The organism is Streptomyces sp. NPDC052020 (assembly GCF_040680575.1).
GTDB lineage: Bacteria > Actinomycetota > Actinomycetes > Streptomycetales > Streptomycetaceae > Streptomyces.
This window is the reverse complement of record NZ_JBFAWY010000011.1, coordinates 113,299-226,582: the sequence shown is the minus strand read 5'-3', so window position 1 is coordinate 226,582 and position 113,284 is coordinate 113,299. Positions and strand designations below refer to the sequence as shown.

101 protein-coding genes and 1 pseudogene (1 of these 102 cut by a window edge) are annotated in these 113,284 nt (G+C 72.5%); 39 read left to right on the top strand and 63 right to left on the bottom strand.

All coding sequences use genetic code 11. The features are described from left to right. Positions 1-134: 134 nt before the first annotated feature. From AB0L74_RS14715 to AB0L74_RS14680, 8 genes are all read left to right on the top strand, one after another. A complete protein-coding gene (locus AB0L74_RS14715) occupies positions 135-785 on the top strand; it encodes a TetR/AcrR family transcriptional regulator (protein WP_365650614.1) in 651 nt (216 codons plus the stop codon). A 142-nt stretch (positions 786-927) separates the two neighbouring features. Continuing rightward, positions 928-1,230 (top strand): urease subunit gamma, encoded by a 303-nt coding sequence (locus AB0L74_RS14710; protein WP_164395324.1) that lies wholly within the window; start codon positions 928-930, stop codon positions 1,228-1,230. A 13-nt stretch (positions 1,231-1,243) separates the two neighbouring features. Continuing rightward, a complete protein-coding gene (locus AB0L74_RS14705) occupies positions 1,244-1,555 on the top strand; it encodes an urease subunit beta (RefSeq protein ID WP_365650687.1) in 312 nt (103 codons plus the stop codon). After that, positions 1,548-3,269: an urease subunit alpha gene (locus AB0L74_RS14700; protein ID WP_365650610.1), complete on the top strand. Its 1,722-nt coding sequence runs from the start codon at positions 1,548-1,550 to the stop codon at positions 3,267-3,269. Before AB0L74_RS14705 ends, AB0L74_RS14700 begins: the two co-directional genes overlap by 8 nt. Then, entirely contained in the window at positions 3,269-3,943 is a 675-nt protein-coding gene (locus AB0L74_RS14695; protein ID WP_365650607.1) for an urease accessory UreF family protein, read from the top strand. The genes AB0L74_RS14700 and AB0L74_RS14695 overlap by 1 nt, the downstream gene beginning before the upstream one ends. A gap of 161 nt (positions 3,944-4,104) precedes the next feature. Next, positions 4,105-4,782, top strand: a complete 678-nt coding sequence (ureG, locus tag AB0L74_RS14690) for an urease accessory protein UreG (protein ID WP_365650604.1) — start codon at positions 4,105-4,107, stop codon at positions 4,780-4,782. Beyond that, positions 4,779-5,537: an urease accessory protein UreD gene (locus AB0L74_RS14685; RefSeq protein ID WP_365650601.1), complete on the top strand. Its 759-nt coding sequence runs from the start codon at positions 4,779-4,781 to the stop codon at positions 5,535-5,537. Before ureG ends, AB0L74_RS14685 begins: the two co-directional genes overlap by 4 nt. Positions 5,538-5,668: 131 nt before the next feature. Further along, positions 5,669-7,276, top strand: a complete 1,608-nt coding sequence (locus AB0L74_RS14680) for an alpha/beta hydrolase (RefSeq protein ID WP_365650598.1) — start codon at positions 5,669-5,671, stop codon at positions 7,274-7,276. 79 nt (positions 7,277-7,355) lie between these two features. Here AB0L74_RS14680 and AB0L74_RS14675 read toward each other — a convergent pair whose 3' ends face one another. From AB0L74_RS14675 to AB0L74_RS14665, 3 genes are all read right to left on the bottom strand, one after another. Continuing rightward, entirely contained in the window at positions 7,356-8,390 is a 1,035-nt protein-coding gene (locus AB0L74_RS14675; protein ID WP_365650595.1) for an NAD-dependent epimerase/dehydratase family protein, read from the bottom strand. Between the two features lie 109 nt (positions 8,391-8,499). Continuing rightward, the gene (locus AB0L74_RS14670; protein ID WP_365650592.1) at positions 8,500-8,910 is read right to left on the bottom strand and encodes a VOC family protein; all 411 of its coding nucleotides are present in this window, start codon (positions 8,908-8,910) and stop codon (positions 8,500-8,502) included. A 199-nt stretch (positions 8,911-9,109) separates the two neighbouring features. After that, positions 9,110-9,838 carry a lysophospholipid acyltransferase family protein gene (locus AB0L74_RS14665; RefSeq protein ID WP_365650589.1) on the bottom strand — a complete coding sequence of 243 codons (729 nt, stop codon included), beginning with the start codon at positions 9,836-9,838 and terminating at the stop codon, positions 9,110-9,112. Between the two features lie 350 nt (positions 9,839-10,188). Between AB0L74_RS14665 and AB0L74_RS14660 the strand changes: the two genes are divergently transcribed. Continuing rightward, positions 10,189-11,790, top strand: a complete 1,602-nt coding sequence (locus AB0L74_RS14660) for a BCCT family transporter (protein ID WP_365650684.1) — start codon at positions 10,189-10,191, stop codon at positions 11,788-11,790. A 318-nt stretch (positions 11,791-12,108) separates the two neighbouring features. Here the strand turns inward: AB0L74_RS14660 and AB0L74_RS14655 are convergent, their stop codons facing one another. Genes AB0L74_RS14655 through AB0L74_RS14645 form a run of 3 tightly spaced genes read right to left on the bottom strand, consistent with a single transcriptional unit; the run spans position 12,109 to position 15,646 of the window. Beyond that, the gene (locus AB0L74_RS14655; RefSeq protein ID WP_365650587.1) at positions 12,109-13,626 is read right to left on the bottom strand and encodes a GMC oxidoreductase; all 1,518 of its coding nucleotides are present in this window, start codon (positions 13,624-13,626) and stop codon (positions 12,109-12,111) included. Between the two features lie 35 nt (positions 13,627-13,661). After that, entirely contained in the window at positions 13,662-14,582 is a 921-nt protein-coding gene (locus AB0L74_RS14650) for a sugar phosphate isomerase/epimerase (protein WP_365650584.1), read from the bottom strand. Continuing rightward, positions 14,579-15,646, bottom strand: coding sequence for a Gfo/Idh/MocA family oxidoreductase (locus tag AB0L74_RS14645; RefSeq protein WP_365650581.1), 1,068 nt, complete (start codon positions 15,644-15,646; stop codon positions 14,579-14,581). The genes AB0L74_RS14650 and AB0L74_RS14645 overlap by 4 nt, the downstream gene beginning before the upstream one ends. A gap of 109 nt (positions 15,647-15,755) precedes the next feature. On the opposite strand from AB0L74_RS14645, the gene AB0L74_RS14640 reads away from it, so the two are divergent. From AB0L74_RS14640 to AB0L74_RS14630, 3 genes are all read left to right on the top strand, one after another. Next, on the top strand, positions 15,756-17,027 hold the full coding sequence (locus AB0L74_RS14640) for an ROK family protein (protein WP_365650578.1): 1,272 nt from the start codon (positions 15,756-15,758) through the stop codon (positions 17,025-17,027). Between the two features lie 248 nt (positions 17,028-17,275). Further along, positions 17,276-18,619, top strand: coding sequence for a glycoside-pentoside-hexuronide (GPH):cation symporter (locus tag AB0L74_RS14635; RefSeq protein WP_365650575.1), 1,344 nt, complete (start codon positions 17,276-17,278; stop codon positions 18,617-18,619). 58 nt (positions 18,620-18,677) lie between these two features. Beyond that, positions 18,678-19,979 carry a DUF6379 domain-containing protein gene (locus AB0L74_RS14630; protein WP_365650572.1) on the top strand — a complete coding sequence of 434 codons (1,302 nt, stop codon included), beginning with the start codon at positions 18,678-18,680 and terminating at the stop codon, positions 19,977-19,979. Positions 19,980-20,009: 30 nt separating this feature from the next. Here AB0L74_RS14630 and AB0L74_RS14625 read toward each other — a convergent pair whose 3' ends face one another. The 3 genes from AB0L74_RS14625 to AB0L74_RS14615 all read right to left on the bottom strand — a co-directional run bounded on the left by AB0L74_RS14625 (position 20,010) and on the right by AB0L74_RS14615 (position 25,113). Further along, entirely contained in the window at positions 20,010-20,216 is a 207-nt protein-coding gene (locus tag AB0L74_RS14625; protein ID WP_365650569.1) for a hypothetical protein, read from the bottom strand. 252 nt (positions 20,217-20,468) lie between these two features. Continuing rightward, positions 20,469-22,229 (bottom strand): ThuA domain-containing protein, encoded by a 1,761-nt coding sequence (locus AB0L74_RS14620; protein WP_365650566.1) that lies wholly within the window; start codon positions 22,227-22,229, stop codon positions 20,469-20,471. Between the two features lie 28 nt (positions 22,230-22,257). Further along, entirely contained in the window at positions 22,258-25,113 is a 2,856-nt protein-coding gene (locus AB0L74_RS14615) for a PQQ-dependent sugar dehydrogenase (protein ID WP_365650563.1), read from the bottom strand. 325 nt (positions 25,114-25,438) lie between these two features. On the opposite strand from AB0L74_RS14615, the gene AB0L74_RS14610 reads away from it, so the two are divergent. Then, entirely contained in the window at positions 25,439-25,894 is a 456-nt protein-coding gene (locus AB0L74_RS14610) for an RpiB/LacA/LacB family sugar-phosphate isomerase (protein ID WP_365650561.1), read from the top strand. Positions 25,895-26,063: 169 nt separating this feature from the next. On the opposite strand, the gene rocD is transcribed toward AB0L74_RS14610, so the two are convergent. The 3 genes from rocD to AB0L74_RS14595 form a co-directional block, all read right to left on the bottom strand. Beyond that, positions 26,064-27,287: an ornithine--oxo-acid transaminase gene (rocD, locus tag AB0L74_RS14605; protein WP_365650558.1), complete on the bottom strand. Its 1,224-nt coding sequence runs from the start codon at positions 27,285-27,287 to the stop codon at positions 26,064-26,066. Beyond that, on the bottom strand, positions 27,284-28,105 hold the full coding sequence (ddaH, locus tag AB0L74_RS14600; RefSeq protein WP_365650555.1) for a dimethylargininase: 822 nt from the start codon (positions 28,103-28,105) through the stop codon (positions 27,284-27,286). The genes rocD and ddaH overlap by 4 nt, the downstream gene beginning before the upstream one ends. A 126-nt stretch (positions 28,106-28,231) precedes the next feature. Continuing rightward, positions 28,232-28,735, bottom strand: coding sequence for an Lrp/AsnC family transcriptional regulator (locus AB0L74_RS14595; protein WP_365650552.1), 504 nt, complete (start codon positions 28,733-28,735; stop codon positions 28,232-28,234). A 77-nt stretch (positions 28,736-28,812) separates the two neighbouring features. Here AB0L74_RS14595 and AB0L74_RS14590 point away from each other — a divergent pair, with 77 nt between their 5' ends. From AB0L74_RS14590 to AB0L74_RS14575, 4 genes are read left to right on the top strand one after another with little or no spacing between them, the layout of a single operon-like run. Further along, positions 28,813-29,577: a LytTR family DNA-binding domain-containing protein gene (locus tag AB0L74_RS14590; protein ID WP_365650549.1), complete on the top strand. Its 765-nt coding sequence runs from the start codon at positions 28,813-28,815 to the stop codon at positions 29,575-29,577. A 2-nt stretch (positions 29,578-29,579) separates the two neighbouring features. After that, on the top strand, positions 29,580-29,942 hold the full coding sequence (locus AB0L74_RS14585; protein ID WP_365650681.1) for a hypothetical protein: 363 nt from the start codon (positions 29,580-29,582) through the stop codon (positions 29,940-29,942). Positions 29,943-29,958: 16 nt separating this feature from the next. Then, complete coding sequence (locus AB0L74_RS14580) at positions 29,959-31,671, top strand: cation acetate symporter (RefSeq protein ID WP_365650546.1); 1,713 nt, start codon at positions 29,959-29,961, stop codon at positions 31,669-31,671. Beyond that, positions 31,668-32,873 (top strand): histidine kinase, encoded by a 1,206-nt coding sequence (locus AB0L74_RS14575; protein WP_365650543.1) that lies wholly within the window; start codon positions 31,668-31,670, stop codon positions 32,871-32,873. Before AB0L74_RS14580 ends, AB0L74_RS14575 begins: the two co-directional genes overlap by 4 nt. Before the next feature lie 3 nt (positions 32,874-32,876). Here the strand turns inward: AB0L74_RS14575 and AB0L74_RS14570 are convergent, their stop codons facing one another. The 5 genes from AB0L74_RS14570 to AB0L74_RS14550 all read right to left on the bottom strand — a co-directional run bounded on the left by AB0L74_RS14570 (position 32,877) and on the right by AB0L74_RS14550 (position 37,653). Beyond that, a complete protein-coding gene (locus AB0L74_RS14570) occupies positions 32,877-33,062 on the bottom strand; it encodes a hypothetical protein (RefSeq protein WP_365650540.1) in 186 nt (61 codons plus the stop codon). A gap of 166 nt (positions 33,063-33,228) precedes the next feature. Beyond that, the gene (locus AB0L74_RS14565; protein WP_365650537.1) at positions 33,229-34,179 is read right to left on the bottom strand and encodes a cytochrome c oxidase assembly protein; all 951 of its coding nucleotides are present in this window, start codon (positions 34,177-34,179) and stop codon (positions 33,229-33,231) included. A gap of 127 nt (positions 34,180-34,306) precedes the next feature. Beyond that, positions 34,307-35,332 carry a 6-phosphofructokinase gene (locus AB0L74_RS14560; protein WP_365650534.1) on the bottom strand — a complete coding sequence of 342 codons (1,026 nt, stop codon included), beginning with the start codon at positions 35,330-35,332 and terminating at the stop codon, positions 34,307-34,309. 328 nt (positions 35,333-35,660) lie between these two features. Continuing rightward, the gene (locus AB0L74_RS14555) at positions 35,661-36,389 is read right to left on the bottom strand and encodes a type 1 glutamine amidotransferase (protein WP_029386664.1); all 729 of its coding nucleotides are present in this window, start codon (positions 36,387-36,389) and stop codon (positions 35,661-35,663) included. A gap of 25 nt (positions 36,390-36,414) precedes the next feature. Beyond that, positions 36,415-37,653 (bottom strand): MurT ligase domain-containing protein, encoded by a 1,239-nt coding sequence (locus tag AB0L74_RS14550; RefSeq protein ID WP_365650530.1) that lies wholly within the window; start codon positions 37,651-37,653, stop codon positions 36,415-36,417. 160 nt (positions 37,654-37,813) lie between these two features. Here AB0L74_RS14550 and def point away from each other — a divergent pair, with 160 nt between their 5' ends. Then, complete coding sequence (gene def / locus AB0L74_RS14545; RefSeq protein WP_365650526.1) at positions 37,814-38,353, top strand: peptide deformylase; 540 nt, start codon at positions 37,814-37,816, stop codon at positions 38,351-38,353. 4 nt (positions 38,354-38,357) lie between these two features. Here the strand turns inward: def and AB0L74_RS14540 are convergent, their stop codons facing one another. Continuing rightward, complete coding sequence (locus AB0L74_RS14540) at positions 38,358-39,005, bottom strand: TetR family transcriptional regulator (protein ID WP_365650523.1); 648 nt, start codon at positions 39,003-39,005, stop codon at positions 38,358-38,360. Positions 39,006-39,193: 188 nt separating this feature from the next. Between AB0L74_RS14540 and AB0L74_RS14535 the strand changes: the two genes are divergently transcribed. Together AB0L74_RS14535 and AB0L74_RS14530 are read left to right on the top strand one after the other, a co-directional pair. After that, positions 39,194-40,420 (top strand): acyl-CoA dehydrogenase family protein, encoded by a 1,227-nt coding sequence (locus tag AB0L74_RS14535; protein WP_365650520.1) that lies wholly within the window; start codon positions 39,194-39,196, stop codon positions 40,418-40,420. Between the two features lie 163 nt (positions 40,421-40,583). After that, positions 40,584-41,270, top strand: a complete 687-nt coding sequence (locus AB0L74_RS14530; RefSeq protein ID WP_365650517.1) for a transcriptional regulator — start codon at positions 40,584-40,586, stop codon at positions 41,268-41,270. Here AB0L74_RS14530 and AB0L74_RS14525 read toward each other — a convergent pair. The 5 genes from AB0L74_RS14525 to AB0L74_RS14505 all read right to left on the bottom strand — a co-directional run bounded on the left by AB0L74_RS14525 (position 41,258) and on the right by AB0L74_RS14505 (position 46,026). After that, positions 41,258-41,494, bottom strand: coding sequence for a DUF6213 family protein (locus AB0L74_RS14525; protein WP_029386670.1), 237 nt, complete (start codon positions 41,492-41,494; stop codon positions 41,258-41,260). The two genes, AB0L74_RS14530 and AB0L74_RS14525, sit on opposite strands and share 13 nt — an antisense overlap. Before the next feature lie 25 nt (positions 41,495-41,519). Then, positions 41,520-42,905, bottom strand: coding sequence for an NADP-dependent succinic semialdehyde dehydrogenase (locus tag AB0L74_RS14520; RefSeq protein WP_365650512.1), 1,386 nt, complete (start codon positions 42,903-42,905; stop codon positions 41,520-41,522). A gap of 75 nt (positions 42,906-42,980) precedes the next feature. Beyond that, the gene (locus AB0L74_RS14515; protein ID WP_365650509.1) at positions 42,981-43,454 is read right to left on the bottom strand and encodes an NUDIX domain-containing protein; all 474 of its coding nucleotides are present in this window, start codon (positions 43,452-43,454) and stop codon (positions 42,981-42,983) included. Continuing rightward, entirely contained in the window at positions 43,451-44,989 is a 1,539-nt protein-coding gene (locus tag AB0L74_RS14510; protein WP_365650506.1) for an ATP-dependent DNA ligase, read from the bottom strand. The genes AB0L74_RS14515 and AB0L74_RS14510 overlap by 4 nt, the downstream gene beginning before the upstream one ends. 29 nt (positions 44,990-45,018) lie before the next feature. Beyond that, positions 45,019-46,026 carry an NAD(P)/FAD-dependent oxidoreductase gene (locus AB0L74_RS14505; protein WP_365650503.1) on the bottom strand — a complete coding sequence of 336 codons (1,008 nt, stop codon included), beginning with the start codon at positions 46,024-46,026 and terminating at the stop codon, positions 45,019-45,021. Positions 46,027-46,102: 76 nt separating this feature from the next. Between AB0L74_RS14505 and AB0L74_RS14500 the strand changes: the two genes are divergently transcribed. The 6 genes from AB0L74_RS14500 (at position 46,103) to AB0L74_RS14475 (ending at position 51,595) form a co-directional block, all read left to right on the top strand. After that, on the top strand, positions 46,103-46,675 hold the full coding sequence (locus tag AB0L74_RS14500) for an XRE family transcriptional regulator (protein WP_365650500.1): 573 nt from the start codon (positions 46,103-46,105) through the stop codon (positions 46,673-46,675). A gap of 298 nt (positions 46,676-46,973) precedes the next feature. Continuing rightward, on the top strand, positions 46,974-47,951 hold the full coding sequence (locus AB0L74_RS14495) for an NADPH:quinone oxidoreductase family protein (RefSeq protein ID WP_365650497.1): 978 nt from the start codon (positions 46,974-46,976) through the stop codon (positions 47,949-47,951). After that, positions 47,948-49,141, top strand: a complete 1,194-nt coding sequence (locus AB0L74_RS14490; RefSeq protein ID WP_365650494.1) for an acyl-CoA dehydrogenase family protein — start codon at positions 47,948-47,950, stop codon at positions 49,139-49,141. The genes AB0L74_RS14495 and AB0L74_RS14490 overlap by 4 nt, the downstream gene beginning before the upstream one ends. Further along, entirely contained in the window at positions 49,138-50,220 is a 1,083-nt protein-coding gene (locus tag AB0L74_RS14485; protein WP_365650491.1) for an acyl-CoA dehydrogenase family protein, read from the top strand. The genes AB0L74_RS14490 and AB0L74_RS14485 overlap by 4 nt, the downstream gene beginning before the upstream one ends. Before the next feature lie 186 nt (positions 50,221-50,406). Continuing rightward, positions 50,407-51,267 carry a phosphatidylinositol-specific phospholipase C/glycerophosphodiester phosphodiesterase family protein gene (locus AB0L74_RS14480; RefSeq protein ID WP_365650488.1) on the top strand — a complete coding sequence of 287 codons (861 nt, stop codon included), beginning with the start codon at positions 50,407-50,409 and terminating at the stop codon, positions 51,265-51,267. 133 nt (positions 51,268-51,400) lie between these two features. Further along, positions 51,401-51,595, top strand: a complete 195-nt coding sequence (locus AB0L74_RS14475; RefSeq protein WP_365650485.1) for a hypothetical protein — start codon at positions 51,401-51,403, stop codon at positions 51,593-51,595. A gap of 2 nt (positions 51,596-51,597) precedes the next feature. On the opposite strand, the gene AB0L74_RS14470 is transcribed toward AB0L74_RS14475, so the two are convergent. The 12 genes from AB0L74_RS14470 to xylB form a co-directional block, all read right to left on the bottom strand. Beyond that, positions 51,598-52,839, bottom strand: coding sequence for a phosphodiester glycosidase family protein (locus tag AB0L74_RS14470; RefSeq protein ID WP_365650482.1), 1,242 nt, complete (start codon positions 52,837-52,839; stop codon positions 51,598-51,600). A 200-nt stretch (positions 52,840-53,039) separates the two neighbouring features. After that, positions 53,040-53,429, bottom strand: coding sequence for a luciferase family protein (locus tag AB0L74_RS14465; RefSeq protein ID WP_365650479.1), 390 nt, complete (start codon positions 53,427-53,429; stop codon positions 53,040-53,042). Between the two features lie 169 nt (positions 53,430-53,598). Then, positions 53,599-54,684, bottom strand: coding sequence for a lytic polysaccharide monooxygenase (locus AB0L74_RS14460; RefSeq protein ID WP_365650678.1), 1,086 nt, complete (start codon positions 54,682-54,684; stop codon positions 53,599-53,601). 329 nt (positions 54,685-55,013) lie between these two features. Beyond that, positions 55,014-55,214 carry a hypothetical protein gene (locus AB0L74_RS14455; protein ID WP_365650476.1) on the bottom strand — a complete coding sequence of 67 codons (201 nt, stop codon included), beginning with the start codon at positions 55,212-55,214 and terminating at the stop codon, positions 55,014-55,016. A 51-nt stretch (positions 55,215-55,265) separates the two neighbouring features. Then, positions 55,266-57,479 carry a glycoside hydrolase family 3 N-terminal domain-containing protein gene (locus AB0L74_RS14450; protein WP_365650473.1) on the bottom strand — a complete coding sequence of 738 codons (2,214 nt, stop codon included), beginning with the start codon at positions 57,477-57,479 and terminating at the stop codon, positions 55,266-55,268. A 133-nt stretch (positions 57,480-57,612) separates the two neighbouring features. Further along, positions 57,613-58,740, bottom strand: coding sequence for a cellulose binding domain-containing protein (locus tag AB0L74_RS14445; RefSeq protein ID WP_365650471.1), 1,128 nt, complete (start codon positions 58,738-58,740; stop codon positions 57,613-57,615). Positions 58,741-59,065: 325 nt separating this feature from the next. Then, complete coding sequence (locus AB0L74_RS14440; protein ID WP_365650469.1) at positions 59,066-61,468, bottom strand: glycoside hydrolase family 9 protein; 2,403 nt, start codon at positions 61,466-61,468, stop codon at positions 59,066-59,068. Between the two features lie 416 nt (positions 61,469-61,884). Beyond that, positions 61,885-62,910: a LacI family DNA-binding transcriptional regulator gene (locus AB0L74_RS14435; RefSeq protein WP_365650466.1), complete on the bottom strand. Its 1,026-nt coding sequence runs from the start codon at positions 62,908-62,910 to the stop codon at positions 61,885-61,887. Between the two features lie 278 nt (positions 62,911-63,188). Then, positions 63,189-63,791 (bottom strand): N-acetylmuramoyl-L-alanine amidase, encoded by a 603-nt coding sequence (locus tag AB0L74_RS14430; protein ID WP_365650463.1) that lies wholly within the window; start codon positions 63,789-63,791, stop codon positions 63,189-63,191. 176 nt (positions 63,792-63,967) lie between these two features. Beyond that, positions 63,968-64,981 carry an acetamidase/formamidase family protein gene (locus AB0L74_RS14425; RefSeq protein WP_365650460.1) on the bottom strand — a complete coding sequence of 338 codons (1,014 nt, stop codon included), beginning with the start codon at positions 64,979-64,981 and terminating at the stop codon, positions 63,968-63,970. A 284-nt stretch (positions 64,982-65,265) separates the two neighbouring features. Then, positions 65,266-66,474 carry an ROK family transcriptional regulator gene (locus tag AB0L74_RS14420; RefSeq protein ID WP_365650457.1) on the bottom strand — a complete coding sequence of 403 codons (1,209 nt, stop codon included), beginning with the start codon at positions 66,472-66,474 and terminating at the stop codon, positions 65,266-65,268. A gap of 67 nt (positions 66,475-66,541) precedes the next feature. Further along, complete coding sequence (gene xylB, locus AB0L74_RS14415) at positions 66,542-67,987, bottom strand: xylulokinase (RefSeq protein WP_365650454.1); 1,446 nt, start codon at positions 67,985-67,987, stop codon at positions 66,542-66,544. Positions 67,988-68,190: 203 nt separating this feature from the next. Between xylB and xylA the strand changes: the two genes are divergently transcribed. Next, on the top strand, positions 68,191-69,357 hold the full coding sequence (xylA, locus tag AB0L74_RS14410) for a xylose isomerase (protein WP_365650451.1): 1,167 nt from the start codon (positions 68,191-68,193) through the stop codon (positions 69,355-69,357). A gap of 335 nt (positions 69,358-69,692) precedes the next feature. Here xylA and AB0L74_RS14405 read toward each other — a convergent pair whose 3' ends face one another. Both AB0L74_RS14405 and AB0L74_RS14400 read right to left on the bottom strand, forming a co-directional pair. Next, the gene (locus tag AB0L74_RS14405) at positions 69,693-70,970 is read right to left on the bottom strand and encodes an SWF or SNF family helicase (RefSeq protein WP_365650448.1); all 1,278 of its coding nucleotides are present in this window, start codon (positions 70,968-70,970) and stop codon (positions 69,693-69,695) included. Then, the gene (locus AB0L74_RS14400; protein ID WP_365650445.1) at positions 70,967-73,747 is read right to left on the bottom strand and encodes a DEAD/DEAH box helicase; all 2,781 of its coding nucleotides are present in this window, start codon (positions 73,745-73,747) and stop codon (positions 70,967-70,969) included. The genes AB0L74_RS14405 and AB0L74_RS14400 overlap by 4 nt, the downstream gene beginning before the upstream one ends. A 358-nt stretch (positions 73,748-74,105) precedes the next feature. Between AB0L74_RS14400 and AB0L74_RS14395 the strand changes: the two genes are divergently transcribed. Next, the gene (locus AB0L74_RS14395) at positions 74,106-74,288 is read left to right on the top strand and encodes a hypothetical protein (RefSeq protein ID WP_365650442.1); all 183 of its coding nucleotides are present in this window, start codon (positions 74,106-74,108) and stop codon (positions 74,286-74,288) included. Between the two features lie 4 nt (positions 74,289-74,292). On the opposite strand, the gene AB0L74_RS14390 is transcribed toward AB0L74_RS14395, so the two are convergent. From AB0L74_RS14390 to AB0L74_RS14380, 3 genes are all read right to left on the bottom strand, one after another. Beyond that, positions 74,293-75,690 carry a tannase/feruloyl esterase family alpha/beta hydrolase gene (locus AB0L74_RS14390; RefSeq protein WP_365650439.1) on the bottom strand — a complete coding sequence of 466 codons (1,398 nt, stop codon included), beginning with the start codon at positions 75,688-75,690 and terminating at the stop codon, positions 74,293-74,295. A gap of 419 nt (positions 75,691-76,109) precedes the next feature. Further along, positions 76,110-76,988, bottom strand: a complete 879-nt coding sequence (locus AB0L74_RS14385) for a hypothetical protein (RefSeq protein WP_365650437.1) — start codon at positions 76,986-76,988, stop codon at positions 76,110-76,112. 146 nt (positions 76,989-77,134) lie between these two features. Further along, complete coding sequence (locus tag AB0L74_RS14380; protein WP_365650434.1) at positions 77,135-77,431, bottom strand: hypothetical protein; 297 nt, start codon at positions 77,429-77,431, stop codon at positions 77,135-77,137. Positions 77,432-77,536: 105 nt separating this feature from the next. Between AB0L74_RS14380 and AB0L74_RS14375 the strand changes: the two genes are divergently transcribed. Next, entirely contained in the window at positions 77,537-78,433 is an 897-nt protein-coding gene (locus AB0L74_RS14375) for an oxygenase MpaB family protein (protein WP_365650675.1), read from the top strand. Between the two features lie 153 nt (positions 78,434-78,586). On the opposite strand, the gene AB0L74_RS14370 is transcribed toward AB0L74_RS14375, so the two are convergent. Both AB0L74_RS14370 and AB0L74_RS14365 read right to left on the bottom strand, forming a co-directional pair. Then, positions 78,587-79,186 (bottom strand): class I SAM-dependent methyltransferase, encoded by a 600-nt coding sequence (locus tag AB0L74_RS14370; protein WP_365650431.1) that lies wholly within the window; start codon positions 79,184-79,186, stop codon positions 78,587-78,589. A gap of 238 nt (positions 79,187-79,424) precedes the next feature. Further along, positions 79,425-79,853, bottom strand: a complete 429-nt coding sequence (locus AB0L74_RS14365; protein ID WP_365650428.1) for a PPOX class F420-dependent oxidoreductase — start codon at positions 79,851-79,853, stop codon at positions 79,425-79,427. A 105-nt stretch (positions 79,854-79,958) separates the two neighbouring features. Between AB0L74_RS14365 and AB0L74_RS14360 the strand changes: the two genes are divergently transcribed. Continuing rightward, positions 79,959-80,372: a roadblock/LC7 domain-containing protein gene (locus AB0L74_RS14360; protein WP_365650426.1), complete on the top strand. Its 414-nt coding sequence runs from the start codon at positions 79,959-79,961 to the stop codon at positions 80,370-80,372. A 128-nt stretch (positions 80,373-80,500) separates the two neighbouring features. Further along, entirely contained in the window at positions 80,501-81,493 is a 993-nt protein-coding gene (locus AB0L74_RS14355; protein ID WP_365650424.1) for a DUF6397 family protein, read from the top strand. Between the two features lie 16 nt (positions 81,494-81,509). Here the strand turns inward: AB0L74_RS14355 and AB0L74_RS14350 are convergent, their stop codons facing one another. Next, positions 81,510-82,376, bottom strand: a complete 867-nt coding sequence (locus AB0L74_RS14350; RefSeq protein ID WP_365650422.1) for an acyl-CoA thioesterase II — start codon at positions 82,374-82,376, stop codon at positions 81,510-81,512. Positions 82,377-82,395: 19 nt separating this feature from the next. After that, on the bottom strand, positions 82,396-84,909 hold the full coding sequence (locus AB0L74_RS14345; RefSeq protein WP_365650420.1) for a DUF3516 domain-containing protein: 2,514 nt from the start codon (positions 84,907-84,909) through the stop codon (positions 82,396-82,398). Between the two features lie 145 nt (positions 84,910-85,054). On the opposite strand from AB0L74_RS14345, the gene AB0L74_RS14340 reads away from it, so the two are divergent. Beyond that, a complete protein-coding gene (locus tag AB0L74_RS14340; RefSeq protein ID WP_365650418.1) occupies positions 85,055-85,849 on the top strand; it encodes a metal-dependent hydrolase in 795 nt (264 codons plus the stop codon). Positions 85,850-85,889: 40 nt separating this feature from the next. On the opposite strand, the gene AB0L74_RS14335 is transcribed toward AB0L74_RS14340, so the two are convergent. The 4 genes from AB0L74_RS14335 to AB0L74_RS14320 all read right to left on the bottom strand — a co-directional run bounded on the left by AB0L74_RS14335 (position 85,890) and on the right by AB0L74_RS14320 (position 90,936). Next, positions 85,890-86,162, bottom strand: coding sequence for a type B 50S ribosomal protein L31 (locus tag AB0L74_RS14335; protein WP_365650416.1), 273 nt, complete (start codon positions 86,160-86,162; stop codon positions 85,890-85,892). Between the two features lie 150 nt (positions 86,163-86,312). Next, positions 86,313-86,792 carry a DUF5709 domain-containing protein gene (locus tag AB0L74_RS14330; protein WP_365650414.1) on the bottom strand — a complete coding sequence of 160 codons (480 nt, stop codon included), beginning with the start codon at positions 86,790-86,792 and terminating at the stop codon, positions 86,313-86,315. A gap of 530 nt (positions 86,793-87,322) precedes the next feature. Next, a complete protein-coding gene (locus AB0L74_RS14325; protein WP_365650411.1) occupies positions 87,323-89,104 on the bottom strand; it encodes an ABC transporter ATP-binding protein in 1,782 nt (593 codons plus the stop codon). Further along, entirely contained in the window at positions 89,101-90,936 is a 1,836-nt protein-coding gene (locus tag AB0L74_RS14320; protein WP_365650409.1) for an ABC transporter ATP-binding protein, read from the bottom strand. Before AB0L74_RS14320 ends, AB0L74_RS14325 begins: the two co-directional genes overlap by 4 nt. A gap of 203 nt (positions 90,937-91,139) precedes the next feature. On the opposite strand from AB0L74_RS14320, the gene AB0L74_RS14315 reads away from it, so the two are divergent. Further along, positions 91,140-91,889 carry a L,D-transpeptidase family protein gene (locus tag AB0L74_RS14315; protein WP_365650407.1) on the top strand — a complete coding sequence of 250 codons (750 nt, stop codon included), beginning with the start codon at positions 91,140-91,142 and terminating at the stop codon, positions 91,887-91,889. Between the two features lie 166 nt (positions 91,890-92,055). Here AB0L74_RS14315 and AB0L74_RS14310 read toward each other — a convergent pair whose 3' ends face one another. Then, positions 92,056-92,520, bottom strand: a complete 465-nt coding sequence (locus tag AB0L74_RS14310; RefSeq protein WP_365650405.1) for a MarR family transcriptional regulator — start codon at positions 92,518-92,520, stop codon at positions 92,056-92,058. A 130-nt stretch (positions 92,521-92,650) separates the two neighbouring features. Here AB0L74_RS14310 and AB0L74_RS14305 point away from each other — a divergent pair, with 130 nt between their 5' ends. Together AB0L74_RS14305 and mltG are read left to right on the top strand one after the other, a co-directional pair. Further along, positions 92,651-94,453, top strand: coding sequence for an ABC transporter ATP-binding protein (locus AB0L74_RS14305; protein ID WP_365650403.1), 1,803 nt, complete (start codon positions 92,651-92,653; stop codon positions 94,451-94,453). 43 nt (positions 94,454-94,496) lie between these two features. Further along, a complete protein-coding gene (gene mltG, locus AB0L74_RS14300; protein ID WP_365650401.1) occupies positions 94,497-95,348 on the top strand; it encodes an endolytic transglycosylase MltG in 852 nt (283 codons plus the stop codon). Positions 95,349-95,360: 12 nt separating this feature from the next. On the opposite strand, the gene AB0L74_RS14295 is transcribed toward mltG, so the two are convergent. Then, on the bottom strand, positions 95,361-96,449 hold the full coding sequence (locus AB0L74_RS14295) for an NAD(P)-binding domain-containing protein (protein WP_365650399.1): 1,089 nt from the start codon (positions 96,447-96,449) through the stop codon (positions 95,361-95,363). A gap of 91 nt (positions 96,450-96,540) precedes the next feature. Between AB0L74_RS14295 and AB0L74_RS14290 the strand changes: the two genes are divergently transcribed. Then, complete coding sequence (locus AB0L74_RS14290) at positions 96,541-96,963, top strand: secondary thiamine-phosphate synthase enzyme YjbQ (protein WP_365650397.1); 423 nt, start codon at positions 96,541-96,543, stop codon at positions 96,961-96,963. 67 nt (positions 96,964-97,030) lie between these two features. Here the strand turns inward: AB0L74_RS14290 and AB0L74_RS14285 are convergent. From AB0L74_RS14285 to AB0L74_RS14250, 8 genes and pseudogenes are all read right to left on the bottom strand, one after another. Further along, positions 97,031-97,231: pseudogene (locus AB0L74_RS14285) on the bottom strand (leucine zipper domain-containing protein); the annotation flags it as partial. After that, positions 97,189-97,935, bottom strand: coding sequence for an ABC-2 family transporter protein (locus AB0L74_RS14280; RefSeq protein ID WP_365650395.1), 747 nt, complete (start codon positions 97,933-97,935; stop codon positions 97,189-97,191). The gene AB0L74_RS14280 and the pseudogene AB0L74_RS14285, both read right to left, overlap by 43 nt. Positions 97,936-98,021: 86 nt before the next feature. Beyond that, positions 98,022-98,834: an ABC-2 family transporter protein gene (locus tag AB0L74_RS14275; RefSeq protein WP_365650391.1), complete on the bottom strand. Its 813-nt coding sequence runs from the start codon at positions 98,832-98,834 to the stop codon at positions 98,022-98,024. A 20-nt stretch (positions 98,835-98,854) separates the two neighbouring features. Next, positions 98,855-99,901, bottom strand: coding sequence for an ATP-binding cassette domain-containing protein (locus tag AB0L74_RS14270; RefSeq protein ID WP_365650388.1), 1,047 nt, complete (start codon positions 99,899-99,901; stop codon positions 98,855-98,857). 50 nt (positions 99,902-99,951) lie between these two features. Beyond that, on the bottom strand, positions 99,952-100,911 hold the full coding sequence (locus AB0L74_RS14265; protein ID WP_365650385.1) for a phosphotransferase: 960 nt from the start codon (positions 100,909-100,911) through the stop codon (positions 99,952-99,954). A gap of 10 nt (positions 100,912-100,921) precedes the next feature. After that, on the bottom strand, positions 100,922-101,950 hold the full coding sequence (gntD, locus tag AB0L74_RS14260) for a guanitoxin biosynthesis L-enduracididine beta-hydroxylase GntD (RefSeq protein WP_365650382.1): 1,029 nt from the start codon (positions 101,948-101,950) through the stop codon (positions 100,922-100,924). A gap of 35 nt (positions 101,951-101,985) precedes the next feature. Beyond that, a complete protein-coding gene (locus AB0L74_RS14255) occupies positions 101,986-103,419 on the bottom strand; it encodes a hypothetical protein (protein WP_365650379.1) in 1,434 nt (477 codons plus the stop codon). A 53-nt stretch (positions 103,420-103,472) separates the two neighbouring features. Further along, a complete protein-coding gene (locus AB0L74_RS14250; protein WP_365650672.1) occupies positions 103,473-104,942 on the bottom strand; it encodes a radical SAM protein in 1,470 nt (489 codons plus the stop codon). Between the two features lie 580 nt (positions 104,943-105,522). Between AB0L74_RS14250 and AB0L74_RS14245 the strand changes: the two genes are divergently transcribed. From AB0L74_RS14245 to AB0L74_RS14235, 3 genes are all read left to right on the top strand, one after another. Continuing rightward, positions 105,523-107,259 (top strand): alpha-glucosidase, encoded by a 1,737-nt coding sequence (locus tag AB0L74_RS14245; protein WP_365650377.1) that lies wholly within the window; start codon positions 105,523-105,525, stop codon positions 107,257-107,259. 72 nt (positions 107,260-107,331) lie between these two features. Further along, positions 107,332-108,525: a Gfo/Idh/MocA family oxidoreductase gene (locus AB0L74_RS14240; protein ID WP_365650374.1), complete on the top strand. Its 1,194-nt coding sequence runs from the start codon at positions 107,332-107,334 to the stop codon at positions 108,523-108,525. Next, positions 108,507-109,520: a zinc-binding alcohol dehydrogenase gene (locus AB0L74_RS14235; protein WP_365650371.1), complete on the top strand. Its 1,014-nt coding sequence runs from the start codon at positions 108,507-108,509 to the stop codon at positions 109,518-109,520. The genes AB0L74_RS14240 and AB0L74_RS14235 overlap by 19 nt, the downstream gene beginning before the upstream one ends. Before the next feature lie 384 nt (positions 109,521-109,904). Here AB0L74_RS14235 and AB0L74_RS14230 read toward each other — a convergent pair whose 3' ends face one another. The 5 genes from AB0L74_RS14230 to AB0L74_RS14210 form a co-directional block, all read right to left on the bottom strand. Continuing rightward, the gene (locus AB0L74_RS14230; RefSeq protein ID WP_365650368.1) at positions 109,905-111,209 is read right to left on the bottom strand and encodes an ABC transporter ATP-binding protein; all 1,305 of its coding nucleotides are present in this window, start codon (positions 111,207-111,209) and stop codon (positions 109,905-109,907) included. Between the two features lie 80 nt (positions 111,210-111,289). Further along, on the bottom strand, positions 111,290-111,814 hold the full coding sequence (locus tag AB0L74_RS14225) for a DoxX family membrane protein (RefSeq protein WP_365650365.1): 525 nt from the start codon (positions 111,812-111,814) through the stop codon (positions 111,290-111,292). Positions 111,815-111,943: 129 nt separating this feature from the next. Next, complete coding sequence (locus AB0L74_RS14220; RefSeq protein WP_365650362.1) at positions 111,944-112,600, bottom strand: lytic polysaccharide monooxygenase auxiliary activity family 9 protein; 657 nt, start codon at positions 112,598-112,600, stop codon at positions 111,944-111,946. Between the two features lie 82 nt (positions 112,601-112,682). Then, complete coding sequence (locus AB0L74_RS14215; RefSeq protein WP_365650359.1) at positions 112,683-113,132, bottom strand: DoxX family protein; 450 nt, start codon at positions 113,130-113,132, stop codon at positions 112,683-112,685. Between the two features lie 102 nt (positions 113,133-113,234). Next, on the bottom strand, positions 113,235-113,284 hold the end of the coding sequence (locus AB0L74_RS14210; RefSeq protein ID WP_365650357.1) for a family 49 glycosyl hydrolase. It continues 2,278 nt past the right edge of the window; only the last 50 of its 2,328 coding nucleotides appear in the window; its start codon lies beyond the right edge, outside the window; it ends in the stop codon at positions 113,235-113,237.

Below are 113,284 nucleotides of genomic sequence, written 5' to 3'. Positions count from 1 at the left end.
GGGCCGCCGGGTCCCGCGGAAGGCCGGCCGGGCGGCTCGCCATCAAAAAGAAGGATCGTTCGTTCTGTCTTTCCCCCACGGTCCTGCGGTCTGTGTTCCTTGTCAAGAAGGAACGTTCGTTTTAGCTTGGCGCCATGGCTCGCGTATCCCAGGAACACCTCGACGCCCGTCGCCGGCAGATCCTCGACGGCGCCGCGCTCTGCTTCGCCCGCAACGGCTTCCACGCCACCTCCATGCAAGACGTGCTGAAGGAGGCCGACCTGTCCGCGGGCGCCGTCTACCGGTACTTCAGCGGCAAGGAGGAGCTCATCGGCGCGATCGTCGCCGAGGTGCTGGGCACGGCGCGGGAGGTGTACGAGCAGGCCGCCCGGCAGACGCCTCCGCCACTGCCCGACGTGCTGATCCCCGGCGTCCTGGCCCGGATGAAGGAGCTGCGGCCCGGGCTGCTGGAGGACGGCGAGTGGATGTTTCCCCGGCTGATGATCCAGGTGTGGTCCGAGGCCACGCGCAACCCCGCGCTGGCGGCCCAGCTGCGGGAGGGCTTCCGCCTGGTCCGCGCGGCCTGGGAGAAGGTCGTCGTGGGGTACCGGGAGGCCGGGCTGATGCCCGCCGGCGCCGAGGCGGACGCTGACGCCATGGCGCGGGTCATGATCGCCGTGGTGCAGGGCTACGCGGTCCAGGTGGCCCTCTTCGGCGCCGAGTCGGCCGCCTCCTTCGAGGAAGTGCTGCGTGACGGCCTGCGGTCCCTCATGAGCGTGCAAAGGGGAGGCCAAAAAGTAGCCTAGGGCAACTTGCCTTGATCGCGGCTGGGTTAACGTGACCGAAACCCGGTGCAACTAGCCTGCCGTCCCGGCCACCTGCGATGTTGCCCCGTGGCTGCGGCAACCGGACCCCGCACGGTCCGGAGCGAGATCTGTGAGGTGGGACGTGCAACTGACCCCGCATGAGCAAGAGCGGCTGTTGATCCATGTGGCGGCCGACGTCGCCGAGAAGCGCCGGGCCCGCGGAGTGAAGCTCAACCACCCCGAGGCGATCGCCCTCATCACCTCGCACGTCCTGGAGGGCGCGCGGGACGGCCGTACCGTCGCCGAGCTCATGTCCACCGGGCGCAAGCTGCTCACCCGGGACGACGTCATGGAAGGCGTCGCCGAGATGATCCACGACGTCCAGGTCGAGGCGACCTTCCCGGACGGCACCAAGCTCGTCACCGTCCATGACCCGATCGTGTGAAGTCGAGGGCTCGATGATCCCCGGAGAGTTCCTGTTCGCCGATGAGCCGGTCGTCTTCAACGAGGGCCGTGCGACCACCCGGCTGACCGTGCTCAACGCCGCCGACCGGCCCGTGCAGGTCGGCTCCCACTACCACTTCGCCGAGGCCAACCCCGGCCTGGACTTCGACCGCGCGGCCGCACGCGGCAAGCGGCTGAACATCGCCGCCGGTACGGCCGTGCGCTTCGAGCCCGGCATCCCGGTCGACGTCGAACTCGTCCCGCTCGCCGGTGCCCGCGTCGTACCCGGACTGCGCGGGCAGACCGGAGGTGCCCTCGATGCCTGAGATCTCGCGTGCCGCCTACGCCGACCTGTTCGGCCCCACCACCGGCGACCGTGTCCGGCTGGCCGACACCGACCTCCTCGTCGAGATCGAGGAGGACCGCAGCGGCGGCCCCGGACGCGCCGGAGACGAGGCGGTGTTCGGCGGCGGCAAGGTCATCCGGGAATCCATGGGCCAGTCCCGGGCCACCCGCGCCGAGGGCACCCCCGACACCGTCGTCACCGGTGTCGTGATCATCGACCACTGGGGCATCGTCAAGGCCGACGTCGGCATCCGCGACGGCCGCATCACCGGCATCGGCAAGGCGGGCAACCCCGACACCATGGACGGGGTGCACCCCGATCTCGTCATCGGGCCCGAGACGGAGATCATCGCCGGCAACGGGCGGATCCTCACCGCCGGTGCCATCGACGCGCACGTCCACTTCATCTGCCCGCAGATCACCGACGAGGCGCTGGCCGCGGGCGTCACCACCCTGGTCGGCGGCGGCACCGGACCGGCCGAGGGGTCGAAGGCCACCACCGTCACCCCCGGCCCCTGGCACCTGGCCCGGATGCTGGAGGCGCTGGAGGCCCACCCCGTCAACATCGGTCTGCTCGGCAAGGGCAACACCGTCTCCCACGAGGCGATGCTGTCGCAGATCCGGGGCGGGGCCGCCGGACTGAAGATCCACGAGGACTGGGGGGCCACCCCGGCCGCCATCGACGCCGCCCTCACCGTCGCCGACCGCACCGGCGTCCAGGTCGCCATCCACACGGACACCCTCAACGAGGCCGGTTTCGTCGGCGACACGCTCGCCGCGATCGGCGGCCGCGGCATCCACGCCTACCACACCGAGGGCGCGGGCGGCGGGCACGCCCCGGACATCATGACCGTGGTCTCCGAGCCGCACGTGCTGCCCAGCTCCACCAACCCGACCCGGCCCTTCACCGTCAACACCGTCGAGGAGCACCTCGACATGCTGATGGTGTGCCACCACCTCAACCCCGCGGTCCCCGAGGACCTGGCGTTCGCCGAGTCCCGCATCCGGCCGTCGACGATCGGGGCCGAGGACGTCCTCCACGACCTGGGCGCCATCTCGATCATCTCCTCCGACTCCCAGGCCATGGGCCGCGTCGGCGAGGTGATCCTGCGGACCTGGCAGACCGCGCACGTGATGAAGCGGCGGCGCGGTGCGCTGCCCGGCGACGGACGGGCCGACAACCACCGCGTCCGCCGCTATGTCGCCAAGTACACGATCAACCCGGCCCTGGCCCAGGGCATGGCCCGCGAGATCGGCTCCGTCGAGACCGGCAAGCTCGCCGACCTGGTGCTGTGGGAACCGGCGTTCTTCGGCGTCAAGCCGCTGCTCGTCCTCAAGGGCGGGCAGATCGCGTACGCGCAGATGGGTGACGCCAACGCCTCCATCCCGACCCCGCAGCCGGTCCTGCCGCGCCCCATGTACGGCGCGATCGGGCGGGCGCCGGCCGCCAACTCCGTCAACTTCGTGTCCCCCGCGGCGATCGAGGACGGGCTGCCCGAGCGGCTGGCGCTCGGCAAGCGGTTCGTGGCGATCGACTCCACGCGCGGCGTCACCAAGGCCGACATGCGTCAGAACGACGCCCGGCCCGAGGTGCGGATCGACCCCGACAGCTTCGCCGTCCACATCGACGGCGAGCTCGTCGAGGCGGCACCGGCCGTCGAACTGCCCATGGCCCAGCGTTACTTCCTCTTCTGATGACCAGGGCGGCACTTCTGGTCCTGGCCGACGGCCGCTTCCCCGCCGGAGGGCACGCGCACTCCGGCGGCGCCGAGGCGGCCGTACGGGCCGGGCGCATCACCGGAGCGGCGACCCTGGAGGACTTCTGCCGGGGACGGCTGCACACGGCGGGGCTGGTCGCCGCCGCACTCGCGGCCGCCGCCGCGCTCGGTGCCGATCCGGCGGAACTCGACGCGGCGGCCGACGCCCGCACGCCCTCCCCCGCGCTGCGCACCGCCGCCCGCAGGCTGGGCCGCCAGCTGACGCGGGCGGCACGCGCGACCTGGCCCTCGCCCGAACTCGACGCCCTGGCCGGCGCGTTCCCCAAGGGCGCCCATCAGCCGGTCGTCCTCGGGCTCACGGCACGGGCGGCGGGGCTCGACGCGGTGGACGCCGCCTACTGCGCGGCGTACGAGAGCGTGAGCGGGCCCGCCACCGCGACGGTACGGCTGCTGAGCCTGGACCCCTTCGACGCCACCGCGGTGCTGGCCCGGCTGGCGCCGGAGCTGGACCGGGTCGCCGAGCGGGCGGCGCGGGCGGCGCGCACGGCCCTCACCGACGGGACCGGCGCCCTGCCCGCCGCGTCCGCGCCGCTGCTGGAGATCGCCGCGGAGCAGCACGCCGCGTGGCCCGTCCGCCTGTTCGCCTCCTAGTTCGCCCGCGAGTTCGCCTCCTGGGCGGTCCTTCCCCCGGCCACCCCCTTTCCCCTTCACCTTCCCGACCTCTGGGGCCCGCCCCAGACCCCCGTCCGGCCGGGACCTGAACGGTCCCGTCGTCAAGCACCGGACGGGCCGAGCCGATGGAGCCGATTCCCATGCATCTGGACCACTCCCACGACGGACCCGCCGCCGTCAGCGCCGACGCGCACCGCCCCGACGGCACCCGCCGCGCCCTGCGCGTCGGCCTCGGCGGACCCGTCGGATCCGGCAAGACCGCCACCGTGGCCGCCCTCTGCCGGGCGCTGCGCGACGAGCTGTCCCTGGCCGTCGTCACCAACGACATCTACACGCGCGAGGACGCCGAGTTCCTGCTGCGCGAGGCGGTGCTGCCCCCGGAGCGGATCAGCGCCGTGGAGACCGGCGCCTGCCCGCACACCGCGATCCGGGACGACATCTCCGCCAACCTCGAAGCGGTCGAGGACCTGGAGGACGCGGTCGGACCGCTGGACCTGATCCTGGTGGAGTCCGGCGGGGACAATCTCACCGCCACCTTCTCCAAGGGACTCGTCGACGCGCAGATCTTCGTCATCGACGTGGCCGGCGGAGACGACATCCCCCGCAAGGGCGGACCCGGCGTCACCACCGCCGACCTGCTCGTCGTCAACAAGACCGACCTCGCGCCGTACGTCGGCTCCGACCTCGCGCGGATGGCCGCCGACGCCAAGGCGCAGCGCGGCGAACTCCCGGTCGTCTTCCAGTCGCTGCGCGGCGGGACCGGCGTGCGCGACGTCGCCGACTGGGTGCGGGCGCGGCTGGCCGCGTGGACGGTATGACCGGGACGACCGTACAGGCCGGCGCGCGCATCCTCGCGCGGCCCGACGGCCGGGGCGGGACGGCCCTGCCGGTCCTGGAAGGCGAGGGTCCGCTGGCGCCCCGGCGCGTCCGGGCGAGCGGCGCCGAGGCCCGTGTGATGCTCGTCGGCGCGATGAGCGGACCGCTGGGCGGCGATCGCCTCACCGTGGACGCGGACGTGGCCGAGGGCGCCCGGCTGCGGGTCGGGTCGGCCGCCGCCACCCTCGCGCTGCCGGGCCAGGCCGAGGGCGAGGCGCGCTACGACGTCCGGCTGACCGTGGCCGACGGAGCGGAACTGCACTGGCTCCCGGAGCAGTTGATCTCCGTCCGGGGCAGCGACCTCACCGTCACCACGCGCGTGGACCTCGCCGCGACCGCCCGGCTGGTGCTGCGTGAGGAACAGGTGCTCGGACGCGCCGGAGAGGAACCGGGACGGCTCGTCAGCCGTCTCGCCGTCCGGATCGCCGGCCGGTGCGTCCTGGACCAGGAGCTGGCCTGCGGGCCCGGAGCGCCCGGCGGCTGGGACGGGCCCGCCGTGCTGGCGGGCCACCGGGCGGTCGGGCAGATCGTCGTTGTCCGGCCCGAGTTCGCCGGACACCCGCCGCCCGCGCGCGTGTCCGGTGACGGCGCCGCCGTGGTCCCGCTCGCCGGGCCCGCCGCGCTGGTCACGGCCGTCGCGCCGGACGCCCTGCGGCTCAGGCGGCTGCTGGACGAGGGCCTGCGCGCCCTGGACTGACGCCCCACCGATCGAACACACTGCTCCGTTTATCGGATTGGCAAAGATCCCCCGCCGCCCCTGTTCCCGGGGAACGCACAGCCGCGAGGATCCCCCCGTACCTTTCGAAAAGCTGTACGGGGAGGGCCGACTTGAGGAAGACGATACTGCGGCGCAGGGCGGGGGCGCTCGGCGCGGCCGGCGCGCTCGTCACCGCGACGCTGATAGGCGGCGCCGTCACGGCGCCCACCGCGAGCGCGCGGCCCGCCGCGCCCGCCTGGTCCGGCCAGGACCGCGAAGCCCGCGGCGCGGCGATCGCCGCCGCCCGCGCCGCCGAGGCCGGCATCGACTGGCGGGACTGCCCCGCCGACTGGAACCTTCCCCAGCCGATCCAGTGCGGCTGGGTCACCGTGCCGCTCGACTACGCCAAGCCGTACGGCAAGCAGATCAAGCTCGCCGTCGACCGCGTCCGCAGCACCGGGACCAAGGACGAGCGGCAGGGCGCGCTCGTCTACAACCCCGGCGGCCCCGGCGGCTCCGGCCTGCGCTTCCCGGCCCGCGTCACCAACAAGAGCGCCGTCTGGGCGAAGGTGGCCAGGGCCTACGACTTCGTCGGCTTCGACCCGCGCGGCGTGGGCAAGTCCGCGCCCATCTCCTGCGCCGACCCGCAGGAGTTCGTCAAGGCGCCCAAGCTGGACCCGGTGCCCGACTCCGAGGCCGACAAGCTGGCCCAGCGCAAGCTGGCCCGCGAGTACGCCGAGGGCTGCTACGAGCGCAGCGGTGCCATGCTGCCGCACATGACCACGCCGAACACCGCGCGCGACCTCGACGTCATCCGCGCCGCGCTCGGCGAGAGGAAGCTCAACTACCTCGGCGTCTCCTACGGCACCTACCTCGGTGCCGTCTACGGCACCCTCTTCCCGGGCCATGTGCGCCGCATGGTCGTCGACAGCGTCGTCAACCCCTCCCGGGAGAAGATCTGGTACCAGGCCAACCTGGACCAGGACGTCGCCTTCGAGACCCGCTGGCGGGACTGGCAGGACTGGGTGGCCAAGAACGACGCCACCTTCCACCTCGGCGACACCCGCGCCGAGGTCCAGGCCCAGTGGCTGAAGCTGCGCGCCACCGCGAAGGAGAACCCCATCGGCGGGGTCGTCGGCCCGGCCGAGCTGGTCTCCTTCTTCCAGAGCGCCCCGTACTACGACTCCGCGTGGGTGCCGGTCGCCACCGTCTTCAGCAAGTACGTCGACGGTGACACCCAGGCGCTCGTGGACGCCGCCGCGCCCGACCTGTCCGACACCGCGGGCAACGCAGCCTCCGAGAACGGCAACGCCGTCTACACGGCCGTCGAGTGCGCCGACGCCAAGTGGCCCACCGACTGGCGGACGTGGGACCGGGACAACACCCGGCTGCACCGGGACCACCCGTTCCTGACCTGGTCCAACGCCTGGATGAATCTGCCGTGCGCCACCTGGCCGGTCAAGCAGAACACCCCGGTGGACGTCAGGACCGGCAAGGGTCTGCCGCCGGTGCTGATCGTCCAGTCCGAGCGGGACGCCGCCACCCCGTACGGGGGCGCCGTCGAACTGCACGAGCGGTTCGAGGGTTCCCGCCTGATCACCGAGCGCGACGCCGGGTCCCACGGCGTCACCAACCTGGTCAACCCGTGTGTCAACGACCGCGTGGACACCTACCTGCTCACCGGCGAGGTGGACAGCCGGGACGTGACCTGCGCCCCGCACGCCACGCCGAAGCCGTAGCCACGGCGCGGCACCGACCAGGGGGCGGCCGGTCGTACCGGCCGCCCCCTCTCACGACGTCACGCCTGTCACATGCGCCTCACGCGTCCTGGGCGGCGAGCCAGGCGTCCTCCGCCGCGTAGTCGAACAGATCGCCGTACGCCTGGACCATCTTCGGATACGCCTCCCGCCAGTCCCGGCCCGCCAGCCGCTCCCCGATCCAGGCGACGGTCTCCGGCAGCGTCTCGGCGTACCGGGTCACCGGGCGGTAGCCAAGCTCCCGTTCGGCGGCGTCCATGCCGCAGACCACCGGCGCCGGCACCGTCCAGGGTGTGCCGCCCACGCCGGGGGCGGGCGGTGGCCCGTCCACCAGCACGTCCTCCACGTCGCGTCCCATCACCGCGTCGATCGCCCGGGCGATCTCCGCCACGGTCGGCGCGTCGGGATCGACGGCGTTGAGGACCCGGCTGCCCGGCCGCGCGGCGGCCAGCCGGATCAGCTCCGCCACGGTGTGCACGCTCACCGGGTGGAACCGGCTCCGGCCGCCGAAGGCGAGGACGCGGCGGCGCCGCCCGTCGAGGTTGCGCTTGACGAAGTACAGTTCGCGCGGTGTCCGGCAGTGCGGCCCGTGGACCGCGCCCGCGCGCAGCAAGGTGGTGGGCACCCGGTCACCGGCGGCGAGCAGCTCCCGCTCCAGTGCCGCCTTGCGGGTGCTGTACGAGGTGTCGCCGGGCCGGACGGTGCGCTGGCCCTCGGTCAGCGGCACCGGATACTCGGGGAAGCCCTCCGGCTCGTGCTGGGTGTCGAAGCTCCGCCCCTCGCCGTCCTCGTAGACCGACACGCTGGAGATCACCACGGCCGACCCGATCCGACCGGCGAGCGACGTCAGCTGCCGCGCGTGCCGCGGCCCGAACGCCACCATGTCCACCACCACGTCGCAGCCGTCCCCCACCGCGGCGGCCAGGGCGGCGTCGTCCTCCCGGTCGGCCCGCACCACGCGCACGCCGTCCGGCCAGCCGCCGTCCCGGCCGCCCCGGCGCGAGAGGGCCGTCACTTCCCAGCCGTCCCGGGCCAGCACGCCCACCGCCACCCGCCCGATCTGTCCCGTCGCCCCCACCACCACCGCACGTGTCATACGGGGACCGTATGGGCGAGGCCGGGCGCCCGCCACACCCCTCTGCCGACAGCAGACCGCGCCGACCGGTGCCCGCGCCCGGAGCCGGGCGCGGGCCAGTGCCGCGGCACTAGTCGCGCTTGGGCCAGATGAGGCCCTGATCGGTCCAGAGGACGCCCTTGTTGCGGCAGAGGCAGAAGGGGTGGCCGATGGGGTCGGTGTACACGCGGAAGCCGTAGCCGTCGGGGCCGACGCAGTCCCGCTGCAGGGTCGCGCCGAGGGCCAGGACGCGGCGCTGTTCGGCCTCCATGTCGTCGACTTCGAAGTCGAGGTGGAACTGCTTGGGGTGCTCGCTGTCGGGCCACTGCGGGGCGCGGTAGTCCTCGACCTGGATGAAGGCCAGTTCGAGCTCGCCCAACTGGATGCCGGCCCAGTTCTCGTCACTGCCCTCCTTGACCGGGAGCCCCATCACCTCGGAGTAGAAGGCTGCCAGCTTCATCGTGTCCGGGCAGTCGATGATGAAGTCGGTTAGTCGTAGCATTCCGTGATCTTGCCACAAGATCAATTGGGCTGGACTGTGAGACAGGCCCCAGCCCAAACCAGACGGACACCAACGAATCAAACGCTCACTGGAAGGAAGAAGGAGGCCAACCCCTCCCCGAGATCGGGCGGCCTCCGGAGACGACAGTGGCCCGAGCGGGGCTGTGGTACGGCTGGCCGCGCCCTCTCGCCCTGACGGCCTAGCCGCGTGGCGTCCGCCGCGACCGGCTCCGCTTCGCCGCCCGCTCCCGCTCCGCCTCCTCGGCCTTGACGTCGGCCGCGTACCGGTCGACGTACTCCTGCCCGGACAGGGACAGGATCGCGGACATGATCTCGTCGGTGACCGCGCGCAGGACGGCCTTGTCATGGTCCATTCCGGCGTAACGGGAGAAGTCCAGCGGCTCGCCGAAGCGGATGGTCACGGGACGGACGCGCGGTACCACCTTGCCCGGCGGCTGCGCCTCGAACGTGCCGATCATCGCGCAGGGCACCACCGGTACCCCTGCCTCCAGGGCCATCACCGCCACGCCCACCTTGCCCTTGTACAGCCGGCCGTCGTGCGAGCGCGTCCCCTCCGGGTAGATGCCGAGCAGTTCGCCCCTGCCCAGCACCCCGAGCCCCTCCCGGACGGCGGCCTGCCCCGCCTCCTTGCCGGAACGGTCGACCGGGATCTGCCCGGCGCTGCGGAAGAACGCCGCGGTCAGCCGGCCCTTGAGGCCGGGCCCCGTGAAGTACTCGGCCTTGGCCAGAAAGGTGATCCGCCGCTTGAGCACGGCGGGCATGAGGAAATGGTCCGAGAAGGACAGATGGTTCCCGGCGACGATCGCCGCCCCCGACGACGGCACATGGTCCAGGCCCTCGATCCGGGGGCGGAAGACCAGCCGCAGCGACGGGCCCAGCAGCACGTACTTGAGCAGGTGGTAGAACACGGCTCGCTCCTCACTCCACCAGCTCCCCTCGGAACCGGCGTTTCCCCAGGTCAACCCCGAGGTGACCGACAGGGCCCGATGTGCACCTGCCGTCATCTGTAGCCAGGTTCGGGCGGTCTCATGCTGACCCATTGCCGAGTTGGCTGACGGGTGGTCAGGGCACGGGTCGCGTGGCCGCGCCCGACAGCGGCCCGGTCCCCTCACCGGGCGGCGTGCCACCCCGTGCACGGGAAGTCTTCAGGTCATAGTGGGGTGTCATGACCAACGAACCGATTGCCCCGCCTCGATCGGAGCCTCCGTCCGACGCCCCCGTCACCGGCAGGCCCGACCGCGCCCTGGTGGGGATCGGAATGGCCGCCGTCGCCGCCGTCGTGCTGTGGGCCTGGCTCGGTGACGAGTCGTTCGACAGGATCTCCTCCGCCGGCCTGGCGTGGGTCCTGGACAACTTCGGCTGGCTGTTCGTGGTCGCCGCGGACGTGTTCCTGATCCTGTGCTTGGTGATCGCGTTCGGCCGGTTCGGCCGGATCAGGCTGGGCAAGGACGACTCCGAACCGGAGTTCGGAAACCTCGCCTGGATCGCGATGATGTTCAGCGCGGGCATGGGCATCGGTCTCATGTTCTATGGCGTCGGAGAGCCGCTCACGCACCATCTGGAGCCGCCTCCCGCCAGCGATGTGCGAGCCCGGTCCGCCGAATCGGCGCGTACGGCCCTGGAGTACTCGTTCTTCCACTGGACGCTCACCCCGTGGGCGATCTACGGCATCGCGGGGCTCGCCCTGGCCTACGCCGGTTTCCGCAAGGGGCGCGGAAACCGCTTGAGCGCCGCGTTCGTGCCGCTCCTCGGGGGCCGGCGGGCGGCGTCCTGGCAGGGCAAGGTGATCGACCTGCTCGCTGTGTTCGCGACCGTCTTCGGCACGGCGACGAGCCTGGGCCTGGGGGCATTGCAGGTCGCCAAGGGGTTCGACCTCACGACAGGGGTCACCGCCACCCGAACCACGGAACTGATCATCATCGCCGCCTTGTCGGCGGCGTTCGTCGTCTCCGCCTTCTCCGGTCTGCACCGGGGCATCAAGTGGCTGTCGACGCTGAACATCGCGCTGGCGGCGGGCCTGATGGTGTTCGTCTTCCTGCTCGGTCCGACCGTCTACATCCTGGACACGATCCCGGCGTCCGTCGGCGGCTACCTGCAGAACCTGCTGCCGATGGCCACCCGGACCGGCGCCTTCTCCGACCGTGCCTGGCTGGGTGCCTGGACGATCTTCTACTGGGCCTGGTGGCTGTCATGGGCACCGTTCGTGGGGACGTTCATCGCCCGTATCTCTCACGGCCGCACCATCCGCGAGTTCCTCATCGGTGTACTGCTGGTGCCCAGCGGCGCGACCGTCGTCTGGTTCTGCGTGATGGGCGGCACAGCCCTCCGGCTGGAGTCGACCGGGGAGGCGGACCTCGCGGACGCGATGCGGGACGGCGCTGAGGCGTCACTGTTCGCCATGCTGGACGCGCTGCCGATCGGCGCGGTCACCTCCTTCCTCGCGATGGTCCTGGTCATGACCTACTTCATCACCAGCGCCGACTCGGCGTCGCTGGTGATGGGCTCTCTGACCAGCCGCGGCGTGCTCCACCCGCCGTCGTGGCTCGTCGTGATGTGGGGCGTGCTGATGGCGGCGGTGGCGGCGGTACTGCTGGTGGTAGGCGGGCTGGACTCGCTGCAGACGGCGACCATCCTGGTGGCACTGCCGTTCGTGGTCGTCATGCTGATGCTGTGCTGGGCGCTGCTGAAGGAGCTACGACAGGACCCCGGCGCCGGACCCGCCCGGCATCACGCGCTGCACGGATTGCGGGACGTGGTACGGACGATGGTCGGTGATGCCGTCACGGATCAGAGCCTGGCCCGCCATCATCGGCTGCGGCGGGCGGCGAGGGCTCGCGCGGAATCCGACGACGAAGCCTGACGGCGACCTGAGGGGAGCGAACGCGGAGTCGACGGCGGCGGGCCGCGCCTGCCAGACCTCCAGGGGCACACGCACCCGCCACCAGGGCAAGAGGAGGAGAACGGCCAGCCGGTGCCGCCCCGGTTCGCCTGTTTCCACGACGGGCCGGCTGCCGGCCGTCTTCGCCGGCCGGCCGCGCGTGTTCTCGGTACCGGCTCCGGCCAGGCGCCGCGGGGAAGGCCAGCACACGGTCACCGCCGCCTCCACGTCCCTTGTGGTCGCGGACGGTGGCGGCGGGGCCGGAACGACGGACAGGGCGGTGCCGGGCCGGTGGGGGGCTCAGGCGGTGCCGACGCCCGCCTGAGCGGCCGGCGTGCTCCGCTCGGCCGTCGAGTCCAGGTGGGCCAGGAGCGCGCGGGCGCCCCGGACGGCGAGGGCGACGGAGGTCAGTGTGGGATTGCAGGCGGTGGCGGTGGGGATGACGTTGTTGCCGGCGACCCACAGACCGCGGGTGTTCCAGACCCGGCTGTGACTGTCACAGACACTGGTGCCGTCGTCGGCGGGGCCCATGCGCGTGGTGCCCTGGTAGTGCAGTGAGCTGCCCGCGGGCAGCAGGAGTGGGCTGTCGTCCAGGGGGATGCCCACGGCGGCCCCCGCTTCGGCGACCGCCTCCTTGGCCTGTTCGATGGCGGCCAGGTCGCGGTCGCTGTAGCGGTAGTGGATGCGCAGCGCGGGCAGCCCGCGAGCGTCGGCCGCGGTGTCGGTGAACTCGACGCGGTCGTCCGGGCTGATGTCCTTGGCGCAGAACCAGCCCAGTCCGACGATGGCGCCGGGCTCGACGTCGGTGCCGTCGGCGAGCGGGACGGGGGAGGCGTCGAGTTGCATCACCTGGCCGTGGAAGGGGTGCGCGTCGGTGTACGGCACCCAGCTGACGCCGCTCTGGGCGACGATGGCACCGTCCTCGTCACGGGTGCGGCCGGTGACGGCGCGGTGGGCGGCGACGACGTCGTCGGGCAGCCGGACGGCGTAGACGATCTGCGGCTGGTCGTTGAGGTAGCGGCCCAGCGCGGGCGGGCGGACGCCGGAGGCGTGCAGCAGCTGCGGTGTGCGCAGGGCGTCCGCGGCGATGACGACCGCCCGCGCGGACACCCTCCTCTCCTCACCGGTGGCCAGGTCGCGCACGACGATCCCGGTGGCGGTGTCTCCGTCCAGGACGACCCGCAGACACAGGCACCGATCGGCGATGTCGACGCGCTCGTCCGCCGCCGCCCGGCCCAGGATCACGTCGGTGCCGCTCCAGGTGTGGGCGCCGTCGGAGCGGGTGGTGACGGCCAGCGGCATGGGGGCCACTCGTCGATGAGGGGGCCGGCCCGCGTCGAAGAGCGCGGCCAGCCGGCGGCGTACCTCGTCGGCGAAGGGGGCGTGGTCGAAGGCGTGGGCGTCGACGCGCAGAAGCTGCTCGGCGCGGGAGAGATGGGCGTCCATCTCGGCGTCGGGGATGAAGCCGATGCGTTCACCGCCGCCGGGCCGGGGGCAGGCGCCGGTCCAGTGCGCGCCCATGCCGCCGACGTTGGTCGAGAGGGCGGCCGCGGGCAGGTCGGGCGCCTCCAGCAGGCGGGTGCCGGGACGCCCGGCCGGCCCGGGGCCTTCCGACGCGCGTTGCGCGCGGGCGCGCTCCGCGGAATCGGCGATGTTCTTGACGTGGGTGCCGGGAGGATCGGTCAGGCGCGGGCCGGCGTCCAGCAGCAGGATGCGTGCGGTGGGGTGCCGGTCGTACACCTCGCGTACGTAGGCGCTGCCGGTGGGACCGCTGCCGACGACGACGAGGTCGTAGGAAGGGTGACGGGGGAGGGACACGGTGCGGCTCCGGAGGGGGAGGGGAGAGAGCGGGGTCAGCCGGTGACGAGGGGGCGCAGGGTGTGGTGGGCGATGGCCAGGCCCCGGCAGACCTTCTCCGGGGTGCCGCCCCACAGCGGGTCCTCGTGTTCGACGGAGAGGGTGCCGGTGAAGCCGGCCTCGTACAGCCGGTCGACGACGCGGGTCCAGTCGACCTGGCCGCGGCCGGGCACCCGGTAGCGCCACCAGCCGGTGGCCCACGGGTCGCCGTGCTTGGCGGTCGTGCCGAAGAACCCGAAGCGGTTGCGGGCGAGCGGGTCCAGTTCGATGTCCTTGGCCTGGGCGTGGACGATCCGGTCGGCGTACGGCGTGATGGTGGCCAGCGGGTCGATGCCGAGCCACATCAGATGCGACGGGTCCCAGTTGAGGTACAGGCCGAGGGAGAACATCCACTCCCACAGCTCAGGGGAGTAGGCGATGTTGCCGGGGTGGCCGTCGGGGTGCCAGCCCTCCATCACGCAGTTCTCGATGATCAGCTTCACATCGCGTTCGCCGGCGTACTCGACGAGTTCGGGCAGGACCCGTTCCGCCTCGCGCTGGTTCTCGGGCACGCTGCGGGACGGGTCACGGCCGATGAACGTCCCCACGTACGGCACGCCGAGCGCCTGCGCGGCGTCGATCGCGTGCCTGAGGTGGGTACGGATCTCTTCGCGCCGCCCGGGGTCGGGGTGGAGGTTGTTCTCGTAGTAGGCCAGGGCCGAGATCCCGATCCCGCTCTCCCCCGACAGCCGCTCCACGCGCTCGCGTTCCCGCGCGTCGAAGTGCGCGACGTCGATGTGCGCCGCCTCGAAGTCGCGTCCGCCGGTGCCGGGCCAGACGGCGACCTCCAGACGCTCGTAGCCGGTCTTCGCGGCCCAGCCGGCGACGCGTTCCAGCGGCCAGGCGGGCAGGCAGGCGGTGAGCATGCCGAGCTTCATGCGGGGATCTCCGTCCAGGTGGCGTCGGCGGCGGCCGAGTCGAGCACGGCCTGGGTCAGCCGGGCGGCCCGCAGCCCGGCGTCGAAGGTGGGCAGGCCGTCAGGGCTCTCGCCGCGGACGGCGGCGTAGGTGTCGGCGACGAAGTCGGCGAAGCACTCGTGGTAGCCCTGGGGGTGTCCGGCGGGCAGCGCGTCCGGCCGGCCTCCGGCGCGGGCGGGGTCGCGCGTCAGCGTGCGGTTGGCGTCCTGGCCGCCGACCCAGAGGCTTTCGGGTTTCTCCTGGTCGAAGACGTAGCTGGCGTCGGGGCCGTCGAAGGAGAACCACAGCCGGTTCTTGCGTCCGGCGCTGGCCTGGCTGATCACCAGGGAGCCCAGCGCCCCGCCGTCCGTCCGGAAGGAGATCACGCCGCCGTCCTCGGTGGCCGACGGGCGCCCCGCGCGCACGGGGTGGGCGTTGCCGAGCATGGCCTGCACCGCCGTGATGCGCTGTCCCGTGACGAACTCCATCAGGTCGCACCAGTGGATGCCGATGTCACCGAAGGCCCGGCTTCCGCCGCCCCGGGCGGCGTCCGTCCGCCAGTTGTCGGCGTCGGGCGCGGCGAGCCAGTCCTGGAGATAGGAGCCGTGCAGCAGCCACGGACCGCGGCCGCCGGCGCCGATCAGCGCACGCGCCAGCCGTACCGAGGCGTAGAAACGGTAGACGAACGGCACCGTGGCCACGCGTCCCGTGTGCGCCGCGAGGCCGGCCAGGTCGGCCGCCTCCTTCACGGAGACGGCCAGGGGCTTCTCGCAGATCACGTGCTTGCCGGCCTCCAGCGCCCGCCGGGCCATGTCGTAGTGCAGGTGGTTGGGCGTGCAGACGTGGACGACGTCCACGTCGGAGGCCAGGACCTCCTCGAACGCGGCGGGCTCGGCGCCCGGTAGGGAACCGGCCAGTTCCCCGGCCCGCTTGCGCGTACTGCCGACGACCAGGCGCACGCGGCCGCTCGCCGCTGTCACGGCGCGGGCGTGCACGGATCCCATGAACCCCGTGCCCACGACGGCGGCTTGGATCTGCTGCGTCATGGCAGCCTCCGGCTTCTCCCTGGGAACAATGCCCGACACTATTGCACGTGACATGCAAAAGTCGTCAAGGGTGTGCTCCGTCACGGCAGAAGTGCGGAATGATGTCGCCATGTCACGTCGACCGCCCACCGCCATCGATCAGTACGAGGCTCTCTCCACTGTGGTGCGCCTGGTGCGCCGGAACCGTGCGCGCACCCGCCCGGAGCTCGGCGCGGCCGCCCTGCTGGGGCGGACCGTCATCTCCCAGCGGGTGGAGGAGGCCATCGAGCTCGGGCTGCTCGAGGACGCCGACGTCGGCCCGTCGAGCGGCGGCCGGGCGCCCAGGCGGCTGCGGTTCAGGGCCGAGGAGGGGCTCGTGCTGTCCGCGGTCCTCGGCGCCGCCGCACTCGATGTGGCCGTCACGGATCTGGACGCCCGGGTGCTGGAACACCGCCATCTGGAATGGCCGGTCGCCCGTGGCCCCGAGGAGACCCTCGGCTTCCTCGGTGACCAGTTCGCGGGCCTGCTCAAGGAGCGTGACCCGGGGCGGCTGTGGGCCGTGGTGATCGGTGTTCCCGGCCCCGTGGAGTTCGCCACGGGCCGGCCCTCGCAGCCGCCGATCATGCCCGGCTGGGACGGATTCGACATCCGCGGCCGGCTCCAGGACCGCCACGGCGTGCCGGTCTGGGTGGACAACGACGCCAATCTGCTCGCCCTCGGCGAGGCCAGGAGCACCGGCCTGGACGACGACCAGCACCTGATCTTCGTGAAGGCCGGCACCGGTATCGGCGCGGGCGTCGTCAGCCGGGGCCGCGTCCACCGCGGCAGCAAGGGCGCCGCGGGCGACATCGGTCATGCCCGGGTCCTGGAGGACAACTCCGTCATGTGCCGGTGCGGACGTACGGGCTGCCTGGAGGCGGTCGCGGGCGGCTGGGCGCTGGCCCGGGACGCGGTGAGCGCCGTGCACGAGGGCCGCAGCCGCTTCCTGGCCGACGTCCACCGCGCCGCCGGCGAGATCACACCGGCCGACATCGGCCGCGGTGTCGTGGCGGGGGACGCGTGGTGCCTGACCGCCGTGGCGCGGGCCGCCGAGCGCATCGGCAGCCTGATGGCCGCGCTCGTGAACTTCTACAACCCCGACTGCCTGGTCTTCGGCGGCGGCGCCGTCACCGGCGGGGACACCTTCCTCCGCGTCGTCGACCACACCGTACGCAGCAGGGCCCTGCCCCTGGCCTCGGCGGATCTGGTCATCCGGGCCTCGGCGGCGGGCGACACCGCGGGCGTCGTGGGCGGCGCCCACCTCGCCGTCGAGACCCTCCTGTCCGCGGACGCGCTCGCCGCGTGGGCGCCGGGCGGAAGGCCGTCCGCGGTGGAGCCGGCCCGCCTTGTCGGCGGCGTGTGAGACGTCGGCGGCCGCTGCGCATCCGGCGGCGGCCGAGGCGGATGGCTCGGCCGTCCGCCATCGGCAATGACTATGCCGGCCCTATGGATGACTCGAAACCATTGACTTATGTCTGCGACGTGCATAAGTTCCGTCGACAGTGAGCGGACTCCGGACGAGATCCGCCGCAGTCCTCGGCAGCCGCCCGCAGTCCCCCGCCTTCCGTGCGTCGTGGCGGCATGCCCTCTGCCTCCCGAAGGGACTCGACGATGAGTGCCGTGCCCTCCCCCGCCACCGCCGCCACCACCACGTCCCCCGCCCCGCTGCCCCCGCCGGGCAAGGCCGCCCAGTTCGGCTACGGCCTCGGTGACCTGGCGTCCAACCTGACCTGGACCACGCTGACGGCGTTCCTGCTGTACTACTACACCGACGTCGCCGCCCTGACCGCCGCCACCGCCGGCACCATTCTGCTGGTCGGCCGGATCGCGGACGCGGTCATCGACCCGGTGGTCGGCCTGGCCGTCGACCGCACCCGCAGCCGCTTCGGACGCGCCCGCCCCTACCTGATCTTCGCCGCACCCCTCCTCGGCGTCGTCTTCGTCCTGGCCTTCTCCTCGCCCGGCAGCGGCACCACGGCGGTGGTCTGGGCGGCGATCACCTTCATCGCCGTCGGCATCAGCCACTCGCTCGTCAACGTCCCCTACGGCGCGATGCTGCCGATGCTGACCGACGACACGGACACCCGCCTGAAGATGAGCGGCTACCGGTTCGTCGGCGCCTCCATGGGGCTGATCGCCGTCTCGGTCGCCGTCATGCCGCTCGTCGGCGCGCTGGGCGGCGACGACCGGGGCCGCGGCTTCACCGGCATGGCGCTGGTCCTCGGCACGGTCGGCACACTGCTCTACTGGATCGTCGCCCTGCTGTGCCGCGAACGCCCCGCCGCAGCCGCTCCCCGGGAGGCCACCACCCGGCGCGCGCTCGCGTCGCTGCCGGGCAACCGTCACTGGCTCGGCGTGAGCGCCGCCTCGCTCGTCGCCTTCGTCCGCCTGGGCGTCATCACCGCGGGCGCCGTCTTCTACGCCCGCGAGGTTCTCGACGACGCCTGGGCCACCAGCTACATCCTGCTCGCGTTCTCCCTGTCGGCCCTGGTCGGTGCCCTCGTCACCCCCTGGGTCCTGCGCCGCACCGGCAAGCGCCGCGGCGTCAACATCGGCCTCGCCGCCACGGCGGCCCTGTACGTCCTCCTCTTCTTCCTGGACGGGCAGCCGATGGTGTTCCTCGCCGTCTTCCTGTTCGCCAACCTGCTCGGCGGCTTCGGCTTCGTCGCGGCTCCGGCGCTCGTCTCGGACACCATCGACCACCACGAAACCCTCACCGGCCGCCGCGACGAGGGCCTGCTGTACGCCGGCTACAGCTTCGCCACCAAGGTGGGCACGGCGCTCGGCGGCTCCCTCTTCGCCTGGGCACTGGCCTGGGGCGGCTACCGCGCCGACCACGTCTCCGCCCAGGCGAGCCAGGCCATCGAGTGGGCCTTCATCGGACTTCCCGCCGCGCTCTGCCTGGTACAGGCGGCCTGCATGGCCCTCTACGGCCTGGAAGACCGCAAGGACTGAGCCCGGCCCGAGCCCGCCCACCACCGCACCCCGTCACACCCCGTCACGAAGGACGACCATGCTCGAACGCGCCCTCATCCAGCAGCGCGGATTCCGCAACACCACCGATGCCACCGGCGTCACGGGCTTCCAGCTCCTCCTGCGCAACCCCAACTACCGCGGCGTCGCCGGCAGTCTCGTCGACGGTGCCGAGGTGACCGTCGACGGACACACGTTCCCGCGCGAAGCCCAGCGCTGGACGCTCCAGGGCCGCACGTTCACCCTCGACGAACTGCGCGCCTCCACCGACGTACGCTGGCAGCTGGACGAGCCCGCCACGCTCTCCGTAACCCACCCGGGCGGCCTGAGCGCGGGCATCCACCGCATCGAGGTCGCGGTCCGCCTGCGCCGGCCGTACATTCCCGAGGTCGCCGGACCGTCCGTGTTCCGCTCCTCCACCACGGCCACGATCGTCCCCGACGCGGACGGTACCCCGCACGGGCCGCGCTACGGCGTCTCCCTCTACAGCTACTCCGGCGACCTGTACACGTCGATGACGCTCCAGGACGCCATGGCCGACATCGCCGACCTGGGCGCCACCGGCATCGAGATCCTCGGCGAAGGCAACATCCCCGGCTACCCGCATCCCGACCCGGACTGGACCGACACCTGGCACCGGCTTCTGGACCGGTACGGACTCACGCCGACGAACTACGGGTCGTGGGTCGACACCGCCATGTGGCACGACCGCGACCTCACCCCCGAGGAGGGCCGCGAACAGCTCGAACGCGACCTCCGTCTGGCCAAGCTGCTCGGGTTCACCTCGATCCGCCCCAAGTTCGGCGTCGTCACGCCGGAACTGGACCCGCACCCCATCTGGCGGCCCGCCGTGGAGCGGGTCCTGGACCTCGCGGCCGACCTCGACATCGTCATCTGCCCCGAGATCCACAGCCCCACCCCGATCAAGCACCCCGTCACACAGGGCTACCTCGACTTCATCGACCGGACCGGCAGCGACCACTTCAAGCTGCTCATCGACACCGGCATCTTCCAGACGGCTCCGGTCGACGACGGCCACGAGGGCTTCGAGGGCAAGAAGCGCCCGGCTTTCCTGGAACCCCTGGCCGTCCCCCTGTCCGACCTCGCCGAGGTGCTGCCGCACGTGCACTTCATCCAGGCGAAGTTCTTCGAGATCGACGACCGGCTCACCGACCTGCACATCCCCTGGCACGGCATCATCGCCACCCTGCGGGCGGGGGGCTGGCGGGGCTGGCTCTCCAGCGAGTACGAGGGGCGGCGCGAGCCCTACCGAGGACGAGATCAGGTCCGCCGCCAGCACGCCCTGCTCCGGTCCCTGAGCGGGAGCGCCGGCCTGGGATGACGTCCGGTAGGGCGTCCGGCCGGTCACGCTTCAGGCGGCCTCCGCCCGCCCCTCGTTCGACGCGGCCGTCGGCCGGGCGACCGGTTTCCGCGCTCCGCCCTGCACCAGCCGGAGATGGCGCCGTCCGCGTGCGTGCCGGGGCACCGGGGACGGCGCGGACAGCCAGTCCTCGACACGGTCCACCAGCAGCAGCGTCAAGGCCAGCGTGGGCAGCAACAAGACCGCTACGACGATCACGATGACGCGTCCCTTCCTCGGCAGGCGGCCCCGACCGGGTGCCCGCCTCACCGAGCGCACCAACCATGGCGTGTAAGGGCCGTGTAAAGGTCGGCACCCCGTGACGGCAGGCGTTGCCGTCACGACAAGGCAGGCGGTTCCCGCGCTGTGTCCGGCGCCGGGTTCCGGCGCCCGAGGCCAGGGCCGGGACGATCGCCCCGGCCCTGGCGCCTCGGCGGCCGAGCCCGGTCCGTCGGCACCGCGCGCCGGACCCTAGGGCAGGGTCCATTTCTGGTTGGGGCCGGTGTGGCAGGTCCACAGGTGGACGGGGGTGCCGTCGTTCCAGGTGGCGCCGGAGGCGTCGAGGCACTTGCCGGACGGGGGGTTGCGGAGGGTGCCGTCGGGGTGGGGGAGCCATCGCTGTGCGCCGGTGTCGTTGCAGGTCCACAGCTGGATCCTGGTGCCGTCGGCGGTACCGGCCGCGGAGAGGTCCAGGCACTTGCCGAGGGCTTTGAGGGTGCCGTCGCCGGTCGTGGTCCATTGCTGGGCGGGGGTGTCGTTGCAGGACCAGATCTGGACCTCGGTGCCGTCCGCGGTGTTCCCGCCGTCCACGTCCAGGCACTTGCCGTTCACGCCCCGCACCGCACCGGTACGCGGACCGGGCTGCGGGGTGCCGCCCGGCTGCTGGACGCGGATGTCGCGGAACGCCACGTCGTCGCCGTCACCGTGGTTCTGGATGCCGATGTGGCCCTGCCGCAGGCTGCGCGCCGGGTCCGTGTTGGTGAAGTCGTTGATCCTCCGCCCGTTGAGGAAGACCTCCAGCCGTTCGCCGGTGACCCTGATCTCGTACGTGTTCCACTCGCCCGGCGGATTGAGGGCCGCGTCGCGCGCGGCGACGTCCGCCGACCGGAAGCCGTAGACGGAGCCGGTGGTGCGGTCGGGCGTGTCCGTCGCGTCGATCTGGATCTCGTACCCGTGGTTCACGGCCGACCACGGGTCGTCGGAGGCCGGGAAGCCCACGAACACGCCCGAATTGTCGTCGCCGTGCGCCTTCCAGTCCAGTTTGAGGGAGTAGTCGCCGGTGAACTCCTTCGCGGCGTACCACAGCATCCCGAGGCCGCCGGTGGAGGTGAGCGTGCCGTCGGCGAGGGTGAACCCGCCGGGGCCGGCCTGTCGCCAGCCGGTGGTGCCGGTGCCGTCGAACAGGGGCGTATAGCCCGTCTCGGGGCGGCAGTCGGCCTCGGTCATGCCGGCGGCCCAGCGGATGCCGCCCAGCAGGTGCCGGCGGAAGGCGGGCTCGGTGAAGGACTCGTCGGTGTGGCCGCCGCCCGTGTAGAAGGCGCGGCCGCCCCGGTAGTCCTTGCACCAGGCGATCGGGTGGTCCCCGGACATCGTGCCGCCCGTGTAGCTCGACTCGTCCAGGGAGGCCAGGACGTGGGCGGTCGTGCGCGGATTGGTGCGGTAGTCGTACCACTCGTCGGTGCGCTGCCAGGCGCCGCCCAGGTGGGCGGTGGCGTCGTGCGCCCGGTCCTCGACCTCGACGGTGGCGGACTGGACGGCGGGATGGGAGCGGAACCAGGCCCCGGCCAGCCCGCCGTAGAACGGCCAGTCGTACTCGGTGTCGGCGGCGGCGTGGATGCCCACATAGCCTCCGCCGCCCTGGATGTACTGCTCGAACGCCGTCTGCTGGGTGCCGTTCAGTACGTCGCCCGTCGTGGAGAGGAAGACCACCGCCCGGTACCGGGCGAGGTTTGTGGTGGTGAACGCCTGGCCGTCCTCGGTGGTGTCGACGGTGAAGTGGTGCGCGGCGCCCAGCTCCCGCAGGGCGGTGATCCCGTCGTCGATGGAGGAGTGGCGGAAGCCCGCCGTCCGGGAGAAGACCAGGATCCGGTACGCCGGGTCGGCCGCGGCGGACGCGGTGCGGGGTGCGCGCGTCGCGGTGTCCGCCGGGGCGGGCTGGGCCCAGGCCTGCGGTGCGGCGCACAGCACGGCACCGGCGAACAGCAGGGCAGCCGCCTTCAGTTGCTCGCGCATGGGTGTGCCTCCTTTCGGTCGCTCGGGGCTAGGGGAGGGTCCATTTCTGGTTGGGGCCGGTGTGGCAGGTCCACAGGTGGACGGGGGTGCCGTCGTTCCAGGTGGCGCCGGAGGCGTCGAGGCACTTGCCGGACGGGGGGTTGCGGAGGGTGCCGTCGGGGTGGGGGAGCCATCGCTGTGCGCCGGTGTCGTTGCAGGTCCACAGCTGGATCCTGGTGCCGTCGGCGGTACCGGCCGCGGAGAGGTCCAGGCACTTGCCGAGGGCTTTGAGGGTGCCGTCGCCGGTCGTGGTCCATTGCTGGGCGGGGGTGTCGTTGCAGGACCAGATCTGGACCTCGGTGCCGTCCGCGGTGTTCCCGCCGTCCACGTCCAGGCACTTGCCGTTCACGCCCCGCACCGCCCCGGAGCGGGTGCCGCCGTCGCCGGTGGTGAAGGAGAACTCGTCCACGTCGAACAGCGCGCCGCCGCCGCCCTTGAAGACCAGGTACAGGGTGGTGGTGCCGGCCGGCCGGCTGCCGAGCGCCGTGCTCACGTCCCGGAAGGTCTCCCAGCCGCCGGTGACGGGTACGGCCACGGCGCCCAGCAGGGTGCCGGCGGGCGAGCCCGCCCGTACCTCGATGGTGCCGCCGGCGCCGGCGGAGGAGACCCGGGCGGTGAACGTCCGGGCGTCGTCCAGCGCGTACGGTGTGAAGGAGATCCAGTCGCCGTTGTCGATGTGGCCGACCGTCCGGCCGCCGTGCGCCGGGGCGTGGGCGACGACCTGGACGCCGGAGGAGCCGCCGTGGTGCTCGGCCTGCCGGTGGCTGGGCTGGGTGATGTGCTGGTCGTGCGTGGTCAGCGCGGGCTGGCCGCCGGCGCCCCGGTCGGTGTACTCGGCGTCGACGACGCCGAAGATGTTGGCGTTGGGGTCGTGTTCGCCGTCCGCCAGGGTCTGGAGGGTGCCGGAGCAGCCGGTCGCCGAGGTCTGCGGGTGGCCGTGGCTGTCGTGTCCGACGATGAAGGTCACCCTGACCCGGGAGCAGTCGATCGTGCCGTCCTCGGGGTCGGTCACCGTGACCTTGAACGGGATGGCGTCACCGAAGTCGCGGATGCGGCCGTCGACGGGCAGGTCCAGCCGGACCGAGGGCGCGGTGTTGCCGACCGTGACGAGGACCGAGGCCGTCGCCCGCTTTCCGGTGGCGTCGGTGACCGTGAGGGTGGCGGTGTACCGGCCGTTGGCGGTGTACGTGTGGGTGGGGCCGGCGGCGGTGGAGGTGGCGCCGTCGCCGAACGCCCAGGCGTAGGAGAGCGCGTCGCCGTCCGCGTCGGAGCTGCCGGCGGAGGAGAAGGCGACGGTGAGCGGGGCTGTGCCGGAGGTCCTGTCGGCCTCGGCCCGGGCGACGGGGGCGTGTCCGCCGGTGACGTGCTCGATGCGGTACAGCGCGGAGTTGGCGTCGCCGTTGAAGTAGCCGGTGCCGTAGTCCAGGACGTACAGCGCCCCGTCCGGGCCGAAGGCCATGTCCATCACCTGGGTGCCGCTCCAGGGGAAGGCGTCGATCGACTGCACGGTGCCGTCGCCGCCGGTGCCGATCCGCTTGATCCAGCGGCGGCCGAACTCCCCGGCGAAGAAGTCCCCGTCGTACTCCTGCGGGAACTTCACCTCGGACGCCGAGGCGGCGTCGTAGCGGTAGACGGGACCGCCCATCGGCGACTCCGAGCCGCTGCCGAACTCCGGCACCGAGCCGCCGTCGTAGGGGAGCCAGGCGGGCTGGGCGGGCGGCAGGCCGGTCAGCCCAGTGTTGCGCGGGGAGGTGTTCCGCGGCGCCGCGCAGTCGAACTTCGCGCCCGGGGCGGAGGAGGCGAAGTCCCAGTCCGTGTAGGCGTCGTTCCTGCCGGTGCAGTAGGGCCAGCCGTAGTTGCCCGCCTTGGTGATCCGGTTGAACTCGACCTGCCCGGCCGGTCCGCGAGAGGCACTGGCCGTACCGGCGTCGGGTCCGTAGTCGCCGAGGTGGACGATGCCGGTCGCCTTGTCGACGCTCATCCGGAACGGGTTGCGGAACCCCATCGCGTAGATCTCCGGGCGGGTCCTGGCGGTGCCCGGCGGGAAGAGGTTGCCGCTCGGGATCGTGTACGAGCCGTCCGCCTGGACCTTGATGCGCAGCACCTTGCCGCGCAGGTCGTCGGTGTTGCCCGACGAACGCTGGGCGTCGTAGGCGGGGTTGCGGGAGGCGCGCTCGTCGATGGGGGTGTAGCCGTCGGAGGCGAACGGGTTGGTGTCGTCGCCCGTCGACAGGTACAGGTTGCCCTGCGCGTCGAAGTCGATGTCGCCCCCGACGTGGCAGCAGATGCCGCGGGAGGCCGGCACGTCGAGGATCTTCTTCTCGCTCGCCGTGTCCAGGGTGCCGTCGGCCCTCAGCACGAACCGGGACAGCCGGTTGACCCCGTCGAACGGCGTGAAGTCGGCGGCCGTGCCGCTGGCCGGGGCGTCGCCGGCCGGGGTGTTCAGCCGGGGCGCGTAGTAGAGGTAGACGAAGCGGTTGGAGGCGAAGCCGGGATCTGCGGCGACGCCTTGGAGCCCTTCCTCGTCGTGACTGTAGACGTCGAGCTTGCCCGCGACTTTCGTGGTGCCGGCGGCGTCGGTCAGCCGCAGCGTCCCGTCGCGCGAGGTGTGCAGCACCGAACGGTCGGGGAGCACCGCGAGCGTCATCGGCTCGCCCGTCTCGGCGACGCCCTTGGCGAGCGTGACCTGCTGGAACTCCGCTGCGGCCGGCGCGACCGGGCCGTCGCCCCGGTCCGCCGCCACCGCCGGGGCCGGGGGGAGGAGGCAGCCCGCGGCGCACAGGGCCGCGAGGGCGAGCGAGCGAAGGCCACGGGTACGTCCTGGTCCTGGCTGTCTTGTGCGCACAGGTGTCTCCCTGGGACGGGGGCGACGGCAGGCGGCGTCCGGCCTGCCGGGGAGTACGGGGCGCGCGCCGCCGCGCCGTGTGGAGCGGGCGTGCAGAAAGGGGCGTGCGGCACAGGGGAGCGGAACACCGGCCGACCTATGGTTGACCGGGTCACATCAAGCGAAGCTAGCGGCGTTCGCCGAGGGGCGTAACCCCTTCCGCGCCAGTACTCCACGCTTTTTCCCCGGCCGGGACAAAGTGCCGGTCGCGCGGGTGCCCGGACGGCCGGGAACGCCCCGGGCCGGGGTGGGGCCCCGGCAAGCGGTGCCCGGTAGGCTCGCCCCTATGCGGATCGCCGTCTCCTCCGACATGGACGAACCCGTGGCCCGCCTCCTCGTCGAGGAGCTGCGCCGGCGCGGCCACGAGGTGCTCCCGCACGGCGCGCTCCGCCCCGGCGAGGACAGCCAGTGGGCGGTGTGCTCCGAGCGGGCGGCCCGGGACGTGGCCGCCGGGACGGCCGACCAGGCCGTGGTGTGCTGCTGGACCGGGACCGGCGCGTCGATCGCCGCCAACAAGGTGCCGGGCGTCCGGGCGGCCCTGTGCGCCGACGCCTACACGGCGGACGGCGCGCGCCGCTGGAACGACGCCAACGTGCTCGCCCTCAGCCTCCGGCTGACCTCCGAACCGCTGCTCAGGGAGATCCTCGACGCCTGGTTCGCGGGCACGGCCGGCGACGAGGCGGAGGACCGGGAGAACGTGGCGCACGTGGAGCGGCTCGACCGGGGCCGAGCCGCTCCGTAGCGGGACGGGGCCAGGGACTCTCGTCCGGATCATGCCGGGCTCGCGGGGCCCGGCACCGCGCCTCGCCGCGTCGTCGGTTGCCGTGGCTCCGCCCTGGCGCCCTCCTCCGTCTTGCGACGCACGGCACCAGACCCCGCTCCCCGGTCCGGCCCGGCCCGAACGGAAGACCCTAGGCGGCCAGCACCTTCTCCAGCGTCCCGAGGGCGTGCCGCAGCTCGTCGTCGGTGACGGTCAGCGGCGGCGCCAGGCGGATGGTGGACCCATGGGTGTCCTTGACCAGAATGCCCTCCCGCATCAGCCGCTCGCTGACCTCGCGGCCGGTGCCGAGGGCCGGGTCGACGTCGACGCCCGCCCACAGGCCGCGCGCCCGGAAACCGACGACGCCCTTGCCGAGCAGGGCCGTCAGCCCTTCGCGCAGCACCGCGCCCAGCCCGGCCGCCCGGCGCTGGAACTCGCCGGTCTCCAGCAGCTCCACCACCGCCGTGCCGACCGCCGCGGCCAGCGGATTGCCGCCGAACGTCGAGCCGTGCTCGCCCGGCCGCAGCACCCCCAGCACCTCGCGCCGGCCGACCACCGCCGACACCGGCACGATCCCGCCGCCCAGCGCCTTGCCGAGCAGCACCAGGTCCGGGACGACCGACTCGTGCTCCACGGCCAGCGTGCGCCCGGTGCGGCCGAGGCCCGACTGGATCTCGTCCGCCACGAACAGGCAGCCCGCACGGCGGGTCAGCTCCCGTACGCCGGTCAGGTAGCCGTCGTCGGGGACGATGACGCCCGCCTCACCCTGGACCGGCTCGATCAGCACCGCCGCCGTCGTGTCGTCGACCGCCGCCTGAAGCGCCGCCAGGTCGTTGTAGGGCACCACCCGGAAGCCGGGCGTGAACGGCCCGAAGCCCGCACGCGCCGTCTCGTCCGTCGAGAAGCCCACGATCGTCGTCGTACGGCCGTGGAAGTTGTCCGCCGCCACCACGATCGTCGCCCGGCCGTCGGGGACGCCCTTCACCTCGTAGGCCCATTTGCGGGCCACCTTGATGCCGCTCTCCACCGCCTCGGCGCCGGTGTTCATCGGCAGCACCATGTCCTGGCCGGTCAGCGCGGCGAGCCGGGCGGCGAAGGAGGCGAGCCGGTCGTGGTGGAAGGCCCGGGAGGTGAGGGTGAGCCGGTCCAGCTGACGGTGGGCCGCCTCGATCAGCGCCGGGTGGCGGTGGCCGAAGTTGAGCGCCGAGTAGCCGGCGAGCATGTCGAGGTAGCGGTGGCCCTCCACGTCCTCCACCCACGCGCCCTCGGCGCGGGCGACGACCACGGGCAGCGGGTGGTAGTTCCGCGCGAGGACGGGCTCCTCGGCCCGGATGAGCTCCTCCGAGCTGCGCGTGCGATCGGCGGGTGCGGTCATGAGCGGTTCTCCCGGATTTCCTGGGTGCAGCACTTGATGCCGCCGCCGGCCTTGTGGAACTCGGACAGGTCGACGGGGACGGGGACGTAGCCGCGGTGGGCGAGCCGGCCGGCGAGGGCGGTCGCCGCCGGCGAGATGAACACATGGCGTCCGTCGGAGACGGAGTTGAGCCCGAAGGCCAGGGCGTCCTCGCGGGTGGCGGTCACCGCGTCCGGGTACAGCCGGGCGAGCACCTCGCGGCTGCCCGGAGAGAACGCCCCGGGGTAGTAGGCGATGTTCTCCTCGTCGAGGGCGAACAGCGCCGTGTCCAGGTGGTAGAAGTACGGGTCCACGAGCGTGAGGCCGATCACCGGGATCCCGAAGAACTCCTGCACCTCGCGGTGGGCCTCCCGGGTGGTGCGGAACCCGGTCCCGGCCAGGATCCAGCGGCCCGCGGGCACGAGGTCGCCCTCGCCCTCGCAGACCGACTCGGGGGGCTGGACCTCGAAACCGGCCTGCTTGAACCACGCCTGGTAGGGGAGGGACTCCGGGCGGCGTTCGGGCGCGTGGAAGAGGGAGCCGAAGACCCGGCCCTCCACCACGAGGGCCGCGTTGGCGGCGAAGACCATGTCCGGCAGACCCGGCACCGGCGCCAGGGTCTCCACGGTGTGGCCGTGGGCGCGGTAGGTGCCGACCAGTGCCTGCCACTGGTCCAGCGCGCGGATGACGTCCACGGGTTCGCCGGGCCGCATCCACGGGTTGATCGCGTACTGGACGGCGAAGTGCCTGGGTTCGCAGAGAAGGAAACGCCGCCGGCGCGGCACACGGGAGTCGGGCACAGAGGGATTCCTCCGCTTCCTGACGGTGAGTGACTGAGGGTTGACTCCACGGTAGGAACCGGAAGAGACGGGCGACAAGCGACGAAAGCTGCGTGTCGACGCAGGAATGCTGCGTTCTTCCCCAGGTCAGCGCATGTCTGGTGCGCTCTCCGGCGCCGGCTGACTGGCCCCCGCCTCCGGACTGTCCGGAATCAGATGGGACAGCACCATCACGCTGATCGTCTTCCGGATGAACGGCTCCGCGCGGATCCGCTCCAGCACCTCCTCGAAGTGCTCCACGTCCCGCGCCCGCACATGCAGCAGCGCGTCCGCCCCGCCGGTCACCGTCATCGCCGCCGTGATCTCCGGATGGTTGCGCACCACCTCGGCCAGCCGCCGCGGCGGCGCCGCGCCCTCGCAGTACACCTCCACGTACGCCTCCGTGCGCCAGCCCAGCGCCGACGGCTTCACCGTCGCCGTGAACCCGGTGATCACCCCGGTCTCCCGCAGCCGGTCCACCCGGCGCTTGACCGCCGTCGCGGACAGCCCGATCCCCGCGCCGATCTCGGCGAAGGACGTCCTGGCGTTCGCCATCAGCGCGGTGATGATCTTCCGGTCGAGCTCGTCGAAAGGCGTCGGCCTGCTGTTCATGCGGGCACTGTATCCAGCGCGAACGTCCACGCCGGGCACGTGTGCAGGCGTACGGATTGCTCCTACACTCCACCTTCATGCTGCGCGCCCTGGCTGTCGACGACGAACGCCCCTCCCTGGAGGAGCTGCTCTACCTGCTCAACGCCGACCCGCGGGTGGGCAGCGCGGAGGGCGCGGGTGACGCCACCGAGGCGCTGCGCCGCATCAACCGCGCGCTGGCCTGCGGCCCCGACGGGCCCGACGGGATCGACGTCGTCTTCCTGGACATCCAGATGCCGGGCCTGGACGGCCTCGACCTGGCCCGGCTGCTGACCGGCTTCGCCCGGCCGCCGCTGGTCGTGTTCGTCACCGCCCACGAGGACTTCGCGGTCCAGGCGTTCGAGCTCAAGGCCGTCGACTACGTCCTCAAACCCGTCCGCAGGGAACGGCTGGGGGAGGCCGTGCGCCGCGCCGCCGAACTGCGCGGCACCGACCCGCGCGGTCCCGCGCCCCGCATCCCCGTGCACGAGCCCGACCCCGACCACCTCCCGGTCGAACTCGGCGGTGTCACCCGCTTCGTCGCCGTCGACGACATCACCCACGTCGAGGCCCGGGGCGACTACGCCCGCCTGCACACCGCCAAGGGCAGCCACCTCGTCCGCATCCCGCTGTCCACCCTGGAGGAACGCTGGCGCTCCCGCGGCTTCGTCCGCATCCACCGCCGCCATCTGGTCGCCCTGCGCCACATCGGCGAACTCCGCCTGGGCGCGGGCACGGTCAGCGTCCTGGTCGGCGGCGAGGAACTCCAGGTCAGCCGGCGGCACGCCCGCGAGCTGCGGGACCTGCTGATGAGGAGGCCGTGACGGTGCCGCACCAGGACCCCGCCCAGCGCCGCGTCGTCGTCACGGGCCCGCCCCGCCGCGCCAGCCGCCCCCTGGGCCACCACCGCCCGCGCACCGAGATCGACGAGCAGACCACCCTCGGCCACACCTACGTCCGCTCGCTCATGCGCACCCAGCTGCGCGCCGCCCTCACCGCGCTGGCGGTGCTCGGCCTCCTCGTCGGCCCGCTGCCGCTGCTGTTCGCGGCGGCGCCGGGCGCCCGGCGCCTGGAATGGGCCGTCCTCGGCTTCGGCCTGTACCTCCCGCTCGTCCTCCTCGCCCGCTGGTACGTGCGCCGCGCCGAGCGCAACGAACGCGACCTCGTCCGGCTGGTCGAGGACCGCTAGACCGCCCGCACCCGCCATGAACTCCGCCTACGCCGTCCCCGCCGTCGCCCTCGTCGTCGTCGCCACCGTCCTCGTCGGCGCCTTCGGCCTGCGCATATCCCGCACCACCTCCGACTTCTACGTCGCCTCCCGCACCGTCGGCCCCCGCCTGAACGCCGCCGCGATCAGCGGCGAGTACCTCTCCGCCGCCTCCTTCCTCGGCATCGCCGGGCTGGTCCTCGTCCAGGGCCCCGACATGCTCTGGTATCCGGTCGGCTACACCGCCGGCTACCTGGTCCTGCTCCTCTTCGTCGCCGCCCCGCTGCGCCGCTCCGGCGCCTACACCCTGCCCGACTTCGCCGAGGCCCGGCTCGCCTCCCCGGCGGTACGGCGGCTGGCGGGCGCCTTCGTCGTCGGCGTCGGCTGGCTCTACCTGCTGCCGCAGCTCCAGGGCGCCGGCCTGACGCTCACCGTGCTGACCGGAGCGCCCCCCTGGCTCGGCGGTCTGATCGTCGCCGTCGTCGTCACCGCCACCGTCGCCGCGGGCGGCATGCGCAGCATCACCTTCGTGCAGGCGTTCCAGTACTGGCTCAAACTCACCGCGCTGCTCGTCCCGGCCCTCTTCCTGGTCCTGGCCTGGCAGGACGACGGCGCCCCCCGCCGTGCCTTCGACGAACCGGCCGCCTTCCGCGAGCAGCGCGCCGTCCGCGTCGAGGACACGCTCACCCTCGACCTGAAGGCACCCCTGACCGTCACGGTCGACGGCACCGTCGACGGCCGTGAGCACGACGGCACCCGCCTCCGCCTCCCCGCCGGCCCGCACCGCGTCGACGCCGGCACCCGCCTCACCTTCGCGCCGGGCACCGAGGTCCCCGAAGCCGGACGCGACACCGGAGACGCCCTCTCGCCCTCCTGGGCCGAGAGCCGCGAGGACCGTCCGCTGTACGCCACCTACGGGCTGATCCTCGCCACCTTCCTCGGCACCATGGGCCTGCCGCACGTCGTGGTCCGCTTCTACACCAGCCCGCACGGCGTCGCCGCCCGCCGCACCACCGTCGCCGTCCTCGCCCTGGTCGGCGCCTTCTACCTGCTGCCCCCCGTCTACGGCGCCCTCGGCCGCCTCTACGCCCCCGAGCTCGCCCTCACCGGCGACGCGGACGCCGCCGTCCTGCTGCTGCCCGGCCGCGTGATCGGCGGAGCGGGCGGCGACCTCCTCGGCGCCCTGGTCGCCGGGGGAGCCTTCGCCGCGTTCCTGTCCACGGTGTCCGGGCTGACCATGGCCGTGGCCGGCGTCCTCACCCAGGACGTGCTGCCCGCGCGCGGCGTACGGCACTTCCGGCTCGGCACGGTGCTTGCCATGGCCGTCCCGCTCGCGGCGAGCGTCCTGGTCGGCGGGCTGCCGGCCGCCGACGCCGTGGGCCTCGCCTTCGCCGTGTCCGCCTCGTCCTTCTGCCCGCTGCTGGTCCTCGGCATCTGGTGGCGGCGGCTGACCCCGCCCGGCGCCGCGGCCGGGATGCTGGTCGGCGGCGGCTCCGCCCTGATCGCCGTCGCCGCGACCATGGCCGGACTCCCGCGCGGCGGGGTGCCGCACGCCCTGCTGGCCTGGCCCGCGCTGTGGTCGGTACCCCTGGCCTTCCTCACCATGGTGCTGGTCTCGCTCGCCACGCCGGGCCGGGTGCCGGCCGGGACGGCGGCGGTCCTGGCCCGCTTCCACCTGCCCGAGGAACTGCGCACGGAGGTGACCACGTGAGCGGCTTCCTGGCCGGCCTGTGCGCGGCCGTCCTGCCGCTGCTGGCGGCCGGTTTCTGGCTGGGGCGGCGCACGGCGCGGCCCGGGAGCCTCGCCGGGCTCGGCACCCCGGTGGAGCACGCCACCTTCCAGACCCTGCACACCGCCTCCCTGGCCGCGCCCCCGCTGCGGGCGGGCCTGACCGAGGAGACCGCCCGCAAGGCCGCCCGTACGCTGCGCTCGCTGCTGGGCACCGACGCCTTGTGCCTGACGGACACCGAGCGGGTCCTCGTCTGGGACGGCGCGGGCGCCCACCACCGCACCGAGATCATGGAACGCCTCGCCGGACCGCTCGAGACCGGCCGCGGCGAGGCCTTCCCGCTCGTCTGCGACCGTCCCGGCTGCGCGGCGCGCTGGGCCGTCGTCGCCCCGCTCACCGTGGACGACCGGGTGCACGGCGCGCTGGTGGCCTGCGCGCCCCGCGAGTCGGCGGTGCTGGTCCGGGCGGCGGGGGAGGTGGCCCGCTGGGTCTCGGTCCAGCTGGAACTGGCCGACCTGGACCGGTCCCGCACCCGCCTCATCGAGGCCGAGATCAAGGCGCTGCGCGCGCAGATCTCCCCGCACTTCGTCTTCAACTCGCTCGCGGTGATCGCCTCGTTCGTCCGCACCGACCCCGAGCGCGCCCGCGAGCTGCTCCTGGAGTTCGCCGACTTCACCCGCTACTCGTTCGGCCGGCACGGGGACTTCACCACCCTCGCCGACGAGCTCCACGCCATCGACCACTACCTGGCGCTGGTCCGGGCACGCTTCGGCGACCGCCTGGCCGTCACCCTGCAGATCGCCCCCGAGGTCCTGCCGGTCGCCCTGCCCTTCCTCTGCCTCCAGCCCCTCGTCGAGAACGCCGTCAAACACGGCCTGGAGGGCACCTCCGGCACCTGCCACATCCGGATCACCGCGCAGGACACGGGCGCCGAGGCGCTCGTCGTCATCGAGGACGACGGCGCCGGGATGGACCCCGGCCTGCTGCGCCGCATCCTCGCCGGCGAGGAGAGCCCCTCGGGCGGCATCGGCCTGTCCAACGTCGACGACCGCCTCCGCCAGGTCTACGGAGACGCGCACGGCCTCGTGATCGAGACCGCCGTCGGCGCCGGCATGAAGATCACGGTCCGGCTGCCGAAATACCAGCCGGGCGTGCACCCCGCGGGCCGGCCGGGCCGCGCGTGACCCTCAGGTGCTCCGTGCGGTGGCGATCATGCCGAGGGTGATCAGACCCAGGACGACCCAGCCGAACCACAGCCAGCCGTTGCTGCCGAGCGCCACCGTGTAGGCCGTCACCGCGACGAGACCGCCGACGGTGAGCACCCCCATCGTCTTCGTGGAACCGTCCGTGGAACCGTCCGTGGAACCGGGCATCGCGACACCCTCCTCATGGTCCGTTGCCCTCCATGGTGCCCCGGTTCCGCGTTCCTACGGCGCGGACCGCGAGATGTGTGCCGGATTTCGCGGGTCCCGCGCCCGTCCGGGAGGCCGCCTGGCACGCGTGGCGGCCTCCCCGGCGGGGTGTGCGGCGCGCAGCCCTTCAGCTCCCGCGGGCGTTCAGTGAGGCCAGATAGGCGTTGTACTCCTCGAGCTCCTTGTCGCCGTCGCGGTCGGCGGCCCGGTCCTTGCGCCGGGCCTGGCGCTCCTCCGAGGCGTACCACTGGAACAGCAGCGCGATGAGCACCAGGACCGACGGGATCTCGCTGAAGGCCCAGGCGATGCCGCCCGCCGCGTTCTGGTCCGACAGGGCGTCGATGCCCAGCGAGGCGGGCGGATGGCGGAAGGTGCCGACCATGGGCGTGGAGCCCATCATCAGCGCGATGCCGAAGAAGGCGTGGAACGGCATGCCCGCGAACAGCTCCAGCATGCGCATCAGATGGCCGGGCCGGTGCGGACCCGGGTCGATGCCCATGATCGGCCAGAAGAAGACGACACCGACGGCGAGGAAGTGGACCATCATCGCGATGTGTCCCGGCCGGGTGTCCATCAGGAAGTCGAAGAGCGGGGTGAAGTACAGCCCGTACAGGCTCGCGATGAACAGCGGGATGGTGAACGCGGGGTGGGTGATGATCCGCATGTAGCGGCTGTGCAGCAGCATCAGCAGCAGCTCGCGCGGCCCCTTGCGGCCGCGGCTCGCCGTCGGCAGGGCACGCAGCGCCAGCGTGATCGGGGCGCCGAGCAGGATCAGGATCGGCGACACCATGCTGATCACCATGTGCTGCACCATGTGCACGCTGAACATGACCATGCCGTAGTCGTTCAGCTTGGTGCACATCATCAGCCCGATGCTCAGCACGCCCGCCGCGTAGGCGACCGTCCGGCCCACCGGCCACTTGTCGCCGCGCCGCACCAGGCGGGCCACGCCCCAGCCGTACAGCGCCAGGCCCAGGAGGCAGGCGACGAGAAAGAAGGGGTCCGCGGACCATTCGAGACCCCGTCCCAGCGTGAACGGCGGCAGGTCCATCGTCATGCCGTGCCCGCTGTGATCCATCCGCCGGCTCCTGTTTCGTGGGGGTTGAGCGCTGTCTGTCCGCCCCAAGAGTAGAACCGCCCCCGGTCGCGGCTGCGACCGGGGGCGGCTTGGACGACGCTCGGCGCGGGACGCGCCGTCGTACGCTCTACAGGACGCACTCCGCCTCGGCGTACCGCTGCGCGGGCACCGTCTTGAGCGTCTCGACGGCCTCGGCCAGCGGCACCATCACGATGTCGGTGCCGCGCAGCGCGGTCATCCGGCCGAAGTCCCCGCGGTGCGCCGCCTCCACGGCGTGCCACCCGAAACGGGTGGCCAGCACCCGGTCGTACGCCGTCGGCGTGCCGCCCCGCTGGACGTGCCCGAGGATCACCGGCCGGGCCTCCTTGCCCAGGCGCCGCTCCAGCTCCAGGGAGAGCTGGCGGGCGATGCCGGCGAAGCGCTCATGGCCGTAGACGTCCTTGCCGCCCTCGTCGAACTCCATGGTCCCGGGCTTCGGCTTGGCGCCCTCGGCGGCGACGACGATCGCGAACCGCTTGCCCGCCTCGAAGCGCTCGCCGACCTTGGCGGTCAGCTCGTCGATGTCGAAGGGCCGCTCGGGCACGACGACGGCGTGGGCGCCGGCCGCCATGCCGGAGTGCAGCGCGATCCAGCCGGTGTGACGGCCCATGACCTCCACGATCAGCACCCGCTGGTGGGACTCCGCGGTGGTCTTCAGCCGGTCCAGGGCCTCGGTCGCCACGGTGACGGCCGTGTCGAAGCCGAAGGTGACGTCCGTGACCGCGATGTCGTTGTCGATGGTCTTCGGCACCCCGACGATCGGCAGACCGCTGTCGGACAGCAGACGGGCCGCCTTCAGGGTGCCCTCGCCGCCGATCGGGATGATCGCGTCGAGGCCCAGCTCACGGACGTGCCCGCGGGCCCGCTCCACGCCGTCCCGCAGATGCTCGGGGCGGACCCGGGAGGAACCGAGGATGGTGCCGCCGAGGGCGAGAATGCCGCCCACCGCGTCGAGGTCGAGCTTGAGGTAGTCGCACTCCAGGAGGCCTTTCCAGCCGTCCCGGAAACCGATGACCTCGTCGCCGTGGTCGACGACGGCGCGGTGCACGACGGACCGGATGACGGCGTTCAGGCCGGGGCAGTCGCCGCCGGACGTGAGGACACCAATGCGCATAGCCCGAAATACCTTCTCAACATGGGCACGGGGGACCGGACCGCGCTGTCCGGCTCGATCCCCGCCACCCTAGCGGCATCGGGCGGCGGGGCCGAACCACGCGTCCGCCTGCTGGACGCCCCCGCTCACCTGTGCGGACGGGGCGTCAGACGGGCCGTCGACGCGTACGTGGACGGAGGGTTTACGCAGACGAGAGTTCCACGCCGACTACGGCGCGGCAGCGCTCACGCGGGCCGCCGCGCAGCGGTGCTTGCGCGGGCTGCCGCGCAGCGGTGCTTGCGCGGGCTGCCGCGCAGCGGTGCTTACGCAGGCTGCTGCGCAACGGTGCTTACGCAGGCTGCTGCGCAGCCGCGATGCGCTCCTCGCGCAGCGCCTCGTACCAGCGGTCGTCGGTCGGCGGCAGCGCGTTCACGTCCAGGGCCAGCTTCAGCAGCAGGTCCGCGATCAGCGGGTTGCGCGCCAGCACGGGTCCGTGCATGTAGGTCCCGAAGACCGTGTCGTTGTACGCGCCCTCCGTGCCGTCGCCGGTGCCGTTGCCGTTGCCGAAGCGGACCTGGGCGAGCGGTCGGGCGGTCGGGCCCAGGTGGGTGACGCCCTGGTGGTTCTCGAAGCCCGTCAGCGGGGGCAGGCCCAGCCGCGGGTCGATGTCCCCGAGCACGTCGCCCACGCACCGGGCGCCCTCGCCGCGCACCGACACCACGTCGAGCAGGCCGAGGCCGGGCTCGCGCTGGCCGAGGTCGTTGATGAACTCGTGGCCGAGGATCTGGTAGCCGGCGCACACCGAGAACACGATGGCGCCGTTCTCCACGGCCCGGTGCAGACCGCCGTCGCGCCGCAGCCGCTCGGCCGCGAGCCGCTGCGGCCGGTCCTCGCCGCCGCCGATGAGGTAGATGTCACCGGAGGTCGGGATCGGCTGGTCGCTGCGCACGTCGAGCCGCGCCACGTCCAGGCCGCGCTGCCGGGCCCGGCGCTCCACGACCAGGACGTTGCCCTGGTCGCCGTAGGTGCTGAGCAGGTCCGGGTAGATCCAGACGACCCGCAGCTGGTTGTCGCTCACTTCAAGTCCCCTACAGGTGTCGTGGTCAGTTGCCGACGCGGCGGCGCAGATCCTGGAAGGCCGTGTAGTTGGCGATGACCTCGATCCGGCCCGGCGGGCACAGCTGCACCGCCTGGTCGAGGGTGTCGCACACCTGGAACTGCTGGTTGGCGACCTCCAGACGCACCGCGAGGTCCAGCTTCCGGTCGCCGATGACACAGATCGGGTGGCCGGTCAGCCGCGTGTAGTCGACGTCCCACAGCCAGGAGGTGTCGGTGCCGTCGGCGCCGCGCGCGTTCACCGAGAGGATGACCGGGGTCGGCGGCGGGTCGATCAGGGAGAACGTCTCCAGCCAGCCGGCCGGGTTCTTCGCCAGCAGCAGACGCAGGTCGCGGCCCTGGAACTGGACCACGTCGTAGCGCCCGGCGACCGCCTGCACCTGGTACATGCGCTCCAGGGCGACCTGCGGCGGCACGCCGAAGACGGCGGCGACGGCCGCGGAGGAGGCGGCGTTGGCCTTGTTGGCGCGGCCCGGCAGCTGGAGGTGGATCGGCCAGGCGGAGCCGTGCGGGTCCAGGACGTGGTCGCCGGACAGGGCCCAGCTCGGGGTGGGGCGGCGGAAGCCGCACTCGCCGCAGAACCAGTCGTCGCCCGGGCGCTGCATCACACCGCCGCAGGCGGGGCAGGACCAGGCGTCGTCCTTCCACATCTGCCCGGCGGCGACCCAGACCACGTTGGGGGAGGAGGACGCGGCCCACACCACCAGCGGGTCGTCGCAGTTGGCCACGAGGACGGCCTTGGAACCGGCCAGGCCCTCCCGCCAGTTCTCGGCGAGCATGCGGGTCTCGGCGGCGCGGTCGAGCTGGTCGCGGGAGAGGTTGAGCAGCGCGATGCACTTGGGGTCGGTGTCCCGGGCGACGCCCGCGAGGTACTTCTCGTCGACCTCGATCACGCCGTACCGGGCGTCCGAGCCGCCCGCGAGGGCCGAGGTGATGCCGGCGGGCATGTTGGCGCCGAGCGCGTTGGAGACGACCGGGCCCGCGGCCCGCAGCGCCTCGGCGATGAGCCGGGTGGTGGTGGTCTTGCCGTTGGTCGCCGAGACCAGGACGACGTCCAGGTTCTGGGCGAGCCGGGCGAGCAGGTCGGGGTCGAGCTTGAGGGCCACCCGGCCGCCGATCACCGAACCGCTGCCGCGCCCCGCGGCGCGGGATGCCGCCGCGACCGCCTTGCCCGCCGTCACGGCCAGCTTGGCCCGCGGCGTGAGCGGGTCCGAGTTGCCTGCCATCAGTTCTCGATCCTCCTTGCGTACGCGCCGCGCTCTTGAAGCCTGACGGCCACGTGGTGTGGACCTCAGCCTATCGAGATCCCCCGGCACTCCCGAATCCCGGCACCGCGGGGCGGACCGCGCGGCGGGTGCGGGACGAGTGGACCTTACTCTTGCCGCCATGCGACACGGCACGATCCCGGGCGCCCGCGGGCGCGTACGGCCCCTCACCCTCCTCGGCGACCCCGTCCTGCACACCCCCTGCGCGGAGGCCGCCGGCTTCGGGCCGGAACTGGCCCGCCTGGTGGAGGACTTGTTCGCGACCATGTACGCCTCCCGGGGCGTCGGCCTGGCCGCCAACCAGGTCGGCGAGGGGGTGCGGGTGTTCGTCTACGACTGCCCGGACGACGAGGACGTCCGCCACCTCGGCCACGTGGTGAACCCGCGCCTGGTGGAGACGGGCGGGGTGGTGGTGCGGGGGCCGGAGGGCTGCCTGTCACTGCCGGGCCTGGAGGCGGGGACCGAGCGGTACGACCATGCCGTGGTCGAGGGGTTCACCGTGACCGGTGAGCCGGTGACGATCCGCGGCACCGGCTTCTTCGCCCGGTGCTTGCAGCACGAGTGCGACCACCTGGACGGGCGGGTGTACGCGGACCGGCTCACCGGGTGGCGGCACCGCCGGCTGATGCGGAAGGCCGCGCGGGCGCCCTGGAGCCGGTGACGGCTCAGAAGCCGGGCCCGCCGGCCCGGTCGCCCGCCGCCGCCAGGCGGCCCCACAGCAGGTCCGCCAGGCCGCGCACCAACTCCTCGCGGGAGCAGGGCCGTTCCCCGAGCCACCAGTCCCCGGCGGCGTGCATCATGCCGACGATGCCGTGGCCCCACACCCGCGCCAGCTGCCGGCTGTCCGGACCGAGGTCGACCCGCTCCTCGATGACCCGGGCCAGCTCCTCGCCCATGCGGCGCAGCAGCGGCGCGGAGTGCTTGCCGACGTCGAAGCCCTGCTCGCCCTGGGCGGCGCTGCCCTCGGCCGGATGCATGAGGAAGCGGTACACCTGGGGGCGCGCCTCTATGGCCGCCAGATAGGTGTCGAGGGTGGACTCCACCCGTTGCCTGCGCTCGGCGGGGGCGTCCAGGGCCGCCCGCAGCGAGTCGAGGAGGGCGTCGGTGTGCCGCTGGGCGAGCGCGGCGTACAGCCCGCCCTTGTCGCCGAAGTGCCGGTAGAGGATCGGCTTGGTGATGCCCGCCTCGGCGGCGATGGCGTTCATGGAGGCCTGCGGGCCGTCGCGCAGCACCACCCGGTCGGCGGCCTCCAGCAGCTCCCGCCGTCGGCGGTCGGCGGACCGCTGCTGATCGGCCCGCTGCGTGGTGTCCATGTGCTCTCCCCACCCGTGCTGATTCGGTGACGCCTGCGCAAACTAACACTGACGGCGCCTCGTGCCGGACCGTGCCCCGGACGGCGGGGGAGGCCGGGCGGGGGCCGTGAGCTGTTGACTTTTCCTACCGGGCGGTAACAGACTCGGCGTTACCGCAAGTAACACGCACGTGCGCCGCTGGAGGGGACATGGCCGAGTTCACCATGGAGCTCAACGACGAGCAGAAGGAGGTCCGGGACTGGCTCCATGGCTTCGCCGCCGACGTGATCCGCCCCGCCGCCGCCGAGTGGGACGAGCGCGAGGAGACCCCCTGGCCGGTCATCCAGGAGGCCGCGAAGGTCGGCATCTACTCCCTCGACTTCTACGCCCAGCAGTACTTCGACGCCACCGGCCTCGGCATCCCCATGACGATGGAGGAGCTGTTCTGGGGAGACGCGGGCATCGCCCTGTCGATCGTCGGCACCGGCCTGGCCGCGGTCGGCGTCCTCGCCAACGGCACCGAGGAGCAGATCGGCACCTGGATCCCCCAGATGTACGGCGACACCCAGGACGTCAAGGTCGCCGCCTTCTGCTCCTCCGAGCCCGACGCCGGCTCCGACGTGGCCTCCATGCGCACCCGGGCCGTCTACGACGAGGCCAAGGACGAGTGGGTGATCAACGGCACCAAGACGTGGGCGACCAACGGCGGCATCGCCAACGTCCACGTGGTCGTCGCCGTCGTCGACCCGGAGCTGGGCTCCAAGGGCCACGCCTCCTTCATCGTCCCGCCGAACACCCCGGGTCTGTCCCAGGGGCAGAAGTTCAAGAAGCACGGCATCCGCGCCTCCCACACCGCCGAGGTCATCCTCGACGACGTGCGGGTCCCCGGCTCCTGCCTGCTCGGCGGCAAGGAGAGGCTGGACGAGCGGCTCGCCCGCGCCCGTGAGAGGGCGAAGAAGGGCGGTGAGCGCGTGAAGAACGCCGCGATGGCGACCTTCGAGGCGTCCCGCCCGGCGGTCGGCGCGATGGCGGTGGGCACCGCCCGGGCCGCGTACGAGGTGGCGCTGGAGTACGCGCGGACGCGGGAGCAGTTCGGCCGGCCCATCATCGACAACCAGGGCGTCGCCTTCCAGCTCGCCGACATGCGCACCCGGATAGACGCCGCCCGCCTGCTGGTGTGGCGCGCCTCGTGGATGGCGATCAACGGCAAGCCGTTCACCGCGGCCGAGGGCTCGATGTCCAAGCTGTTCGCCAGCGAGACGGCGAAGAAGGTCACCGCCCAGGCGATCCAGATCCTGGGCGGCAACGGGTACACGCGGGAGTACCCGGTGGAGCGGATGCACCGCGACGCGGCGATCTACACCATCTTCGAAGGCACCAGTGAGATCCAGCGGCTGGTGATCGCCCGCACGCTGTCGGGGATGCCGATCCGATAGGGGCCGCCCGGCGGGCAGGACCCTGGGGGTGTTCGTCCCCGGGGTCACCCGGCGGGGCGGCGTTCTCTCGCCGGACGGCTCCGTCCCGGCGACGCTGGAGAGCCGGAGCGGCACCGACCGGGACACCCGTCGGCACCGCGCAGCCCGACCGAAGGAGGACGCGATGACCCGGACGGCCCGCGAACTGCTGGCGACGACCACCGGGAAACTGGCCCCGGACCCGCACGCCAACCGGCTCGTGCCGCTGGTGGCGCGGGGCGCGGCCGGCCGGGACACGCTCACCGCGCTCGCGCTGGAACAGCGGTGGGTGATCGACGCGGACCGCCGCTCCTTCCAGTACCTGGCGGAACGCGCCGCCGACGCCCCGGAGACCGCCGCGTACTTCACCACGCTCGCCGAGGGCGAGGCGCTGGCCGGGGAGCGGCTGGAGGCGTTCGCGGCGGCCTGCGGCGTGACCGAGGACCGGGCGGTCGGCTACGACCCGCTGCCGGGCTGCCAGGCGTACCCGGCCTACGTGGCCTGGCTGGCGCTGAACGGCTCACCGGCCGAGGTGGTGCTCGCCCTGCACGCCAACTTCTCCGCCTGGGGCGGCTATTGCGCGATGATCGCCGCCGCGCTCCGCCGCCATTACGGCCTCTCCGGCGAGGCGTGCGCCTTCTTCGACTTCTTCGCGGAGCCCTCGCCCCTGCTGGAGCGGCAGGCGACGGCGGCGGTGCAGCGGGCGCTGGACGCGGGGCGGCTGAGCGAGCGGCTCGTCCACCGCTACGGGCGGCTGCTCCAGAGCTACGAGGCCATGTTCTGGCACACCCTGTGGGAGCGGGAGCGGGGGCAGCCGAGTCAGGTCGACTGACCGCTGCTGTGGGCGATGCAGGCAACGTCGATCCGGTCCGCGAGCTTGGCCAGCTCGATGGTGAGCGCGGCGACGGTGTCCTCGTCCAGCCCGTCCTGCCCGGCCTCCACCAGACGCAGCCACCGCCCGCCCACGGTACGCAGCAGTTTGCTCACGTCGGCCGCAGCCACCTGCAAGGTACCGCGGTCGTCGACGATCAGAGGCAGAGTCACTTCGCGGTTCACACCAGGGATCGTAGCCGCGGAAGCCTCACGCTCCGTGCCACACGGTGGTGATGTTGCAGAACTCGCGGATTCCGTGCCCGGACAGCTCACGGCCGTACCCCGAGCGCTTCACCCCGCCGAACGGGAAGGCCGGGTGCGAGGCCGTCATCCCGTTGACGTAGACGCCGCCCGCCTCCAAGTCCCGCACGAATCGGTCGACGTCGGCCTCCTCGCGCGTCCACACGTTCGAACTCAGGCCGAAGTCGGTGTCGTTGGCGATCAGCACCGCCTCGTCCAGGTCGGCGGCGCGGTACAGCGTGGCGACGGGGCCGAACGCCTCCTCCCGGTGGACGCGCATCGCGCGGGTGATGCCGGCCAGCACGGTCGGCGGGTAGTACCAGCCGGGCCCGTCGGGGCGTTCGCCGCCGCACAGGACGGTGGCGCCGCCCCGCACCGCGTCCTCCACCAGCCCCGCCAGGTCCTCGCGGCCCCGCTCGCTGGAGAGCGGACCGACCTCGGTCTCCTCGTCCATGGGGTCACCGACCCTCAGGGCCTTCATGCCCGCGACGAACCGCTCGGTGAAGGCGTCGTAGACGTCGGCGTGCACGATGAACCGCTTGGCGGCGATGCAGGACTGCCCGGCGTTCTGGCAGCGCGCGTTCACGGCGACCTCGGCGGCCCGGTCCAGGTCGGCCGACGGCATCACGATGAAGGGGTCGCTGCCGCCCAGCTCCAGCACCGTCTTCTTGATCATCTCTCCGGCGGTGGAGGCGACCGCGCGGCCCGCGGGCTCGCTGCCGGTGAGGGTGGCCGCCCTGACCCGCTCGTCGCGCAGGACGTCGTCGACCTGGGCGGAGCCGATCAGCAGGGTCTGGAAGCAGCCCTCGGGGAAGCCCGCCCGGTGGAACAGGTCCTCCAGGTACAGGGCGGTCTGCGGCACGTTGGAGGCGTGCTTGAGCAGGCCCACGTTGCCCGCCATCAGCGCGGGTCCGGCGAACCGGATCACCTGCCACAGCGGGAAGTTCCACGGCATCACCGCGAGGACCGGGCCCATCGGCCGGTAGCGGACCAGCACGCGGGAGGCGCCGGAGTCCTTCACGTCGGCCGCGGCCGGCTCCTCGTCGGCGAGCAGCTCCGCGGCGTGGTCGGCGTACCAGCGCAGCGCCTTGGCGCACTTGGCGGCCTCCGCGCGCGCCTGTGCGACCGGCTTGCCCATCTCGGTCGTGATCACGCGGCCGATCTCCCGCTGGTCCTCCTCCAGCAGGCCGGCGGCGGTGTGCATCAGCCGGGCGCGTTGCTCGAACGTCGTCGTCCGGTAGGTGCGGAAGGTGGCCTCGGCGAGCTGGAGGCGGCGCTCGATCTCGTCCTCGTCCATGGGGTCGTACGTCCTGAGCGTCTCGCCGTTGGCCGGGTTCACCGTGGCGATGGGCATGGCTTGCCTCCCTGGAGCAGACTGTGCTTCGACCTTCGCGCGCCGCGCGGGCCGCCGCAACGCGGACGGGTGCCGTCAGTGCGAGTGCTCCGCCAGCCGGTCGAGAAACGCGGCCTGCGCCTTCACGATCACCTCCGCGGCCCGGTCCAGCCCGAACCACGCCACCCGGTCCAGCTCGGGGAACTCCTGGATCCGCCCCGACCGCGGCGGCCACTCCATGCGGAAGGTGCCGGGGGCGATCGTCGCCGGGTCCAGGTCGGCCTCGACCGCCCAGGCCGTCACGATCTTGCCGCCCGCCTGCCGGACCTCGCCGAGCGGTACCGCCTCGCCGTCGGGCGGCGGCAGCCCGAGCTCCTCCTCGAACTCGCGCCGGGCCGCATCCCAGGCGGTCTCGTCCGGGCCGTACTCGCCCTTCGGGATCGTCCACGCCCCGGCGTCGCGGCGGGCGAAGAACGGGCCGCCCATGTGTCCGAGCAGCACCTCCGGGCCGTCGCCGGCCCGGCGGTGGAGCAGCAGGCCGGCGCTGCGCTTGCCGGCGGGCTCGGTCACGGCCGCATCTCCGGGTGGGCGGCGAGCAGGTCCTCCACCGCGTCCGCCTCCTCGGGGCGCTTGTCCTCGCGGTAGCGGACCACGCGGGCGAAGCGGAGGGTGACGCCGGCCGGATAGCGGGTCGAGCGCTGGAGGCCGTCGTAGGCGATCTCCACGACGAGCTCGGGGCGTACGGTCACCCCCCAGCCGTGGTGCTCGACGGCCAGCTCCTGAAGCCGCTCGGTCTGCCAGGCCAGCAGCGCGTCGGTCATGCCCTTGAAGGTCTTGCCGAGCATGGCGAACGCGCCGTCGGCGGTGCGGGCGCCCAGGTGCAGGTTGGACAGTCTGCCGGTGCGGCGGCCGTGCCCCCACTCGGCGGCCAGGACGACCAGGTCCAGGGTGTGCACCGGCTTGACCTTCAGCCAGGAGGCGCCGCGCCGGCCCGCGCTGTAGGGCGCGTCGAGGGCCTTGACGACGACGCCCTCGTGGCCGCGCCCGAGGGCGCCGGCGAGGAACTCCTCCGCCCGCCGGGCGTCCCCTGGACCGGAGACGACCGTCCGCCGCACCCGCATCGGCTCCGGGACCAGGCGGGCCAGCTCCGCGTGCCGTTCGGTCAGCGGCAGGTCGAGCAGGTCCCGGTCGCCGACGGAGAGCGCGTCGAAGAACACGGGGGAGACGGGGACCGCCCGCGCCGCCGTGGCGACGTCCGTGCGGGAGCCGACGCGCCCGGCGGTCTCCTGGAACGAGCGGGGGCGCCCGTCGGAGCCGAAGGAGATCACCTCGCCGTCCAGGATGAACCGCTCGCCCGGCAGGGCGAGCGCGGCCGAGGTCACCTCGGGCAGCCGGTCGGTGATGTCGTCCAGGGTGCGGGTGTGGACCCGGACCGTGCCGCCGTCCCGGTGCACCTGGACGCGGATGCCGTCCAGTTTCTCCTCCACCGCGCAGGCCCCGAGCTTCTCGACGGCCTCGGCGACCGAGGAGGCGCTGTGCGCGAGCATCGGCAGCACCGGGCGGCCCACGGTGAGCCGGAACCGGTCCAGCGCGCCCGGCCCGCCGGCGAGCAGCGCGGCGGCCACCGTCTGGAGCGAACCCGCGAGCATCACCGCCCGCCGCACGTCCGCCGCCGGTGCCCCGGTGGCCTGCGCCAGCCCTTCGACGGCCACGGCGTCCAGGGCGCCCTGCCGGACCTCGCCGGTGAGCAGCCCGCGCAGGAAGCGTTGCTCGTCCTCGGTGGCCCGGCCCATCAACTCACCCACCAGCCGGGTCCGTTCGCCCTGGGATCCAGGGCCCGAGACCGTGCCGAGCTCGGTGAGCAGGGCGTCGGTCTCGCGCACGGTCAGGCTGGGGCCGGCGGCCGGTTCGACCGGCCGGCCCAGCACCTTCCAGCCGACGCCCAGCCGGCCCTGCGGCAGCCGCCCCGCCAGGTACGGGATGACCACCGGCACGTCGTCCGCCTCCGCGTCCCGGAACAGCTCCGCGAGCAGCGCGATCTTCCGGGACCGCGCCGAGGCGGCGGCGACCTCGCGGGACACTCGGGCCAGCCGGGCAAGCAGCATGCAGCCATGGTGCACCGCGCACGTCCGCCCTACACCCCCAGGGCCGCGTCGAGATCGGCCATGAGCAGGTCCCCGGTGATCGCCGTCGCCGCGCGGTAGCCGCCGCTCGCGGCGTGCACCACCTGCTCGGTGAAGCCGGTCGCGTTGCCCGCCGCCCACACGCCGGGCACGGTCGTCAGCCCGGTCCCGTCCACCACCGGGTAGGCCCCGTGCGGGGTCTCCTCCAGCCGCGCGCCGAGCCTCTCCAGGAGCGCGGTCCGCGGGACGGCGCGCGGGGCGACGAAGACCACGGAGAGCTCGTGGACCGGGCCTGCCCCACCGGGGGCGCCCCCGGCGAGCCGCACCCCGGTGATCCGGTCGTCCTCGACCACGAGGCCGGCGACCTCGCCCGGCACCACCTTGACACCGGCCGCGGCGAGGCGGCGCAGGTCCAGGTCGGTCAGCTCCTCCTCGGCGAGAGTGTGCAGGAAGAGGGTCACGTCCTTGGACCACCGGGACACGAGGAGAGCCTGGTGCGCGCTCATCGGTCCCGAGCCCAGCACGCCGAAGGGCTCGTCCCGCACCTCCCAGCCGTGGCAGAACGGGCAGTGCAGCACGTCCCGGCCGAACCGCTCGGCGACGCCGGGCACCTCGGGCAGCTCGTCCCTCAGCCCGGTGGCGACGACCAGCCGGCGCGCGCGCACGGTGCGCCCGCCGCCCAGCGCCACGGCGAAGTCCTCGCCGCGGGTGACGTCCACGGCCCGGTCCCGGACCAGCTCGACGCCGTACCGGGCGATCTCCTCCCGGCCGAGCGCGAGGAACTCGGCGGGCGCCATGCCGTCCCGCGACAGGTATCCCTGCATGTGGGACGAGGGCGCGTTGCGCGGCTTGCCCGCGTCGACCACCAGGGTGCGCAGCCGCGCCCGGCCCAGGACCAGGGCGGCGGACAGCCCGGCCGCGCCGCCTCCGACGACGACCACGTCGTAGCGGCCGGCGGACGGGACGGTCCGCGCGCCGGTGTGCTGATCGGTGTGCTGATCGGCGTTGTTCTCGAACATGATTACCACCTCCACCGACAAGGTCGCCGATGGGCGGGGGATTGACAAACACGTTTGCCGAACTTGCAATAACTCCATGACGACGGACGATGTTCTGGCGGGCGTGGGACCGAGGCTGCGCAGGATCCGCAAGGAGCGGGAGGTGACCCTGGCCGGGCTGTCGGAGGCGACCGGCATTTCGGTGAGCACGCTGTCGCGACTGGAGTCCGGGCTGCGCAAGCCGAGCCTGGAGCTGCTGCTGCCGATCGCGCGGGCCCATCAGGTGGCGCTGGACGAACTGGTCGGCGCCCCGCCGGTGGGGGACCCGCGGGTGCGGGCCGAGCCGATCGTGCGGCACGGGCGCACCCACTGGCCGCTCACCCGCCAGCCCGGCGGCCTCCAGGCGTTCAAGGTGCTCGAACCGCAGCGCAGGGCCGAGCCCGACCCCCGCAGCCACGAGGGATACGAATGGCTCTACGTGCTGTCGGGCCGACTGCGGGTGGTGCTCGGCGAGCACGACATCGTCCTCGGCGCCGGCGAGGCGGCCGAGTTCGACACGCGCGTGCCGCACTGGTTCGGGTCGACGGGGGAGGGGCCGGTCGAGTTCCTGAGCCTGTTCGGCCCCCAGGGCGAGCGGATGCACGTGCGCGCGCGGCCGAAGAAGGCGTGACCCGGCCGGCCGCCGGCCCCCGTCGGCCGGCGTCCTGCGGGGCGGGGGCGGTCCGGGCGCGCTCTCGGGGCCGGCCGCCCCGGCTCCGCGCCGGGCTTCCTCGGTTCCCGCGCCGGGTTCGCTCGGTCCCCGCGCCGGTCGCCCGCGGTTCCCGCGCCGGGTTCGCTCGGTCCCCGCGCCGGTCGCCCGCGGTTCCCGCGCCGGTTCCCGCGCCGGTTCCCGCGCGGGTGTTCCCTGCGGGCAAGCAACCGCTTAGTATGCGGTGGACCCCGGTCGGACAGTCGCGTGGAGGGCCCGCATGCAGGCATGGCAGGTGCACGAGAACGGTGAACCGGGCGAGGTGATGCGCCAGGTGGACACGGCGCCGCCGGTGCCCGGCGACGGCCAGGTGCTGCTGAGGGTCCGGGCCGCGAACGTCAACTTCCCGGACGCCCTGCTGTGCCGGGGCCAGTACCAGGTCCGTCCGCCGCTGCCCTTCACGCCGGGCGTGGAGATCTGCGGGGAGACCGAGGACGGGCGCCGGGTCCTCGCCAACCCCGCGCTGCCCCACGGCGGCTTCGCCGAGTACGCCGTCGCGGACGCCGCCGCCCTGCTGCCCGCGCCGGACGCCCTGGACGACGCCGAGGCCGCCGCCCTGCACATCGGCTACCAGACGGGCTGGTTCGGCCTGCACCGCCGGGCCCGGCTGGAGGCCGGGGAGACCCTGCTCGTGCACGCCGCGGCGGGCGGGGTCGGCAGCGCGGCCGTGCAGCTCGGCAAGGCGGCGGGCGCCCGCGTCATCGGCGTCGTGGGCGGCGCCGGGAAGGCCGCCGTCGCCCGCGAGCTGGGCTGCGACGTGGTGATCGACCGGCACGGCGAGGACGTCATCGCCGCCGTGAAGGAGGCCACCGGCGGGCGGGGCGCCGACGTGATCTACGACCCCGTGGGCGGCGCCGCCTACGCGCAGTCCGCCAAGACGGTCGCCTTCGAGGGCCGGATCGTCGTCGTCGGCTTCGCCAGCGGCACGATCCCCAGCCCCGCGCTCAACCACGCCCTGGTGAAGAACTACGCGATCCTCGGGCTGCACTGGGGCCTGTACAACACCAAGAACCCCAAGCTGGTCCAGCACTGCCACGAGCAGCTCACCGAGCTGGCCGCCCGCGGCGCGATCAAGCCGCTGGTGAGCGAGCGCGTGCCGCTGAGCGGGGCCGCGGCCGCCGTACAGCGTGTCGCCGACGGGGCCACCACGGGCCGCGTGGTCGTGGTACCGGCACGGGAGAACGGAGCCGCCGCATGACGGACAGCCGCACCGACGCAGCCGGACTGCGCCGCCGCACACGGGAACTGCTGGCGACGCACCCGCCCGCCACCACCGACCGCCTGGACTTCCTCAGGGCCCGCTTCGACGCCGGACTGGCCTGGGTGCACTATCCCGAGGGCCTCGGCGGCCTGGGCGCCCCCCGCTCCCTCCAGGCGGTGGTGGACGCCGAGCTGGCCGCCGCGGGCGCCCCCGACAACGACCCGCGCCGCATCGGCATCGGCCTCGGCATGGCCGCGCCCACGATCCTCCAGTACGGCACGGAGGAACAGAAGCGGCGGTTCCTGCGCCCGCTGTGGACCGGCGAGGAGGTCTGGTGCCAGCTCTTCAGCGAGCCCGGCGCCGGATCCGACCTGGCCGCGCTCGGCACCCGGGCCGTCCGCGAGGGCGACGAGTGGGTCGTGAACGGGCAGAAGGTGTGGACCTCCAGCGCCCACCTCGCCCGCTGGGCCATCCTCATCGCCCGCACCGACCCGGACGTGCCCAAGCACCGGGGCATCACCTACTTCGTCTGCGACATGACCGACCCCGGCGTCGAGGTCCGGCCGCTGCGCCAGATCACCGGCGAGGCCGAGTTCAACGAGGTCTTCCTCACCGGCGTCCGCATCCCCGACACCCGGCGCCTGGGCGAGGTCGGCGACGGCTGGCGGGTCGCCCAGACCACACTGAACAACGAGCGTGTCGCCATCGGCGGCGCCCGGCTGCCCCGCGAGGGCGGCATGATCGGCCCGGTGGCGAAGACCTGGCGCGAACGCCCCGAGCTGCGCACCCACGACCTGCACCAGCGGCTGCTGACGCTGTGGGTGGAGGCCGAGGTCGCCCGCCTGACCGGCGAGCGGCTGCGCCAGCAGCTGGTCGCCGGCCAGCCCGGCCCCGAGGGCGCCGGCATGAAGCTGGCCTTCGCCCGCCTCAACCAGGAGATCAGCGGCCTGGAGGTGGAACTCCTCGGCGCCGAGGGCCTGCTGTACGGCGACTGGACCATGCGCCGCCCGGAACTGGTGGACTTCACCGGCCGCGACGCCGGGTACCGCTACCTGCGCGCCAAGGGCAACAGCATCGAGGGCGGGACCAGCGAGATCCTGCTGAACATCGTCGCCGAGCGCGTCCTCGGCCTGCCCCCCGAGCCGCGCACCGACAAGGACGTCGCATGGAAGGACCTGGCCCGATGAGCGCACCGAGCGATCTGCTCTACTCCGAGGAGGAAGAGGCGGTCCGCGCCGCCGTCCGGGACCTGCTCACCGACCACTGCGACGCGGCCGGCGTGATCACGCGCGGCGAGTCGGACGCCCCGCACGACCTGTCCCTGTGGAAGTCCCTCACCGAGGGCATGGGCCTGGCCGGACTCCTGGTGCCCGAGGAACACGGCGGCCAGGGCGCCACCCACCGCGAGGCCGCCGTCGTCCTGGAGGAACTGGGCCGGGCCGTGGCGCCCGTGCCGTATCTCACCAGCGCGGTCGTGGCCACCGAGGCGCTGCTGGCCTGTGACGCCGCCGACCTGCTCGCCGAACTGGCCGGCGGACGCCGGATCGGCGCCCTCGCCGTCGGGCTGCACACCGCCCCGGGCGCCGGCCACACCACCGCACGGATCGAGAACGGGACCCTGCGCGGCGAGCTGCCCGGCATCGCGGACGCCGCCGTCGCCGACGTCCTGCTCGTGCCCGCGGACGACGGCGGGCTGTACGCGGTCGAGGCCGGCGCGGCGACCGTCACGCCGCGGGTGTCCCTGGACCTGACCCGCCCCCTGGCCACGGTCACCCTCGACGGGGTGCCCGCACGACGGCTCGGTGACGCCGCCCCCGCCGTACGCCGCGCCCTGCGCGCCGGGGCCGGGCTGCTCGCCTCCGAGCAACTCGGTCTCGCCGGCTGGACGTTGTCGGAGACCGTGCGCTACCTGAAGGAGCGCACGCAGTTCAACCGGCCCGTCGGCGGCTTCCAGGCGCTCAAGCACCGGCTCGCCCAGCTGTGGCTGGAGGTCGCCCACCTGCGCGCCGCCGCCCGCAACGCCGCGGACGCGCTCGCGACGGGACGGGACGCCGACGTGGCCGTCGCCGTCGCCCAGGCGTACGCGGCCCCCGTCGCCGTCCACGCCGCCGAGGAGGCGCTGCAACTGCACGGCGGCATCGGCATGACCTGGGAACACCCGGTCCATCTGTACCTGAAGCGGGCCAAGGCCGACTCGATCGCGTACGGCACCGCGGGCGCCCACCGGGGAGCGCTGGCCGGTCTCGTCGACCTCCAGGCCCCCTGACGCACCCCTGCGCCAAGCGCCGCGAACGCCCGCCCCCGAGGGGGCGGGCGTTCGCGCGCGCCGCCCGCCGGGCGAAGTGAACACACGGCGGCGGTCCGGCCAACTCCCCGCATGATTCCGCTCGCTGACGCCGCGGGACCCGCATACTCGCAGGGGTCCATCACGGCAACTCCAGGGAGGCAGAGCATGGCCCTCACCACCCGTCGCAGAGCCCTCACCACCCTCGGCGCCGCCCTCGCGGGCTCGGTCGCCCTGCCCGCCGCCACCGCCCTCGCCGGTGAACACCCGCACCGGCCGCGCCCGCTGTGGCGCGCCCACGCCCACAACGACTACGAGCACCCCCGTCCCCTCCTCGACGCCCTCGACCACCGCTTCGGCAGCGTCGAGGCCGACATCCACCTCGTCGGCGGCCGGCTCCTCGTCGCCCACGACCCCGAGGACCTCGACCCGGCCCGCACCCTCGCCTCCCTCTACCTCGACCCGCTCGCCGCGCGCGTGCGGACCCACCACGGCCGGGTCTACCGCGGTCACCGGGGCTCGCTGCAACTCCTCGTCGACATCAAGACCGAGGGCGCGTCGGCCTACCGCGAACTCGACCGCGAGCTGAGCCGCTACCGGCACCTGTTCACGACGTACGCCCACGGCCGCGTCCGCCCCGGCCCGGTCACCGCCGTGGTCTCCGGCGACCGGGCCGCCCGCGCGCCGATGGAGGCCCAGACCGTGCGGCGGGCCTTCTACGACGGGCGGCTCGCCGACCTCGGCGGCCCGGCACCGGCCTCCTTCGCCCCGCTGATCAGCGACAACTGGAACCTGCACTTCACCTGGCGGGGCGTGGGCGCCTTCCCGGACGCCGAGCGGGAGAAGCTGCGCACCCTGGTCCGCGCGGCGCACACGCGCGGGCAGAGGGTGCGCTTCTGGGCCACCCCCGACACGCCCGGACCCGCCCGGGACGCCCTGTGGGCCGAACTGCTCGCCGCCGGCGTCGACCACCTCAACACCGACGACCTCGCGGGTCTGGAGGCGTTCCTGGACGCCCGGCAGGGCTGAACGGGGCCGAACGGGGCGGGACGGCACCGGACACCACACGTTCGGAGGACAGCACAGCCGCCCGGACGAACCCTCCGCTACGCCACACTTGCGGCCGAATGCCGTGAATCGGACGTGGCGGAGGAGGTTGACGATGGCCGTTTCCATCTCGGTGGTGCTGTTGCTCTCGATCCTGGCGGTGATCTTCGTGCGCAACGGCGGGCTGAAAATCTCGCACGCGCTGGTCTGCCTGATGCTGGGCTTCTACCTCGCCGGCACGAGCCTCGCCCCGACCATCCAGGACGGCCTCACGGCCACGGCGGACATCGTGGGCAGCCTCAGGCCCTGACGTCAGGGCGCCGAGAAGACCCCGATGCCGTTCGGCACCGCCCGCTCGGCGCCGCCGCTCGGGTGGTTGCGCACCGCGGCACCGGTCGCGCCCGGCGCGCGGGCGACCAGGGTCGTCGAACCGCCGCCGTCCAGGCTGAAGGCGTCGGCCGCGCCCAGCCCGCGCAGGGTCTCGGCCACTTCGGCGACGGTCAGGCCGGTCCGGTACGCGGGCGCCCCGTCCAGGGCCAGCAGCAGCACCCGTCGCCCGCCGTCCGCGATGCCCACGGCGGTGCGTACGGCCGCGGTGCGGTCGTCGAGTCCCGGCAGCGGCCGGCCGTCCGCGAGCACCGGGTAGCCGCCGAGCGCGAAGCGGTACGGCACCCGGGACCCGGACGCCACCAGCCGGTGCCGCACCAGGACCGGCTCGCCGGCCGACAGCTTCCGCAGCTGCCGCGCTCCCGCCTCCCGGCCGACCAGCACGGTCGTGCCCGGGGCGATCGGCCCGCCGCCGGGCGTCGCGGACGCGGAGACCACCCGGCCGTCGCGGACCGTCACCTCGTGGGCGTCCGTGCTGCACGGCGCCGCTCGGTCGGTGTCCGTGCCGCAGGTGGCCCGCACCCGGGAGGCGCCGCCCCAGTCGCTGGTGAAGGCGCCGACCGAGCCGACCGGCAGCGCGTACTGGTTGAGCCCGCCGAGCGGCAGCCGCCCCCGCCGCGTGCGCACCGATCCGTCGAGGGCCAGCCCGTCCAGCCGGGCCCGCCGGTCCGCCCCCACCCCGAAGACGTCCTCGGTGGACGTCCCGGGGGGCAGCGCGGGCCCGAATCGCTGTCCGTCCGGCACCGCCGCCTTCAGTGCCCGTCCGCCCGCGATCGCCGGTCCCACGCTCGCGCCGGTCGCCTCGACGCCCGGATGCTGGGTCTCGGTGATGTTGAAGAAGTCGCCGTTGACGCCCGCGACGGCGCCCTGCGCGTCGGCCAGCCGGGAGAGGGGCGCGCGGGCGGCCACCGCGCCCGGGTGGAGCAGTCCGAGGCGGACGCGCGGGTCGCGCAGGTCGACGCGGAGCACGTGGGCGTGGGTCACGCCCTTGGCCCCGGGGAGGTCGAACTCCTCGTAGGTGACGCCGGGCGCGATCACGGCGGCCTTCTGCGCGGCGCCGGCCGGTGCCGCCCCCGTGAGGGCCGCGCCCGCCAGTGCGCCGAGTGCCGTGAGAACCGCCAGTACCGGTCTGCCGCCCGCCCGCACCCGCTTACGGTGACATGCCACGCCGACCCCCTGATTCCTCGTCAAGTCCGGCCCGTTGGAGGAAGTGCACCAGAGAGTGAGGGCGCGCGGGGCGTCTGTCGCACCGACGGCGCGAGAACGGCGGGAAAACGCGCCCCGTGCGGGTGCGGGCAGGCTGCCGCGAACGGCCGAAGGCGGCCGGCGGTGTTCCCGGCGCGGGTCACCGCCGGCCCCCGCGCGGCTCAGCCGGTGCCGGCGCCGTCGCGTGGAAGCACCGCGACCCGGTGGTAGTTGCAGCCGCCCGGCGCTTCGGCGGAGGGCCGTGTCTGAAGTGCCTTCAGGGCGATGCTCACCAGGCTCAGCAGCAGGTCGATGTCCGCCTCGCAGTCGAGGTGCACGGTCACCCAGCGAGAGCCGGGGACCAGATGGATCGCACTGGAGCCTTCGAGGTCGTACTGGAAGCGCTGGATGGCCCGGCGGGTGAGGTGCAGGTCCACATCCCGGTCGGAGTGGAAGTGGACTATCTCGTCCCGGACGGAGCGGAGCGCCCGCCCGGTACCGCAACTGGCCGGACCCGAGGACAGGTCGGGCCAGGCTTCCAGTCGCTCCAGGGCACGCTGGGCCAGAGTCATGGGCCCATCGTCGCGCGATCACCGCCCCGCAACCAGAGGTTGAGCGTTTTGTAACCAGTACGTGAGCGACCGGAGTTCCGGGCCCGGACGGCGGGAAGCGCCGCGCGGAGGGCCGCGCGGCGCTTCAGGTCACCCGGCGACGGGGTGCCCGCGGCGGATGATCAGCAGGTCAGGGGTTCACGCAGCCGATCGTGCCGATCGGCAGGTTGTTGCCCGTGGACGTGGCGGTGAACCCGAACGTCACCGTGCCGTCGGCTTGGATGACACGGTTGTGGTCCACGTTCCTGACCGTCACCGTGCCGTCGGAGCCGGTCGTCAGCGAGCCGTTCCACACGCTGTTGATCCGGGTGCCCGCGCCGGGCTTCCACTGCACGCCCCATCCGCTGAGCGGCTGCGTCGCGTGGTTCATCACCTCGACCTCGCCCTGGAAGCCGCCGTTCCAGGCGCTCACGATCTTGTAGACGGCCATGCAGGAACCGGTGTGCGGGGGCTGCGAGGTGCTCGGCGTCGGCGTGGGGGCGGGGGTCGCGGTGGTGGACGGGGTGGGAGTCGGCGTGCCACCGCCCGAACCGCGGATGCCGGTCACCTCGCCGTTGCCGCCGTCGAAGACGATGTCGGAGCAGGAGAAGAAGTTCTCCTGGCTGTCCGACCGCACCCACTGCATGAAGATCAGCGCGTCACCGGAGCGGCCCGAGGGCAGCTTGAGGTCCCAGTAGTAGTGGCCGCCGTTGGTTCCCGCCCCGCCCTGCTGCGGCGGGTTGGTGACGGTCTGGATCAGCTCCAGGTCGCCCCAGCCCAGCGCGGAGGTGGGCGACCAGCCGGGCTTGGTGACGTACACCCGGAAGTCACCCGGGTGAGCGGCCCAGTTGCTGTACTGGACCTTGATCGTCGCCCCCGACGTCAGATGCGTCCGGGGCCAGTCGGCGCGCGCGGCGTTGTAGGCGGAGAAGTCGTACGGCGACCGGTCACCGGCGCTGCACAGCTTGCCGTCCGGGACGTAACCCGCGCCGCGCCCGCCCGCGTTCGAGTCGAGCACGGCGAACCAGTTGTACAGGGCCGTCGAGCCGCTCTTGCTCAGCGCGTCCTTGCACGCGGGGTTGGTCGGGTTCAGCGCGCCGGTGCCGGAGATCGCGTCCAGCTGGCACAGGTAGGTACGCGAGCCGGGCATCATCGCCACGCCGTGGGCCTGTGCGCTGCCCTGCCCGAGCACGGACAGGCCGAGCCCGCCGAGCAGGGTGGCCAGGACCGCCAGCAGGGAGAGCAGCTTGCCGTGCCGCACTCGGACGCGGCGCGGTTCCCTCCCTGCCGGTGTCTCTTGTATCGCTTGTGTCATCGCTGTGCCTCCGGTGTCTCCTGTGGTGCCGGGTATGGACGAGAGGGCCGTGACGGTCACGGGGCGGGGATCTGCTGGAGCCCCCGCCCGTCCGGGGACGTGCTCCGACCGGACGGGCGGGGGAGACAGGGGGAGAGGGTGCGGCGGGCGAGTGGGGAGCGGGGCAAGGGCAGGGGCGGGGACGGGGCTGGGTGGGACCGGGTTGGGTGGGGACGGGGGTGCGGGGGTGCGGGGTCGGGGAGGGAGAGCGATCAGGCGGGCGGTGCGTCCCCGGTCGTCCGGGCGCCGGTGAGCGGGTTTCCGGCGTCCGGCGCCGCGGCGGCGGGCTGTCCGGCGAGCTGGCCGGCCAGACCCAGCAGCAGGGTGGTCAGGACGGTGGCCAGCGCCGCCGAGCGTCGCCGGCGACGCGGGCTGAGCGGCGGAGCGCCGGCGGGTCCGGTCCGGTCGGTCATCGTCTCTCCTCGGAGGTACGGTCGGGCGGTGCGGGCGGTGCGGTCGTGCGGTCAGGAGCCGGCGCACCGCGGGGCGGGCGCGCCCGCGGTGCCGCTCGCGGTGAAGCCGAACGAGGTGGTGGCGCCGGGGGACAGGGCGCCGTTGTGCGCGGTGTCGCGGACGGTGGCCCGGCCCTGCGAGACGGTCAGCGAGCCGTTCCAGAGGCTGGTGACGGTGGCTCCGCCCAGATCCCAGGTGACCGACCATCCGGTCAGCGGGGCGGTCCCGGTGTTCTTGACGGTCATCTCCGCCTGGTAGCCGCCCGACCAGGAGGAGGTGAGGCGGAACTGGGCCGTGCACGCCGTGGGGACGGGGGTGGGCTCCGGGTCCGGCCCGGGGCCGGTACCGGTGTCATAGGTGAGCCCGTGGCCGTACGGGAACAGCGGCGTCTTGCCGTCGCCGTCGTTGATGGGCTGCTGGGAGGCACTGCGCATCCACGTCATGGGCAGCTTGCCGGTCGGGGCGTGGTCGCCGAACAGCACGTCGGAGACGCCGCCTCCCTCGGTGCCCGGCAGCCAGGCGGCCAGCAGCGCCTTCCAGGCGGGCAGCCGGTCGGCGATGTCCAGCGGCCGGCCGGAGACCAGGACCACGACGACGGGCACCCCGCTCGCCTCCAGCTTGGCGAGGGTCTGCAGGTCCTCCTGGTCCAGGCCCATCCCGCCGGGCCGGTCGCCGCGCATCTCGGCGTACGGCGTCTCGCCGACGACGGCCACGGCCGCCGTGTAACCGCCGTCGACGCCGTTGCCGTAGCGGTCGTAGGTGACCCGGGAGGGATCGGTGACGGCGGCCCGGATGCCCTGGAGGATCGTGGTGCCTTCGGTGACGGCGCCGCTGCGGCCCTGCCAGCCCACCGTCCAGCCGCCGCTCTGGTTGCCGATGTCGTCGGCGGACTTGCCGGCCACGAACAGCCTGGCGTTCTTCGCCAGCGGCAGCACGCCGCCGTCGTTCTTCAGCAGCACCTGCGACTCGCGCACGGCCTCCCGGGCCAGCGCCCGGTGCTGCGCCGAGCCGACGCCCGGGGTCAGGGAGCGGTCGGTGTAGGGCCGTTCGAACAGCCCGAGCTGGAACTTCTTGGTGAGGATGCGGCGGTTGGCGTCGTCGACGCGCGCCATCGGGATCCGTCCGGCGCTCACCTCGCCGCGCAGCAGGCTCAGGAACCTCTTGTAGTCGTGCGGGACCATCACCATGTCGACGCCGGCGTTGACGGCCCTGGTGATCTCGGCGGCGGTGAAGCCGCTTTGGCCGTCGAGCTGGTCGACGGCCGCCCAGTCCGAGACGACGAATCCGCTGAAGCCCAGCTCGCCCTTGAGGACGTCGGTGACCAGGTACGAGTGGGCGTGCGACTTCACGCCGTTCCAGCTGCTGTACGACAGCATCACCGAGCCCACGCCGCGCCGCACCGCCTCCTTGAACGGCGGCAGATGGACCGCGCGCAGTTCGGCCTCGGACAGCTGGGTGTCGCCCTGGTCGACACCGCCGGTGGTGCCGCCGTCGCCGAGGTAGTGCTTGGCGGTGGCGAGCACGGAGGCCGGGCCGGAGCCCAGGGCCTCGCCCTGCATGCCGGTGACGAACGTCGTCATCGCGCTGGGCACCTCGGGGGTCTCGCCGAACGACTCGTACGTCCGGCCCCACCGGTCGTTGCGCGCCACGCACAGACAGGGCGCGAAGGACCAGTCGATGCCGGTGCCGGCCACCTCCGCGGCCACCGCCCGCCCGACGCGCTGCACGAGGGCGGGGTCCCGGGTGGCGCCCAGACCGATGTTGTGCGGGAAGATCGTCGCGCCGCGCACCGCGTTGTGGCCGTGGACGGCGTCGATGCCGTAGATCATCGGGATGCCCAGCGGGGTCCCGAGGGCGGTGCGCTGGAGGGAGTCGTAGGTGTCGGCCCAGGTCTGCGCGTTGTTCGGGCTGACGGTCGAGTCGCCGCCGGAGAGCACCGAGCCGATGCGGTACGTCGCCAGATCGGACCGCGGGACCAGCGCGTCCTTCTCGATCTGCGTCATCTGGCCGATCTTGTCGTCCACGGTCATCCGGGACAGCAGGTCGGCGACGCGGTCGGCCACCGGCAGGGACGGATCCTGGTAGGGCAGGGCGGCGGTGGCGGAGACCGGTTCCGAGACCGATCCGGCGGGCGGGCCGGCGGCGGCCTGCCCCGTCAGGGACAGAGCCACGGCGCACAGCGCGGCGACGAGCGCCGGGCGGCGCGGGAGGGGTGAGCGGCTCATGCGGACGGGCCTTTCCGGGACGGTCCGTACGTGGGGAGTTCCGGGGCTCGCCCTGTCGGCGCAGGGAGGGAAGAGCGAGCCCCGGAGCGGGTGGGACGCGGCGGGCGCACGGTCCGCCGGCCGGGTCACCGCGTCAGGCCGCGGTGCAGGCGGTGCCGTTCAGGCTGAACCCGTTCGGCTTCGCGAAGGTGCCGCTGTAGCTCCCCTGGAACCCGAACGTCTGGCTGCCGCCCGGCGCGATCTGCGCGGTGTGGCCCGAGCCGCTCGCCGTGACGGCGCCCGACGACGGGGAGACGGAGGCGTTCCAGGAGTTGGTGATGCGCTGCCCGGAGGGCAGCGTGAAGGCGAGTTTCCAGCCGTCCACGACGGAGGAGCCGGTGTTGGTGACGGTGACGTTCGCGGTGAACCCGCCTGTCCAGACGTTCGTGGCGTACGCGACCTTGCACGCCGCCGGAGTGCCGGGGCCGCCCGGGGTACCGCCGCCGGTGTTGACGGTCGAGGAGAAGGAGTTCACCGCGAGGCCCGCGCCGTTCTGCCAGGGCTCGAAACCGGCCTGGACGCTCGTCAGGTACCAGTTGTTCTGGGCCATCCCGCGGGCCACGGTCGCCCGGACGAAGTCCATGACGTCGAAGCTCCAGCTGCCGATCGCCGACGGGGCGACGAAGGACAGCACGTCGTTGGAGCCGTTGCTGCCCGACCACACCTCCCAGGTGCGCCCGCCCACACTGGCCGTGCCGACCGGCGAACCGATCGGCTGGATCGGGCCCACCTTGTTGAACCAGATCATGATCTCGGTGCGGTTGACGCCGTCGGTGCGGGGCGTCGGGTCCAGCCAGATGTCGTACGACGCGTTGTACACGGCGTCGTTGACGTAGCCGTAGGAGATGCTGCTGGGCGCACTGGAGATGGTGCTGAGCTGCGCGGGGAGGTTCGTCCCCGGCGAGCAGTTGGTGTAGTGGCAGCCGTTGAAGACCGACGGGTACGACTTCGGCGCCCCGTTGGTCGGCACCGAGCCGTCGGCCTGGGTGACCCGGAAGCCGGTGTCCGTGGCGGTCACGCACTGGGTGGCGCTGGTGCCCCAGCGGTTGTTCTGGACGACGTAGCGCCCCTGGATCGTGGTGGAACCGAACTGTTCGCAGATCGTGGTGTCGGCTTGCGCCGGCGCCGTGGCGGTCAGCAGCGTGCCGACGACCGTGAGGGCCGTGAGGAGCACGCCCAGTAAGGCGCGCGATGAGCGGGCGGGGGCCGGGGACGCTCTCATGGGGGGGCCTTTCTGCGAGGGGACGGGGGAGTCCGGGGAAGGCCTGGGGATGGGAGCGCTCCCATCTCCCCACGGATGGGAGCGCTCCCAATAACTGCTACGGACGGGACTGTAGAAGTGGCACATGTTCCTGACAAGACTGCGGACACGAAACCGTCGAATCAATTTCGAATGCGCAGGTCACAAGGGATGATCGAGGAGAGGGGACTGGCTTTGGGAACGCTCCCGAAATTTTCGGACGCTTCCGGCGGCCGGGCGCGCACCCGCCGAGGGGCCGCCCGGCGTCCCCCGGACGGTGGGGGCGCCGGGCCCTGCGCGCCCGTCCTCAGGCGCAGGTGCGGCCGTTGAGGGTGAAGGCCGGGGGAACGCCCGCGGAGGCACCGCTCGCCTGGAAGCCGAAGCCCGCCGTACCGCCCGCCGGGACGGCCGCATTGTGGCCCGCGTCGGTCGCGGTGACCGCGGTGCCGGACTGGGTGACCGTCGCGTTCCAGGCGCCGGTCACCTTCTCGGCGCCCTTGAACGAGAAGCCGAGCCGCCATCCGTTCACGGCCGTCGCCCCGGTGTTCCGGACCCGGACGTCGGCGGTGAATCCGCCGTTCCAGGAGGACGTCACGGTGTAGGTCACGGCGCAGGATCCGGCGGGGCCAGGCGTGGGCGTGGGTGTCGGAGCGGGCGTGGGCGTGGGCGTCCCGGTCGGTGCCGGGTCCGGGTCCGGTGCGGTGCCGTCCGGCGGGGTGCCCCACTGCCGCTCGGTTCCCTCCAGCAGGACGATGTGCGAGGCGTTCACCGGTGTGCTGCCCGGAGTGGTCGCGACACCCTCGTAGGACCAGTCGTCGGCCGGGTCCCAGGCGCCCGTGGAACTGATCCGGAACTGCACCTCCTTGCGGTACGCGGACTGGCCGGCGGGCGCGATCACGGTGTCCGAGCAGTCGACGGTGACGTAGTAGACGTCGCCCGCGAGCCGGGTGGGTCCGGACGCCTCGCCGCACTGGTTGTAGTGGGTGGTGACGCTGATCTGGTCCGGGCTCACCCCGGGTTCCAGTGTGAAGTAGTACCGGAGGGAGGCGCCGGTCAGGGCCCGGGCCGGCCAGGCGGACCGGTTGACGAGATAGGCCTTGACCTCCGTGAAGGCGCTTCCGGAGGCGTTCACCGCGGCCTGTACGGAGATCTCCGGCCTGTCGGGCCGCTCGGCCTCGGGAAAGGAGGCCAGGGGTGTGCCGCCGTACTCGGCGTACAGACGGGCCAGCGCGCCGCTGAAGGCCGCGTTGTAGTCGGTGGCGACCTCGTTGTTCACGTAGTTCTGCCGGTCGTCGGTGTAACTGTCGTCCGGCGCGCTGGGGCCGCCGACGAGTGCGCCGTAGAGGGTGTGACGGCTCTCGGCCGGGCTGGTGATCTGGTCGGTCCAGGAGCCGTGCGCGGTGCGATGGTGGGGCTTGGCCGGCGGGTTGGCGCCGAACCCGACGACGTAGCTCGACTCGCGCGGGTTGTCGCCGAGCGCGTAGTCGATCTGCCGGACCGCGAAGTCGTGGTAGCGCGACTTGCGTTCCGGGTCCCCGGTGAGCCAGTCCGAGTAGACGAGCGCCGCGAACGCGGTGTTGGCGGCATAGCGCAGCGAGCCCCAGCTGTCGAGAACCGCCTGGCCGCCGGGGGAGTAGCGCACACGGCTGCCGTTCACGCCGACGGTCCACCAGTCCAGCCAGCGGTTGGCGTCGTCGATGTACCTCTGCTTGCCGGTCAGCTGGGCCAGCAGCACGTAGGCGCCGTAGGAGGTGTCGTCCCAGGACAGGGTCCAGCGGTAGGAGCGGGTGGAGGTCTGCGGCTCGGTGGACAACCGGTCATAGTAGCTCTCCGCCTTCGCCAGGTAGGCCGCGTCGCCGGTCGCCTTGTACAGCCAGATCGCGCCCCACACCAGCTCGTCCTGGTAGCCGCTCCAGGAGTTGTAGTAGCTCTTGGCGTCGGTGATGCAGTCGCTGTACTTGCCCCGGTAGGCGTCCGCGAAGCCGTACAACTGCTGGGCGTGCGTGAGCAGCGTGCCGGCGTAGGCGGCGTCGCTGTCGGCGAACACCATGGAGGAGGCGGCCAGGGCCGCGGCGGTCTGCCCGGCGAGATCCGAGCCCGGACAGGAGGCGTCGATCTTGTAGGCGGGCCGCTCCATGGACATCACCTCGGCCGGGCCCCACCAGGCGTGGTCCTTGCCGCCGTGACCGACCTGGCCGTACAGGACGTTGGGCGCGGGGTGCGCCTTGACGAAGTAGTCGCTGACGAACCTCAGGTTGTTCTTCAGGTACGTCCACTGGCCGGCGGAGGTGTAGGCGGCCCGTTCCTCCAGACCGCCCCAGGCCAGGACCGTCGCCGAATACGCCATCGGCAGGCCGAACTTGACGTGGTCACCGGCGTCGTACCAGCCGCCGGTGAGATCCAGGCCCACGTCCTTGCCGTCGTCCAGCGCGGAATCGCCGCGCCAGCCCACCCGGTTGGTGTCCGGCAGGCCGCCCGACTGCTGGGCCTCGTAGAAGAACAGGGACTTCTGCAACGCCTCGCCGTAATCGAACGCGGGGGCGGCGGCCGAGGAGGAGGCGGTGGCGAGCGGCAGCAGCAGGCCGGCCGTCAGGGTGGCGGCGAGCGCGGCGCCCGCTCCGCGGCGTGGGGCGGCGCGCGACAGCGGGTCGTTCCGTCTGAGGTGACGGAACGGAAGCGGGCGGGGTGAGCCGAACAGGTGCGGGCGCAACGGAATCGTCCTTTCCGTACGGGTGTCGGGAGGAACGGGGTGTGCGGTGCCGTGCCGGGGGCGCGGTGCGGGGGCGGGGCGGGTGGTGCCGGGGCGCGCCGGGGCGGTGGTGTGCCGCGCCGTGCCGGGGCGGTGCCGTGTCGCGGTGTGGGGCCCGTCGGGCGGCTGCGCCGTGTGGGGCGCGGGGCGCGGGCGTGAGGGGGAGCGGGGATGGGTGGGAGGCGTTGTGCGTGACAGTGCGTTTCAGCGGCGCGCTGCGGTAGTTAGCGGTGCGCTGGTGGGGCGCGTTGGAGGAGTGACGGGGTGTGGGAGCGCTCCCATCTCTTTTTCGCCATGAAGCCAGCAGACGCCGGGCGTGTCAAGGGGGGAGACGGAAGCGTGGGGCTGTGGGACGGAGGACCGGACCGGAGGGCGGCTCAGGCCGAGTCCCGGAGCACCAGTTCCGTACGGAGGATGACGTGCCGCCACGCCACCGCCGAGTCCTCCATCTCCTCCAGGAGTAGTCGCACCATGGTCCGGCCGATCTCCTCCAGCGGCTGGCGGACCGTCGTCAACTTGGGCTCCGTATGCCGGGCCCGCATGAAGTCGTCGAACCCGATCACCGCCACGTCCTCCGGCACCCGGCGTCCCGTCGCGTGCAGGACGTTCAGCGCTCCGGCGGCCATGGAGTCCGACGCGGCGAGGACGGCGTCGATCTCCGGGGCCCGCTCGATGATCTCGGCCATCGCGCGGTGCCCGCTCTCCTCGGTGAAGTCGCCTTCCACGACCCAAGTCGGCTTGATCTCGACCCCCGCCCTTTCCAGGGCCTCGCGGTAGCCGCGCAACCGGCACTGGGCGACGTACATGTCGAGCGGCCCGGTGATCGTCGCGATCGCGCCTCGACCACGGCTCAGCAGGTGCGCGACCGCGCTGCGAGCGCCGCCGGCGTTGTCCGCGTCCACGTAGGTGACGGTCTCGTCGACCGAGCGCCGCCCCAGCATCACGGTGGGCAGGCCGGCGTCGGCGAGCATGTCGGGCAGCGCGTCCTCGGCGTGCACGGACATCAGCAGCACCCCGTCGACCCGGCCGCCCCGCGCGTACTCCACGAAGCGCCGCCGGTCCGCGTCGGTGCGGACCAGAGTGAGCAGCAACTGCACCTTGGTGTCGGCCAGCGCGTCACCGACGGCGCGGATGGCCTCCGCGAAGAACGGATCACTGAACTTCCGCCAGTCCGGCTCCGTCATGACCAGCGCCACGGCGTCCGCGCGCCGCCCGGCCAGGGAGCGGGCCGCGAGGTTGGGTACGTACCCCAGCTCCGCGATGGCACGCTGTACGGCACGGCGTGTGGAGTCCCTGACCCCCGCCGCGTTGTTGATGACACGCGAGACCGTCCCGCGCCCCACACCGGCGAGGGCGGCGACCTCCTCCAGTGTCGGTGTGCCGGGGCGCTGTCTGCTGCCCATGACGACCTCCCCCAACCTCCCCCACGAGTCCCCCTACGAGATCACCCGATCCTACGATCCGCGGACCTTTCGGCCGAAGGCGCCCCAATGAGCCAGGTGTCCGGTCATCGCCCTCGCCTGCTAGGTGTGCTGTCCAGGAACGGGGGGGTACGAACGCGTCGCCGTGCCGCGCCCGTGGGCCGCGTTCCCCGTTCATAGGCGGTGGTGGGTTGGCACCGGTCGTGGTCACTGACGGGGCCGCGGCGGTGACGCGGAAGCCTCCGCGCGCGGCGCCGGGGTCAGGAGAGCAGGTTGACGAGTCTGATGTACCGGGTCCAGTCCCAGTACGGGCCGGGGTCCGTGTGGTCGCTGCCCGGCACCTCGTGGTGCCCGATGATGTGCGCCCGGTCCTTGGGAATGCCGTACGTGGCGCAGACCGCCGCGGTGAGCCGGGCCGACTGCTCGTAGAGGGCGTTGGTGAGGTACGCCGGGCGGTCCACCCAGCCTTCGTGTTCGATCCCGATGCTGCGTGTGTTGTAGTCCCAGTTTCCCGCGTGCCAGGCGATGTCCGCCTCGCGGACGCACTGCGCGATGTGCCCGTCGGCGGACCGGACGACGTAGTGCGCGGACACTCTCCGCTGCGGGTCGCGGAAGATGGCCAGGGTGTCGGCGTAGGTCTCCTGCGTGACGTGGATGACGACGTAGTCGAGGCGGTGGCTCGTGGGGCGGTTCGCCGCCGTGTAGTTGGAGGGGCTCGCCGGCTGCCACTCGGCGCCCGGATGATCGACGGCCTGGGGCCTCGCGCCGGCCCGCGGGCCGGAGAGTAAGGCGTAGGGGATGGTGGCGAGCGCGGCTCCCATCAGGAGCCGCCGCCTGCCGGGCAGCGGTGGTGTCCGGTCCATGCGATCGCCTTTCGCTGGTCGTGGGGTGGGTGGGTTAACCGGTGCCTCTGGGTGATGCGGGTGCGGGTGCGGGTGCGGGTGCGGGTGCGGGACCCGGACCGGGTGCGTGTCCGCGTGCGGCAGCCGGTGGCCGGCGCTCGTCGGGGGCGCGCGCACCGCCGGTGGCGGGGAGGAGTTCAGCTCCGCAGCGTGGCCGCCAGCTCGCGCAGCCGCGCGTGCATCCCGCGGTGCGTCTCGCGGGCGGGCAGCCACTGCTTGCGGAGTTTGGCCACGCAGGTGTAGTTGGTGTCGCAGACGTTGGCCAGCGGGGATTCGACGGTCTGGGTCGCGAACTGGTACGCGTCCAGCTCGCTGAATCCGTAGTCGCGTACCAGCCACCGCACCAGGTCAAGCTGGGATATGCGGAAGGCGTCCTCCAGCGGGCGTGCCGAACCGGTCGAGATGATGTGGGTGTCGGACTCGATGCGGGGCCAGGGCGTGGCGAGACCCTTCAGCAACTCGACGATCACCACCGTGTTCATCGCGCACTCCACGGCGACCCCGCAGGTCTCTCCCTCGCCCTGCCGGGCGTGCCCGTCGCCGAGGCTGAGCAGCGCGCCCTCGACGTTGACCCCGAGATAGCAGGTGACGCCGGCCCGCATCTCGGGCGTGTCCATGTTGCCGCCGTGCGCGTCGGGCACCAGGGCCGAGCGCACCTCCAGGTTGGCGGGGGCCACCCCCACCGTGCCGTGCATGGGGTCCAGGGGCAGCTCCACCTCGATGTCGCTGTCCCGCGCCCGGAACATCGCCGTACGCCGGGCCCGGTCCAGCTGCCAGATCCAGACCCTCTCGGGCAGCGGCGGCTGGAGCGTGGCCGTGGTGGGGGTCGAGGTGAGCGCGCCGAACAGGGGGACCGTGGTCGACGCGGCCCAGTCCCGGGCCGGCTCGATCGACACGAAGTGCACGGCGACGGTGTCCCCCGGCTCCGCGCCCTCCACGTGGAAGGGACCGGTCTGGGGGTTGAGGAACGGGAACTCGCAGACCTCGGACACCAGATCCTTCTCGGACCGCACCCGGCCGGCGAAGCAGTCCTCGGTATACACGTCCAGGACCGTGCCGGGGGCGATGCGCGCGACGGGCGGGGCTCCGCCGAACGTCCAGGCGTAGTCGTCCGGTCCGGGACGTACGGTCAGGATGCGGGGGGCACTCATCGCTGCACGGCTCCGTTCTGACGAAGGGCCGGCGGGGGCAGGCCGTCGCCGGTGCGTTCTCGCGGATCACGTTACGGCGACCGTCGGTCGGGCAGAAGGAGGCGGCCCGGATCCGTGGACGGCCGGGGAACTGTGGACAACTCGCTCACTCGGTCGGGTGAGGAGAGGCGGGGTGAGCCGCCGCGGTCCGGGCTGCCGACGCCGGGTTCCCGGGCGGTGGTGAGCCGCCGCGGTCCGGGCTGCCCACGCCGGGTTCCCGAGGCGCGGGCCGAACGAAGTCCGGCTCAGCCGCGTTCCGCCACCGCCGCCGGATCGTCCAGCACCGCCCGCACCACCGAGTGGGCGGCGCCCAGCAACGGCCCCTCGGGTCCGAGTGCCGACACCGACACGGGGCAGGCCGGGCCGGCCGTGCGCCGGGCCAGTTCGTCCCGGAGGGAGGGCAGCAGCCAGGGAGCGAGCCCGGCCAGCGCGCCGCCCAGGACCACGGTCTCCGGGTCGAGCAGGTTGACGGCTCCCGTCAGGGCGATGCCGAGTGCCGTCCCCGCCGCGCGCAGGGCGCGCCGTACCTCCTCGTCGCCCTCTTCCGCCCGCTGGGCGAGCAGGCCGACCCGGTCCTCGCCCGGCTCCAGGCCGGCCGCGCGCAGCACCGCCTTCTCACCGGCGTACTGCTCCAGGCAGCCACGCCCCCCGCAGGGGCATTCGGGACCGTCGGGCCACACCGGCACATGCCCCAGCTCGCCCGCGAAGCCGCGGGCTCCGCGCAGCAGGAGCCCGTCGACGACCACGGCGGCGCCGATGCCGATCTCGGCTGACACGTGCAGGAAGTCCCGCGGCGCGCCCTCGCCGAGCCAGAGTTCCGCGAGGGCGCCGAAGTTGGCTTCGTTGTCCACCGTCAGCGGTATGTCCGCGGGCAGCAGGGTACTGAGGTCCGCGTCGTGCCAGTCGAGGTTCGGGGCGCGCACGACGGTCCGGGCGTCCCGGGCCACCAGGCCCGGCACCGCCACGGCGAGCCCCGCCGGCCACAGGCCCTCTCCCTCCGCCTCGGCGACGACCCGCCGCACCAGTGCGGCGAGCCGCTCGATCACCGGTTCCGGCGAACGGCCGCGGTGGGTGCCGTACCGCACGGCCCGCGCGCGTACCCGGCCGCGCAGGTCGACCGCGCAGACCGCCAGGTGGTCGACGCCTACCTCGGCGCCGAGACCCGCGGGGCCGCGTGCGCTGACGGCGAGCGCCGATCCCGGCCGGCCCACCCGCCCGGGACGCTCGGGGCCCAGTTCCTCCAGCAGACCCGTGCGGATCAGCTCGTCCACCAGGGTGGACACCGCCGCCCGGGTGAGGCCGATCCGTGAGGCGACGGCCGCCCGGGACAGGGGACCCTCGGCGCTGACGGCGTGCATGACCCGGGCGAGGTTGCGGCGGCGCATGCCCTGCTGGGTGTCCGGCAGCGCGCGTCCGGGGCCGGCCGGGTGTGCCTCGTGCGGGGGTGCGGTCATGCCTGGCGTCAGTCCTCGGTCGGTGCCGTCTGCGGCCCCGTCCCCGTCGGCGGCGGGTCCGGGATGGTCACTGGGTGTCCGTGCCCCGCTCCAGCAGCGGGGCCGCGTCGGAGACTACCCCGGCGATCCTGGCCAGCGTCGCCTCGTCCCGCTCGACCGCGTCGAGCACCGGGCCGGCGGCCGTGTTCCAGCGCCGGGCGACCGCGGCCGGATCCTCTCCGGTCAGCAGACCGGCCGCCTGCGCGGCGGCGCCGAGCGCGACCAGTTCCCTGGCCTCGGGGATCTGGACCGGTCGCCCGGACAGCCGTCGTACGGTCTGCTGCCAGGCCGTGCCGCGGGCGCCGCCGCCGATCAGCAGCAGGGGCGCGGACGGATCCGCGTCCTCGTCGAGGACCAGGTCGAGCGCGCCGAGCAGCGAGTGGGCGGCTCCGTCGTAGGCCGCCTGAAGCACCTGTCCGGGGGTGGTGTCGTGGCGCAGACCGTGCAGCAGGCCGGAGGCGTGCGGCAGACTCGGGGTGCGCTCGCCGTCCAGATAGGGCAGGAGGGTGACGCTGGAGCCGGGTTCGACCGCCTCGCGGTCCAGGCCCAGCAGGGCGGCGACGCGGTCGACGGCGAGTGTGCAGTTCAGGGTGCAGGCCAGGGGCAGCCAGTCGCCGCGGGCGTCGGCGAAGCCCGCCACGGTGCCGGTCGGGTCGGTGGGCCGGTGCCGCGACACCGCGTACACCGTGCCCGACGTGCCCAGGCTCATCACCGGCATGCCGGGGCGCAGCCCGAGCCCCAGCGCGGCGGCCGCGTTGTCCCCGGTGCCGGGCGCGACCAGGGTGCCCTCCGAGAGCGGCAGGTCCTGACGGTCGCGTACGGTGCCCGCCACCTCGCCGGGCCGGACCACACGCGGCAGCAGCGCCGGATCGAGCTCCACGTGCGCGAGGATCTCCTCGTCGTACGCCTCGGTGCCGGACGCCCACCAGCCGGTGCCCGAGGCGTCTCCGCGGTCGGTGGTCCCCTGCCCGGTCAGGCGCTCGGTGAGGTAGTCGTGGGGCAGGCGTACGGCCCTGGTGGCGCGGGCCGCCTCCGGCTCGTTCTCGGTCAGCCAGGCCCACTTCGTGACCGTGAACGACGTCGCCAGGACGAGTCCCGTGCGCTCGGCCCAGAACTTCGCGCCGCCCAGTTCCTCGGTCAGCCGGCGGGCCTGCGGTGCCGACCGCACGTCGTTCCACAGCAGGGCCGGGCGGATCGGCACACCCTGGTCGTCCAGGGTGACCAGGCCGTGCTGCTGCCCGCCGATCGACACCGCGGCGGCCTCGCGCGCCGCGTCCCCGCACTGGTGCAGGGCCTCGCACAGGGCGTCCCACCACTGGCGGGGGTCGCTCTCGCGGCAGGCCCCGGAGGACACGGTGTGCGGCGCCTGGCCGCTCGCGACCACCCGTCCGGTGGCCGCGTCGACGACCAGCGCCTTGGTGGACTGGGTGGACGAGTCCACGCCCACGACGAGCGGACCCTCGGCTGCTGACATCGGGCTTCTCCCTCTTCCGCGGCTCAGCGGGATCTGATCCGGGGCCCCGTGGGGGTCCCCGGCCCTCTGCGAACGTCCCCGACCGGGACGATCCAGACATCACTCCTTCGGAGACAGCGCGTCTCTTCCCAGGAACGCGTGCAGCATACTAATTTGTAAACGGCCATGACGAAATAGTCGTAGAACGAGCGAGGAGCCGCGCCATGAACTACCAGCCCACTCCCGACGACAAGTTCACCTTCGGTCTGTGGACCGTCGGCTGGCAGGGACGGGACCCCTTCGGTGATGCCACCCGGACGGCCCTGGACCCGGTCGAGACCGTGCGGCGTCTGGCCGAGCTCGGCGCCCACGGCGTCACCTTCCACGACGACGACCTGATCCCGTTCGGCTCCTCGGAGACGGAGCGCGAGGCGATCGTCAAGCGGTTCCGGCAGGCGCTGGACGCCACCGGCATGAAGGTGCCGATGGCCACCACCAACCTCTTCACGCATCCGGTGTTCAAGGACGGCGCGTTCACCGCGAACGACCGCGACGTACGCCGTTACGCGCTGCGCAAGACGATCCGGAACATCGACCTGGCGGTCGAGCTGGGCGCGAAGGTGTACGTGGCCTGGGGCGGCCGGGAGGGCGCCGAATCCGGTGCCGCCAAGGACGTCCGCGCGGCGCTGGACCGGATGAAGGAAGCCTTCGACCTGCTCGGCGAGTACGTCACCTCCCAGGGCTACGACCTGCGGTTCGCGATCGAGCCGAAGCCGAACGAGCCGCGTGGTGACATCCTGCTGCCCACCGTGGGACACGCGCTGGCGTTCATCGAGCGGCTGGAGCGGCCGGAGCTGTACGGCGTCAACCCGGAGGTCGGCCACGAGCAGATGGCCGGGCTGAACTTCCCGCACGGCATCGCGCAGGCGCTGTGGGCCGGCAAGCTGTTCCACATCGACCTCAACGGCCAGTCCGGCATCAAGTACGACCAGGACCTGCGCTTCGGCGCCGGTGACCTGCGGGCCGCCTTCTGGCTCGTGGACCTGCTGGAGAGCGCCGGATACGAGGGGCCGCGGCACTTCGACTTCAAGCCGCCGCGGACCGAGGACACCGACGGCGTGTGGGCGTCCGCGGCGGGCTGCATGCGCAACTACCTGATTCTGAAGGAGCGCGCGGCGGCCTTCCGGGCCGACCCCGAGGTGCAGGAGGCGCTGCGGGCCGCGCGCCTGGACGAGCTGGCGCAGCCCACCGCCGCCGACGGGCTCCAGGCCCTGCTCGCCGACCGCACCGCCTACGAGGAGTTCGGCGTCGATGCCGCCGCCGCCCGCGGCATGGCCTTCGAGCGCCTCGACCAGCTCGCGATGGACCACCTGCTGGGGGCGCGGGGCTGACCCGCGCGGGGCACCGCCCGCCGCTGCCCGGTCGTGCGTGCCCGACCGGGCGGCGGCCTGCGCGACCGGGCCCCCGCGGCGGGTTCCGCGGACGTCCGCGCGGGGGCCCGGCGTGTGCCCGGGCCCCCGCGCGGGCACACGCCGGGCCGGTCGGTGGCCGCCGGCGGCCGATCGTGCCTGCTGTGCCTGATGTATCTGCTCTACCTGTCGTGCCTTCGGTGGTCCCGGAGGGTCGTCGTCCGGGACCACCGGCCGACGGCTTCCGCCTCCGGCCGTCCCGCCGGCCGACGGCACGGCCGGCGGGTCCCGCCGCGGGCGGTCACCGGTCTACGGCGTCACAGCTCGTCCCCCGCCCCCGGTCCGGGCGCGGCCAGGGCCGACGCGGGGTCGTGGGCCGGGTCTCCCGCGGGGAGCCAGCGGTCTCCTTCCCTGCGGTAGGGCCACCAGCGGCCGTCGCGGCCCAGGCGGAGCTGGTGGGGCGTGCCGACGACCGTCCACCGGTTGGCCCGCGCCCGCAGCGACGGCCGCTCGTCCTCGTCCCACGCCGACTCCAGGGCGGTACGTGCGCGTGCCAGCGCTTCGCCCTCCACCGCCCACTCCTCCTCCAGCACGGACAGCGCGGCGGCACCGCCGTGCCGCCACGCGCGTACCGCCGCGGACATGGCTTCCCGGTCCCGCCCCGTCCCGTCGGCGAGGCGAGCCGCCACGGACGCCTCCGGTTCGCCCGCGGCCAGCCGTACCGCGTCCTGAGCGACCGTCAGCTCCGCCTCCGGCGCGCTCTCCGCGTGCCCGGGCAGCAGCGCCCCGGCGAGCAGCCGGTGCGCCTCCGCCGCCGCCCTGGCGGCCAGCAGGGCCAGCGCGCCGGTGTCGACCCCGGGCGGGGGCGCGGCGCCGGTCTCCAGGGACGGTGGCACGCCCGGCCCCTGCGGCAGCTCGGGCAGAGCGGGCAGCGCCGGCAGCAACGCCCCCGTCGCGTAGGCCTCGGCGGCGTCCACGCCCTCGGGCCGGGGCGTCTCTTCGCCGACGGCCGCGCGGCTGTGCGCCTGGAGCGCGTCCAGCACGGCCTGTTCGCCGCGTCCCCGCATCAGCAGCAGAACGAAGGGATCCTGGTCCAGCAGCCGCGCCACCTGGTGACACAGGGCCGCCGTGTGCCCGCAGTGGTCCCAGGCACCGCAGCCGCATTCCGGTTCCAGGTCGCCCATGCCCGGCAGCAGGTCGACCCCGGCCGCCGCCGCGTCCTCGACGAGGTGCGGCGGCATCTCGCGCTCCAGCAGCGCCGCGACGTGGCCGGCCCGCTCGGCGGCCATGTCGGCGAAGCGGTCCCACTGTTCACCGGACAGCTCCTCCAGCAGCACGTCGGCCCGGTACGCCGTGCCGTCCCGGTCCCGGACCACGGCCGTGATGCGTCCCGGCCGGACGGAGACCGCGCCCACCGCACCCGCGCGCGCGAGCCGGCGGCCCGCCTTGACCTGCTGGGCGTCCAGCGCCGTGTCCTCCAGCGCCCGCAGCCACGCGCGGCCCCACCACGTCTCGGCGAAACCCCGCCCCCGCGCGGGAGGCAGCGCGGTGAACGTGCGCTCCGTCTCACCGTCGTACCCGGTCGTCGCCGTCATCGCGTCCCCTCCCGCAGCTCCACCAGTTCGGCCAGTTCCGCGTCCGTCAGCTCGGTCAGCGCCGCCTCGCCCGAGCCGAGCACCGCGTCGGCCAGTTCCCGCTTGCGGTCCAGCAGGGCGGCGATACGGTCCTCCACGGTCCCCTCCGCGACCAGCCGGTGCACCTGAACGGGGCGGGTCTGGCCGATGCGGTAGGCGCGGTCGGTGGCCTGCGCCTCGACGGCCGGATTCCACCAGCGGTCGTAGTGCACGACGTGCTCCGCGCGGGTCAGGTTCAGCCCGGTGCCCGCCGCCTTCAGCGACAGCAGGAATACGGGGGCCTCGCCGCTCTGGAATCGTTCGACCAGCGTCTCCCGCTCGGTGACGGGCGTCCCGCCGTGCAGGAACAGCGACGCCGTGCCCCGGGACGCCAGGTGCCGCTCCAGCAGGCGTCCCATGGCCACGTACTGGGTGAACACCAGCACGCTCTTGCCCTCGGCGACGATCGTGTCGAGCAGCTCGTCCAGGAGCTCCAGCTTCCCCGACCGGCCGGGGATCACCGGACGGTCCTCCTTGAGGTACTGCGCCGGGTGATTGCAGATCTGTTTCAGCCCGGTCAGCAGCTTCACGATCAGACCGCGCCGCGCCATGCTGTCGGCGCCGGCGATCTCCGCGAGCGCCTCGCGCACCACCGCCTCGTACAGCGCCGTCTGTTCCGTGGTGAGCGACACGGCGTGATCGGTCTCGGTCTTCGGCGGCAGTTCGGGCGCGATCCCGGGATCCGACTTGCGGCGCCGCAGCAGAAACGGCCCCACCAGCCGCGCCAGACGCTGGGCGGCGGCCGGGTCCCGGCCGCTCTCGACGGCTGCGTACCGGCTGCGGAAGGTGCCGAGCGGGCCCAGCAGGCCCGGGGTCGTCCAGTCCAGGATGGCCCACAGCTCCGACAGGTTGTTCTCCACCGGGGTGCCGGTGAGCGCCACGCGCGCGCGTGCGCCGATGGCGCGCAGTTGCCGCGCCGTCGCCGAGTAGGGGTTCTTCACGTGCTGCGCCTCGTCCGCGACGACCAGGCCCCAGGGCACCTCGGCGAGTCGCGGCGCGTCCAGCCGCATCGTGCCGTACGTGGTGAGGACGACATCGCCGTCGGCGAGGTGCTCCAGGTCGCGCCGGGTGCCGTGGAAGCGGCGCACCCGGGTGCCCGGGGCGAACCTCTCGGTCTCCCGCTGCCAGTTGCCCATCAGGGAGGCCGGGCAGACGACCAGGGTCGGCCCGGCGGCCGACGCGTCGGTCTGCCGGTGCAGATGCAAGGCGATCAGCGTCACCGTCTTGCCGAGGCCCATGTCGTCGGCGAGGCAGCAGCCCAGGCCCGACGACGTCATGCGGACCAGCCAGCCCAGGCCCCGGCGCTGGTAGTCCCGCAGCGTCGCGGCGAGGGCGGCGGGCTGCTCCATGGGCTGCCGTGCCTCCGGCTCGGCGAGCCGGTCCCGCAGGGCCGCGAGCCATCCGGTGGGCCGTACCTCGACCTGGTGGCCGTCGACCTCGGCCGACCCCGTCAGCGCGGCGGCGAGCGCGTCGACGACCGTCACCTCGCGGTCCTGCCGTGCGCGGGCGCGGCGTGCCTCCTCGGGGTCGACGAGAACCCACCGGTCCCGCAGCCGCACGAGCGGACGGTTGGCTTCCGCTAGGCGGTCGAGCTCCTCCCGCGTGAGCCGCTCGTCGCCCAGTGCGAACCGCCAGTGGAAGGCGACCAGCGCGTCGGCGGAGAGGAACGACGGCCCTCCGGCGGCGTCGTGGCCCGGACCGGGGCCGACGTCCGCACGGGCGGTCAGGCCGCGAGCCGCCTCCCGTGGCCAGTGGACCTCGACCCCGGCACCGGCCAGGGCCCGGGCGCCCGCTCCCAGCAGATCGCCGACCTCTTCATCGGCCAGTTCGACGGCGTCCGGCACGGCGGCCGACAACAGGGGGCCGAGCGGCGGCCAGGCCCGCGCCGCGCGGCCCAGAGCGCGCAGGGCGGCCATCCGCGCGTGCGACCCGAAGGCGTCGCCCGCGGTGCCGGCCCACACCTCGGCGGCGTCCGCGACGAGCGCGGGATCCCGGACGCTGTGCACCTGAGGCACGGCCCGGAAGGACAACGCGGCGCCGTCCATGCCGCCGGCCGTCAGACCGGGCACCTCGATCCGCAGCGACAGGCGCACTCCCGCGTCGTGTTCGGCCGCGACCTCGTCCGCCCAGGCCCGCAGCCCCGGCAGGCGACGCGGCTCCGGCGCCGCGTAGGCGGGCCCGCCGGCCGCGAGCGGCGCGGCGGGGGAGCGGGGCAGGGTGTCGGCCACGGCGTCGAGGAAGGCGCGCACCAGCCCCTCCGGGTCGGGCAGCCGCGCGGGCAGGGCGTCGCCCACCGGAACGGCGTGTGCTTCCGGCGGCATCGCGGCGGCGAGATGGCGGAGCAGCCCGGCGTCCTCCGCGCCCAGCGGGCCCGCGCGCCAGGCGTCGTGGTCGTCCCGGGTCAGCCCGGGCAGCAGCAGCCCGCGCGCCACGAGGCGCAGGGCGTGCACGGCGACGGTCCCCCAGAACACGGCCGCGCGGTGTCCGTACCCGCAGGCACGCGCGCGCGTGAGGACGGGAAGGGCGGCGCGTACCGGCAGCGAGACCGCGGGGACGCGCACCGGCTCGACGCCGTCGCCGGCGGGCACGACGACCGTCAGCTCGGTCGCGAACCCCGGCGGGACGGCCGGAAGCGGCCCGCCGTCCGGCCGCCAGAAGGAGACGGCGCCGGTGCGGGCCGGGTCAGCGGGCAGGAACACGGCGCAGCACCGGGAGAGTCCGGAAATCTGCGGGTGAGGTGCGGGAGGTGTCTCGTGGCGTGGTGCCGGGGAAGTCGTCTGCGCGGCGATGACCATTCCTCAAATTTGACTAGTGGGGTCGTGACGGCCGAGGGTACAGGATTGCTGGGCTTCTCGGGCGGGATGCGGGTGTGGGGTGGCTCACTGTGCGGGAGGGTGGGTCCGGGCGCCTCCTGCGCGACGGAGTCACCGAGGGCTTCTCAGGGGCGATGCGGGGTCACACCTCAGGGATGTCTCAGGGTCGCGGTTCGGAACTGCGGGAAGCGCGGTCCCGTTTTTCAGAACAGACAGCGGCAAGGGCCGCGAAGGAGGCGACGCCATGTCGAAGAACACCAAGATCGCCGCGGGGGGCGTGGCGGCCGGGATCATCCTGCTGATCTGGCTGCCCTGGTGGGCCGCGCTTCTGATCGTCCTGGGAGTCCCGGCCGCCGCGTACCTCGCGCTGGACCCCTCGCAGCGGCGCAGGCTGCGCCGCGCCCGCCGCAGGCAGCTCGGCCGCTGAGCCGCTAACGCGGCGCCGGGGCCGTGCCGCCCAGGCCGCACCTGTTGACGAGGTCACCGTCCGCGGGCCTGCCGACCGTCTGGTCCGCGGGCGGTGGGGTGCCTCGTTCCACCCACCCGGTCAGCGCGTCGAAAGCCGAGCGGTAGCACGGCAGGATCGGCCGCAGCCGGTCGGGATACGTGTCGTAGAGCCCGTCGACGTGCGTTCCTCCTCGGATCGTGTAGGAGCGGTGCAGCCCGCCCCGCCCGCTCCGGTCGATCATCCGTGTGTACACATCGGAGTGGGCCGCCTTCGGCAGCAAGGCATCCAGGTCACCGTGCACTGTGATCAGCGGCTTGCCGATGCGTCCGGTCAGCGCCACCCGCGCCAGGGCCCGGTGCACGGACGCGGGGCGCGACGCGTAGTCGTACGTGGCGTCGGCGGGGCACGGCGCCAGAATCCGCTCCGGCGTGGTCCCGGCGGACGGGCCCGGGCAGCCGGGGTCATACGCGGGGTCGAACTCGGCGCGGTAGATCTTCTGCGTCAGCCCCCAGTAGGTCTTCTCGTGGTACGGCCACAGAAACTCGGAGCCACGGGCGAATCCCACCGCGTACAGGTCTTCGTCCCGGGCCGTGCCGAGCATCCGTGCCACCGTCGCGGGCAGGGACGTCAGCAGGCTGGAGCCCCGTACCGACCACAGGGCACCCTCCCAGTCGACGCCGCCGTCGTACAGCTCGGGCTGGTTCTCCAACTGCCAGCGAGTCAGATAGCCGCCGTTGGAGATGCCGGTGATGTAGGTGTGGCGAGGCGCGCGCCCATAGCGCTGGGCGACCACGCGCCGGGCCGCCCGGGTGAGCTCCGTGGTCCGCGTGTTCCACTCCGCGACCGCGTCACCGGGCCGCTGTCCGTCCCGGTAGAAGTCGGCGCCGTTGTTGCCCTTGTCCGTCGCCGCGTACGCGTAGCCCTGCGCCAGGACCCGGTCGGAGATCGCCTTGTCCGTGGCGTACTGCTTGCGCGTGCCGGGAGCGCCGGTCACCACCAGGCCGCCGTTCCAGCGGTCCGGCAGCCGGATCACGAACTGGGCGTCGTGCCGCCAGCCGTGCGTGGCGTTGAAACGGGAGGTGTCGGGGAAGTAGCCGTCGACCTGGATGCCGGGTACCCCGGACGGAGTCCGGGTGGCGCTCGCGGTCAGTCCGGCCTGGTCGGCCAGGTCGGTGTACGGGGTGCCCGCGAGACCGGCCGTCGTCAGGTCGGGCAGGCAGGCACTCCGTTGCAGGGCCGCGCCGGGCACGCGGACGCGCTCCTGGCGTGCGCAGTGATCACCACCACCACCGCCCGCCGTGTTGGCGGCCGCGGCCGGGCCGGTGAGCGTGGCCGCGACGAGAGCGGCGATCGCGCAGGGAACACCGCGGGTGAGATGCATCAGGGCCTCCAACGGAGAGGGACCGGCACGGCTGCAAGGAGCGGAGGGCTGAGGGCAGGAGCTGAGCCGTGGGCGTGGGTCGCCTCATGATGTGGGTCTGTCGCACCCCCATCCATGGGTGGGGAACACAGGCGGCAAGGCCGCGGTATGGGGATTGAAGACAGGGGACAGGAACGGGGCGGGGGATTTCCAGGCCGGAGACATGCTCCCCGGTGTACCGGCGGCGTGCGGAAACTCTGCCGACCAGGCCCGGGAAGGCGCGGTGCTCCGTCCCCGTCGGCCGGCCGGTCGAGCCCGCGACCACTGAGGTGTGTCCGGGCCTCGCGCCCTGCCTGTCGCCGACCCGTGCTCGGGGGCCGGCGACGGCAGGGTGCGGGACTCCCCGGAGGGCAGGGTGCGGGACTCCCCGGAGCCCGGCCTCAGCTCGGGCGCACGGCCAGCTTGTCGAGCGCTTCGAGCAGGCCCGGGAGCTCCGAACCCCGGAGCACCGGCAGCACCTCTCCGGGCTCCTCGTCGAGCAGAACGAAGGCGATGTCGTCGGTCCTGGCCACCAGCGACCAGCCGGGACCGTCGGCGCGCAGGGTGCGCGCCTCGCCCGGTGCGAACGCCGACCGCACCCGGCCGAGCGGCGGAGGGCTGTCGAGGTACGCCCGGGCCTCCGCGAGGGCCCGCCGCACCCCTCGGCGGCCGGTGGCGGCCCGGCCGTCGCCTCCCTGCCCCGAGCCGTCCGCGGCGACGGAACCGTCGTCCTGGACCGGGACGTCCGCCGCAGCGGAACCGTCGTCCGGCACCGGGACGTTCGCGGCATCGACCCGCTGCCGCCACAGCGACCACTGGAGGGCGATCTCGTCGGCGCCCAGACGCCGCTGGGCAGGCCCCCAGCTGTCGGTGTCCGGCGGTGACAGCGCGGGGCGGCCGGCGGCCCCGGGGTCCGGATCGTGCGGCGCCGGCACCCCCGGTGCCGCCACGGCGACGGCGACGGGCCAGCCCGGCAGAGCGGCGACGACCGAACGCCCGTCCGGCGACAGGTCGTACTCCATGCCGCAGTCCCAGGACGCGATGGCGACGGCGACCAGCGACACGTCGTCGACGGCCACCGTCCACCGGGCGCCGTCACCGTCCTGCCCGAACACCAGACCGTACCCGTCGGCCAGCGGCGGAAGGCCGAGCGCCGCGCACGCCTCCGGGTAGTCGTCGCCCAGCACGCTCGGAAACGCCGCCGGCGTCAGCAGCACCGCCGTCAGCACATAGAGCGCGTCGTCCGCGGCGGTGACGGCGTTCTCATCCGTCCCGGACATCCCAGCCTCCCCCCATCGGTTCGACCAACGGCGGGCACCCTAGTGCGGCCGGAAGGCGCTTGTCACCAGGCCCGATCCCGGCGGAGCCGCGATTTCCCGGCCGGACGCGGCCAAAACGGCCGGCCACCGTCGGCAACCGGCCGGAGTCAGGCCCCCGGAAGCCCGAGCAGCGAGCGGGCCACCGTCCGGGGAGACTCGCCGCGCTCCCGCGCGAGCGCGAGGACGGCCCGGCACGCCAGCTCGTTCACCCCGAAGGACAGTGCCTCCGGCGACACCCAGCCCGCCGCCTCGTCCACCCGCTCCCGGTCGTCCTCCACGCCCGCCGACACATACGCCGCGGCGGCCTCGAAAAGGTTGTGCGCCCGCCGGTCCGGCTCCGGCGCCGCCTCCGCGCGCCAGGCGCCGAGGACTCTGCTACAGGCCTTGCCCACCCTGCCGAACATGCCGACCACCATCCCCCTGTACGGGTGCTGCCGTCCTGGCGGATCCACCATCTGCTGCTTCTCAACGTAGAGTTGCAGGCCGGGCGGCAGAAGGGGCAGGGTGCGGTGAAGCGCTTCGAGCGGCTGGAACAGATCCGGCGGATGGATCCATACCGGGAGGCGTCGGAGATCTACCGCCTCATGTCGGCCTACGAGTTCCCCTGGGACGTCACCCGCGCCCTGGAACTGGCCCTGTACCGCACGTACGCCGTCCCCGGCATCGGCCGGCTGCTCGCCGAGACGGCCGAGCTCACCGACCGCTCGCAGAAACGGTACGACGACACCGCCCTGCTCCTCGACGCCGTCGTCGAGCACGGATTCGCCAGCGAACAGGGCCGCACGGCGATCCGCCGCATCAACCAGATGCACCGCAGCTACGACATCGGCAACGACGACATGCGCTACGTCCTGTGCACGTTCGTCGTGACGCCCAAGCGGTGGATCGACGCCTACGGATGGCGCAGGCTGTCCCGCCACGAGACCATCGCGTCCGCCGTCCACTACCGCACGCTGGGACGGCACATGGGGATCAGGGACATCCCCGAGTCCTACGAGGAGTTCGAGTCCTGCCTCGACGCCTACGAGGAGGCCCACTTCGGCTGGGACGAGGGGGGGCGCCGCGTCGCCGACGCCACGCTGGACCTGATGACCTCCTGGTACCCGCGCCCGCTCGCCCCCGTGCTGCGCACCGCCATCTTCGCGCTGCTCGACGACTCCCTCCTGCGCGCTTTCCGCTACACCCCGCCGAGCCCCGCGACGCGTGCGTGGGTGCGCCGCGCGGTACGGCTGCGGGGGCGCGCGGTGCGCCTGATGCCGCCGCGGCGCGGCCCGCACTACGCCCGGCAGAACTGGGAGATCAAGGGATATCCCGACGGCTACCGGCTGGAGGAGCTCGGCACCCGTCCGGTACCGGGCGTACGGGGCTGTCCTGTACGCCACGTCGGCGGGCCGGCGGCCGAGTGAGCCGAGGGCCCGTCCCGGCCGGTCGGGCCCGGCGCGAGACCAGGACCCGCTCCGACGCCCAGCCGAGGGCCCGTCCCGGCCGGCGGGGACCGGCGCGGGGATGGCGCGCGCGAGCGTGAGGATGCCCGCCGGACGGGGGCGTCCGCGGCCGGCTCACTCCTCGCGGACGGCCAGCGCCAGGAACTGCGCGTCCTCGTCGACGTACGACGCCATACGCCATCCCGCACCGGCCAGCAGGGGCCGCAGACGGGGCTCGGCGCGCAGGTCGTCCGGTGTGATCCGGCGGCCTTGCCGTGCCGCGAGGGCGGCCCTGCCGATCGGGTGGAACAGGGCCAGTACCCCGCCGGGGCGCACCACACGGGCCAACTCCCGCAGGTTCTCCGCCGGATGGGGCAGATGCGCCACGAGACCCGCCGCGAACACGGCGTCGAGCGAGCGGGAGCGCAACGGCAGCGCGGCGACATCGGTCAGCAGCAGCCGTCCGTCCCGGTCCCGCCCGGCCCGTACCGCGGCGTCCAGCATGGCCGGTGTCAGATCGGCCCCGATCACCACGCCCGTCGGTCCCACGGCCGCCCGCAGGGGCGGCAGGGCCCGTCCGGTGCCGCAGCCCGCGTCGAGCACGCGGTCCCCCGGGCGCAGGCCGATCGCGGCCACCGCGGCCGCGTAGGCGGGGCCGTCGTCGGGGAACCGGCTGTCCCAGTCGGCGGCGCGGGCGGTGAAGAACTCCTGGACGTGCGTGTGGTCGTCGCTCATGCTCCGCATGATCCCGCACCGGTGTCCCACCGGCACGGGAACGTCCGCCGCCACGGCTCCCGGGACGTCTCCCGCGCGAGCGACCTCGGCGGGGAGACCCCGCGGTGCCGCGCGACAGGCGGTCCCGCGCCGGGGGACGGAGGCGCTGATCACCTCGCCGGGCACACCGGGGGGCACACACCGCCCGGCCGCTCGACTCGGTGGGCTGACCGAGGATCGCCCGGAGGCCCACCCGACCTCAGTCCGCCACGCCCTTGTGCGCCACGACCTTGTCGACGGTGACGCGTACCAGGAGTTCACCCGGGACGCCGTTACGGGCGGCGAACTCCTGCGCGCGTTCCCCGCCCATGTAGCGGGCCCCGATGCGCGCGGCCCAGTGCCGCATCTCGCCGAGATCCTCCGACAGCCGGGCGCGGCCGTGCACCACGACGAAGTCGAAGGGCGGCCGGTCGTCGTCCACGCACAGGGCGACCCGGCCGTCACGGGCCAGATTCCGCCCCTTCACCGAGTCCTTGCCGGTGGTGAACACCACCTCGTCCCCGTCCAGCAGGAACCAGACCGGCGCCACATGCGGACCGCCGTCCGCGCGGACGGTCGAGAGCTTTGCCGTGCGGGTGCCGTAGGAGACGAACGCCCGCCATTCCTCGTCGGTCATCTTCTGTGCCATGTCCCCATCCTCCTTGCCCGCAGCCCGGCCGTGGGGAAGGCTGGCGGGCAGACCCCTCCGCTCAGGGGGAGATATCGCACGGGGAAAACACGGGGAGACAGGACCATGGCGCAGAATCGGGGACTCGGCTGGCTGCTGGACGACCTGACCGAGCGCGTGCAGCATGTGCGGCACGCACTCGTGCTGTCCAACGACGGACTGGTGACGGGGGCGAGTACGGGGTTGCGGCGCGAGGACGCCGAGCACCTCGCCGCCATCTCCTCCGGACTGCACAGTCTGGCGAAGGGCTCGGGCCGCCACTTCGGCGCCGGCCGGGTACGTCAGACGATGGTGGAGTTCGACGACGCGGTGCTGTTCGTCACCGCGGCCGGCAGCGGCAGCTGCCTGTGCGTGCTCAGCGGGGCGGACGCCGACATCGGGCAGATCGCGTACGAGATGACGCTGCTCGTGAACCGGGTGGGGGAACACTTGGACGTGGACGCCCGCCAGCCCGAGCGGACACCCAGCAGAGAGCTCTGACCTGGGCGTTCACCCCGCCCCCGTGGAGTTTTCCACAGGCTCACCGGCAGGGACCGGCAAGCGGCTACTGTGTGTGAGCGCGCAGGCGCAGACGGCGCCGACGCGTACACTCCACGGGGGAGACGATCATGTCCGGCAACACCGCAACGCACCAGAACCCGGCCGCCACCGAGCAAACCGCCGACGCCCGGCCCACTCCGGCCGGGCCGCCGGCGTTGATCACGCGGAGCAACGCGGCGCGTGAACTCGGCGTGAAACCCAGCGAGCTGGACATCGCCGTCCACCTGGGACGCGTCCGCACCGTCCCCGACGGCGCCGGCCGCCGGCACGTCCCGCGTACCGAGATCGAGCGGCTCCGCGGCGAGGAAGGCTTCCCGCAGTCCCTGCGCGAGAGCGTGAGCACCGTGGGCACCACCCGGGGGGCGGCCCTCATGGGCGTGGCCAAGGCCCGGTTCACCCGCCTCGCCCGCCTGGGCCTTCTAACACCGGTCACCTTCTACGTCAACCGCTACCGGGCGGTGGTCTGGCTCTATCTGGCGGACGAGCTGCGCCAGTTCGCGGCCGACCGGCGGAACGCCCCGCTGCTGGAGGGCCGTCTGCCCGAAGAACAGCGGACGCGGCTGGACACGGGCCTGGACCTGCGCCCCCGCGCCTGGCGGGGGCGGCATCTGGGATTCATGCTGCGCCAGGCCCGCGACCCCTGGGCACGGGCGGCGGCGGTGGCGTCACTGCTCGATGCGGTCCACCTCTCGCGGACCGTGCGGGACCCCTACGAGCGCTCCCACCTGAACCGCCTCCGGAGGGAACCTCCCGGGCACGGCTCGCCCGGCTCCCCGGCCGCGCGGATCGCCGCGGACATCGCGACGGCGGACGACCCGCAGGAGATCGAGTGGCTCCAGGCAGAACTTTTCCGCGAGCTGGCCGTCGCCCGCGACCAGCGGCCGGCCCCCCGGCCGGCGCCGAAACCGGCGGCACACCGTCCGGCACGGGAGCCGGCCTGTCCGCGGCCGGCCTCGCGGCCCACCGCGTCCCACCCGGCACCACGGCACCGGCCACCCGGGCGCCCCGGCCCCGAACGGACCCGCCGTGTGCTGAGCTGGTTCCGCCGCAGAGGCTCGTGAGTCCGGGGCGACGGCGCTACAGAGCCCGGAAGAGCCCTTCCTGGACGACGGACACCAGCAGACGCCCCCGTACGTCGTAGATGCGGCCACGGGCCAGGCCCCGTCCGCCCGTCGCGATCGGCGACTCCTGGTCGTACAGGAACCACTCGTCCGCGCGGAACGGGCGGTGGAACCACATGGCGTGGTCCAGCGACGCCATGTCGAAGCCGCGCGGTCCCCACAGGGGTTCGACCGGGATGCGCACGGCGTCCAGGAGCGTCATGTCACTGGCGTAGGTCAGGGCGCAGGTGTGCACGAGCGGATCGTCACCGAGCGGCCCGACCGCGCGCATCCACACGGCGCTGCGCGGCTCGGCGTCCTTGATCTCCTCGGCGCTCCAGCGCAGCCGGTCCACATAACGGATGTCGAAGGGCTGGCGCCGGGCCATCCGCTCCAACTGCTCGGGCAGCGCGCCGAGATGCTCACGGATCTCGTCGGCCACCGTCGGCAGGGACTCCGGGAGCGGAACCTCACGGGCCGGCGGCAGCTGGTGCTCGAAACTCCCCGGTTCAGGCTTGTGGAAGGAGGCGGTGAGATTGAAGATCGTGCGGCCCTGCTGCACGGCGGTGACCCGGCGGGTCGTGAAGGACCGCCCGTCGCGGACCCGCTCGACCTGGTACACGATCGGCACGCCCGGCCGGCCCGGGCGCAGGAAGTACGCGTGCAGCGAGTGCACGGGGCGGTCGCCGTCCGTGGTCCGGCCGGCGGCGACCAGCGCCTGGCCGGCGACCTGGCCGCCGAAGACCCGTTGCAGGGACTCCTGCGGACTGCGGCCGCGGAAGATGTTGACCTCGATCTGCTCCAGGTCGAGCAGGTCGACGAGCCGTTCGGCCGGATTCGTCATGGGTGCGTTTCTCCTGTGCTCAGAGCTGGCCGACGTCGGTGACACGGACGACGGCGCGTCCCTCCGCGTCGGAGGCCGTGAGATCGACCTCCGCGCTGATGCCCCAGTCGTGGTCACCGCGCGGGTCGTCGAAGATCTGCCGGACACGCCACAGGGCGTTCTGCGGCTCCTCCTCGATGATCAGCAGCTTCGGGCCGCGGGCGTCGGGACCGGTGCCCAGCTCGTCGTACTCGTCCCAGTACTTGTCCATCGCCTCGCCCCAGGCGTCCGCGTCCCAGCCGGAATCGGCGTCCATCTCGCCCAGTTCCCCGACCTGGTCGAGGGCGGCCAGCTCCACCCGGCGGAACATCGCGTTGCGCACCAGCACACGGAAGGCACGGGTGTTGGTGGTGACCGGCTTGACCTGGTCCGCCTGCTCCTGCGCCTCCTCGGCGGTCATCTCCTCCGGGTTGGCGAGCTGCTCCCACTCGTCGAGCAGGCTGGAGTCGACCTGGCGCACCGTCTCGCCCAGCCACTCGATCAGATCCTGCAGATCCTCGGACTTGAGGTCGTCCGGGATGGTGTGCTCCAGGGCCTTGTAGGCGCTGGCGAGGTAGCGCAGCACGATGCCCTCGGTGCGGGCCAGCTCGTAGAAGGAGACCAGCTCCGTGAAGGACAGCGCCCGCTCGTACATGTCGCGCACGACCGACTTCGGCGACAGCGGATGGTCACCCACCCACGGATGGCTGCGGCGGTAGGTGTCGTACGCGTGGAAGAGCAGCTCCTCCAGCGGCTTGGGGTAGGTGATGTCCTGGAGGCGCTCCATGCGCTCCTCGTACTCCACCCCGTCCGCCTTCATGGCGGCGACGGCCTCGCCGCGCGCCTTGTTCTGCTGGGCGGCGAGGATCTGCCGCGGGTCGTCCAGCGTCGACTCCACGACCGACACCATGTCCAGCGCGTACGACGGCGACTCGGGATCGAGCAGTTCGAACGCGGCCAGCGCGAACGTGGACAGCGGCTGGTTCAGCGCGAAGTCCTGCTGGAGGTCGACCGTGAGGCGGACGATACGGCCCTCGGCGTCCGGCTGGTCGAGCTTCTCGACGATGCCGCCGTCCAGCAGCGAACGGTAGATGGCGATGGCCCGCCGGATGTGCCGCAGCTGCTGCTTGCGCGGCTCGTGACTGTCCTCCAGCAGATGCCGCATCGCCTCGAAGGCGTTGCCGGGCCGGGCGATCACCGACAGCAGCATCGTGTGGGTCACCCGGAAACGGGACGTCAGCGGCTCCGGCTCGGACTCGATGAGCTTCTCGAAGGTCTTCTCCGTCCAGCCGACGAAGCCCTCGGGCGCCTTCTTGCGGACGACCTTGCGGCGCTTCTTCGGATCGTCACCCGCCTTGGCGAGCGCCTTCTCGTTCTCGATGACGTGCTCCGGCGCCTGGGCGACGACGAACCCCTCCGTGTCGAAGCCCGCCCGCCCGGCCCGCCCGGCGATCTGGTGGAACTCACGCGCGCGCAGCGTGCGGACACGGTTGCCGTCGTACTTGGTCAGGGCCGTGAACAGCACCGTGCGGATCGGGACGTTGACACCCACCCCGAGCGTGTCCGTGCCGCAGATGACCTTCAGCAGACCGGCTTGGGCCAGCTTCTCCACCAGACGCCGGTACTTGGGCAGCATGCCGGCGTGGTGCACACCGATGCCGTGGCGCACGTAGCGGGAGAGGTTGCGGCCGAACTTCGTGGTGAAGCGGAAGTTGCCGATCAGCTCGGCGATCTTGTCCTTCTCCTCCCGCGTGCACATGTTGATGCTCATCAGCGCCTGCGCCCGCTCCACCGCCTGCGCCTGCGTGAAGTGCACGATGTAGACGGGGGCCTGCCGGGCCTCCAGCAGATCGGTGAGCGTCTCCGTGAGCGGCGTGTACCGGTACTCGTACGACAGGGGCACCGGTCGGGTCGCCGAGCGGACCACCGCCGTGGGGCGGCCGGTGCGGCGTGTGAGGTCCTTCTCGAAGAAGGACACGTCGCCGAGGGTGGCCGACATCAGGACGAACTGCGCCTGCGGCAGTTCCAGCAGCGGGATCTGCCACGCCCAGCCGCGGTCCGGCTCGGCGTAGAAGTGGAACTCGTCCATGACGACCTGGCCGACGTCCGCGTCCTTGCCGTCACGCAGCGCGATCGAGGCCAGCACCTCGGCGGTGCAGCAGATCACGGGGGCGTCGGCGTTCACGGAGGCGTCGCCGGTGAGCATGCCGACGTTCTCGGTGCCGAACAGCTTGCACAGCTCGAAGAACTTCTCCGACACCAGCGCCTTGATCGGAGCCGTGTAGAAGGTGACCTCGTCCCGGGCCAGCGCCGCGAAATGGGCAGCCGCCGCGATCATGCTCTTGCCGGATCCGGTGGGCGTCGACACGATCACGTTCGCACCGGAGACGACCTCGATCAGCGCCTCCTCCTGATGGGGGTAGAGCGTGAGACCCCGCTCCTGCGCCCATGTCTCGAAGGCTTCGTAGAGGGCGTCGGGGTCGGCGGTCGGCGGCAGCTGATCGATGAGGGTCACGCCCCCATCTTGCCTGGCCCGGGCCCCGATGCGGGAATCGGATGCGGGCTCGAAGATCATGAAGGCTACGCTGTGGCGACGGCGGCACGTCGGCGAGCCGGGCCAACTGAACAGCGGCACACGAGGAATGGGGCGGGCAACGGCGATGATGGGACCAGCACACTCACTGTCGGGCGCCGCCGCCTGGCTCGGCGTCGGCGCGGCCGTCGCCGCGGCCGGGCACCCGATGCCCTGGCCGGTCCTGCTGTGCGGCGCGCTGATCTGCGCCGGTGCCGCGCTCGCCCCGGACCTGGATCACAAGGCGGCCACGATCTCCCGGGCCTTCGGACCTGTCTCACGGGGCCTGTGCGAGATCGTCGACAAGTTGTCGTACGCCGTCTACAAAGCCACCAGGAAGCAGGGCGACCCGCGCCGCTCCGGCGGGCACCGTACGCTCACGCACACCTGGGTGTGGGCGGTCCTGATCGGCGGGGGCACCTCGGTCCTGGCGATCACCGGCGGCCGCTGGGCGGTGCTGGCGATCCTCTTCGTGCACATGGTGCTGGCCATCGAGGGCCTGCTGTGGCGGGCGGCGCGCGGCTCCAGCAGCGACGTCCTGGTCTGGCTGCTCGCCGCGACCAGCGCGTGGATCCTGGCCGGCGTCCTGGACCAGCCGCAGGGCGGCGCCGACTGGCTCTTCACGGCGCCGGGCCAGGAGTACCTGTGGCTCGGACTGCCGATCGTGCTGGGCGCGCTGGTCCACGACATCGGGGACGCGCTGACCGTGTCGGGCTGCCCGATACTGTGGCCGATACCGGTCGGCCGCAAGCGCTGGTACCCGGTCGGCCCGCCCAAGGGCATGCGGTTCCGGGCGGGCAGCTGGGTGGAGCTCAAGGTGCTCATGCCGGCGTTCATGGTGCTGGGCGGAGTGGGCGGTGCGGCGGCGCTGAACGTCATCTGACGCCCCGGCCCGCGCCCGGTGCCCCGCCCGGGCCCGCCGGTCAGGGCGCGCCGCCGGAGCCCTGGCCCTCACCGCCCCCGTAGCGGCGCTCGAACCGGGCGACGCGGCCCTCGGTGTCCACCGTCCGTGCCTTGCCCGTGTAGAAGGGGTGGCTCTCCGAGGAGATCTCCACGTCCACGACCGGGTAGGTCTCGCCGTCGTCCCACTCGATGGTCTGGTCGCTGGTCGCGGTGGACCGGGTGAGGAAGGCGTAGCCGGCGGCGCGGTCGCGGAAGACGACGGGGTGGTAGTCGGGGTGCTTGTCCTGCTGCATGGGTTCTCCTCGTGCGGCGGGGGCCGGAGCCGTGGCGGTGCGCCCACGGCGGGGATCGGCGGGGTGGCGGGGGGCGGAGGAGGCCGTGGTCTAGCGGCGGCTCGTCGTACGCGTTCGGTCCGTTCCGTGGGTGCAGGTCGTGCCGCTGGGTCAGGCGGTTCCGCGGGGGAGTACGTCCTCGTCGACTATGTGCACCGCGGCCTCCTCGGCGGAGGCTGCCGCGCCGTCGATGCCCACGTCGGTGGCGACCAGCGCGGGCTCCTCGTCCTCGTGTGCCCCCTGGTCGGGTGCCACAAGCCGGCCGGAGCGGGCCGCGCCGACCTCGTTGTCCCACAGCTCTCCGTCGGTGCCCTGGCAGTCGCCGAGACCGTCGCCGTCGGGGGCGATGTTGTCCGGGAGCTCCTCGGCGAGCCGCTGGTCCAGGGTCTCGCCGTCCCGGCGCTCGGCGGCCGTCACGCCGGTGTGCTCCACGGCCCAGGGCCGCTCCGGCGGGGACCAGCCCCGGTCGAGGGGATCGTCGACACCGTCGTACTCCAGGGTGTCCTCCGAGTCGAGCAGCCCCGTGTCCTCCCTCTGCTCGGACCTGTCGGGCTGGTAGACGTCGTCTCCCCATCCGTCGGCGCTGTTCACGGGTACCTCCAGGGGGGTGGGGACGGGCCCCTCGTCACCGCGGGCGGCGGCGGGCCGCCGCTCCCGCTCGGGGCACAGGCGCCACCCGGTGCCGAGCCGCGTGGTTCCCGGGCGCTCCCCGAGCTGGTGCCTCTCACCAGCCTTCCACCCCCGTTCGGCACCGCGCAACGGCAGAGGCCCGGGCCGGGGATCCGCGTGGCCTGGACCGGGGTCGGCATGGCCTGGCCCGGACGCCCCCGACGCGCGGGCCCGGGCGCCCCCCGACGGCGCACGCCAGGGTGGCCCGACGGCCCTCGCGCGGTGCCGGCCAGGCCCGGGCGGCCGGGCGATCGGCGCCGCCCGGCCCGGCCGCTCCAGGACGCCGGGGCGGCTCCCGTCCGGGGCTCCCCGGGGCGCCTCTCACCCGGCTCCCGCGCCCCGGCACGGAAGCCGGAGGGTCCCCGCTCCCGTCCCGGGGCGGACACGCCCGTCCGTGCGAGCCCGTCCGTGTGGCCGTACGGACCCGCCCGTCTCACAAGGGGCGCCCCTGGTCAGCCGTGCCAGGACCGCCACAGGGCCGCGTAGGCGCCGTCCGCGGCGACCAGCTCGTCGTGGCTGCCCAGTTCGCTGATCCGGCCGTTCTCGACCACGGCGATGACGTCCGCGTCGTGGGCGGTGTGCAGGCGGTGGGCGATGGCGACCACCGTGCGGCCGTCCAGGACGCGGGCCAGGGACCGCTCCAGGTGGCGTGCCGCCCGCGGGTCGAGCAGGGAGGTCGCCTCGTCCAGGACCAGGGTGTGCGGGTCGGCCAGCACCAGCCGGGCCAGCGCGATCTGCTGCGCCTGCGCCGGGGTGAGCGCCACGCCGCCCGAGCCGACCTCCGTGTCCAGGCCGTCGTCCAGGGCACGGGCCCAGCCGTCCGCGTCGACCGCGCCGAGGGCGGCCCACAGCTCGGCGTCGGTGGCATCGGTGTCGGCGAGCCGGAGGTTGTCGCGCAGGGAGCCCACGAAGACGTGGTGTTCCTGGTTGACGAGGGCGACGTGCGAGCGGATCCGTTCGGCGGGCATCCGGGACAGCTCGGCGTCGCCCAGGGTGATGCTTCCCTCGCGCGGCGCGTAGATCCCGGCGAGCAGCCTGCCGAGGGTGGACTTGCCGGCGCCGGAGGGACCGACCAGTGCCATCCTGGTGCCCGGGGCCACCTTCAGGGACACCTCGCGCAGCACGTCCGTGCCCTCGCGATACCCGAACCGCACCCGGTCGGCCCGGACGTCACGGCCGTCGGGCACCAGGGCGCGGTCACCGGCGTCCGGTTCGATGTCGCGTACGCCGACGAGCCGGGCCAGCGACACCTGCGCCACCTGGAGCTCGTCGTACCAGCGCAGGATCAGCCCCACCGGATCGACCAGCATCTGGGCGATCAGCGCGCCCGTCGTCAGCTGGCCGACCCCGATCCACCCCTGGAGGACGAAGACACCACCGATCATCAGGACGGAGGCCAGCACCGTGACGTGGGTGACGTTGATGACCGGGAAGAGCACCGATCGCAGCCAGAGGGTGTAGCGCTCCCACGCGGTCCACTCCTTGATCCGGCGCTCCGACAGCTCGACGCGGCGGGCGCCGAGGCGGTGGGCCTCGACGGTGCGGCCGGCGTCGACGGTCTCGGCGAGCGCGGCCGCGACGGCGGCGTACCCGGCGGCCTCCGAGCGGTAGGCGGCGGGCGCCCGCCGGAAGTACCAGCGGCAGCCGATCACCAGCACCGGCACGGCGAGCAGCACGGCGGGCGCCAGCGGCGGGGCCGTGACCACCAGCCCGCCCAGCAGCAGGACCACCCACACCACGCCGATCGCCAGCTGGGGGACGGCCTCGCGCATGGCGTTGGCGAGCCGGTCGATGTCGGTCGTGATGCGGGAGAGCAGATCACCGGTGCCGGCCCGCTCCAGGACGCCGGGCGGCAGCCCGACCGACCGGACGAGAAAGTCCTCGCGCAGGTCGGCCAGCATCCGCTCGCCGAGCATCGCCCCGCGCAGACGCACCTGGTGCACGAAGGCCGCCTGGAGCACGAGGGCGGTGACGAACAGCGTCGCCGTGAACCCCAGGCGCAGGTCCCCGGCTCCGTCGGAGACCCGCTCGACCAGGCCGCCCAGCAGCCAGGGACCGGCCATGGAGGCGACGACGGCGACGGTGTTGACGGTGACGAGGAGCACGAACGCGCGGCGGTGCCGGCGCAGCAGCTCCGTCACGTAGGCGCGTACGGTCGCGGGGGCGCCGACGGGCAGGGTGCTCGCCGTCGTCGGGGCCGCCGGGTCGTAGGACGGGGGCGCCACGCCGATCATGCTGTCTCCTCGATCTCTTCCAGTTCCTTCAGGACCTCCCGGACGCCGTCGACGCCATGGACGCCGGCGCGGTCGTGCCCGTCGTGCGCGGAGACGGCCTCGTCCTCCGTCTCGCGGGTCACCACCGCCCGGTACCGCGGCTCGGTGCGCAGCAGCTCGCGGTGGCCGCCCACCGCCGCCACCTCGCCCGCGTGCAGGAACGCGACCCGGTCGGCGCGGTCCAGCAGCAGCGGGGAGGAGGTGAAGACCACGGTCGTGCGTCCCGTCCGCAGTTCCCGTACGCCCTGCGCGATTCGCGCCTCGGTGTGCGAGTCCACGGCGGAGGTCGGTTCGTCCAGGACGAGCACTTCCGGGTCGGTGAACAGGGAGCGGGCCAGCGCGAGCCGCTGGCGCTGGCCGCCCGACAGGGAACGGCCGCGTTCGGTGATGCGGGCGTCCATCGGGTCCTCGGCGCCGAGCGAGCCCTGCACGAGCGCGGCCAGCACGTCCTCGCACTGTGCCGCCGCCAGGGCCTCCTCGGCGGCGACGCCGCCGGACGCGGGCACGTCGAGCAGTTCCCGCAAGGTGCCCGAGAGCAGCACCGGGTCCTTGTCCTGGACGAGGACGGCGGTGCGGGCGCAGTCCAGGGGCAGTTCGTCGAGCGGGACGCCGCCCAGCAGGGCCGAGGTGCCTTCCTCGCAGGCGTGTCCCCCCAGCCGTTCCGCGAGACGGCCGGCCGCGTCCGGGTCCCCGCACACGACGGCGGTGAGCCGGCCGGCCGGGGCGAGCAGGCCGGTGGCCGGGTCGTACAGGTCTCCGGAGGGCACTTCGGCGGCGCGCGAACCCCCGGTGTCGGTGGCGCGCTCCAGCGACAGCACGCGCGCCGCCCGCCTGGCCGAGGGGCGGGAGAAGGAGTACGCCATGGCGATCTCCTCGAAGTGCCGCAGCGGGTAGGTGAGGAGCATGACCGAGCTGTAGACGGTGACGAGTTCGCCGACGCCGATGCGGCCCTCGCGGGCCAGGTGCACGCCGTGCCAGACCACCGCTATCAGCAGCAGGCCCGGCAGGAGCACCTGGATCGCGGCGATCAGGGACCACATGCGGGCGCTGCGCACGGCGGCGTGGCGGACCTCCTGGGAGGCGCGGCGGTAACGGTCGAGGAAGAGTTCCTCGCCGCCGATGCCGCGCAGCACACGCAGACCGGCCACGGTGTCCGAGGCCAGTTCGGTCGCGCGGCCCGCCCTCTCCCGCTGGACGTCGGCCCGCCGGGTCGCCCGGGGCAGCAGGGGCAGCACGGCGAGCGCGAGGACGGGCAGGCCCATGATGACCACGACGCCTAGGGCGGGCTGGTAGACGAGGAGGCTCACGCAGACCAGCACGATGGTCAGCGCCGCCGCGGTGAAGCGGGAGACGGCCTCCACGAACCAGCCGATCTTCTCGACGTCACCGGTGGAGACGGCCACGACCTCGCCCGCCGCCACCCGCCGGGTCAGTGCCGAGCCGAGCAGGGCGGCCTTGCGGGCCAGCAGTTGCTGGACGCGGGCCGCCGCGGTGATCCAGTTGGTGATCGCGGTGCGGTGCAGGAAGGTGTCGCCGAGTGCGTTGGCCGCGCAGCACAGGGCCATCAGGCCGCCCGCGAGCGCGAGCCGGGTGCCGGAGCGGTCGATGACGGCCTGGACGGCGATGCCGACGCAGAACGGCAGTGCCGACACGGCGGCGAAGTGCAGCAGTCCCCAGGCCAGGGACTTGAGCTGGCCGCCCAGTTGATTGCGGAAGAGCCACCACAGAAAGCGGGGGCCCGAACGTGCGTCCGGCACGCCCGGATCGGGAAAGGGAAGGTCTTGGATCTGCATGACGTCCCAGCGGCTTGGGTCGGGGTGCCGCACGACACGGCATCAAGGGGCAGCAAACCGTCAAAGGTTCGCGTCGGCGCGCGGTCGAAATCAAACGGTTTTCCGCAGAGCGCACAGAACCGGCTGCCGTGCGGCGGGCGGTGGCGTGTGAGGGCGGGCGGGGGCCGGGACACCCGCCCGAACGGCGGTGGGAGGATGGAGCGATGCGGAAACGGGGTGTACGGCGCGTGGCGGCCGCGTGGGTGGTCGCCGGTTCCCTGCTGGTGGCGTCGGCCGCCTGCGGCCGCCCGGACGGCGGGCGTCCGCGGGCGGACGGTGCGCAGTCCCCGGCGGCGGGCGGGGCGGCCCGGACGCGCGCCGCGACGCACGACACGTCCCGCGTTCCGGGCATCGGCGACCGTCTCCACGGGCGTATCCCCGCCGGCTCCCGCCAGGTGGTGGCGGTGTACGGCGAGGGGAAGGACTCCGCCGACTCCACCGTCGTGCTGTACACGAAGCACGGCTCCGCCTGGCACCGGGGGCGGAGCTGGTCGGCGCACAACGGCACGAGGGGCTGGACGACGCACCACCGCGAGGGCGACAAGCGCAGCCCCGTCGGGGTGTTCACGCTCAGCGACGCGGGCGGTGTCCTGCCGGACCCGGGGTCCCGTCTGCCGTACACGCGGTCCGCCGCCTTCGCGGCGCCGCGCTGGTGGGCCAAGGCGTACCGGCACGACTTCGACTACGTGATCGCCATCGACTACAACCGCGTCAAGGGCACTGCGCCGAACGACCCGACCCGCCCCGAGGGGGCCGCCGCGGGCGGCGGCATCTGGCTCCACCTCGACCACGGCAGCGGCACCTCGGCCTGCGTGAGTCTGCCGAAAGCGGCGATGGAGTATCTGCTGCGGACGCTCGACCCGCAGCTGCGCCCGGTCGTGGTGATGGGGGACGGGGCGGCCCTGGGGGCATGAAGCCCGAGGTTCTGTCCTCCGGCGGCGTCTGCCGGGGCACCGGAGCGGCGGCGCGCACCGGGCCGGGCGCTGCCGCGCGGGCACCGGCCGCCCCGGTGACCCGCCGCGACGACCTCGGGGCGGCCCGGCCGACCCGCCGTCACCGCCGCCTCACCCGGCGGCCGTCTCAAGGGGACGTGTGGCCGCAGTCCCCTGGGGGCGCCCCGTCGACCAGCGTGTCCAGCAGACCCCCGAGCACCGCGCGCTGCTCGTCCGTCAGCGGGGCCAGTATCTCCTCCGCGGCCGACCGGCGGGCGCGGCGCAGCTCGCGCAGGGCCGTGCGCCCGTCGGCGGTGAGCTCGATGCGGATCACCCGGCGATTGGCCGGATCCGGCACCCGGCGTACCTTCCCGGCCCCCTCCAGCCCGTCGACCAGCGTCGTCACGGCCCGGGGCACGACTTCCAGCCGCTGTGCCAGATCGGCCATACGGGGCGGTGAGGTGTAGTGCGCCAGGGTGCGCAGCAGCCGCGACTGGGCCGGCGTGATGCCGAGGTCGCGCTGCTCCAGATGGCGTTTCTGAATGCGGTGCACCCGGCGGGTGAGCCGCAGCAACTGCTCGGCGAGCAGGCCGTCGGGATCGGGGCTGGTCATGCGGGAACGATATCAGCACAAGGTTCATTGTGAGTATAGGTAACAATGAGCTATGCTCCGTCGCGTTCGCGGTCCCGCGGATCCGAGCCGCGGGCCCTGGTCCGTGTCGCCCCACCACCCGTAGGAGCCCATGCATCCCGACCACCAGCCGTCCTGGACCCCGCCCCCCGGCACCACCGAACAGCCCCGGCAAGTACGCCGCGTCCTCGGGCTCTTCCGCCCCTATCGCGGCCGGCTGGCGGTCGTCGGCCTCCTGGTCGCCGCCTCGTCGCTGGTCTCGGTCGCCACGCCCTTCCTGCTGAAGGAGATCCTCGACGTCGCGATTCCCCAGGGGCGCACGGGCCTGCTGAGCCTGCTCGCCCTCGGCATGATCCTCAGCGCCGTCCTGACCAGCGTCTTCGGCGTGCTCCAGACGCTGATCTCGACGAAGGTCGGCCAGCGCGTCATGCACGACCTGCGCACCGCGGTCTACGGCCGCTTGCAGCGCATGTCGCTCGCCTTCTTCACCCGCACCCGCACCGGCGAGGTGCAGTCCCGCATCGCCAACGACATCGGCGGCATGCAGGCCACCGTCACCTCCACGGCCACCTCCCTGGTCTCCAACCTCACCAGCGTGGTCGCCACCATCGCCGCGATGGTGGCCCTCGACTGGCGGCTGACCGTCGTCTCGCTCGTCCTGCTTCCCGTGTTCGTGTGGATCAGCCGCCGCGTCGGCAACGAACGCCGCAAGATCACCACCCAGCGGCAGAAGCAGATGGCGGCGATGGCCGCCACGGTCACCGAGTCGCTCTCCGTCAGCGGCATCCTGCTCGGCCGCACCATGGGCCGTGCGGACTCGCTCACCCGAGCCTTCGCCGACGAGTCCGACCGCCTGGTCGGTCTGGAGGTGCGGTCCACCATGGCGGGCCGCTGGCGGATGGCCGTCATCACGATCGTCATGGCCGCCATGCCCGCCGTCATCTACTGGGCCGCGGGCCTGGCGCTCCACGTCGGCGGCCCGGACGTCTCGATCGGCACCATCGTCGCCTTCGTCTCGCTCCAGCAGGGCCTGTTCCGCCCGGCCGTCAGCCTGCTGTCGACCGGCGTGCAGATCCAGACCTCGCTCGCGCTCTTCCAGCGCATCTTCGAGTACCTCGACCTGCCGATCGACATCACCGAACGGAAGGACCCCGTCCGCCTCGACCGCATCAAGGGCGAGGTCCGTTTCGAGAACGTCGAGTTCCGCTACGACGACAAGAGCGCCCCCGTCCTGGACGGCGTCGACGTCACCGTACCCGCGGGCGGCAGCCTCGCGGTGGTCGGCCCGACCGGTGCCGGCAAGTCCACCCTCGGCCATCTGGTGCCGCGCCTGTACGACGTGACCGGCGGCCGGGTCACCCTGGACGGGGTCGACGTGCGCGACCTGGACTTCGACACCCTCGCCCGCGCGGTCGGCGTCGTCTCGCAGGAGACGTACCTCTTCCACGCCTCGGTCGCCGACAACCTGCGCTTCGCCAAGCCCGACGCCACCGACGAGGAACTGGTCGCGGCGGCCAGGGCGGCCCAGATCCACGATCACATCGCGTCCCTGCCCGACGGCTACGACACCGTCGTCGGCGAGCGCGGCCACCGCTTCTCCGGGGGCGAGAAGCAGCGCCTGGCGATCGCCCGCACCATTCTGCGCGACCCTCCGGTCCTCATCCTCGACGAGGCGACCAGCGCCCTGGACACCCGGACCGAGGCGGCCGTCCAGGAGGCCATCGACGCGCTGTCCGCCCACCGCACCACGCTCACCATCGCCCACCGCCTGTCCACCGTCCGGGGCGCGGACCAGATCCTGGTCCTCGACGCGGGGCGCGTGGCCGAGCGGGGCACGCACGAGGAGCTGCTGAGGCGGGACGGGCGCTATGCGGCGCTGGTCCGCCGGGACGCCCGACTGGAGCCGACAAAATGAAGATATGCCGGGTTTGTGGAGTTTTGGGGGTTACCGTGCCCGCATGCAGATGAACACTCCGCCACGGAGCACGAGGAGCACGATTCGACTGACGCGCCGGGGTCGCCTCGTCTTGATCGCGACCGGAGCCGTCGTGGCCGGCACCGCCGTGGCGGTGCCGCTGCTGTCCCTGGGCGGCGACGAGAAGCCCCGCCCGACCGCCTTGGTCATCCCCGAGGGCTGGCGCGCGAGCCAGGTCTACGAGGCCGTCGACAAGGCCCTCGAACTGCCCCCCGGCACCACCAGGAAGTCCCTGGCCAAGGCCCGCCTCAGGTTGCCGGGCGACGCGGAGGGCAACCCCGAGGGCTACCTCTTCCCGGCGACGTATCCGCTCGGCGCCGACGCCACGCCGGAGAAGCTGCTGGCCGCCATGGTCGACACGGCCAACAAGAAATTCAACGGCGCCCCCATCGCCGCCGGCGCGCAGCGCAACGAGATGAACGTCTACCAGGCGGTGACCATCGCCAGCATCGTGCAGGCCGAGGCCGCCACCGAGGCGGACATGGGCAAGGTCTCCCGGGTGATCTTCAACCGTCTGGAGCGCGGCATGCCGTTGCAGATGGACAGCACCCTCAACTACGCGCTGAACCGCTCCACGCTGCGGACGTCGGTCAAGGACACGCGGCTCGACAGCCCGTACAACTCCTACCAGCGCATGGGGCTGCCGCCGACGCCCATCGACAGCCCGGGCGAGGCCGCGATGCGTGCCGCGATCAACCCCACGCCCGGCGACTGGCTGTACTTCGTCACGGTCAAGCCGGGCGACACCCGCTTCACCGCCGACTACCGGAAGCACCAGCGCAACGTCGAGGAGTTCAACCGCAACCAGCGCAGCGCGTCCGCGTCGGCCCGCTGACCCGGCGGGGCATCACGCGGCGACCGCCGCCTCCGCCGGCCCGGCCGCGAGCAGCCGCCTGATGTCCCGTACGGCGGCGCGGCCCGCCCGGTTCGCCCCGATGGTGCTGGCCGACGGCCCGTAGCCGACCAGATGGACCCGCGGGTCCGCGACCGCGCGCGTCCCCTCGACGCGGATCCCGCCGCCCGGCTCGCGCAGGCGCAGCGGCGCCAGATGACCGAGAGCCGCCCGGAAGCCGGTCGCCCACAGGATGACGTCGGCCGCCACGCGCCGTCCGTCGCTCCATTCCACTCCGTCGGGCGTGATCCGCTCGAACAGGGGCCGCCGGTCCAGGATCCCCTCCTCGATGCCGGTGCGGATCGCGTCGTTCAGCGGCAGCCCCGTCACCGACACCACGCTCCGCGGCGGCAGCCCCCGCCGCACCCGCTCCTCCACCAGCGCGACCGCCGCCCGGCCCGCGTCCTCGTCGAACGGTCCGTCCCGGAAGACGGGCGGACGCCGGGTCACCCAGGTGGTGGCCGCGGCGTACGGGGCGATCTCCAGCAGGTGCTGCGTGCCGGAGGCGCCCCCGCCCACCACGACGACCCGCTGCCCGGCGAACTCCCGCGGCCCGGCGTACCGCGCGGTGTGCAGCTGCCGCCCCCGGAAGGTCTCCTGGCCCGGATAGCGCGGCCAGAACGGGCGGTCCCAGGTGCCGGTGGCGTTGACCAGCGCCCGTGCCGCCCAGGTGCCCGCCGAGGTCTCCACGAGCAGCCGGCCGCCGTCCCCCTCGCGGACCGCCCGCACGCCGACGGGCCGCCGGACCCGCAGACCGAAGGCACGCTCGTACGCGGCGAAGTACTCGGAGACCACCTCGGCGGACGGCCGCGCGGGGTCGGCGCCGGTCAGTTCCATCCCCGGCAGGGAGTTCATGCCGTGCACCCTGCCGAAGGTCAGCGACGGCCAGCGGAACTGCCACGCGCCGCCGGGGCCGGGGGAGCGGTCGAGCACCACGAAGTCCCGCTCCGGCTCGAAGCCGGTGCGCCGCAGATGAAAGGCGGCGGACAGGCCCGCCTGACCCGCGCCGACGACGACGACCTCGACCTCGCGCACGCTGTTCACGCTTCCACCAACAGCGTCCCGGTCACGGATCTTCCCGGGCCCGCGCGCCCCCTCCCGGCCGGAACCCGGCGCGTACGTCAGGATGGGAACCATGTCAGATGCCTTCACCACCCGAGTCCTGAACATCTCCACCGGCTCCCAGGAGAGGGTCGTCGACATCACCGGCGACTGCGCGTCCTTCCTGCGCGAGGCGGCGGCCGGCCGCGACGGGCTGCTCAACGTCTTCGTCCCGCACGCCACGGCCGGGATCGCCGTCATCGAGACCGGCTCGGGCAGCGACGACGACCTCCTGGCCGCCCTGCACGCCCTGCTGCCGGCCGACGACCGCTGGCAGCACCGCCACGGCAGCCCCGGCCACGGCCGCGACCACGTCCTGCCGGCCTTGGTCCCGCCGCACGCCACCCTGCCGGTCGTGGACGGCCGCCTGGAACTGGGGACGTGGCAGTCGGTGTGCCTGGTGGACACCAACCGGGACAATCCCGACCGGCGGGTTCGACTGAGCTTCCTGGGCTGACCGACGAGTCCGGCGCGGGGGTCGTGCGGGGCCGGCTGGTACCGGCCGGCGGGACCCGCGTCGCCCCCGCTCTCCAGCGGCGGGCCCCTTTGCGGGCCGTGTGCCGGGATATGCCGGTCTCTGCGGCGGTGTGCGCGACGGGACGGCCCGCGAGTCTGACCGGAATCCGCCTGCCGTGAACGGTCAGCCGAGCGTCACGGTGGGAGACGAACCCTGGGTGCCGTGTCAGCCGCTGATTCCGGTGTACGCGCGCAGTCCCTTCCGCCATAGCCGCAGCGACAAGAGGAAAGCCGCAGCTCCGCAGAGGGGGGAGGCCAGTGCGAGCCACGTTGGTACCAGCAATTGATTGGCGTGCCCTGTGAGAACGGCCGCTGGTATGTAGGCCACGAAGGCGAGCGGAAGGACGAATGTCAGGGCCGCGTGTACTGTCTTGGGGAGGATGTGCAGCGGATAGTTCCCGAAGACGGACATGATCTCGTCAGCCCATTCCCACCACGGACCGGCAAGGGGTGAGCGAAGGGCCAGAGAGCCGAGGGCCGTCGCTACAGCCCCTTCCAGCAGCGTGCCGCCGATGACCGCTGCCAGGGCGTACCCCGCGCGGGCAGGTGTCCAGGAAATGTTCATGCTGGTGAGGGCGAGTGCACACAGGGTGAGAGCGACGCAGAGATCACCTAGTCCGTTGGGGTGGAACCGGCTGAGGAGGACCTGTCGGTAGACGGACATGGGGCGAAGAAGGAAGCCTTCGATTCGCCCTTCTTGAACGGTGCGGGGCAAGAGGACCAGGTTGTGGAAGGCGACAACCGCCAGTGCGTGGCTGAGTAGGCGCATCGACGCGATGAGAAGTACCTCGCCTCGACTCCATCCGCCCATTCCGGGAAACCGGCTCACGAGTACGGTGGCAAAGACGAGTACCGACGACTGCCACAGGATGCCGAATATCAGCCCGAGGAGGAAGTCGCCGCGATACTCCAAGCGGGCTCGCACATTGAGTCGTATCAGAGCCGCCGCGGTCCGCCACTGTCGACGATGAACATGCTCGTCTGATGGCACGGTGCTTTTCATCCCCCTTGAACGGCTATTTTGCGGTCGGCCAGGAGCCAAAGACCGCGGGTGGCCAGAAGGAGCAGGACGCACCATGCCGCCTGCACGGCGAGATGGGCCCAGGCTTCCCCGCTCGGTATTCGGCCCACGTAGAGGGACAACGGGATGTTGATGACACCTTGAAAGGGCAGCCAGGATGTCATGGTTTGGAACCACTGAGGGAAGAACCACAGGGGTGCGAGGGCCCCGGAGAGCAGATTCTGTAGGAACTGGTAGCTGAGCAGCGCATTGTGGTTCACCATGGTCCAAAAGCACACCAGGTCGACAGCGAGGGTGAACTGGTAGAGGAGGAACTGGCCCAGCAGGAAGGAGCACGCGGCGAACGCTCCGGCAGCGGCGCTTGCCGGGGGCTGCACCACGTCGAGTCCCAGCCCGGCAAGGAGGCCCACGAGCAGCCAACACGTGCAGTAGGCCTGGTCTCCGAGCCCGCGCAGCAGGTGGTACCGGCGCGCGGCCAGGGGGCGCAGAAACCAGTAGGCGACTGTTCCCTCCTGAACGTGCTGCGCGAGCGTGTCGCGTCGCAGGTAGCGATCGAGTCCCGCGCGCTGGCTGATCAACAGGGCGAGAACGGCGTACGTGACGGCTTGGTCACTCTCAAGGCCGGCCCTGCTGGGCGTGCCGTCGTACAGGGCACGCCAGAGGCAGACGACCAGGGTCATCTGGACAGCGGTGCGGGCGGCGGTGAAGGTGAGACGCACGGGTTGGTGCCACTCGGCGAGCGGGGAGATGCCGGCTATGCGCCAGGCCCGCCGCAGGTGCAGGAGTCGCATCAGGGGGGTGTGGTCGGGTATCAACTCTCACTCCGCTGCGGAGCGCGGTCGTCTGTGCCGGGGATGCGGTACGCAGCGCGTATGACGTCCTCTGTCTCGGGATCGGCGGTGGTGATGTCGAGGACGCGGAAGCGGGCGACCAGCTGGCGCACCACGTCCTGCCTGCGGATCGTGCGGGTGCCGTCGGGAGTGAACGTGAGGGTGCTTTCGCCTTGCGACGTGGCCCTGACGCCGGGGAGCACCACGTCGCCGGGCGGTTCTTCGAAGGTGACCCGTAGTCTCCAGCCCGTCCCGAAGCGGGAGCGGAGTGCGTCGAGCGGGCCGTCGAAGACGAGGCGGCCGTGATTGATCAGGGCCACCCGGTGGGCGAGACGGTCCACTTCCAGCATGTCGTGCGTGGTCAGCACGACCGTGCGGTGCCGTTCGGCAACCTGCTGGCGGAGGAAGCCGCGGACTTGTTCCTTGACGACGACGTCCATGCCGATCGTCGGTTCGTCGAGGAACAGCACCTTTGGGTCATGCAGCAGGGCTGCCGCGAGATCGCAACGGACCCGCTGGCCAAGAGACATGTGGCGCGCAGGGGTGTTCCAGAACTGCGAGAGTCCCAGCAATTCGTCGCATTCACCGAGGCGGCGGGTGTACTCCCGCCGGGCCAGGCCGTACATGTCTCGCAGGATGTCGAACGAGTCGCGTCCTGGCAGGTCCCACCACAGCTGACTGCGCTGCCCGAAGACGACCCCGATGGTGCGCGCGTTGGCGGCGCGGTTCGCGTGAGGGACGCGGCCGGCGACGTGCAGGGTGCCTGATGTGGGTGTCAGCACGCCGGTGAGCATCTTGATGGTGGTCGACTTCCCCGCTCCGTTCGGGCCGAGGAAGGCGAGCAGTTCACCGCGCTCGACGTCGAGATCGAGCTCGTGGACGGCGCGTCGCGTTGTATAGGCCGGCCGCGCGAGCGCGCGCAGCGCCGCGCGTTTCCCCGTGGCGCGAACCGGGATTCGGAAGTCCTTGGTGAGGTTGCGGGCGGAGATCATGGCCGTCGCTGCGGTGGTGCCGGGTGATGGGGTCATCAGGGTCCTGTGTCGGCTGTCGTGGAGCGCTGGACGCTGAGAGCGGGGCTTCAGGCCCCTGCGAGCCGGAGCCGTTCGGCCACTTCGCCGGCCAGGTGGGTGTAACCGGGTCCGCCCTCGACAGTGACGGTTTCCTTCTTGGCGTTGAACACCAGGACCCACAGCCCGGCCGACCAGGCCACTTCGTATTCTTCCGCGGTCCAGGGGCGGCCCCGCGCCACGGCGTAGGCGTTGAGGAACTCCTCGCTCTCGCTGAGGAGGGGGGTGTCGCCGGGATTGCCGGTAACACCGAACACGGCGCTGGCTTGCCCGGCGAGCGCGGCCTCCGGACGGCTGACCGCGCTGTCCCAGTCATGGACGACGAGGAGTTCGTTGCCGCGCCACCGGGTGTTCTGGGACTCGAAGTCGCCATGTCCGACGACGTCCGGCAGATCGCTCGCGGCGAGCCGGGCCCGCACTCGGTCCGCCGTCGTGTCGAGCCATCGCGGTCCGGGCGTTTCGTTGAGGTCGACATCGAGATCGTCGGGCTCGGGCCAGGTCCTGGTGTCGTCGTGGTCCCAGCCGATCCATGGCGGCGCCGGGGCCAGGGACGACACGTCGGCAACCGCCGGTGCGGCGCCGACGAGGCGGGCGAGCGCGGCAGCGAACAACGCCGGCGCGCCCTCGCGTGCCGCGAGCAGTGCTCCGCCCGGCACCAGACGCTCAGCGGTCGCCGTGAGCGCGCCCAGCGGGGTCGGCGCCACGAGCGGCTCCGGGCAGGGGAAGCCTCGCCCGTGAAGATGCTTCTGCACTTCGAAGCACCCGTGCAGCCGCTCCGCGAAGGGCCGGACCTTCACGACGACCTCACTGCCGTCAGCCAGCCGGACTCCGGCGGCCACCGACAGATGCACATGCTCGAAGAGGTACTCACCGACGGGTGAGCCGAGGTTGTCCCGGCACCAGTCCGACAGCTGTTCACGTGCGACCGACAGCACAATGGAATCCTTGAGGTTGACGAAGGTGAGCGCCAAGGGCGGCAGGTCAGTACCTGACCACGGGGTCGAGAGGGCTGGACCGCAATGGACGGGACCGACGCAGATCCCGGCTGATCGTGGTACGGCGAAGCCAGCGGTCCGTTCCGTCGTAGCGAGCCCGGAAGGGCCGCCGTCCGTGCACGGCACGGTAGTTGTCGACCAGCAGGATGTCACCGGGCACGAGCGGAACATCCGTGAGGGACGCGGACAGCCGCCGGCACAGGGCGTCGAGCGCCTCCCGGGCGGCTTCGTCACCCGGGAGTGCTGACATGTACGGGGGGTCCAGCCGCAGATATGGGGCCTGACGGGATCCGAACAGGACCGCCACTGGATGTTCCCATACGGCAGGTGTGGATTGCTGTGCCTGGGTGAGGTTACGCAGATGCTCAGTGTCCGGGCGTATGACGAACCGCGGCTGGAAGAGCAGGTCGACTTGGGCGGAGGTCAGGCTGGTGACGTCCAGCGCGGCGAGCGTGGTGGCGACCTGATCGTCGTTGCGCAGGCACAGCAGACCGAGGTAGTCACAGCGGTCGGAGCGGAAAGCGTCTTCTACGTGATAGTCGAGAACGGTGTCGCTGCTGTGGCCGGTCTGTTCGTCCTCCCGTCCGCGGATGGGAAGGATGTCGGTGACCAGACGCCCCTGCTGCAAGGAAGACCACGAAAACGGATCTCCGAGCTGAGTGGCCAGCAGGAGTAACCGGAAGTCGTCCGTGAGGGTGCGCGAACGATCCGTCTCCCGCCAGTGCGACGGCGTGGGCCCGGGCTCGGGATCCGCATACGGGTCACGGACCAGCAGCGCCGGCGTCGACTCCAGACGCCGCATCGCGTGCAAGTGCCGCAAGAGCGTTCCGGGCAGAGCGGCGGCCAGAGTGGGTGCCATGAGGAGGAACTGCTCGTCTTCGGTGCTGCGGTGCTCCCGCCGCAGCTCTTCGGCGGCCGAGCGCAGCGCCGAGGACTCCGCCGCGCTCAGCACGTAGGTCTCGTGCGTTGGCGCATCCCGCGGTGTTGGCGCTGCGGGTACTACGTGTGTGGTCATAGCCGCGCCCCTCGTGGTTGTCCCATGTCTGTGGGTCATACTCGACTGCCGCGCGGCTTGTGGCCGGCCGCCTCGGCAAGCAGCCGCCACAACTTGATCCACGGCTCCTCGGGGAAGGCCTGCCTCACCACCGCCTGGTTGCGGGCCAGAGCGGCGGCGTGCGCTGACGGCCCGCCGTGGAGGACATCCAGGAACGCGGACGCCGCCGCCCGGAAGCCCTCGTCGCTCACGTCGACGCGGGTACTGGTGAACTCATCACCGTAGATCTTCTGGAAGACCTCGTAGTCCGTGACGGCGACCGGAAGGCCGGCCACGGCCGCCAGTGCCGGACCGAGCCCGACGGTCTCCACGTCCGCCACAGACGGTGTGAACACCACACCGCCCGACGTCGCCCGGGCCAGCCGCAGCAGGTCGGTCTCGTCCAGATGATGCCGGCCGTCCGCGCTTGCGAAGCTGGCCAACGGAACCCCGTCGAGGAAGCGGACATCGTCGGCTACGCCGAGCCGTTCGGCCTGGGCCACGACCTGCCGCGCATAGGGCGGGTCCTCGGCGAGACTGCCGAAGACGAGCAGGTACGGCACCGGTCGGCCGCGCCGGAGGGCTTCCGCCTTCAGGGCCTCGAGGAAGGTGAGTGACACGTCGACGCCTTTGACGGCGAAGACGCGCACCGGTGCCAGCAGGACCGGTCGGCCCGGATCAAGGTGGTACTGGCCGGCGAAGGAGTGATGCCGTTCTTCGAGCGGGGCGGCGGTGACACGCGGCAGCACGTTCGGGGCGATGTACGGGGTCAGACCGGTTGGATAGGAGTACGCCTCAGCGGCAAGAGGCTCCGAGACCACGGCCCAGCGGGTGTGCGCGCTGGGCCGTGGCACCGGCGTGTACCGGTTGGGCCGGGACGGATACATCCGCTGCCCGGTGGTTTCGTCGTGGATGGCGCAGCTTTCGAATAGGTCGTGATCCCAGAACAGCACGCCGCCCGGCTTGTCGGCGTAGTACGCGGCAGCGGCCTCGTGGAGGGCGACCGTGACCGGCACCGCGTCGGACAGCGTCATGTTGAGCGCGAACACCCAGTCGATGCGGTGCCGCTCCAGCCAGTCGGTGAACCCTTGCCGGTAGGGCGCCGCAGCGGTGGCGATCCTGCGGGCAAGGGACCTGTGCTCGGCAGGGGTGAGCTGGTCGTGGCGTGCGACAGTGTCGCGGATGAGCACCAGTTCGGCGCCGATCCCGGCCCAGTCCGCGGCGTCTGTCACCGGACGGGCGTCGTCGACGACGAGCCAGTCCGGTGTATAGGGGCCGACGGGACCCGACGGAAAGAATCCCGGCTTGTCGGGGCGCCAGGTGTAGCCCAGATCGGCGATGACCTGGTCGTCTGCCACCCCGAGGCTTTTGCCGAGCTCGAAGACGTTGCGGAAGACGGTGAGCAGCCCGGAGACGGGCAGACCGTCCCCGGAGATCAAGCCAATGCGCATGATGGCCCTTCAAAGACGTCGAGGAAGGCGAACACGGGAACCGAGCACGCCGGTCACAGGACTTCGGTGTTGATGATCGCCTCCACCAGCGTCGCCCCCTCGGTGGTGAGCGTGACCGTGCCGGCGACCGGGTCCGAGAGGAGCAGTCCGCGTTCTTCCAGGGGACCGAACACAGCCTTCCACCGCGGCGAGAACAAAGAACTGTGAGGGAAGCGCCTCACGTGGACGGCCTCGCGCAACGGCTGGCACGTCGACAGTGCCATGCGCACGGACCTGACCTCACGCTCTGCTGCGCTGATCGACGTGATCGTCTCCAGCGGCAGCCGTCCCGAGGCGATGCCGCGCGCATAAGCCTGCGGGTCGCTCACCAGGTTCGCTTCCGACCCGCTGCTCCAGGTATAGCCGCCCAGACCGATGCCCACCTGCGGATACTGCTTGTCCTGGTCGAGATTGAGCGACCGCCACCGTTGCGGGCCGGCGCTTGAGCGCGGGAAGTAAGTGGTGGGGTGTTCGACATAGCCGGCCTCGTGCAGTTGACGAACGGCCGCATCACGCATCTGGTACTGCTCGCCCAGCGTGGGCCAGCGGTGGCCGGAGTCGCTGATGCGCCGGCGCACCTCGGCCCTCTCCCACGGCGTTGGCGCGATGTTCCCGATCGCCGAGGACACTTCGCCGAAGGACCGCAGATGCAGCTTGATCGCGACGACGGTGTCGAAGCCGAGCTCAATCATCCGCCGGACGTCGGACGAGAAGGACCGCACGTCCTGTCCCGGCAGCCCGTAGACGAGGTCGCCGTCGACCCGCGTGAACCCAGCCTCCCTCGCTTCGTACAGGGACCGTTCCGCGTCAGTGCCCGCGTGCCGGCGGTTGGCGAGGGACAGCAGCTTGTCGTCGAAGGACTGGATTCCGTACGTGAGGCTGGTGAAACCCATCGAGCGCAACACGCGGGCCATCTCAGGCGTCAGTGTGTCCGGGGAACTCTCGGCGCGCATGGAGGTGTCCGAGGTGAAGGTGAAGTGGGAGGTATAGAACTCCATGAGGCGTTCGAGGTCCGCAGCCGCGATCGCGGTGGGCGTACCTCCGAACAGGCAGAACTCGCCGATGGGGGTGGACGCCATGGAGGGGACCGCCTCCAGCCACAGGCGGGCCTCGGCAATGAGGTGGTCCACCCAGCGTCGGCCGGCGGCATGGCTGCGTTCCTCGTTGCCGCTCAGGACCATGATGGGGAACTGACAGAAGTGGCAGCGGTAGCGGCACAGGGGGATCATCGTCCACAGGTGGAAGCTCGGGGCTGTCGCCAACTCGCGGTCGAGATCGAGGAAGAACGCCTCCGGATCGTGCCCGGTCCGGTCGCCGGGGAACACGTGAGTGAACGCCTCGGCGAAGACGTAGCCCAGTAGCTTCTCGTTCGCGGGATCGGCCAGGACTTCTCGGACCGAGCTCGGTGGGAAGCGAGGGTCTGCGGACGCAAGGCTTTCCAGGGCGACACCGCGTGAGTAGTCCGCGCTGGGTAAGAAGTGCATGTCAGTCAATTGATCGCCTTAAATCGCGAGCGCACGGCTTCCGCTGAGCCGCCCCCGTCGAACGCTCAGCACGAAGGAGACGGGCGGAGGGCGGGCGGATCGATGAAGAGGGCGGAGCGGCGGCGCCGCACCGAACTCCTCCTGGTACGAGATGGGACGCTAACCCCCGCGTCTTTTGTTCGTCAAGCAAAAAAATACGAGGGGGGACAGGTGTCAGGTGTGCTGCTAGCAGGTTGCCTGATTGGCCCGAATAGGCCGTATCCTTATCGATTTCCGCAGCAAAGATGGCCGAAACCGGTGCCCCCATGGCCAAAAGCCCACCCCGCAGGCCGACATGGGGCTTTGTGCGCGCCAGTGGTTTACGGATCGCTGGCGCTGCTCTTCTGGGTCCCTCCGCGGCACCCGGCGTCCGGCGGGGTCGGTCACGGCCAAGTGTGGGTGAAATGGACAACCTTGGGGCGAGGGGTTGACGGCGAATATCTTGCTTACATGAAATAAGACTCTCCATGCCGAGGCGTGGCGGGTCCGAACAGGAAGCCGTACGAGCGTCTTCCGTACCGAGTCGAGAGCGAGGCAAGGCGTGGACGGGCACCTTTCGGCGAACGGGGAACCCTGGTGGAAGACCGCCACGATCTACCAGATCTACCCGCGCAGCTTCGCCGACTCCGACGGTGACGGGGACGGCGACCTGCGGGGCATCATCAACCACCTCGACCACGTCAAGGAGTTAGGGGTCGACGCGCTGTGGCTTGGACCGGTCTATCCCTCCCCGCAAGACGACAACGGTTACGACATCAGTGACTACCAGGACATCGACCCACTCTTCGGCACCCTGGCCGACTTCGACGCGCTGCTGGCGGCCGTCCATGGCCACGGCATGCGACTCATCATCGACCTGGTCGTCAATCACACCTCCGACGAGCATCCCTGGTTCGTGCGATCACGCGACGAGGGGCCCGGCGGCCCCCAGCGGGACTGGTACTGGTGGCGGCCGGCCCGAACCGGCCGCACACCGGGAACTCCCGGCGCCGAGCCCAACAACTGGGCGTCGTGGTTCGGCGGTTCGGCATGGGCCTACAACGCATCGGACGGCGAGTACTACCTCCACCTCTTCTCCTCCAAGCAACCCGACCTGAACTGGGAGAACACCGAGGTACGCCAGGCCGTTCACGAGATGATGCGCTGGTGGATCGAACGAGGCGTCGACGGTTTCCGACTGGACGTCATCAACCTCATATCCAAGGACCCCACGCTCCCGGACGGGCCCCGGCGGCAGTCGGCGAGATACGGACGCTACGGGGACGGCAAGCCGCACTACCTCAACGGCCCGCGCATCCACGCATACCTGACCGAAATGCGCCGCGAGGTGGTTCTCACCTCACCGCGCCCGCTGCTGATGGTCGGGGAGATGCACGGCACCTCCGTCGAGCAGGCCGCCCAGTTCACCAGACCCGAGCGTCTCGAACTGGACATGATCTTCCAGTTCGAGCACATGAGCCTGGACAACGGCCCCGACGGCAAGTTCGATCCCCGACCACTGCGGCTGACCGACCTCAAGCAGGTCATGACCCGCTGGCAGACACCCGCCGCCGGCTGGAACGCCTTGTTCTGGAACAACCACGACCACTGCCGCGTCGTCTCCCGCTACGGAGACGACAGCCCCGGCTACCGCACCAGGTCGGCCACCATGCTCGCCACCGTCCTGCACCTGCACCGGGGCACCCCCTTCGTCTACCAGGGCGAAGAGCTCGGCATGGCCAACGCCCCCTTCACTTCCATCGACGACTACCGGGACATCGAGTCACTCAACCACTACCAGCAGGCCGTCAGCCGCGGTGAGGCACCCGATCAGGTCCTCCGCGCCCTGCGGGCCCGAAGCCGGGACAACTCCCGCACACCTATGCAGTGGGACGACGGCCCGAACGCCGGCTTCTCCACAGGAAAGCCGTGGATCAGCGTCAATCCCGACCACAGCGCCGTCAACGCCGCGGCTCAACGCGCCGACCCCGACTCCGTCTTCCACTACTACCGGCGACTGATCTCCTTGCGCAGATCCGAGAGAACCGTCATCGAAGGCGACTTCACGATGCTGATGCCGGACGACGAGAGCGTGTACGCCTTCGTCCGGCGCAACCCGCACGACGGCGTCGAACTGCTCGTCCTCGGCAACTTCACCGGCCGCCAGACCACCGCCGACATACCCGACGGCTGGACGGGCGCTCCGGCCGTCATCACCAACACCGCGGGAGAAGCGCTCACCAGCGGACGACTCACGCTTCAGCCGTGGGAAGCCAGGGTGCACCGCCGCTCCGCCTGACCACGGCACCCGTCCGGTCAGGGCCCGTCATCCGCCCACCAGAACGTCTCTCCCGCCCAGTGTCGCCACGCCATGCCCGGATCGGTACAGCAGGCATGCGCGGATCCAGCTCATCCACCCCGCGCACGCAAGGAGCGAGCCATCGAACACAACGACCGTCCGCTCGGTGTCGGCATCGTCGGCTGCGGAGACATCTTCCAACGCTACGTCCGCGGGCTGCGGCAGTTCCCAGAGCTCCGCATCGTCCGCTGCGCCGACATCCTCCCCGACCGTGCCGCACGAGCGGCGAGCGAACAGGCCATACCCGCGACCGGGTCCACCGACGAACTTCTGCAGGACCCGGCAGTCGACCTGGTCCTCAATCTGACCCCACCGCTCGCCCACGCTCACGTCAGCCTCGCGGCCATCGAAGCCGGCAAACACGTCTACACGGAGAAACCCCTCGCAGCCGACCTCGCGGACGCCGCGCGCCTCGTTACGCGGGCCGCGCAACGAGGCGTACGGATCGGCACGGCCCCCGACACCTTTCTCGGCCGTTCCTGCCAGATGGCCCTGCAAGCCATACAGGCCGGGGACATCGGCGAGGTGATAGGGGCGACGGCCTTCGTACGACACTCCCGAGCCGAGCGCTGGCACCCTGACCCGGGCTTTCTCTTCCGCCCGGGCGGCGGGCCCGTACTCGACCTGGGTCCGTACACACTGACCCAGCTCGTGGCCTGCCTCGGCCCCGTGCGGGAGGTGGCCGCGACTTCCCGCGTCGGAGCACCCGAACGCACCGTCATCACTCCCGGGGTGCCCTCTCACACCATCCGCGTCGAGGTCCCCACACACGCCGGCGCGCTCCTCCGCTTCGCTTCGGGAGTCATAGCCACCGTGGTCATGAGCTTTGACATATGGCAAACCGACCTGCCGTTTGTCGAGATCTACGGAACACGCGGCACCCTCTCCCTTCCCAACCCCGCCAAGTTCACCGGCGAGGCACGCATCCGTCGCCACGATGACGATGACTGGTGGGTGCCTGCCGCGCCGACAGCGCCGGTCACCTCTCAGCAGTACACGCGCGGTCTGGGCGTCGCCGACCTGGCACGCTCACTCGCATGCGGCCGCCCCCACCGGGCGACAGCAGACCTCGGGTTGCACGTCCTGGAAGTGCTGAGGGCCATCGAAGACGCCGGCCCGACGACCGTCCAGATGATCGACAGCACGTGTGAACGCCCGCCCGCCCTGGCCCCGTCCGAAGGAGAGCCGTGCCCGACCACCGCCTGATCTTCCCCGCCCGGCGCCGGGTCGAACTCGAAGCCTACGAAACACACACTCCCGCGCCCGGCGAAGTGCGGGTGAGAACGACCCTCAGCCTCATGTCCACCGGCACCGAGAACATCGTCTTCAACGGCGCCTTCGCCGCGGGAACACACTTCGACCGTATCGGTGCCCTCCCCTTCCGGCCCGGCTACTTGGCCGTAGGGGTCGTGGAAGAGGTGGGCGACGGCGTGGACATGCGGCCAGGGCAGCGGATCGTTCACCGAAACGGCCACGGCACTCGGTTCACCGTTCCCCAAACGGCCGTGACCGCGATACCGCGGAACGTGCCGGATGAATGGGCCGTGTGGGCCACCATGGCCAAGATCGCTTTGCAGGCCACCCGTGTGGCGCCTTTCGGCCTCGGCGACGACGTGGTCATCATCGGCGCCGGCCCCGTGGGCCAGATGGCCGTCCGCTGGGCGAAGGCAGCCGGATGCCGGCGCATAGTGGCGGTCTCTCGCACACCTTTCCGTCTGGAATGGGCCAGACGGGGTGGAGCCACCCACACCGTCGCGGCTCCCTTCGCCGAGGCCGCGGCCGCGGTGGCCGCTGCTTGTGGCGGGCCGCCCCCCGTCATCATCGACACCACGGGCGAGGCGTCCGTTCTCCAGCACGCGCTGGGCCAGATCGGCATGTTCGGCACCGTGGTCCTCCTCGGCGACACCGGATTTCCCGGCGAGCAGCGGCTCACCTCCGACGTGATCATCAAGGGCGTCACCATCGTCGGTGTCCGCGACCGCCACCACCGCAACGGCTTCAGCGAAACGCAGTCCGTCGCCTACGTGCTCGACCTCATGGCCGATGGGCGGCTGGACTGCGGCGAACTCATCACTCACCGCTTTCCCGCCGCCCGGGCAGCGGATGCCTACCGACTGGTCAACGAGGAAAGGCGGTCCACCCTGGGTGTCGCCTTCACGTGGGATGAGCTCGTGGCCGGCAGCCATTCCCCGACCCGGTGATACCCCGACCGGGTCTGACATCGTCAGGACCAGCGGCCGGGGCGGCCTTCACGCCCTCCTCCCCGTCAGGCCCCTTGACGTTCCAATGTCCCGACAGGCCGCCGGATCGATCCGTGAACCACGCTTGACGTGGTCCTGCTTCGCCTTCCGTCCTACATGACATGTGTGCGATGACCTCGCCACGTGGAATGCCCATAGTCGCCGGCCTGGAGAGCCCGGAGAGCCCGGAGAGCCCGGAGCGGCCCGGAGCGGCGCGGACGGCGAGGGGGCCGCACTCTTGGCCGCAGCCAGTGCGGGCAGGTGCCCACGCTCCGCGTGTGGGCGGTCGCCGGCTGTCTCTCTGGCAGGGCTTCCCGGACCGGGACGGCCGCGTCCCGGTCCGGTTCAGAACCCCTGTAGGCGTGTGGGGTGTGGGAAAACCCGATGGCCCGAGGCGTCGAAGAGCATCAGTGCCCGTATGTCGACGAGGAGGGGAAGGCGCTCGCCACGTCGGTAGCTGACGCCTTGGCGGGCGCGGAGAACGAGTTCACCGACCTGGTAGTGGTTCGGCAGCGGTGGCGCGCTGTGCGAGGTGGGGCGGGACTGGCCGGGGCGGGTGCCGCGGACGCGACTGAGCAGGTTGCGGACGGTCGCGGTGAGGGGATTGCCGGCAGGTGACTCCTGATCGAACGACGTCGTAGGGGGCGGGTCCGCTGCCTGGGCGCCGACGGTGACATGGAGCAGCACCTCGTGGCCTTGGTACTCGACGTGCGTCACCGTTGCGGTCAGCGGGCGTTCGCAGGCGGTTGGTGCGGAGCTGACGCGCAGTGCCTCAGGCCGTAGGCCCACCAGGAGCTGCTGCCCCTGAACGACCCGCAGAAGTCGATGGGTATGTGCCATCTCCTGGGGCAGTACGAGCCTTTGAGACCCCAGGCTGATGGTCATGGGCCCGTCGATCGGTGCGTACAGCGTGCCGTGGACCAGGTTGATGCGCGGTGTCCCGACGAAGGAGGCGACGAAGGCGTTGGCGGGCAGGCTGTAGAGCTCGTGGGGTGTGCCGATCTGCTGTAGGGCGCCGTCGCGCAGGACGGCGATGCGGTCGCCGAGTGCCATGGCTTCGGCTTGGTCGTGCGTGACGTAGACGGTGGTGGCGCCGGTGCGGCGTACGACGGAGAGGATCTCGGTGCGCAGCCGCACGCGCAGGCGTGCGTCGAGGCTGGAGAGCGGTTCGTCCATGAGGAACACCGAGGGGCGGCGGATGACGGCCCGGCCCATGGCGACGCGCTGGCGTTCACCGCCGGACAGCTGGGCCGGGGTGCGGCTGAGCAGGGAGCGGATGCCGAGCCTGTCGGCGACGGCGTTCACCGCCTGGCCGGCGGCATGCTCGTCGTCGCCCCGGACGGCGAGGGGGAAGGCGATGTTCTCGGCGGCGGTCATGGTGGGGTAGAGGGCGAAGTTCTGGAAGACCATGGACACATCGCGTTCGCTGGCGGCCAGGTCGTTGGCCGGCCGTTGGTCGAGGAGGAGTTCGCCGCTGGTGATGGTCTCGAGTCCGGCGATCATGCGCAGCAGGGTGGATTTTCCGCAGCCGGAGGGGCCGAGCAGGACGAGGAACTCGCCGTCGTCCAAGTGCAGCGAGACGTCGTGGACGGCTCGGTGACCGCTGGGGTAGGTCTTGCCGAGCTGGTTCAGGGTGATGGCGCTTCCCACGGGGTGGCTCCTGGGGGTTCTGCGAGGAGGTACGGCCGGGCGGGTCGTCCTGCGGCCGCGCGGTGGGGCGATGGCCGGTTTCAGCGAGTGAGCTCGTCAGCGGTGGCCGCCAGGCAGGCGGCCACCAGGACCAGGTTCTTGAGGACGTATTGGCCTTCGAGCGTGGGCACGCCGTGGTGCCACATCTGCCCCGGCAACAGTGCGAGCGAGGTGAAGACACCGGCCATGTGCGCGAAGAACAGGGCCAAGGCGGGCCGTAACAGCAGGCCGGTGACCAGGGCCAGTCCGATCAGGGTCTCCGCGGTGCCCAGCAGCGGCAGGGACACGTGGGAGGACAGCAGGCCGCCGGTCAGCTTGGTCGTGGCGGCGGCCGCGATCTCCTCGGCCGGGCTGGCGGCGGGGAACAGCTTGAGCACCCCGAACCAGCAGTAGATGACACCCACACTGATGCGCAGAACCGCGACGCCGCGAGCCCGGTAGTACGCGGCCGCGCGCTGTGTGGTCGTTCGGCGGGCCGAGGAGGTGCGCACTGAGGGAGGGATCCGGTCGCGCGGCGGGCGGCGGGTGTGGCCGGGCGGGAACGAGGGGGCGTGGGGGTCGAGCATGGGGCCTCCGTGAGGCGACCGGCCCGGCGCGTGGCCGGGCCGGTGAGGGGAGGGGGGAAGGGCCCCGCGAGGTGTACGCCTCGCGGGGCCGGTGTGCCGTGGTGCCGGTTCAACCGCGTTCCGCTGGTGTCAGTTGAAGTTGACGTCGCTGCACAGGAAGTACTTCTGGTCCATGTGCGAGGCCTTCCAGACGGTCACCACGACGTGTCGTCCGCTGTAGCCGGACGTGCTGACGTCCGTGGTGTAGTGCGCCTGGTAGGGGTAGCGGCCGGTCTTCTTCACCAGCTCGAGGTCGTCCCACCCGATCATCTCGTACTCAGGGTTGAAGCCCTGCCTGGTGACGTAGACCTCCAGCCAGTCCGCGCCGTGCCGGGCCTCGTCGTAGAGGTCGACGGTGAAGTCGGAGCCGATGTCGGTCGTCTTCCACGGACCGGGACGGTCGAGCGGTCGGTAGTTCGTCTCGCCCTGACCGCCGGCGCTGCAGATCTGGCCGTCGGGGATGACCTGCTGGTAGTTGTCTCCGGTGTTGTTGGCGTAGACGGCCTTCCACGCGGTGATGGCGTTCGGGTTCTCGTGGTAGGTGCGGTAGCACATGGGGTCCTGCGCCTCGTTCGGCTCGCCGGAGCCCCAGCGTTGCAGGCAGCCGTAGTTGCGGGTCTCGGGGGTGATGACCGTGCCGTGTGCGGAGGCTGTCGGCGCCTGGGCGAGCAGGCCCAGCAGACTGGCGGCCAGGGCAGAGGCGCCCAGCGCGGTGCGGCGGCGTGCGGTCGCGGGTGAGCGTTTCATGGTGCTCTTCCTTCATGAGTCGGGTGTTCACCGGCCGATGCCGGCCCGTGAATTACGTGCGCATGTCAACTCGGTGGGGCGTTCAGGTGCTGCTGCGATCGCTCACCTCCCTTCGCGTGAGCTGCTTGCGGTGCGTGACGAGAGCCGGCAGCTCGGTCAGGGGCCACCGGCCGGGGCCGAGGGCGGCGATGAGAAGGAAGGCCCAACAGAACAGGGCCGCCGTCTCGCCGCCGTTCTCCAGAGGGAACAGCCCGTCGGGCTGGTGGTGGACGAAGTAGGCATAGGCCATGGACCCCGAGCACAGGATCGCGGCCGGCCGGGTGAACACCCCCAGCAGGACGAGTGCGCCGCCGGCGAGCTGGATGACCGCGGCCCACCATCCGGGCCACTGCCCCGGGCTGGGGGAGTGGCCGCCCTGGGGCCCGCCGAGGACGTGGAACAGCGTGGCTGCCCCGTGGCACGCGAACAGCAGTCCGATCACGATACGGAACAGGCCCAGGGCGGGGCCTTCATAGCGCGTGGGCGGCTCCACGGTGGTGCTCCTTTCGACGGGTACGCCGATGCCGCGGCTCGCAGACCGGCTGCGGGCGGTGGCCGACGGCGGCGCGGGCGTGCCGACGGCCACCGGGGGAGGTCAGGAGGTGAGGGTCCACTTCTGGCTCGCCCAGCCGCCGCAGTCCCACA

Coding starts and splice junctions, on each gene's coding strand:
- AB0L74_RS14390 (WP_365650439.1), bottom strand. CDS start 75,690: ATGCATCTCACCCGCGGTGTTCCCTGCGCGATCGCCGCTCTCGTCGCG.
- AB0L74_RS14340 (WP_365650418.1), top strand. CDS start 85,055: ATGATGGGACCAGCACACTCACTGTCGGGCGCCGCCGCCTGGCTCGGC.
- AB0L74_RS14270 (WP_365650388.1), bottom strand. CDS start 99,901: ATGACCCCATCACCCGGCACCACCGCAGCGACGGCCATGATCTCCGCC.
- AB0L74_RS14365 (WP_365650428.1), bottom strand. CDS start 79,853: ATGGCACAGAAGATGACCGACGAGGAATGGCGGGCGTTCGTCTCCTAC.
- AB0L74_RS14220 (WP_365650362.1), bottom strand. CDS start 112,600: ATGAAACGCTCACCCGCGACCGCACGCCGCCGCACCGCGCTGGGCGCC.
- AB0L74_RS14305 (WP_365650403.1), top strand. CDS start 92,651: ATGCATCCCGACCACCAGCCGTCCTGGACCCCGCCCCCCGGCACCACC.
- AB0L74_RS14670 (WP_365650592.1), bottom strand. CDS start 8,910: ATGCTACGACTAACCGACTTCATCATCGACTGCCCGGACACGATGAAG.
- AB0L74_RS14500 (WP_365650500.1), top strand. CDS start 46,103: ATGACGACGGACGATGTTCTGGCGGGCGTGGGACCGAGGCTGCGCAGG.
- AB0L74_RS14550 (WP_365650530.1), bottom strand. CDS start 37,653: ATGGCAGGCAACTCGGACCCGCTCACGCCGCGGGCCAAGCTGGCCGTG.
- xylA (WP_365650451.1), top strand. CDS start 68,191: ATGAACTACCAGCCCACTCCCGACGACAAGTTCACCTTCGGTCTGTGG.
- AB0L74_RS14275 (WP_365650391.1), bottom strand. CDS start 98,834: ATGCGACTCCTGCACCTGCGGCGGGCCTGGCGCATAGCCGGCATCTCC.
- AB0L74_RS14255 (WP_365650379.1), bottom strand. CDS start 103,419: ATGCGCATTGGCTTGATCTCCGGGGACGGTCTGCCCGTCTCCGGGCTG.
- AB0L74_RS14530 (WP_365650517.1), top strand. CDS start 40,584: ATGACCCGGACGGCCCGCGAACTGCTGGCGACGACCACCGGGAAACTG.
- AB0L74_RS14675 (WP_365650595.1), bottom strand. CDS start 8,390: ATGACACGTGCGGTGGTGGTGGGGGCGACGGGACAGATCGGGCGGGTG.
- AB0L74_RS14425 (WP_365650460.1), bottom strand. CDS start 64,981: ATGAGTGCCCCCCGCATCCTGACCGTACGTCCCGGACCGGACGACTAC.
- AB0L74_RS14560 (WP_365650534.1), bottom strand. CDS start 35,332: ATGCGCATTGGTGTCCTCACGTCCGGCGGCGACTGCCCCGGCCTGAAC.
- AB0L74_RS14370 (WP_365650431.1), bottom strand. CDS start 79,186: ATGAGCGACGACCACACGCACGTCCAGGAGTTCTTCACCGCCCGCGCC.
- AB0L74_RS14595 (WP_365650552.1), bottom strand. CDS start 28,735: ATGAACAGCAGGCCGACGCCTTTCGACGAGCTCGACCGGAAGATCATC.
- AB0L74_RS14445 (WP_365650471.1), bottom strand. CDS start 58,740: ATGAGAGCGTCCCCGGCCCCCGCCCGCTCATCGCGCGCCTTACTGGGC.
- AB0L74_RS14325 (WP_365650411.1), bottom strand. CDS start 89,104: ATGATCGGCGTGGCGCCCCCGTCCTACGACCCGGCGGCCCCGACGACG.
- AB0L74_RS14485 (WP_365650491.1), top strand. CDS start 49,138: ATGAGCGCACCGAGCGATCTGCTCTACTCCGAGGAGGAAGAGGCGGTC.
- AB0L74_RS14455 (WP_365650476.1), bottom strand. CDS start 55,214: ATGACCGACCGGACCGGACCCGCCGGCGCTCCGCCGCTCAGCCCGCGT.
- AB0L74_RS14360 (WP_365650426.1), top strand. CDS start 79,959: ATGGCGCAGAATCGGGGACTCGGCTGGCTGCTGGACGACCTGACCGAG.
- AB0L74_RS14355 (WP_365650424.1), top strand. CDS start 80,501: ATGTCCGGCAACACCGCAACGCACCAGAACCCGGCCGCCACCGAGCAA.
- AB0L74_RS14620 (WP_365650566.1), bottom strand. CDS start 22,229: ATGCGCGAGCAACTGAAGGCGGCTGCCCTGCTGTTCGCCGGTGCCGTG.
- mltG (WP_365650401.1), top strand. CDS start 94,497: ATGCAGATGAACACTCCGCCACGGAGCACGAGGAGCACGATTCGACTG.
- AB0L74_RS14520 (WP_365650512.1), bottom strand. CDS start 42,905: ATGCCCATCGCCACGGTGAACCCGGCCAACGGCGAGACGCTCAGGACG.
- AB0L74_RS14465 (WP_365650479.1), bottom strand. CDS start 53,429: ATGACTCTGGCCCAGCGTGCCCTGGAGCGACTGGAAGCCTGGCCCGAC.
- AB0L74_RS14645 (WP_365650581.1), bottom strand. CDS start 15,646: ATGACGCAGCAGATCCAAGCCGCCGTCGTGGGCACGGGGTTCATGGGA.
- rocD (WP_365650558.1), bottom strand. CDS start 27,287: ATGACCGCACCCGCCGATCGCACGCGCAGCTCGGAGGAGCTCATCCGG.
- AB0L74_RS14405 (WP_365650448.1), bottom strand. CDS start 70,970: ATGACGGCGACGACCGGGTACGACGGTGAGACGGAGCGCACGTTCACC.
- AB0L74_RS14240 (WP_365650374.1), top strand. CDS start 107,332: ATGCCCGGATCGGTACAGCAGGCATGCGCGGATCCAGCTCATCCACCC.
- AB0L74_RS14450 (WP_365650473.1), bottom strand. CDS start 57,479: ATGAGCCGCTCACCCCTCCCGCGCCGCCCGGCGCTCGTCGCCGCGCTG.
- AB0L74_RS14580 (WP_365650546.1), top strand. CDS start 29,959: ATGAACTCCGCCTACGCCGTCCCCGCCGTCGCCCTCGTCGTCGTCGCC.
- AB0L74_RS14320 (WP_365650409.1), bottom strand. CDS start 90,936: ATGCAGATCCAAGACCTTCCCTTTCCCGATCCGGGCGTGCCGGACGCA.
- AB0L74_RS14590 (WP_365650549.1), top strand. CDS start 28,813: ATGCTGCGCGCCCTGGCTGTCGACGACGAACGCCCCTCCCTGGAGGAG.
- AB0L74_RS14510 (WP_365650506.1), bottom strand. CDS start 44,989: ATGCTGCTTGCCCGGCTGGCCCGAGTGTCCCGCGAGGTCGCCGCCGCC.
- AB0L74_RS14685 (WP_365650601.1), top strand. CDS start 4,779: ATGACCGGGACGACCGTACAGGCCGGCGCGCGCATCCTCGCGCGGCCC.
- AB0L74_RS14435 (WP_365650466.1), bottom strand. CDS start 62,910: ATGGGCAGCAGACAGCGCCCCGGCACACCGACACTGGAGGAGGTCGCC.
- AB0L74_RS14565 (WP_365650537.1), bottom strand. CDS start 34,179: ATGGATCACAGCGGGCACGGCATGACGATGGACCTGCCGCCGTTCACG.
- AB0L74_RS14635 (WP_365650575.1), top strand. CDS start 17,276: ATGAGTGCCGTGCCCTCCCCCGCCACCGCCGCCACCACCACGTCCCCC.
- def (WP_365650526.1), top strand. CDS start 37,814: ATGCGACACGGCACGATCCCGGGCGCCCGCGGGCGCGTACGGCCCCTC.
- AB0L74_RS14430 (WP_365650463.1), bottom strand. CDS start 63,791: ATGGACCGGACACCACCGCTGCCCGGCAGGCGGCGGCTCCTGATGGGA.
- AB0L74_RS14315 (WP_365650407.1), top strand. CDS start 91,140: ATGCGGAAACGGGGTGTACGGCGCGTGGCGGCCGCGTGGGTGGTCGCC.
- AB0L74_RS14290 (WP_365650397.1), top strand. CDS start 96,541: ATGTCAGATGCCTTCACCACCCGAGTCCTGAACATCTCCACCGGCTCC.
- gntD (WP_365650382.1), bottom strand. CDS start 101,950: ATGACCACACACGTAGTACCCGCAGCGCCAACACCGCGGGATGCGCCA.
- AB0L74_RS14505 (WP_365650503.1), bottom strand. CDS start 46,026: ATGTTCGAGAACAACGCCGATCAGCACACCGATCAGCACACCGGCGCG.
- AB0L74_RS14385 (WP_365650437.1), bottom strand. CDS start 76,988: ATGTCCGGGACGGATGAGAACGCCGTCACCGCCGCGGACGACGCGCTC.
- AB0L74_RS14225 (WP_365650365.1), bottom strand. CDS start 111,814: ATGCTCGACCCCCACGCCCCCTCGTTCCCGCCCGGCCACACCCGCCGC.
- xylB (WP_365650454.1), bottom strand. CDS start 67,987: ATGTCAGCAGCCGAGGGTCCGCTCGTCGTGGGCGTGGACTCGTCCACC.
- AB0L74_RS14535 (WP_365650520.1), top strand. CDS start 39,194: ATGGCCGAGTTCACCATGGAGCTCAACGACGAGCAGAAGGAGGTCCGG.
- AB0L74_RS14480 (WP_365650488.1), top strand. CDS start 50,407: ATGGCCCTCACCACCCGTCGCAGAGCCCTCACCACCCTCGGCGCCGCC.
- AB0L74_RS14715 (WP_365650614.1), top strand. CDS start 135: ATGGCTCGCGTATCCCAGGAACACCTCGACGCCCGTCGCCGGCAGATC.
- AB0L74_RS14250 (WP_365650672.1), bottom strand. CDS start 104,942: ATGCACTTCTTACCCAGCGCGGACTACTCACGCGGTGTCGCCCTGGAA.
- AB0L74_RS14380 (WP_365650434.1), bottom strand. CDS start 77,431: ATGTTCGGCAGGGTGGGCAAGGCCTGTAGCAGAGTCCTCGGCGCCTGG.
- AB0L74_RS14350 (WP_365650422.1), bottom strand. CDS start 82,376: ATGACGAATCCGGCCGAACGGCTCGTCGACCTGCTCGACCTGGAGCAG.
- AB0L74_RS14630 (WP_365650572.1), top strand. CDS start 18,678: ATGCTCGAACGCGCCCTCATCCAGCAGCGCGGATTCCGCAACACCACC.
- AB0L74_RS14650 (WP_365650584.1), bottom strand. CDS start 14,582: ATGAAGCTCGGCATGCTCACCGCCTGCCTGCCCGCCTGGCCGCTGGAA.
- AB0L74_RS14695 (WP_365650607.1), top strand. CDS start 3,269: ATGACCAGGGCGGCACTTCTGGTCCTGGCCGACGGCCGCTTCCCCGCC.
- AB0L74_RS14495 (WP_365650497.1), top strand. CDS start 46,974: ATGCAGGCATGGCAGGTGCACGAGAACGGTGAACCGGGCGAGGTGATG.
- AB0L74_RS14490 (WP_365650494.1), top strand. CDS start 47,948: ATGACGGACAGCCGCACCGACGCAGCCGGACTGCGCCGCCGCACACGG.
- ureG (WP_365650604.1), top strand. CDS start 4,105: ATGCATCTGGACCACTCCCACGACGGACCCGCCGCCGTCAGCGCCGAC.
- AB0L74_RS14540 (WP_365650523.1), bottom strand. CDS start 39,005: ATGGACACCACGCAGCGGGCCGATCAGCAGCGGTCCGCCGACCGCCGA.
- AB0L74_RS14610 (WP_365650561.1), top strand. CDS start 25,439: ATGCGGATCGCCGTCTCCTCCGACATGGACGAACCCGTGGCCCGCCTC.
- AB0L74_RS14570 (WP_365650540.1), bottom strand. CDS start 33,062: ATGCCCGGTTCCACGGACGGTTCCACGGACGGTTCCACGAAGACGATG.
- AB0L74_RS14700 (WP_365650610.1), top strand. CDS start 1,548: ATGCCTGAGATCTCGCGTGCCGCCTACGCCGACCTGTTCGGCCCCACC.
- AB0L74_RS14640 (WP_365650578.1), top strand. CDS start 15,756: ATGTCACGTCGACCGCCCACCGCCATCGATCAGTACGAGGCTCTCTCC.
- AB0L74_RS14335 (WP_365650416.1), bottom strand. CDS start 86,162: ATGCAGCAGGACAAGCACCCCGACTACCACCCCGTCGTCTTCCGCGAC.
- AB0L74_RS14660 (WP_365650684.1), top strand. CDS start 10,189: ATGGCCGCCGTCGCCGCCGTCGTGCTGTGGGCCTGGCTCGGTGACGAG.
- AB0L74_RS14475 (WP_365650485.1), top strand. CDS start 51,401: ATGGCCGTTTCCATCTCGGTGGTGCTGTTGCTCTCGATCCTGGCGGTG.
- AB0L74_RS14705 (WP_365650687.1), top strand. CDS start 1,244: ATGATCCCCGGAGAGTTCCTGTTCGCCGATGAGCCGGTCGTCTTCAAC.
- AB0L74_RS14420 (WP_365650457.1), bottom strand. CDS start 66,474: ATGACCGCACCCCCGCACGAGGCACACCCGGCCGGCCCCGGACGCGCG.
- AB0L74_RS14310 (WP_365650405.1), bottom strand. CDS start 92,520: ATGACCAGCCCCGATCCCGACGGCCTGCTCGCCGAGCAGTTGCTGCGG.
- AB0L74_RS14395 (WP_365650442.1), top strand. CDS start 74,106: ATGTCGAAGAACACCAAGATCGCCGCGGGGGGCGTGGCGGCCGGGATC.